Genomic DNA, 114262 nt, shown 5'->3' on the forward strand with positions numbered 1-114262 from the left:
CGGGCACGATCCTGCGCGAAGTCATGGCCGCGCAAGAACTGCTGGAAGCCGACTGGGGCGTGGCGTCGGACCTCTGGAGCGTCACCAGCTTCACGGAACTGCGCCGCAACGGCCTGGACGTCGACCGCCACAACATGCTGCACCCCGACGAAAAGAAGCCGCAAGTGGCTTACGTCACGGAACAGCTGGCCAAGACGGAAGGCCCGATCATCGCATCGACCGACTACATGAAGCTCTTTGCTGACCAGATCCGTCCGTTCGTGCCCAAGGGCCGCGAATACAAGGTGCTGGGCACCGACGGTTTCGGCCGCTCGGATTTCCGCGCCAAGCTGCGTGAGCACTTTGAAGTGGATCGCCACTTTGTCGTCGTCGCCGCGCTGCGCGCATTGGCCGACGAAGGCAAGGTGCCGGTTGCCAAGGTGGCGGAAGCCATCAAGAAGTACGGCATCAATCCGAACAAAGCCAACCCGCAATACGCCTGAGGGTAAAGAGACATGAGCAACATCGTGCAAATCAAGGTTCCCGACATCGGCGACTTCAAGGAAGTGGAAGTCATTGAAGTGCTGGTCGCCGTGGGCGACACGATCAAGGCCGAACAGAGCCTGATCACGGTTGAGTCCGACAAAGCCTCGATGGAAATCCCCGCGTCGCAAGGCGGCGTGGTGAAGTCCATCACCGTGAAGGTGGGCGACAAGGTTGCGGAAGGCGCGGTCGTGCTGGAAGTGGAAGCCGAAGCCTCGGACGCCGCACCGGCCGCCAAGGAAGAAGCCCCCAAGGCCGCCGCCAAGGAAGCGCCCAAGCAAGCGGCTGCGGCGGCTCCGGCCGCCAAGGCTGAAGCGGCTGCACCTGCCGCAGCTGCAAGCGGCCCGGTCGAAATCGAAGTGCCGGACATCGGTGACTTCAAGGAAGTGGAAGTCATCGAAGTGATGGTCGCCGTGGGCGACACCATCAAGGCCGAGCAAAGCCTGATCACCGTGGAGTCCGACAAGGCCTCGATGGAGATCCCGGCCTCGCAAGGCGGTGTGGTCAAGGAAGTGAAGGTCAAGGTTGGCGACAAGGTCGCCAAGGGCTCGGTCGTCGTGGTGGTGGAGGGGGGCGCTGCCTCGGCTCCGGCTGCGAAGACGGAAGCCGCCGCCGCTCCTGCTGCGAAGGCTGAAGCCAAGACCGAAGCCAAGGCTGAAGCGCCCGCCGCTGCGCCGGCTTCGCGTCCGGCGCCGGCCGCCGCGCTGGAAGACGCCAACCTGAAGCCCGGCCAACTGCCGCACGCGTCGCCTTCGGTGCGCAAGTTCGCCCGCGAACTGGGCGTGAACCTGAGCAAGGTCAAGGGTTCGGGTCCCAAGGAACGCATCACCGCCGAGGACGTGCGCGGCTTCGTCAAGCAAGCGCTGGCCGCCGGCCCCGCAACCGCCGCTGCCGGTGGTTCGGCCGATGGCGCCGCGCTGGGCCTGCTGCCGTGGCCGAAGGTCGACTTCACCAAGTTCGGCCCGATCGAAGCCAAGCCGCTGTCGCGCATCAAGAAGATTTCCGGCGCGAACCTGCACCGCAACTGGGTCATGATCCCGCACGTCACCAACAACGACGAAGCGGACATCACCGACCTGGAAGCGCTGCGCGTCACGCTGAACAAGGAAAACGAGAAGTCGGGCGTCAAGGTCACGATGCTGGCCTTCCTGATCAAGGCCGTGGTTGCGGCCCTGAAGAAGTTCCCCGAGTTCAACGCCTCGCTGGACGGCGACAACCTGGTGCTCAAGCAGTACTACCACATCGGTTTCGCCGCCGACACGCCCAACGGGCTGGTGGTGCCGGTGATTCGCGACGCCGACAAGAAGGGCATCCTGCAAATCGCGCAGGAAATGACCGACCTGTCCAAGAAGGCGCGCGACGGCAAGATCTCGCCCGCAGACATGCAGGGCGGCTGCTTCTCGATCTCGTCCTTGGGCGGCATCGGCGGCACTTCGTTCACGCCGATCATCAACGCGCCCGAAGTGGCCATCCTGGGTGTGTCGCGCTCTGCGCACAAACCCGTCTGGGACGGCAAGCAATTCGTGCCGCGCCTGATCGTGCCGCTGTCGCTGTCGTACGACCACCGCGTCATCGACGGCGCGTCCGCTGCCCGCTTCAACGCCTATCTGGGCGCGCTGCTGGCCGACTTCCGCCGCATCGCGCTGTAAACGGGGAGCCCTATGAGCAATACCGTTCAAATCAAAGTGCCGGACATCGGTGACTTCAAGGAAGTGGAAGTCATTGAAGTGCTGGTCGCCGTGGGCGACACGATCAAGGCCGAACAAAGCCTGATCACCGTTGAATCCGACAAGGCGTCGATGGAAATCCCCGCGTCGCAAGGCGGCGTGGTGAAGTCGATTGCCGTGAAGGTCGGCGACAAGGTCGCCGAAGGCGCGGTTGTGCTGGAAGTGGAAGCGGCTGGCAGCGATGCCGCCGCTGCACCGGCCGCCAAGGACGCCCCCAAGGCTGCCGAGGCTGCGAAGCCGGCCGCTGCCGCTGCACCCGCCGCCAAGGCTGCCACGGCGGCCCCCGCCGCCTCCAGCTTCAAGGGTTCGGCCGACGGTGAATACGACATGCTGGTGCTGGGCGCGGGCCCGGGCGGCTACTCCGCCGCCTTCCGCGCCGCCGACCTCGGCCTGTCCGTGGTGCTGGTCGAACGCTACGAAACGCTGGGCGGCGTCTGCCTGAACGTGGGCTGCATTCCGTCCAAGGCGCTACTGCACAACGCCGCCGTCATCGACGAGGCGCGCGAGCTGGCTGCCCACGGCATCAGCTTCGGCGAACCGAAGATCGACCTGGACAAGCTGCGCGGCTACAAGGACAGCGTGGTCGCCAAGCTGACCGGCGGCCTGGCTGGCATGGCAAAGGCACGCAAGGTCACCGTGGTAACGGGCGTGGGCGAATTTGCCGACGCCAACCACCTGACCGTGACGTCCGCCGACGGCAAGAGCCAGACGCTGCGCTTCAAGCAAGCCATCATCGCCGCCGGCAGCCAGTCGGTGAAGCTGCCGTTCATGCCTAAGGACGACCGCGTCGTCGACTCCACCGGCGCCTTGCTGCTGCGTGAAGTGCCGAAGAAGATGCTGATCGTGGGCGGCGGCATCATCGGCCTGGAAATGGGCACGGTGTACTCGACGCTGGGCGCACGCCTGGACGTCGTGGAAATGCTCGACGGCCTGATGCAAGGCGCTGACCGCGATCTGGTCAAGGTCTGGCAGAAGAAGAACGCCTACCGCTTCGACAACATCATGTTGAAGACCAAGACCGTGGGCGCCGAAGCCAAGAAAGACGGCATCTACGTCACGTTCGAAGGCGAGGGCGCCCCCAAGGAACCGCAACGCTACGACCTCGTTCTGCAAGCCGTGGGCCGCAGCCCCAATGGCAAGAAGATCGGCGCCGACCGTGCTGGCATCGCCGTGACCGACCGCGGTTTCATCGAGGTCGATCGCCAAATGCGCACCAACGTGCCGCACATCTACGCCATTGGCGACATCGTCGGCCAGCCGATGCTGGCGCACAAGGCCGTGCATGAAGGCCACGTTGCAGCGGAAGCTGCCGCCGGCCAGAAGTCGTTCTTTGACGCACGCGTCATTCCGTCGGTGGCTTACACCGATCCGGAAGTGGCATGGGTGGGCCTGACCGAAGACGAAGCCAAGAAGCAAGGCATCAAGATCGAGAAGGGCGTGTTCCCGTGGGCGGCTTCCGGCCGCGCCATCGCCAACGGCCGCGACGAAGGCTTCACCAAGCTGATTTTCGACGCGGAAACGCATCGCATCCTGGGCGGCAGCATCGTGGGCACCCACGCTGGCGACCTGATCAGCGAACTGGCCCTGGCCGTGGAAATGGGCGCGGATGTCGTCGACATCGCCAAGACCATCCACCCGCACCCGACGCTGGGTGAATCGGTGGGCATGGCGGCCGAAGTGGCCGAAGGCGTCTGCACCGACTTGCCGCCGATGAAGAAGAAGTAATGGCCAATGGCCAATGACCGGTGAGGCGGTTTTCCGCCTCACCTGAGTCATGCAACGGCAAATAAAAAGCGCCGGCCCTGTCAGGGTCTGGCGCTTTTTTTATCGCTTGGCCGCACGTGAAGGCGGCCCCGCGGGACGTAATGCGTGCGCGTCAGGCCTGGGTATTGATGCGCGAACCCAGTTGGCTGTCGATCGCCATCGGGGCTACGGACTGCATCAGTGTGGCAACCGTATCGGCTTGCGCGTTCAGCGCCTTCTTCAACACGGTGGCCTGCACTTCCTGAACCACATTCGCGTCCTTCAAAGCCAGCGCGGTGTTGACGGTGTTGTTGATCGAATCCATGGTCACAGGGTCCTTAAAAGGAAGGCAGGGCGTGAGCCCGAAGTGTTCGCATTATTGCGTACATTTTCAGTTTGATGCAAAGGATTGTCGTACCGGGACATGGCGGATGTGTGACATTGCGAGCATCTATCCCAAGCACCAACCTATGGCCGCTTCGGGCATTCCTTCACAACACCCCAGCCACGGTTCGCCTCGCAATACTTATCGCGGGCCGCCCAGGCGCAATCAGGCCGGTCAAAGAATCCCAACGTGGCGCATTGCGCTAATTCGGTTTGCAGCGCCTTGAGCCACGCCATCGGGTCTTGCACCGGAATTTCGGTAATGCGCAATGTCGATTGCGGGCCGCTTGAGGCGGGCGTCGTCGTGGCGGCGGCGTTGGTGCGCGGCTGGGGGGTAGGGGCTTCCGGAGGCATCGCGCGAGGTTCAACAGCCGAAGCGGCCGATTCACCCGTGGCGGACGGTGCTGTCGCGGGCGCCGCTTCGGAGATTGCGGCGGGTGCTGTGCCGGGTGCAGTCCCGGGTGTGGCTTCGGTTGTTGAGCCGGGTGCTGCCTGGGATGTTGCCTCGGATGTTGTCCCGGATGTTGTCCCGGATGGGGTCCCGGATGTCGATTCCGGTTTCGCCGGCCCCGTCGGCGCAATCGGCGCCGGCGGCGCCAACGCATCCGCCTCCCAATCGCTCGGCGGCTCCTGGACCGGCACCGCGGTCGGAGGCATCAGAGGCACGCGGACCGGGCTGGCCGCGGTGGCGCCGGTAATCCCATTGTTCGGGGCATTCCACGACACCACCAGCAGCACCAGCGCGCCGTAAATGGCCAGGGTGTAGAGCACCGTCAACGTTGCCGACCCCACGCGCCGCCCCGTGATGGGGGGCGCGTCATCGCGGCCCAGCAAGCGGCGCCAGCCGACCAGGGCCGCACCCGGCGCTGAAATCAGCCACCAACAGACACGCCGCAACCCGCCGGGTTCAGGGGCCGGCGGCGGCAAGGCGGCGTGTACCTGGGCCGCCAACAATTCGCGCAATGCGCGGTTCTCTTCGCGCAGACGCAAGGTCTGCGCATCGACCGGCGCCTGATCATCGAGATCCGTATTGCTGTCGTGCTGCGTAGCGAGTGGATCTGGGGGCGTGGCGGTCATAGTGCTGAAAGAAAATGATACAAAATCTGCGCCGTCATTATGACGTGAGTCGAGCGGGTCAAAAAAAGGAATAAGCGTGCAAAAAGCCGCCACTCCCTTTGCGGCGGAGTTTGCGCACTTTCGCCATCACGCAAGAACCGGCAAAAAAGCCCGTCATTTCGCCCATTTCCCCCTTGAAAGCCGCTGCTATGCTGCTGCGCAATTACCCTGCCCGTGGAGTACGGATTGAACGCGCCTGATCGAGTCCCCGATGACTCATTTGCCATTGACTTGGCCCCCCCGGTGTCTGATCCGGCTATCAGCTACCTGTGTTCGCCGGGCCAGATGCGCGCGGCGGCATTCCTCTATGGCGTTGAAACGGTCCCGCTGGAGCGCGCGCGCGTGCTCGAGCTCGGGTGCGGCGCGGGCAGCAATCTATTGCCCTTCGCGGTGGCTTATCCGCAAGCGCAAGTGGTCGGGGTCGATACCGACCCCCGCCGCATTGAAGCGGGCCGCCGGGCCGCCGACGCCATCGGGCTGGGCAACCTGACCTTGCATACTTTGTCGTTTGCTGACATTGGCCAGGACTTCGGCGAATTTGACTACATCATCGCGCACGACCTTTACAGCACCGTCCCGCGCGAAAGCACCGGTGATCTGCTGCGCATCTGCCGCCTGAACCTGGCATTTGAAGGCGTTGCCTACCTCAGTTTCGATGCCTATCCGGGTGCAAAGGCGGCCGAAATCGTCCGCGAAGCCGTGCTGATGCACGCGCACGCCGCGTCCAGCCCTGACGAGCAAGTTGCCGCCGCGCGCGCTGCCCTGGGGCTGTTCACCGATGGCGTGTCGAACGCCAATCCGCTGGCGGCTTCGCTGCACGAGGCGGCAACGCGCTTCGCCCAGGCGTTAGATGAGCAGGGGGCGGCGGGTTTGAGCCTGCTGGCTCGCCAGCCTTATTACTACGCTGAATTCGCCGACATGGCCGCGCAGTTTGGCATGACGTGCGTGGGCGACGCCGAGCCCCGCCACGAGCTTGCGCCGAACTATGGCGCGAACGTGTCGCTGACCCAAAGCCTGCTGGGTTTCGGCAAGCCGCGCGCGCTCAGGCAGCAATACCTGGACTTTTCCATTGGCCGCGCCTATCGCCGCACATTGCTGACTCACCATGAACGCGAGCAGGAAGTGCTGCCGCGTCCCGACCTGTCGCGGCTGCCCAAGCTGCGCTGGGCCGGCAGCTTCCGCCGTTTGGCGGCAGGGCTGCGCAGCATCAGTCAAACCCATTTCGTCACGCATGCCGGCCACATTCTGAGCACCGACAACCCGGTGCTGGAAGCCATTGCGGACGTGCTGGGCCACGCCTGGCCGGCGTCCGTGCCAGGAGCGGCGCTGGTCCAGTACGTGGCTGAGAAGAAGCTTGCGGCGGGTAGTACGGCGGAGGAGGCGGTGGGCAAGGCGCTGCAAGCCTTGTTCGACGCCGCTATCGGACGCTACAGCGTCGACAAGACGCCGTACGATCTGGCCGGTGGGGTAAGCCTTGTTCCCGGCGTGGTGGCGGCGATAGACGGCAGGGCGCCGCTGTTCAACCTGTGGCACGAGGCGGTCAGGACATCGTTTTCCGACCACGACGTGCTGCCCTTGCGGCAATTGGAGGCCGGCGCGGCGCTGAATCGGCTGCGCGATAGCGTTCAGATCGCGGCGCCGGTATTGCAGTTCACGTCGGCGGGGGACTTTGTTGCTCCCGCGCCCGAGGCGCCAGCCGTATCAGCGTCCCAGCCCGTGGACGGGTTGCTCGACCATCTCAGGCATTACGGCCTGACGGTCGCGGGGGCTCGTGACTGGTGCGATTACATTGAGGCGGGCCTGAGCGCCAGCGATGCGCGCGGACCCTATTGGGCGTTGTACATCGACGCCATGGCGCGTTGTGGTTTCGAGCAACGCTATGGTGGCAGTATCTCGGCCCCGGCGCGCGCGCAGGGCATCACCAAGGCGGTGCTCAAAGAAGCGCAAGAACTGGCGGCCCTGGTCAACGCCAAGAGTGATGGTGACCTTGAGGGGCGTGCGCGGGCACTGACCAAGCGCGCACCGGAATACAGCACGTCCTGGGAAGTGCTGGGCACGGTGCTGCGCGACACGGGCAAGTCTGGCGAATCGCTGGCCGCCTTCCTGCGAGCCTTTCAGGTCGGTGGCGAGGATGTTGATTGCTATGTGGGTGTGGCGATGTCGCTGCGCGCCTTGCGCCGCCCCGTGGAATTGGACGCGGCTTGCCGCCGGGCGCTGGAATTGTCGCCTGGCCATCCCCAGGCGCTGAACGTGCTGGCAAATTGCTATCGCAGCGCTGCCCGGTTCCATGAAGCGGTGGCGACCTTCCGCCACATGCTCGAACTGAATCCGGCCAACGTGGAAGCGCGTGGCAACCTGGGCGTGGCCCTGGCCGACATGGGTGACTTCGCAGGCTCGGAAGCCGAGTATCTGCGCGTGCTGGAAGTCCAGCCCGATAACCCCACGGTGCAGCATTCCCGCTTCTTTGGCATGAACTACTTCCCCGACCGTACGGCGGAAGAGGTGTTCGAGGTCTATCGCGCGTTTGACGAGCGTCTGGGCGCGCCGCATCGGGCGTCTTGGAAACCGCATTCCAATACACGCGATCCGGGCCGCAAGCTGCGGATCGGGTACGTGTCTCCGGACTTCCGCACCCACCCGGTGCGTCTGTTTCTTGAGCCGTTGATGGCCCGGCACGACAAGTCGGCCTTCGAGATCTACGCCTACGCGCAGCTGGACCAGGAAGACGAAGGCACCGCCGCCTTCAAGACCTATGCGGATCACTGGGTGCGCACCAACGGCCTGTCGCACGACGCGCTGGCGCAACGCATTCGCGATGACAAGATCGATGTGCTGGTGGATCTGGCCGGCCATACCGCCCAGAACCGCCTGGCGACGTTCGTGCGCAAGCCCGCGCCGGTGCAGGTGACGTGGCTGGGATTCGGCTGCACCACCGGCTTGTCGGCCATCGATTACATCCTGATCGATGACGAGATGGCGCCGCCCGGAACCGAATCGCTGTTCGCTGAAAAGCCCTGGCGCCTGGACACGACGAACTTTGCCTACCGCCCCAAGCTGGGCATGGGCGAAGTCTCTGAATTGCCGGCGCTGCAGAACGGCCACATTCGGTTCATCACGCTCTCACGCGCTATCCGTTTCAATTACCGGGTCGTGCGCACCTGGGCCGAAATCTTGCACCGCGTGCCGGGTTCGCGCCTGGTCGTCGACAGCAACAGCTATTTCTCCGAGCGCATGCAGAAGGATCTGCATGACCTGTTTGCGCAGCATGGCATCGATGCGGGCCGGATCGAGATCGGCTTTCACAGCCCGCCCTGGGACGTCCTGCGCAGTGCCGACATCACGTTGGATTGCTTCCCGCACAACTCGGGCACGACCCTGTTCGAAAGCTTGTACATGGGCCTGCCATACGTGACCTTGGCGGGGCGAATGGGCGTGGGCCGAATCGGTGCATCCACTTTGGCTGGCCTGGGCCGCAAGGAATGGATTGCGCAGACTGAAGCCGAATACATCGACAAGGTGGTGGCCCTGGCAAGCGACATCCCCGCACTGGCGCGCACCCGCGCCGGCCTGCGCCAGGAAATGCAGGCCAGCGCCCTGATGGACGAGCCCGCCTTTGCGCGCAAAGTCGAAGCCGCCTATCGCGGCATGTTCAAAAAGTGGTGTGAAGGATCCGTATGAAAGCCGTCATTCTCGCGGGCGGGCTCGGTACCCGCATCTCTGAAGAAACCCACGTCAAGCCCAAGCCCATGGTGGAAATCGGCGGGCGCCCGATCCTGTGGCACATCATGAAGATGTATTCGGCCCACGGCGTGAATGACTTTGTCATTTGCTGCGGCTACAAGGGCTACGTCATCAAGGAGTACTTCGCCAACTACTTCCTCCACATGTCGGACGTGACATTCGACATGGCGAACAACCAGATGGAAGTGCATCAACGCCATGCCGAACCCTGGCGCGTGACCTTGGTGGATACGGGCGACGACACCATGACCGGCGGCCGTCTCAAGCGCGTGGCCAGTTACGTGAAGGACGAAGAGGCATTCTGCTTCACCTATGGCGACGGCGTGGCGGACGTGGATATTTCGGCGCTGATCGCGTTCCACCGGCAGCACGGCAAGCTGGCGACGGTGACGGCGGTGCAGCCGCCCGGGCGCTACGGTGCGCTGAAGATGGAAGACGATATGGTCGCCGGCTTCACGGAAAAGCCGCGCGGCGACGGCGGCTTGATCAATGGCGGCTTCTTCGTGCTGTCGCCCAAGGTGCTGCCGCTGATCGAAGCGGATCACATCTCTTGGGAGATGGAACCGTTGGAATCGCTGGCGCGCGGCGGCGACCTGATGGCGTTCAAGCACATGGGTTTCTGGCAGCCCATGGACACGCTGCGCGAAAAACGCATGCTGGAAGCGCTTTGGGACGCGAACAAGGCGCCCTGGAGAGTGTGGTGAACGAGGTGCCCGGCGCCTTCTGGCGCGGCAAGCGCGTGCTGCTGACGGGCCATACGGGCTTCAAGGGCGGCTGGCTGGCACTGTGGCTGCATCGCCTGGGCGCACAGGTGTGCGGGGTGGCGCTGCCGCCCGCCACGGACCGCCCCAGCCTGTTTGACGCGGCCGCTATCGCCAGCGTGACGGACAGCCATTTTTGCGACATCCGCGACGCCGGCGCGTTGGCCGCTATCGTGCGCCAGGCGCGGCCCGAGGTGGTGCTGCATCTGGCGGCGCAACCCTTGGTGCGTCTGAGCTACCGCGAGCCGTTGCAGACGTTTGACACGAATGTGATGGGCACGGCGAACCTTCTGGACGCTTTGCGGGGCTTGCCGGACGTGCGCGTGGCGCTCTGCATCACCACCGACAAGGTCTACCGCAATGAGGAATGGCCGCATCCGTATCGCGAGAGCGACGCGCTGGGCGGCCATGACCCCTACAGCGCCAGCAAGGCTGCGGCCGAACTGGTGGCGGCCTGCTATCGCGATGCCTTCCTGGCGGCGCAGGGGGTAGCGCTGGCCACGGCGCGTGCAGGCAATGTCATTGGCGGGGGCGACTGGTCGGAAGACCGGCTGCTGCCAGACGCTGTGCGCGCGTGGCAAGGCCAGATTGCATTGGATATTCGCAGTCCGAATGCGGTGCGGCCCTGGCAGCATGTGCTGGAGCCGCTTGCGGGCTATCTGCGCCTGGCCGAGATGCTGTGGACGCGTCCAGAGCTGGCTGGCCCCTACAACTTCGGGCCGCCATCGCAAGATACCGCGACGGTGCGCGACGTGGTCGAACTCGCGCGCGCGGCGTACGGCTCGGGCGAGGTGGTGTACGGGCAGTCGGCCCAGGGTCCGCACGAAGCGGGCTTGCTGGCATTGGATACGTCGCGCGCCCGGTCGGTGCTGGGTGTGGCGTCGCGCTGGAGCCTGGCGCAAGGGGTGGCCAACACCATGCAGTGGTATCGCGCTTTGCATGAAGGCGCTGACGCGCGCGCCTTGTGCGACGCGCAAATCGCGGCCTATGGTGCGGTCTGAGCCGCCTGCGGCGCCAAGAACATAACGGTTTTAGAGAACAAGCAATGAATCCTAACGAAATCCGGGCGCAGATCGCCCAGTTGGTCGATCAGTACCACGAGGCCCAGGAGCGCGAGCGTGCAGCGTTTGCGCCCGGCAAGACGGCGGTGCCGCCATCGGGCAAGCTGATCGGCGCGGCGGAACTCAAAGCCATGGTCGAGGCGTCGCTGGACGGCTGGCTCACGACGGGCCGCTTCAACGACGCCTTCGAACAACGGCTGGCGCAGTATCTGGGCGTCAAGCACCTGATCACCGTCAACTCGGGATCGTCGGCCAACCTTGTGGCGTTTTCGACGCTGACCTCGCCCAAACTGGGGGATCGCGCCATCCGCCGTGGTGACGAAGTCATTGGCGTGGCGGCGGGCTTTCCCACCACGGTGAATCCCATCCTGCAATTCGGCGCGGTGCCGGTGTTCGTGGATGTGGAACTGGGCACGTACAACGTGGACGCAAGCCGCCTGGAAGCCGCGATTACGCCGCGCACCAAGGCCATCATGCTGGCCCACACGTTGGGTAACCCCTACAACCTGGACGTGGTCACGGCGCTGTGCAAGAAATACGGCCTTTGGCTGATTGAAGACTGCTGCGACGCGCTGGGCTCGACCTACAACGGCCGCATGGTCGGCACCTTCGGCGACATCGGCACGCTCAGCTTCTACCCCGCGCATCACATCACGATGGGCGAGGGCGGGGCGGTCTTCACCAACGATCCCCACCTGAAGCTTATCGCTGAATCGTTCCGCGACTGGGGCCGCGATTGCTATTGCGCGCCGGGCAAGGACAACACCTGCGGCCGCCGCTTTTGTCAGAAGCTGGGCAGCCTGCCCGAAGGCTATGACCACAAGTACACGTACTCGCATATTGGCTACAACCTGAAGATCACCGACATGCAGGCGGCTTGTGGCCTGGCGCAGATGGATCGTGTGGAAGAATTCGTGGCGCAGCGCAAGGCAAACTTCCGCTTCTTGAAAGAACGCCTGGCGTCCTGCGAAGAGTTTTTGATCCTGCCCGAGGCCACCCCGGGTTCGGACCCTTCGTGGTTTGGCTTCCCCATCACGTTGCGTCCCGAAGCCAACGTGCGCCGGGTCGACCTGCTGACGTACCTGGACCAGGACAAGGTGGGCACGCGGCTGCTGTTTGCCGGCAACCTGACGCGCCAGCCGTCCATGGTGGGCCAGAATTATCGCGTGTCGGGCGACTTGGCCAATACCGAGATCATCATGCAGAACACGTTCTGGATCGGTGTACAGCCCGCATTGACCCCCGACATGCTGGACTACGCCGCCAGCCGCATCGAGCTGTTCTTCGGCGCGGGCTTCTGACATGCGCGCCCAGGCGTTGGCGATTCCGGGCTGCTATGTGCTGACGCTGCCGAGCTTTCCGGACGCGCGTGGCGAGTTCCGCAAACTGCTGCACGCGCCGACGCTAGCGGCACTGGGGCTTGAGACCGGCTTCACGGAGTCCTACGTGTCGGTATCGCATCGCGGGGTATTGCGCGGCATGCATTTTCAGTTGCCGCCGTCCGATCACGCCAAGCTCGTCACCTGCCTGGTGGGACGCGCGCGCGACGGTTTGCTGGACTTGCGCCGGGGCTCGCCCACCTATGGGCAATCGGTTTCCCTGATGCTGGATGGCGCCGAGCCCCAGGCGGTGTACGTGCCGCGAGGCGTGGCGCATGGCTTTGCCTCACATCGCGACGGCACGGCGTTGCTGTACTACACCACGTCCGTACACGACCCCGAGCGCGATGCGGGAGTGCATGCGCAGAGCACGGATATTGATTGGTGGGCAGGAGAGGCGGACATCGGCGCGCCCGTGATGTCGCCACGCGACGCCGCGCTGCCACAAGCCGCCGCCTTTGATTCGCCCTTCATTTACGCCGCGCAGCCATGATCCGACGGGTATTGGTGACCGGCGCGAACGGCTATGCGGGCGGCGCGGTCGCTGCGCGCTTGCGTGCGCAGGGTGTGCAGGTCGTGACAGCGGGCCGAGCGCCCGCCAATGATCTGCAACTGGATCTGGCCGACCCGCGCAGCGTGGYCGAACGGGTGCTGCCCGCGGGCATCGACGCCTGTGTTCATGCCGCGGCAATGCACGAGGTGGGTTGCCGCGCGGACCCGCAAGCGGCTTATGTGGTGAACGTGGCGGGTACCCGGGCGTTGCTGCAAGCCTGCGAGCGCGCCGGCATCCGGCGTCTGATGTATGTCTCTACGTTTCACGTATACGGGCGCCCCGAGGGCGTACTGGACGAGGCCGCGCCCGCCGTGCCAGGCAATGATTACGGGCTGACGCATTGGCAAGCCGAACAGTTGTTCGACTGGTCCGCCCGCGCGCTGGGCATGTCGGTCGATATCCTTCGGCCGTCGAACCTTTACGGCGTGCCGGCGTCCTGGAGCGGATTTGATCGCTGGACGCTGGCGCCGTTTGATTTCTGCCGCCAGGCGGTGAATGCGGGCAAGATCGTCTTGCATGGGCAGGGCTTGGCCATGCGCAATTATCTGGACGTGGCGTACTTTGCCGACGTAGCGGCCCTGCGCCTGGTGTCCGCCGGACAGGGCTTGCTGCACGTGGCGGGCGGCGACTGGCGGATTCGCGATCTGGCCACCTTGGCGGCGCGCCAGGCCAGCGAGCTCCTTGGGCGAGAGATCCCGGTGCAGACAGGCGATGCGCAGGAAGCGGCCGCGCCGATCTACCAATTCCAGTCGCGGCAATTGCCAACGCGTGATGGCTGCGAGCACGCCGCGATGGCTGCCTTTCTTCGTGCAACCTTGACGTACCTGATGGAGCACAAGGCATGAACCAGATTTCCACGTTGGCCAAGATTTCCCCGCTGGCCGACATCGAGCGCTCCGTGCGAGGCAACGCCGTTGTCATCGGTGACCACGTGACCATCGACAGTTTCGTGAAGATCAAGTTCGCAGGCGGCGATGGCGACGTACATATTGGCGACCAGGTCTATTTGAATTCCGGTGTTGTGATCTATTCCGGCAACGGCATTTCGATTGGCCGTGGCACCCTGATCGCCGCCAACACAACGCTTGCGCCGACCAACCACGAATACCGCAGCCGCGACAAAACGATCATCGAGCAACGCTTCATGCCCAGCAAGGGCGGCATCGTCATCGAAGACGATTGCTGGATCGGCGCGAACTGCGTGCTGCTTGACGGCTGTGTGTTACGGCGCGGCTGCGTCGTCGCGGCCGGCACGGTCTTGCGCGGCGAGTGGCCTGAATACGCAGTCATCGGCGGCAGCCCGGCGGCCGTCATGCGGTATCGCGAGAGCGCACGCAGCAACTAATTTTGGAGTGTTTGTAATGACATCGTCGACGAAGGGCGGCCAGGGGGCCGCGGGCGGACAAACGATGGGTCTGAATGAGGCCTTTGGCTTGGCGGTGCGTCACTGGCGGGAAGGCAAGCGTGCCGAAGCCGAGCACATCAGCCGGCAGATCCACGCCGCACGGCCGGCGCATCAGGGGGCGCGTCATCTGACGATGGCCCTTGAGCACGGCGTGCGCGGGCTGGTGTTCACGGCCTTGGGCTTGTCGGACCCCGAGCTCTACAGCATTGGCGACTATTCCTATGGCGTGCCGTCGGTATTCCCGCATAACCAGCCGCACGAACCCGCGCGGCTGACGATCGGCAACTTCTGCACGATCGGGCACGACGTCGAGATCATTCTGGGCGCTTACCATCGCCAGGACACCTACACGATCTACCCCTTCTCGGCGCCGCATTTCGGCACCTTGTTTTCGTCTACGCAATCCATCACGGATTACTCCAGCACAAAGGGCGGCGTCACCATTGGCCACGACGTTTGGATCGGCGCCGGCAGCAAGATCATGTCGGGCGTGACGATCGGCACCGGCGCCGTGATCGGCGCAGGATCGGTGGTGTCGCGCGATGTTGGCCCCTACGAAATCTGGGCTGGCAACCCCGCGCAGTTCCGCCGCCGCCGCTTTGACGATGCCGTGTCGGAACGCTTGCTGGCGCTGCGCTGGTGGGACTGGCCCAAAGACATCATCGAGCGCCATGCGCGCGACATCATGCGCGGCACGCCCGAGGCGTTGGCGGCGCTGGAACAAGGGCGCGAGGCCTGGCATGCGCGGCTGCGCAAAGATGTTGCCGCCCCGTTCGAGATGCTGTCAGGCCGCTCCGGGCAGCTGCGCGCACGCCGTTCGGCGAACTGGCGGGAAGGGCGTCCGACCTGGGTGGTGCTGCACGGCTCGCTGGGCAATATCGCCACCGTGCAAGGCATTGAAAAACATCTGCCAGATGCCAACTTGCTGTTCGTCGATTTGCCGGGTTGCGGCAACAGCACAGCGCCCGCGGACATGTCGGTAGCGGGTTTTGCTGACGAGCTGTTGCCTGCGCTGCTGACCGCGCTGCCGGCAGGCTTTGGCGTCATCGGCGCGTCGTTCGGCGGCAGCGTGGGGTTGGCCATTGCACGGCGCACGGCGCAATGCCAGGCGCTGGTGTTGCTGGATACGCCTTTCAGTGCGGCGAAGCTTTGGCATAACCACGCGTTCCTGCGCGGCGCCATTGCCGGCCGGCCGGACGACCGCTACTTGCGCAGCTTCGCCTTGGACATCTATGGCGTGACGCCAACGGCCGCGGTGGAGCGCGAATACTGGCATCTGCTGGAGGGCGTCACGCAGCCTGTGCTGGTCGTGACCGGCGATGTGCCGATGCAGCCGCCGCGCAAGATGCCTCCCGTGCCGTGCTGCCTGGACGAAGCCGATCTGGCGCGTCTGCGCGGTCTGGGCTGCCGGGTTGAACGCGTGAAGGGGGGGCATGACCTCATCAATGACAACCCCGTAGCGGTGGCCGCGTTGGTGCAGGCTATGGGGGCGGTGACGGCGTAAGCACCGATACTGCCGATGGCCGAAGCGGTTGCAACGAACGCGAAGTGGTCAGTCGGAAGGAAACAAAAAGGGGCGGAATTTTCCGCCCCTTTTTTTGCGCCTTGATGCCGATGCACGTGAACGGGATCGTGAATGTGAATGTGAACGTGCGAATGCGGCAGCCCCGCATCCGTCAGGCATAAAAAAACCAGCCCGAAGGCTGGTTTTTGATACTGCTTCGGCAGCGGCGGAGAAGAAACTTCCTTCTCTGCCGGAGCCGAGGAACCGTCCGCTGGAATTAACGCAGCAGCGACAGAACCGTTTGCGGCACTTGGTTGGCTTGAGCCAGAACCGAGGTACCAGCCTGTTGCAGGATCTGAGCCTTGGTCATGTTCGACACTTCCGTAGCGTAGTCGGCATCTTCGATGCGCGAACGAGCGGCGGACAGGTTGTTGATCGTGTTGTTCAGGTTGGCAACGGTCGATTCGAAGCGGTTCTGAATCGCACCCAGCGAGCTGCGCTGCGAGTCGATGTTTTGCAGAGCGGCGTCGAGCTTGGCCAGCGGGTTGGAGGTCGAACCCTTGGTCAGGCTGGTCAGGGGCAGCGAGTCGGTCTTCAGCGTGAAGGCGGCGGTGCCAGTGGTCGTCGTGGTGTCGGCGTCCTTCGGGTTCACGGCGATGTAGTAGGAGCCCGATGCGCCCGAAGCGACGTCGAAGCCCTTGGCCTTCAGGTTGCTGGACTCGGTAGCGTCAGCAGCCGACACGTCGACCTTGACGAACCAGTTGCCGTTTTCGTCAGCTTCAGCAGCCGAACCGACGGTGACGTTGCCGGAAGCAACACCCAGACGGCCAGCCAGATCGCCAGCGGTGCCTTCGGCAACGGTGTTGGCGGTCATGGAGGTGGTCGAGCCGTAGGCGGCTTGGTATTGAGCGGTGCTAACAGCAGCCTGCGTGCCCTTCGGGCCCGACACGTTGAAGCCATCCAGACCCAGGGTCTTGGCGGTGACTTCCTTCAGGTCGATCGTGATGGTTTCGCCGTCGTTGGCGCCAACTTGGATCGTCAGCTTGTTGTCCTTAGCCAGGACGTTCACGCCGTTGAACTGGGTTTGAGCCGACACGCGGTCGATTTCGTCCAGACGCTGCTTGATTTCCGATTGGATCGAGTCCAGGTCGGTCGGCGAGTTCGTGCCGCTGGCGGCTTGAACCGACAGTTGGCGAACGCGTTGCAGGTTGTTGTTGATTTCGTTCAGCGCGCCTTCGGTCGTTTGAGCGATCGAGATGCCGTCGTTGGCGTTACGGGCGGCTTGGGTCAGGCCCTTGACGTTGGCGGTGAAGCGGTTGGCGATGGCTTGACCAGCGGCGTCGTCCTTGGCGCTGTTGATGCGCAGGCCCGACGACAGACGCTCAATGGCGCTGCCCAGCGTCGATTGCGACTTGTTCAGGTTGTTTTGAGCAACCATCGAGAGGTAGTTGGTATTGATAACGGCAGCCATGTTGGTGCTCCCAAGAGAGAAAGGCTTCTTCAAACCGGGCAGCAACGCCGCCCACTGGTGTTAACGGGAAAGTTCGTCGACTTTTTGTCTAAGAATCTCTCCGTTGCAAGGATTACGGCAGTCCCAAATCATTCTTTAGCCCTATTTCGCGAAAGTCTTATTTATTGTTGTATCCGCCGCGAGCGCCTGCTGGCGTGGGCCAGGGCCCGAAATGCGAAACGGGCGCCTGGGGCGCCCGTTGGTTTTTGCACTGTCTGCGTAACCCTATATAGAAGGGTCTATATACATGGGTAAGTGAGAGCGCTAGATGATCTGCGCGATCTGCCCCTCCAAGGGCAGCTCTTGCCAAGCCTGTTCCTTCAGCTTGGCGCGAATGCGCGCCGTTGCCTGCGACCGCAGCTGGCAAACCCGCGCCTCGGTCACATTCATGATCGCGCCAATCTCTTTCAGATTCAGGCCTTGCTCGTAACACAGCGACAGCAACAATTTTTCCCGATCGGGCAGGGAGTCGATGGCGTGCACAAGCGCCTGGCGGAAATCGCCAGCCAATAAAGAATCCAGCGGATTGCCGCCTGCCGAACCATGGTTCAGTGTTGCGGCCCAATCCGACTGTCCTGATGCGGAATCGGTTTCGGTCGTGAAATCTTCGTAGTGAACGATCTGCACGCCTTGCGCGTCGTGCAGCAATGATTGGTATTCGTCGATCGGAATTTCAAGCTGCTGGGCGATTTCGGCTTCAGAGGGCGAGCGCATCAAGCGCTGCTCCAGCTGGGAAATGGCCTGCTCGATTTTGCGCGCCTTGGCGCGGACGCTGCGCGGCAGCCAGTCCTGGCTACGAAGCTCGTCCAGCATCGCGCCACGAATACGGGTCGTGGCGTAGGTCTCGAATTGGGCGTCTGCGGTTTCCTGATAGCGCCTTACGGCGTCAAGCAGGCCGATCATGCCGGCCTGTATCAGGTCGTCAAGCTCAACGCTGGCGGGTAGCCGGGCGAGCAATTGCAGGGCCAGCTTCCGCACGAGCGGGGCATATTCGACCAAGCTGTCTTCTGCGTGGGGCATTGCGGGAATGTCAGGCGGTGTCCATCGTGACGCATTGTCGGTCGTTGTCAATTTGCGACATTGTCGACAAACGCGCGGCTGCACTAAAGCTAGCAATCAGGTGATCGTCAAGGTGCCATTGTCGGCACTGCACAACATTTCATTCCCCGAAGTACGCAATGTTTTGAATGCTTATTTGCCAAATTGACGTAAATTCGTCACCGATTTCTATGTCAAGGTGTGTCTAATCTAACAAGTTGCGCAATATCAACAAAGATTTGTCATATAAGTCATAGAAAATGACATCACCTGTGGTAAATTTTACTTAAATTGCGAACAAATGATACATTTCGCATTAAAACAGGATGTAGCAGCGTCAGGTAACCGCAGGTTGCCGATGCTTTTGGATATCAAGCCCCGTGGGTGGGATAGGGATAGGGAGTAGGGCGTGCAACAAGTCGAAAATTCTTTGCTGGCAGACATTCGTGAAGTGAATCTGTCATATCTGTTACTTGCGCAACGTATGTTGCGTGATGACTATGCTGCGTCGATGTTCCGTCTGGGGTTCAGCAATGAAGTTGCTGACATCCTGATGCGTCTGTCGCCGGCACAACTGGTGAAACTGGCCAGCTCCAGTTCGCTGCTGTGCCGGTTCCGTTTTGATGATTACAGCCTGCTGTCGGCGCTGACCCATGACGTACTGGGTGGTGCACTGCAACAAGCCCACGCAACGATCCTGTTGGCCAAGCAACCTGTAGAAGAACTGGCTTAACCGCCACTCGAATCCTCAAACGGAACGTGTAATGGCCTCCAAAAGCGTATCTCAGGAAGCGGACGATATCCTGCTTGCTAGCTCCATGATTACCCTAGGAGCCCGACTGCAGGTGCTCGAGGCGGAAACCGCCCTGAGCCATGACCGCCTTGCACGCTTGTACCGGGAAATTCGCGGTTGCTCGCCACCCAAGGGGATGCTGCCTTTCTCGGTTGACTGGTTCATGACCTGGTTGCCGAACATCCATTCTTCGCTGTTCTATAACGTGTATTCGTTTTTGAATGCACGCACAAGCAGCAAGGGCATCCGCGCCACCATCGACGCGTATCGCCTGTATCTGGAGAACGCCGGCCTGGACACGGCGGAAAACGCCGAACCCGTCCTGAGCTTCACCCGCGCCTGGATGCTGGTGCGCTTCTTTGACAGCGGCATGCTCCAGCTGTCCGCCTGCCGCCAATGCGGCGGTCATTTCATCGCCCACGCTCACGATCCGCAATCGGATTTTGTGTGCGCCATTTGCCGCCCGCCACCTCGCGCCGGCAAGACGCGCGCCGCAGCAAAAGCACGTGCGGGCAGCCGTCCGGCGCCTGCCGTCGACGCCGCGCGTCCTTGACCTCCCGCGTCCAAATACATCAAAAGCCCTGGAAAACTCCCCGTAACCCGCCTTTTTGGGTCGGGGGGAACAGGGGATCATTGACGCCAGTTTTAGACTTCGTTGGCAGGGGCCTGATGTGTTGATTGTTATCGGTTTTCTCGTGGTGATCGTGTCGGTCGTCGGCAGCTTCATAGCGCTGGGCGGCCACTTGGGCGCGCTTTACCAGCCCTTTGAGCTAACGCTGATCTTCGGGGCGGCTTTCGGCGCGTTCCTGGCCGGCAACAGCAAGAAGTCGCTGATGCTGGTGAAGAAGGCGTTGCCCGACGCGCTAAAGAGCTCGCGCTACAGCAAAGACGTGTACATGGAGCTGATGGCTCTGTTGTATGTGTTGCTGAACAAAGCGCGCCGTGAAGGCCTGATGGCCATCGAATCGCATATTGAAGACCCGGCCTCCAGCCCGATCTTCAGCGAATATCCCCGCATCGCCAAAGACGCGAAGCTCATGGAGTTCATTACGGACTACCTGCGCATCATGATCAGCGGCAACATGAGCTCGTTTGAAATCGAAACGCTCATGGACGAGGAAATCGAAACCTACCGCCACGAGCGCGAAGTGCCTGCGCACGCGTTGCAGCAGATGGCTGACGGCCTGCCGGCATTCGGCATCGTGGCCGCAGTGCTGGGCGTGATCAAGGCGCTGGCCGCCGTGGACCAGCCGCCCGCCATTCTGGGCGACCTGATCTCCAAGGCCATGGTCGGTACCTTCCTGGGTATTTTGCTGGCCTACGGTTTTGTGGGGCCGCTGGCCTCGCGCGTTGAGCGCCGCAACGACGAAGCCATGAAAGTGCTGGAATGCATCAAGACCACGCTCTTGGCCAGCATGAACGGCTACCCGCCGCAACTGGCGGTGGAATTTGGCCGCAAGGTGCTGTTCTCGTCTGTGCGTCCGACGTTTGGTGAGCTGGAAGAGCACGTCCGGCAAACCAAGTCGACCGGCAAGGCCTGACGGAGCGGGCCATGAGCACGGTAAACAACCACCGTGTGGTGATCCGCCGCAAGAAGGTCAAGGGCGGCGGGCACCACGGGGGCAGCTGGAAGATCGCTTACGCCGACTTCATCACGGCGATGATGGCGTTCTTTCTGGTGATGTGGCTGATCAGCATCGTGCCGCGCGAAGAACTCAAGGGCATCGCGGAATACTTCCGCATGCCGTTGCGCGTGGCCATTACGGGCGGACCCAGCAGCTCCGCCGAAACCAGCGCGGTGCCAGGCGGCGGCCGCGACCCCTTGCGCAGCGAGGGCGATGTGCGCCGTGGCCAGGGCAACCGGGTCGAGTCGCAGCCAATGGGCGACGCCGAGCGCCGCGAACAGCATCGCCTGGAAAACCTGAAAAAGCGCCTTGAAAACGTCATTGAGACCAGCCCTGTCCTGAAGAGCTTCAGGCCGCAGATGCTGATTGACCTGACGACCGAAGGCCTGCGCATTCAGATCATCGACAACCAGAACCGCCCGATGTTCGCCACCGGCCGTGCGGAAGTGCAGCCGTACATGCGCGACATCCTGCGTGAGCTGGGGCCGGTGTTGAACGAGCTGCCCAACAAGGTCAGTATCTCGGGCCACACCGACGCGTCGCAGTACGCACGCGGCGAACGCGCCTACAGCAATTGGGAGCTTTCCGCCGACCGCGCAAACGCGTCGCGCCAGGAATTAGTGGCCGGCGGCATGAGCGAAAGCAAGGTCATGCGTATCCAGGGTCTGTCTTCCAGCATGAGTCTGGTTAAAGATGATCCGTACGCAGCCGTTAATAGACGTATCAGCCTCGTGGTGCTCAATATGAACACCCAGAAGCGCATCGAAAACGAGAACGCCGCGGCAGCGGACGTCAGCGCGAAAGATGCCCGCGAGGTGGGGACGGCCGTGGAGGCGGTGCAAGCCGCCGCCCAGGCCGCGACGGCAACCAAACCAGGCGACGCGGCGACTACGCCGCAAGCTGAAGGGGTTCGATAGCAATGGCGGCAACGATTCTGGTGGCGGACGATTCGGCGACGATGCGCATGATCGTGCAGGCGACGCTGACGGGCGCGGGATGGAAAGTACTGACGGCCGGCAACGGCCAGGAAGCGCTGGATGTGGCCAAGAGCCACCCGGTAGACCTGGTTGTCAGTGACTGGAACATGCCGGTCAAGGGCGGGCTGGAGCTGATTCAGGGCTTGCGGGAAATGGACCAGTACCTGGACGTGCCGGTGCTGGTGCTGACCACCGAAGACGACGTGGACAGCAAGATGGCCGCTCGGGATCTGGGCGTTTGTGGCTGGCTGTCCAAGCCGGTCGACCCTGATGTGCTGGTGGAATTAGCGACCGAGCTGCTCGATGAGCAGGCCGGCGCGTAAAGCAGGTTCATTTATGAAGGCGTACGGGTCATGAGTTCTGGTTTGGACCTCAGTCAGTTTTACGAGACCTTTTTCGACGAGGCGGATGAGCTGCTCGCGCAGATGGAGCAGTTGCTGCTTGAACTCGATGTGGGCGCGCCCGACATCGAACAGCTCAACGCCATCTTCCGCGCGGCCCACTCGATCAAGGGTGGGGCGGCGACATTCGGCTGTTTCACGCAGTTGGCGGGTACTACCCACCTGCTTGAAAACCTTCTGGACGCAATCCGTCGCGGCGAAATGGCGCTGCGCACGGACATGATTGATATTTTCTTGGAAACGAAAGACGTGCTCAAAAGCCAACTGGATGCCTACCGGGCCTCCGAAGAGCCCGATGAAGCCGTGTTTGAGCGTATCTGCGCCGTGTTGAGGCAGTTGGCGCTAGAGCATAAGGACCCCGCCGCGGCGCCTGCGGCAGCGCCCGCACCCGTGGCAGCGGCTCCGGCTCCCGCACCGGCTCCCATCGCTGCGCCCGAACCCGTGCAGCAGGCTGCGCCCGTGGCCGATGCCGCGGCCGGCAACCTGCCGCTCAAGGTCAAGATCACCAAGGTGTCGGACAAGGACGCCGCGTCCCTGCTCGAAGAAATGGGCAACCTGGGCAACGTCCGCGCCAGCGAACGCGCCGATGGCGTGCTGACCGTGTGGGTGGACAGCACCTGCACGCCGGACGACATTGAAGCGGTTTGCTGCTTCATCGTTGACGGCGACCAACTGAGCATCACGCGTGAAGCCGCGCCGGCCAGCTCGGCCGCACCGGCCGCCGCCGAAGCCGCGCCCGCCGCGGTTGCTGCTGCTGCCCCCGTTGCCGAACCTGTCGCTGCCGCCGCCGCGCCTGCGCCGGTAGTGGCCGAGTCCGCCGCCGCCGCCGCCGAGGCCATCACCCAGGCCGCGGCCCGCGCCCGTCCCGCTGCACCCGCCCATGCCGACAAGGAATCCACGTCGATTCGTGTGGGCGTGGAAAAGGTTGACCAGGTGATCAACCTGGTGGGCGAACTGGTCATCACGCAAGCCATGCTGGCGCAAACCGCGTCCACGCTGGACCCGGTGCTGCACGACCGCCTGTTGAATGGCATGGAACAGCTGGAACGCAACGCCCGCGATCTGCAGGAAGCGGTGATGTCGATCCGCATGATGCCGATGGACTACGTGTTCAGCCGCTTCCCCCGCCTGGTGCGCGACATCGCCGGCAAGATGGGCAAGCAGATCGAACTGCAAACCTATGGCCGCGCGACCGAGCTGGACAAGAGCCTGATCGAACGCATCATCGACCCGCTGACGCACTTGGTCCGCAACAGCCTGGACCACGGCATCGAAACGCCTGAAAAGCGGATCGCGGCAGGCAAGGACCCGGTCGGCCAGCTGGTGCTGTCCGCGCAACACAATGGCGGCAACATCGTCATTGAAGTCAGCGACGACGGCGGTGGCTTGAGCCGCGAGAAGATCTTGAAGAAGGCGATGGCGCAAGGCCTGGCCGTCAACGAGAATTCGCCTGATGACGAAATCTGGCAGCTGATTTTTGCGCCGGGTTTCTCAACCGCAGAAAAGGTCACGGACATTTCCGGCCGTGGCGTCGGCATGGACGTAGTGCGCCGGAACATTCAAGACATGGGCGGCCACGTGCAGCTGTCGTGCGAGCCGGGCAATGGCACCACGACGCGTATCGTGCTGCCGCTGACGCTGGCCATTCTGGATGGCATGTCGGTGCGCGTGGGTGAAGAAACCTTCATCCTGCCGCTGAACCATGTGACGGAATCGCTCCAGCCCACCAACGATCAGATCTACTCGGTGGCCGGCAACGAACGCGTGATGCATGTGCGCGGCGAATACCTGCCGCTGGTCGAGATGCACCGCGTGTTCTCAGTGCACGAAGCACAGACGGACCCGACGCAGGCCATCGCGGTCATCATGCAGGCCGAAGACCGCCGCTTTGCGCTATTGGTGGATCACCTGATTGGGCAGCACCAGGTGGTCGTGAAGAATCTCGAGTCGAATTACCGCAAGGTTCCCGGCATCTCGGCCGCCACCATCCTTGGCGATGGCAGCGTGGCGCTGATTGTCGACGTATTTGCGCTTGCGCGCGCCAACCGTGAACGTTGGTCGCAGCCCGAAGCCATTTTGAATTGATGGAGCATTAAAAAATCATGGCAGCCAAACCGCAAGCGCAATCCGCGCGCAACGAAGATGTCGGCAGCGAATTCCTGGTCTTCACGCTGGGCGATGAAGAGTACGGCATCGACATCCTGAAAGTGCAGGAAATCCGCGGCTACGACGCCGACACGGTGACCCGCATCGCCAACGTTCCGCCCTTTATCAAGGGCGTGACGAACCTGCGCGGCATCATCGTTCCGATCGTGGACCTGCGCATCAAGTTCAACCTGGGCCGCGTTGACTACAACGAGCAGACCGTCGTCATCATCCTCAACCTGGATCGCCGCGTCGTCGGCATCGTGGTTGACGGTGTGTCGGACGTGCTGATGTTGAACGCCGGCCAGATTCGTCCGGCGCCGGAATTCGGCGCCACCCTGTCCACCGAGTACCTGACGGGCTTGGGCACGGTGGATGAGCGCATGCTGATCCTGGTGGACATTGAAAAGATGATGACCAGCGATGAAATGGCGCTGGTGGAGAAGGTCGCTTCCTGATCGGAATCCGGCCGGATAGCGGGGTAGAGGCGCCATATTGAATCCGATGTGGCGCTTTCCTTTAACGATTGCAGTCAAGGGATGGTTCTTGTGATGCGCAAGTTTTTCGCGAACATGACGATACGCAGCAGCCTGTTGTGGGTGCTGGCGTTTTTCTCATTCATGTTGGTGATTGGGGCGGCGCTTGGCGTGTTGTCTTTGCGCATCAGCAACGGGACCCTCGCCGAAATCAAGCAATCGCAGGAACTCGACGACGCCGTCGGCCGGGTCGTGTCCAGCTACAAGGACACCATGAATGGTCTGGGCCGCGCGGCCACCGCCAACTATGCCGACATCGTCGGCAGCGTGGGCCAGGCCACCTTGCTGACCACGGGCCTGTCGGCGGAAGCCACCGGCCTGCTCGAACGCGCCAAGGCCTCGATGAACAAGGGCCAGGCGGAATACGAGTACTACAAGACGCTGCCGCAACCGGCAGAAGCCGCGGAAGCCTTGAAGGAAATTGAAGCGTCGTACGCGGCGCTGCAACAGCAAGGGCTGACGCCGTTGATCGCCGCGCTGGAAAAGGCCGACATGCCGGCCTACCAGAAGCAGGTGCAAACGGTACAGGATGCGCTGGAAGGCCGCTTTGCCCGCGCCGTTGAAGGCTTTGACTTCTGGCGCGCCAGCAAGATGCTGGATGCGCACGAAGTGGCGCAGGTGCGTTACCAGTTTGTGTTGATCGCCGTTAGCGCGGGTGGTGTGATTGCCGCGCTGCTGGTGTTCGCGACCTATGTCTTCCTGCGCCGCCGTGTGTTGCAGCCGCTGAAGGAAGCGGGCCATCATTTTGACCGCATCGCTGGCGGCGACCTGACGGCGCGTGTTGACGTGCGCAACACAAACGAGATCGGCCAGCTGTTCGCCGCGCTCAAGCGCATGCAGGAAAGCCTGACGCGCACCGTGGCAACCGTGCGCCGTGGTGTGGACGAGATCAACGTCGGTTCGCATGAAATCGCGGCTGGCAACACGGACTTGTCCAGCCGTACCGAACAGCAGGCGGCGTCGCTCGAAGAAACTGCGGCGTCGATGGAAGAACTGGCGTCCACCGTGAAGCAGAACGCCGACAACGCGCGCCAGGCCAACCAGCTGGCGGCAAGCGCGTCGGACGTGGCCGAGCGGGGCGGTTCCGCGGTGTCGGAAGTGGTCAACACCATGCACGACATTTCGGCCAGCTCGCGCAAGATTTCGGAAATCGTTTCTGTTATTGACGGTATCGCGTTCCAGACCAACATCCTGGCGCTGAACGCGGCTGTGGAAGCCGCGCGTGCCGGCGAACAGGGCAAGGGCTTTGCGGTGGTGGCGGGCGAAGTGCGCTCGCTGGCGCAGCGCAGCGCGCAAGCCGCCAAGGAAATCAAGGGCTTGATCGAAGACTCGGTGACCAAGGTGGGCGCGGGTTCGCAACAGGTGGAGCGCGCGGGCGCAACGATGCAAGAGATCGTGGCCTCGGTGAAACGTGTGACGGACATCATGGGCGAAATTTCGGCGGCGTCCGAAGAGCAGTCCAGCGGGATCGATCAAGTGAACCGCGCCGTATCGCAGATGGATGAAGTGACGCAGCAGAACGCGGCGCTGGTGGAAGAAGCGGCGGCCGCAGCGGGCTCGCTGCAAGAACAAGCCCAACGCCTGGCGGAAGCCGTGGCGGTGTTCAAGATCAATGCGGGCGAAGTCATCGAAGTGCCGGCGCATCGCCTGTCTTCGGTGCGTTCGTCTGATGAAGACTCACGTTTGCAAGCGCCTGACGCGTTTGCGCTTGGGCACTGAGGAACCGAGTGGCCACTGCAGCAACTTCGGCGCCGTCCATTTCGGTGGACCGCCAATTCGATTTTCGCGACGCGGATTTTTCCCGCGTCCGCAAGATGATTCACGTGCGCGCCGGCATTTCGCTGGGCACGCACAAGCGCGAAATGGTCTACAGCCGTCTCGCGCGGCGTCTGCGCGCACTTGGCCGGCAGGACTTCGGCAGCTATCTGGATCAGCTGGAAAACGAGCCTGATGCGCCCGAGTGGGAAGAGTTCGTCAACGCGCTCACGACCAACCTGACGGCGTTTTTCCGTGAGTCGCACCACTTCCCGATCTTGGCGGACTTTGCGAAAAAGCGCGGCGGCCCGGTGTCGGTGTGGTGCTGCGCTGCATCCACGGGTGAAGAGCCGTATTCGATTGCGATGACGCTCGTTGAAGCGCTGGGGCCGCGCGGAGCGTCGTCCACGGTGCTGGCAACCGACATCGACACCAATGTGCTGAACCGCGCGCGCGCCGCTGTGTATCCGGCCGAACGCGTGGCGAAGATGGAAGACGAGCGCCTGCGCCGCTTCTTCCTGAAAGGCCGCGGCGCGAACGCGGGGCAGGTGCGGGTGCGCCCCGAGATCGCCGACATGGTGCGGTATGAAACCTTGAACCTGTTGGCGCCTTCCTGGGCGATCAACGAAAAGTTCGACGTGATTTTCTGCCGCAACGTCATGATCTATTTCGACAAGCCGACGCAGGCGAAAATTCTTGAACGCTTCGCGCCGCTGCTCAAACCGGGCGGCCTGTTGTTTGCGGGGCACTCCGAGAACTTCACCTACATCAGCCGGGATTTTCGTCTGCGCGGGCAGACGGTCTACGAATGTGCGAGTAAGGCCTGACGGCCCAAGGCATCACCATGAAAAAAATAAGCGTTCTGTGTGTAGACGACTCCGCGCTGGTGCGCGGACTGATGACCGAAATCATCAACAGCCAGCCAGACATGGAAGTGGTGGCGACCGCGCCCGATCCCCTGGTTGCGCGCGAACTCATCAAGCGCCATAACCCCGACGTGCTGACGCTGGACGTGGAAATGCCCCGCATGGACGGGCTGGATTTCCTGGAAAAGCTGATGCGCCTGCGGCCGATGCCGGTGGTGATGGTGTCGTCGTTGACCGAACGCGGCGGTGAAATCACGCTGCGCGCGCTGGAACTGGGCGCGATCGACTTCGTGACCAAGCCCAAGCTGGGCATCCGCGACGGCTTGCTGGAATACACCGAACTCATCGCCGACAAGATTCGCGCTGCCTCACGCGCCAAGCTGCGCGCGCCCACGCCGCACGCGGCGCAGGCCGCGCCCGCGCCGATGCTGCGCCGGCCGCTGGCCAGCTCGGAAAAGCTGGTGATCGTGGGCGCCTCCACGGGCGGCACCGAAGCCATCCGCGAAGTGTTGCAGCCGTTGCCGCCGGATAGCCCGGCCATTCTGATTACGCAGCACATGCCTGCCGGCTTCACGCGTTCGTTCGCGCAGCGCCTGGATGCACTGTGCGCCGTGACGGTGCGCGAAGCCGTCCACGGCGACCGCGTGCTGCCGGGCCACGTGTATCTGGCGCCGGGCGGTGATACGCACATGCGCCTGGGCCGCAGCGGCGCCAACTACGTGATCGAGCTTGAAGCCAGCGAACCCGTCAACCGCCACCGCCCGTCGGTGGACGTGTTGTTCAATTCCGCCGCCGTGGCCGCGGGCAAGAACGCCATCGGCGTCATCTTGACCGGCATGGGCAAGGACGGCGCCGCCGGCATGCTGGCCATGCACCGCGCGGGCGCGCACACCATTGCGCAGGACGAAGCCAGCTGCGTGGTATTCGGCATGCCCCGGGAGGCCATCGCCATTGGCGCCGCGGATGAAGTGGTGACGCTGTCGGCAATTAGCGAACGCATTCTGACTCGCCTGGGCGACCGTGGACACCGCGTTTGACGCGGACGCTTCACGATCGTTCTCAAGCAAATTTTTTCTGGAGTGAAAGATGGTAGACAAGGGCATAAAGATTCTGGTGGTGGATGACTTCCCCACCATGCGACGAATCATCCGCAACCTGCTCAAAGAGCTGGGTTTCGAGAACGTGGATGAGGCCGAAGACGGCGCGATCGGGCTGGAGAAGCTGCGCAACGGCGGCTTCCAGTTCGTCGTGTCCGACTGGAACATGCCCAACCTGGATGGCCTGGAAATGCTCAAGCAGATCCGTGCCGACGCGGCGTTGGCATCCTTGCCCGTGCTGATGGTGACGGCCGAAGCCAAGAAAGAGAACATCGTTGCGGCGGCTCAGGCCGGCGCCAACGGTTATGTGGTCAAGCCTTTCACCGCGGCGACGCTGGAAGAAAAGCTCACCAAGATCTTCGAGAAAATTGCCGGCTGAGGTGTGCAATGAGCACAACGGAACACGTTGAACCCGCAGCGGAAAACCCTGACCTGATCCACCGCATTGCATCGCTGACGCGCATGTTGCGCGACAGCATGCGCGAGCTGGGTCTGGATCAGGCCATCAAGGATGCGGCGAACGCCATCCCGGATGCCCGCGACCGCCTGCGCTATGTCGCCCAGATGACCGAACAGGCCGCCAACCGCGTGCTGAACGCGACCGAGCAGGCTGGCCCGATCCAGGACGGCATGTCGCGCTCGGCGCAGGCGCTGGATACACGCTGGCAGCAATGGTATGACCAGCCGCTGGAATTGCCCGAAGCCCGCGAACTGGTCAAGGACACGCGCGCCTTCCTGGCGGATGTGCCCAAGCAGACGCAGCAGACGCAGTCCAAGCTGATGGAAATCATCATGGCGCAGGATTTCCAGGACCTGACGGGCCAGGTCATCATGCGCATGATGGATGTGGTGGGCGCGATTGAACGCGAACTGCTGCAAGTGCTGCTGGACAACGTGCCGCAAGAGCGCCGCGATGAAGCCAACAGCCTGCTCAACGGACCGCAGATCAGTCCGCAGGGCAAGACGGATGTGGTGACCAGCCAGGATCAGGTTGACGATTTGTTGGCCAGCCTGGGCTTCTAAGGCTGTGGTGGTACCCGTGTGATGCAAGACCGCGCCGCCAGGCATGTCCTCTGGCGGCGCGCTTATAAGAATAAAAAGGGGCAACGCAGGAGACACGGCGCGCGCAATGCGCGCCAGGCCACGGACGCCCAACGCAGGCGAACCGGGCCGCAAAAGGAGGTCTACCATGGCCAGATCCGTATTCCGCCTGGGCGGTATGTGGGGCTTGTTGCGCCGTTTGAACCGGGGCGACGCCATGCTCTCGGAACGCACGTTGTCCGTCAGCCCCGCGGTATTTCCATTGCATCGGTTTCTGGCGCAGATCCGCCGGCGCATCATGACCGTGCGCGGCTCCAGTATCGAAATCGCGCTGAATGCGGCGCGCACGCAGTTTCAGGCGGGGCGCTGTTCGCAGCTGGCGCAGGAGCAGGCGCGTGCGGCGGGCGCCTTGGCCGATAGCGGTGCGCAGATCGCCACCTTGTCCGCGTCCACCTCGACGCACGCGCGCGAGATCTCGGCCATGTCGGGCCAGAACCTGCAAGCCGCCGAGCAAGCGCTGGCCGAGCTGTCTGACGTGAAGATGCGCGTGGACCGCATGACGCGCGAGATGGCCGCGTTCACCGAAGTGGTGGGCAAGCTGACCATCGGCGCGCGTTCGGTGGCCGATATCAGCAAGCTGATCAAGGACATTGCGTTACAGACGCAGCTGCTGGCGCTGAACGCGGGCGTGGAAGCTGCCCGCGCCGGCGATGCAGGGCGGGGCTTTGCGGTGGTGGCCAGTGAAGTGGGCCGGCTGGCCGAACGCGTCAACGCCGCCACGACTGACATCGGCCGCCATACGTCCGACATGCTTGAACTCGTGGAAATCACGCAGCGCCAGACCGGCACGCTGCGCAGCGACGTGGATGCGTCGGGCGAAGTGCTGGACCGCACCTGCTCGGATTTCGAGCGGTTTGTGCGCGATTTCGACAGCATGAACCGGCAGGTGGGCGACGTGGTGCAGGCGATAGGCGAGGTCGACGCCACCAACCACGGCATGAGCCAGGAAGTCGGGCGCATCGCAGCGCTGAGCGCCGATGTGTTGGAGCGCGTGGGCCATATGTCGGGCGAGATCGACCGCATTCGCCGGCAGACGGAAAGCGTGCAAGAAGTGCTTGCCGACATGCGCACGGGCGACACGGCGTTTGATCAGCTGTCGGACTTGCTGGTCGACTTTCGCGACACTGCCGGCAGGTTGCTGCAAGATGCGCGCAAAAGAGGGGTGGATGTGTTTGACCGCCACTACCAGCGCATTCCGGGCAGCGAGCCGCCGCGCTTTCATACCTGCTATGACCGGGTCATCGATGGCGCGCTGACTCAGTTGCTGGACAGCGTGCTGGCCGCCGTGCCGGGCGGAAGTTACACCTTGCTGGTCGACAGCCGCGGCTACGCACCCGCGCACAATAGCCAGTATTCGCATCCGCCCACGGGCGACCCGAAGCAGGACATCGCCCGGTCGCGCCACAAGCGGATGTTCAATGACCCGGTGGGCGCGCGCTTGGCGGCCAACACGGGCGCGATGCTGTTCCAGACCTATTCGCGGGACACCGGCGAGATCATCAACGATATTTCCGTGCCTTTGTATGTGGGCGCGGAGCATTGGGGCGCGGTTCGTATCGGCCTGGATTACGTGCGGTTCCAGGCGGCGCTGGACGGCGCTGAACCCCATCGCCCGACCGCCGTCGCGGCAGGCTGAGCAGCCGGCGGCCCAGTCGCGGGCGGGCAGGGCGCCCGGAGCGCCGAACCGCCGGTCTGCCGGACGGCCCGGGTGCCGCCGCTGCGCATCCGGGAATAGCACCGCTTTCCCCCCTTTTCTTGGCTTATCGCCAAACGCCCAGGCCTCCTAGAATCTCGGCGGGTGGTTCGTGATCCCAAAATCCGCGAACCGCAATTACACCGCAGAGCATGGCCGAAGAAAGCGACCTCGAAAAATCCGAAGCCGCCTCTCCCAGGCGCCTGGAAAAGGCGCGCGAGGAGGGGCAGATTGCACGTTCCCGGGAATTGGGAACGTTCATGATGCTGGCCGCCGGTGTCGGCGTGATCTGGACGGGTGGCGGCTCGCTCTACCAGGGCTTGAGCGGCGTGTTGCGCAACGGCCTGGCGTTCGACCAGCGCATTGTGACGGACCCGGGCGTGATGGTGGAGCTGGCGGTTGATGGCTTCGGCCACGCCTTGCTGGCGACGATGCCCGTGTTCGGCGTGCTGGTCGTGATCGCCATTCTGTCCAGCGTGCTGCTGGGCGGCATCGTGATTTCGGGCAAGCCGCTACAGGCCAATTTTTCCAAGCTCAGCTTGTTCGCCGGCCTGAAGCGGATGTTCTCGTCGCAAACGGTGGTTGAGCTGATCAAGGCGCTGGCCAAGGCCTTGCTGGTGGGCGGCGTGGCCGTCTGGGTGATCTGGCGCTACCACGACGACATGCTGGGCCTGATGCACGTGGCCCCGTCGGCCGCGCTGATCAAGGCGCTGTCGCTGGTGGCGATGTGTTGCGCGTTCATCGTGGCGTCGCTGCTGGTCATTGTGATGCTGGATGTGCCATGGCAGATCTGGAGCCACCTGAAAAAGCTGCGCATGTCCAAAGAAGATGTGCGCCAGGAACACAAGGAAAGCGAAGGCGACCCGCACGTGAAGGCCCGCATCCGCCAGCAGCAGCGCCAGGCGGCGCGGCGCCGGATGATGTCCGAAGTGCCCAAGGCCGACGTGGTGGTGACCAACCCCACGCACTATGCCGTGGCGCTGAAGTATGACGAAGACAAGAACGGCGCCCCGCGCGTCATCGCCAAGGGCACCGGCCTGATCGCAGCGAAGATCCGCGAGCTGGCCGCTGAAAACCGTATTCCCACATTGGAAGCGCCGCCGTTGGCGCGCGCATTGCATCAACACGTCGAGCTGGGGCAAGAAATCCCGGCCGAGCTATATACCGCGGTGGCGGAAGTGCTGGCGTGGGTTTTCCAGCTGCGTTCGTGGCGCTCGGGATGGGGGGTTGAACCGACGGCCCCGACCAAACTGGCCGTGCCCGCCGCACTGGACCCGCAGGCAACAACCGCAGCACAAGGAGTCTAAGGAATGAGCGCTTTGCTCACCATGTTGAAGAGTAGCGGGGCCGGCCACGCGCGGCTCCTGGCGGGTCCGATCCTGATCGTGATGGTGCTGGGCATGATGGTGCTGCCCCTGCCCACGTTCCTGCTGGACTTGCTGTTCACCTTCAACATTGCGTTGTCTGTGATGATCCTGCTGGTGGCCATGTTCACGCGCAAGCCGCTGGACTTTGCCGCGTTCCCGGCCGTGCTGCTGTTTGCAACCTTGCTGCGCCTGTCGCTGAACGTGGCGTCTACCCGTGTCGTGCTGCTCAACGGCCACACGGGTCCGGATGCGGCCGGTAAGGTGATTGAGGCCTTCGGGCACTTCCTGGTGGGCGGCAACTTCGCCGTCGGGATCATCGTGTTCGTGATCCTGACCATCATCAACTTCATCGTCATCACCAAGGGTGCGGGCCGTATCGCCGAAGTGGGCGCGCGGTTCACGCTCGACGCCATGCCCGGCAAGCAGATGGCCATTGACGCTGACTTGAACGCCGGCCTGATCGGCGAAGACGAAGCACGCCGCCGCCGCGCGGAAGTCTCGCAGGAATCGGACTTCTTCGGCTCGATGGACGGCGCCAGCAAGTTCGTGCGCGGCGACGCCATCGCCGGCCTGTTGATCATGGCGATCAACATCATCGGCGGCCTGATCGTCGGCGTGGCGCAGCACGATATGTCGATGGGCGATTCTGCCCGCGTGTACACGCTGCTGACCATCGGTGACGGCCTGGTCGCCCAGATCCCGGCGCTGGTGATCTCCACCGCCGCGGGTGTGGTGGTGTCGCGCGTGTCGACCGACCAGGACATTGGCCAGCAGATCATCAGCCAGCTGTTCTCGAACCCGGCCGTGCTGTTCCTGACGGCTGGCATCATCGGCATCATGGGCCTGATTCCCAACATGCCGCACATTGCCTTCCTGACCTTGGCCGGTGCGCTGGGCTGGGGCGGATGGATGTTGACCAAGAAGCGCCAGAAGGCGGCGCAAGCGGCCGAAGAGGTGCCGCCGCAGGCGATCACCCAAGCGCAGGCCGCGGCGGCCGAAGCCAGCTGGGATGACGTGTCCATGGTGGATCAGCTGGGCCTGGAAGTGGGCTACCGGCTGATTCCGCTGGTAGACCACGCACAGAACGGCGAGCTGCTGCATCGCATTCGCAGCCTGCGCAAGAAGTTCGCGCAGGACGTCGGCTTTCTGCCGCCGGTGGTGCACATTCGTGACAACCTGGAGCTCAAGCCCAACGACTACCGCATCCTGCTGTCGGGCGTGGAAGTGGGCCATGGCGTGGCAATGCCGGGCCAGTGGCTGGCCATCGACCCGGGCGGCGTCACGATGCAGATCAAGGGTACGCCCACCACCGACCCGGCGTTCGGCCTGCCGGCGCTGTGGATCGACGGGGGCTTGCGCGATCAGGCGCAAGTGGCCGGTTACACCGTGGTGGATGCTGGCACCGTTGTCGCCACCCACCTGAACCATCTGATGCACCGCCACGGCTCGAACTTGTTGGGCCGCCAGGAAGTGCAGCAACTGCTGGACCGTATCGGCCGCGATGCGCCCAAGCTGGTCGAGGACCTGGTGCCCAAGACGCTGTCTCTGACCGCGCTGCAAAAGGTGCTGCAAGGCTTGCTGTCGGAAGAAGTGCCGATCCGCGACATGCGCACCATCATCGATACCCTGTCCGAACACGGTCCGCGCCTGGCGGCGCAGGCGGCCGGTTCTGGTGGCCAGCCCGATATCAACGAGCTGATCATGCTGGTCCGCCGTTCGCTGGGCCGCGCGATCACGCAGCAATGGTTCCCGGGCGAGGGCGAGCTGCGAGTCATTGGGCTGGATGTGAAGCTGGAGCGCGTGCTGTCGCAAGCCATGACGACCAGCGGCGGTTTGGAGCCGGGCCTGGCCGATACGCTGCTGCGCGAAACGCAAGCGGCGGTCGAGCGCCAGGAATCGCAGGGCAACGCGCCGGTGCTGCTGGTGTCGCCGGTCTTGCGCGCGCCGCTGTCGCGCTTCCTGCGCCACCACTTGCCGCAGTTGGGTGTGTTGTCGAATACAGAAATTCCCGATGAGCGCATGGTCCGCGTGACCGCGCTGATTGGCGGGAGCAATGGGCAATGAAGATAAGCCGCTTTTTTGGCGTCAACAGCCGTGAAGTGATGCGCCAGGTGCGCCAGGTGCTGGGGCCGGACGCGCTGATCGTGTCGAACCGCAGTGTGGATGGCGGCGTGGAAGTGCTGGCGACGGTTGAAGGTGCGTTCGACGACGCGGCTTCCGAAACACCGCAACGCGAGGCCGCGCCGGCTTCGGGTCATGCGATGACGCCCGCTGCGGCGCCGGCCGGGGTGCCGTTGACTGTGCCCTTGACTGTGCCCTTGTCTGTGCCAGTGACTGCGCCTGCGCCCGCAACGGCGGCGCCTTCTCCGTCTTATGCGGCCCCGGCCCCGGCCCCGGCCACAACGGAGCGCGCTTATGCGGCGCCCGCCGCGATGCCGCAGACCAGCTATTCGACGCCGTCCAGGTCGATCGCTGCCTACCAATCCGCCTACGCCTCGTCGGCGTTGCCGGAAGAGGAGGGGGCTGACGAGCAGGACATCGTGCCGCATGCCGCCCCGCCGTCCTCCCGATATCCCGCACCGCTCCAGCCCGCTACGCCGCCCGTGGCGTTGCAGCCCGCTGCCCCGTCGGCCGCTGCCGCGCAGCCCGCTGCCCCGTCGCCCRCTGCCTTCCAAACCGCTGCACCCGCCGCACTTTCCCCGCTTGCCGCTGCGGCAACCCGGGTTGAACTGCCGGCCTTGCCCCCCGCACGGCCATCCGTAAGCGCGCCGCCGCCCGCGGCCATGCCCGCGCCGGGCCGGATTGCGCCCGCCGCGCCTGCTGCCTATGCCGCTCCAGCTGCACCGGCACCGTCCGCTGCGTCGGCGACACCGGCAGCCCCTGCCGCCTATGCCGCGCCTGCGCCCACGCCCGCGCCTGCGCCTGCGCCTGCGCCTTCCATGGCCCGCACACCGGACGCGCCGTTGCGCCATGCGCCGCCTGCGCCGTCCGCTGCGCTGCCGACCGATACCGCCGCAGGCTTGCAAGACGCCATCAGCGCCTTGCGCGGCGCGCTGGAAACTCGTATGGACGGCCTGCTCTGGGGTGGCCGTCAAGGCACGGCCCGCGAACCTGCCGCCGCCGCGTTGTTCCGCAGCTTGTTGGACGCGGGCTTCAGCACGAAGCTCGTGCGCGCGCTGGTGGACCGATTGCCGCAGGGTATGTCGGCCGACGCCGCGCAAGCCTGGGCGCGCAACGAGCTCGTCACGCACTTGCCCGTCGTCGCCTCCGAAGACGAATTTCTGGCCGGCGGCGTGTATGCGCTGGTTGGCCCCACGGGCGTGGGCAAGACCACCACGCTGGCCAAGCTGGCCGCACGCTGCGTGGCCCGTGAAGGCCGTGATCAGGTTGCGATGCTGACGACCGACCTGTTCCGGATCGGTGCGTTGGAACAGTTGCAGATCTATGGCCGCTTGATGGGGGTGCCGGCGCATTCGGTGCGCGATGCCGGCGAGCTGCGCCGCATCCTGACCGAACTGGGCAACCGCAAGATTGTGCTGATCGACACCACCGGCATCAGCCAGCGCGACCGCCTGGTGGCCGAGCAAGCCGCGATGCTGTGTAACGCCGGCAAGCCCGTGCGCCGCCTGCTGGTGCTGAACGCCGCCAGTCAGGGCGACACGCTGGACGAAGTGGCGCACGCCTACCGCAACGGCGTGGGCGAGGACGTGGCCGGTTGCATCATCACCAAGCTGGACGAAGCGACCCGGCTGGGCGCGGCGCTGGACACGGCGATCCGCCACCGGCTGCCCATCCACTACATGTCGGTCGGGCAGAAGGTGCCTGAGCACATGGAGCTGGCGCGCGCGGACGTGCTGATCGACCGCGCTTTCAGCATGGTGGAACGCGCTCGCGCGCTGTACACGCCGAGCGAGGCCGATCTGGCGTCGCTGATGCCGTCGGCCCGTGATGCCGACGCCGTCGATCCGGCGCGCCGCCGCCAGCTGCTGGCCTCGGCGATTCTGCGTCCGCAAGGCGGCTCGGCCTCGATTACCGCCGCRCAGAATCTGGATCACACGATCGCCATGCTGGATAGCGACCCGGCTTGCGTGCAGGCCCGCGCGTCCTGGCGCGAGTATGTCGGCGACGGCGCGGGCGCAAGCCTGGCCTCGCTGGGCGATGAGCCGCTGGCGATGGTGCGCCGCGAATTTTCGGCCCAAAGCAACCGTCATCTGCTGGTGATGCACGGCAAGACCAGCATGAAGGGCGATGGCCTGCCGGGCGGTTCGCTGATGGGCTCGCTGCTGATGAGCGATCGCGGCGTGGCTCTCGCGGCGCCGGCGCAGCAGCTGGCGCTGGCCCACGGCATGTTGACGTCCTTCGCACCCGCCGCGCCCGGTTTGCCGGATGCCGGCCCGGCTTTGGAGGCGCGGGTGCGCTGGCTGGGCGAGCAGTTGCCGCGCCTGCCGCTGGTGCACATGCTGGAGGCGGGCACATCCGCTTTGTGGCAATCGCTAAGCGGGCAGGGCGTGTCATGGGTGGCGCGCAGCCCCGGCGGCATGCGCGTGATTCAAGATGAATGTCCGACGAATTTGAATGCGGTCGGCAAGAGCGTCGGCTATCTGCCGGTTGGCCAGCCGGGCGACATGCCTGGCCTGATCAGCGAGACGGCGGGCAAGCGCGTGGCGCTGGCGCTTTGGGCTTCAGGCACGGAAATTACGTTGCCGGGGCGCGGCGAGAGCGCAACGATGCGTCTGGTTTGCGCGCGCCTGATCGATACGGTCAGCGGCGAGATCGCCGGCCAATTGTTCGGCCTAACCAATCTGCCGGCCTCCCAGGCGGATGCCGCGACGGTGGCGCGCTGGCTCGTGCTGCAAGACGAGGCCAAGGCAAGCTTCCGGTATCTGGCCAGCGCCTGGCAGGCCTTGCCCGCGGTGGATGGCGCACACACCTTGGCGCGCCAGTCGCTGATGGCCGGCCAGTTGGCCGCGGCCTGCTGGCAGATGGCGCATTCGCCTGCTGCCGACGTAGTGCGCGGCCCCTTGTCGGGCATCATGGGTTCCGAGCGCAAGCTATCGGGCCGCCTGCTGCCCGTTGCCATTCTGAAAATGTTTGCGATGCTGGAAATGACGGGCAGCGTTTGATGGGCTGCGCATAACGAAAAGGCGACGCATGGCGTCGCCTTTTTTATGCCCGGGAAAGGGCAAATGCGCCCGCGGAATCAGCCCGCCACGATCGGCTTGCGTCCCGGTGCGCCGCGCGCGCCACGGCCACTGGCGTCATAGGTGGCGTTCACGCCCACGCCGCCGATGTTGCGCAGCGCGTCCAGCGATTGCTGGGTATAGCGCAGATGCACATCAATCAGCGCGCCGTTGCGCATATTGATTTCGTTTGCCGAGGCCGACTTGGTCAGCAGCGCATGCCAGGTGTCCGACAGCTGCGGGTGCAGCACAGCCGCTTGTTCCGTGCCGGCGTGCCCGATGGGCAGGCCGATTTCGGACAGCAGGCCGTCGCGCGTGTCGCTCAAGTCCACCAATTGCTGGGCGACACGGCCCTTGCGTTCGGTGATGGCCTGCAACGCGCCGACATTGCCCGGGCCGACCAAGACTTCGGTCTCTTCTTCCAAGATGGCCGAAAACTCGGTGATCAGGGCATCTTCCTGCCGCATGCAGGCCTGGAGGGAGTCGACGGGATTCATGGTCATGCTTCGAAGGCGGTAGGGCGGTGAACGGGATGGGCTGCGCGGGAATTACTTCAGCAGATCGCGCGCACTGGCGATCAGGCTGTCAGCAATTTTGCCGGTGTCGATCTTCAGCTGGCCGGAGGCGATCGCGGCACGAATGGCGGCCACGCGCTCGACGTTGATGTCGTTCGAACCGTCTTGCAGAGCCAGCATCTTGCGCGACGCCGAGCTCAGCGCGACTTGCGAGCTGCTGGAGCCCGTCCCGTTGCTGGCGCCATACGCCTGTGCAACGGCGGATTCCGGGCGTTGGCCAACGGCGTCGGCCGAGAGGGGCCGGTTGGAGGTCGAATTGATTTTCAAGGTTTTCTCCGCAGGGCGTCCTGGGTCGGTTTGCGACGGATACGCCTACTTATGTCTCTGTAACGTCAGGTCTGGCCGGAACTTTAGGGCAGTCCGTCCGTTGGTGCTGCGCGATTTGTAACACTACCTACAGTTGTATTTCAACCAGACCGGCGTTGCGGACCACCCCGCTGACGACCTGGCCGTTGGCCGTCCGCACCTGCACCATCGCGCCCGGCGCGCCATTGTCCATCGCCTGGCCTTCGCTGCTGACCACGAAACCGTTGCCGCGCGCATTGATCCGCACGTTCGACCCGCGCACCACCGATTGCGCGTTGCGCAACGACGAACCCCGCACCGGTTGCCCGGCGTTGATGCGGTAAGCGGCCGTCATGCCCACCACGGTTTGCGGGTCGGTGATGGCGCCGGGCGGCAGCGACACCAGATCGCCATCCCGGGGGGAGAGGTCATCCGGCGTCAGCGCCTGGCCCGCCGAAATCATCCGCGAGGCGACGTAATAGTAGCCGGGCACGCTGACGGTGGCCTGGACGTACGTGGTCCAGGGCTTGGGCGCGTTGCAGCGCACGCCGACCGTCATCCGCGACCGCAGTTTCATGCCCGACGGCATAAATGGGGACATCGCATCGCACGGCGCCAGCCGCTCGGTGCGCGGCGGGTCGATCGCCACCGATGGCTGGCCGGGCAGGCCGGACAGCTGATCCATCAGATAGCCCTGCGCCGCGATGACGATCGCTTCGGGCGGCTGGCTGGCGGCGTCCTGCGCCAGGGCGGCGCCGGAGAAGGCCAGCAGCGCCAGGGCAGTGAGGCTTGCGCGCGCGCGGAGGAGTCGTGCGGAGATTTTCATGATGACTGAATTGTAGAAGTCCGCCGCACTTGGCAATACGTGAATTGGATGAGAAATGGCGGGTTATTTGGCTGATTGTGTTTCACCGCCGGCCCCTATGATTCGGTCATCCAATGGGATAACGGTGTGTCCGGAATCCCTTGCTCGATCCGAATTGCAACGCAAGAAGGCGCCACGATGCTAGACAGGCTTAACGAAGATTTCCGGTTCTACCAGCAGGCGCTCGCGCTGCGCGCGCAGCGCCAGGAAGTGCTGTCGTCGAACATCGCGAACGCCGACACGCCGAACTACAAGGCCCGCGATTTTGATTTCAAGACCGCGATGGAAAACGCCATGGAAGGCTCAAAGCGCCTGTCCGACACCTCGCTCACCTTGACTTCCGCGCGCCATATTCCCGCCAAGGCCGTGTCGCAAGGCCCGACCGACCTGCTGTACCGCCTGCCGTACCAGCCCAGCATGGACGGCAACACGGTGGACATGGATATCGAGCGCGTGCAGTTCGCCGACAACACGCTGCATTACCAAAGCACCATGCAGCTCGTCTCCGGGCGCATCCGGACGATGATGTCCGCCATTCAAGAATGATCCATAACGGGAGCGACAGGCAATGTCCTTGTTGAGCATTTTCGATATCGCCGGCTCGGCGCTCAGCGCGCAGTCGCAACGCATGAACGTGTCGGCCAGCAATATGGCCAACGCCGACAGTGTCATCGGCCCGGACGGCCAGCCCTATCGCGCCCGTCAGGTCGTGTTCCAGGTCAACCCGGCCCCCGGCCAGGCAATGGGCCAGGAAATCGGCGGCGTGCGCGTGGCTGGCGTCATTCAGGACCCGTCGCCGCTCAAGCAGGTCTACGACCCTAAGAATCCCCTGGCCGATGCCCAGGGCTATATCAGTATGCCCAACGTCGATCCGGTGGCCGAGACGGTCAACATGATTGCGGCGTCGCGCTCCTATCAGGCCAACGTCGAGGTGTTGAACACCGCGAAGTCCCTGATGCAGAAAACGCTGACCATTGGTCAATCCTAATTTCTTGACTGAGTGAATTCATGACCACCGTCGATCAAAACACCAGCACGACCGGCCTGGGCCTGGCGCAAGCGGGCTCTGGCAGCTCCATCACGGCGCAGGGCTTGCAAGACCAATTCTTGAAGCTGCTCGTGACGCAGTTGCAGAATCAGGACCCGCTTAACCCGATGCAGAACGCCGAGCTCACCTCGCAGATGGCGCAGATCGCGACGGTGGAAGGCGTGAACAACCTGAAGAACACGATGCTGGCCATCAGCGGCCAGATCGACGTGTCGCAGTCGATGAACGCCGTGTCGATGATCGGCAAGGGCGTGCTGATTCCGGGCACCAAGATCAAGGTTGGCGTCGACGGCGACAACGCCGCCGAACGTGTGGTCACGCCGTACGGCCTGGATCTGCAAGCCGATGCGCAGAAGGTGCAGGTTCGTATTTCGGATGCGAACGGCGCGGTGGTGCGCACGATCGAAATGGGTGAACAGAAAGCCGGCGTGTACACGCTGGATTGGGATGGCAAGAACGACAACGGCGTGGCGATGGAGCCGGGCGCGTACACCGTGTCCGTGTTGGCGACGGATGGCGACAGCAAGAAGGTCAATGCCGAAGTGCTGAGCTACGGCATGGTCAAGAGCGTGGCGTATTCCACCAACGGCCTGCGTCTGGATCTTGGCCTGGACGGCCAGACCAGCATGCTGGACGTGCGCAAGGTGATCGGCGCCTGATCGGGGCGCACATGAATCGGTGCCGGCGCATGGGCGGCGGCTTCACTACCTAAAGAAATTAGCGAGAGAAAACATGGGCTTCGGACAAGGATTGAGCGGCTTGAACGCCGCTGCGCAGAACCTGGACGTCATCGGCAACAACATCGCCAACTCCGGCACGGTCGGCTTCAAGTCGGCGACGGCGTCGTTCGCCGACGTGTACGCCAGCTCCCGCGTGGGCCTGGGCGTCAAAGTGGCTGCCATCAACCAGCGCTTCACGGTCGGTACCGTGCAAGGCGGCGGCGGTGAATACGACATCGCGATTGACGGCGCCAAGGGCATGTTCCGCGTGACCGATCAAAGCGGCGCGGTGATGTATTCGCGTAACGGCGAATTCCTGGTCGACAAGAACAACTTCATCGTCAACGCCCAAGGCTACCGCCTGACGGGTTACCCCCCCGGCGCCATTGGCGCGAACCCGGTGGAACTGCAATTGCCGACCGCCAACGTGGCGCCGCTGGCAACCAGCACCGGCACGACGGTGGCCAACCTGGACGCCAACGCCAAGGTGGTGTACCTGACGGACACGGTCACGTCGCCGGCCGTCAACGGTTCGGTCTCGCTGGGCGGCACGCCCTATGAATTCACGCGCGACGCCACGGGCAACCTGGTGTGGGCGGCGGGCGCACCCCCGGCCGGCACGTACGGCACTGCCCCGAACACCGTCGTTATCGACGGCGCGGGCGCCATCACGGGCGACATCACCCAGATCCCGGGCTACGTCAACTACACCGCCGCCGTCACCGAAATCGGCCGTCCGTTTGACCCGACCGTCTCCAACAGCTACACGAACGCGTCGCCCATGACCGTGTTCGACTCCCTGGGCAACTCGCACCAGGTGATGCAGTACTTCGTCAAGCGTCCGGCGGACGCCGCCGGCAACAGCGTCTATGACGTGTACTACACGATGGACGGCCAGGCCATGGCGCCCACGACGCAGGCCGCTGGCGTTTGGGGCACCCCCCAGCAGTTCACGTTCAACAAGGCCGGCGCCATGACCAGCGCCCCGGTTGTGACGCTGAGCTTTGCAGCGCCGGGCGGCACCACGACGCCCGCCGACCCGATCAGCATCGCCATGAACTACACGGGCACCACGCAGTACGGCAGCGACTACAAACTGGTCGCCAAGCCCAACGGCTACACGTCCGGCGAATTCAGCGGCATCAACATCGGCGGCGACGGCAGCCTGGTGGCCAGCTACACCAACGGCCAGACGCAAGTGGTCGGCAACATCGTGCTGGCTGACTTCTCGAACCTGCAAGGCCTGCAGCCGGTGGGCAACAACGCCTGGACCGAAACGGCCGCTTCCGGCCAGCCGATCCTGGGCCAGCCCGGCACCAACGGCATGTCCAAGGTGGTGGGTCAGGCGACGGAAGCGTCCAACGTGGACATGAGCAAGGAGCTGGTCAACATGATCATCGCCCAGCGCACCTACCAGGCCAACTCGCAAACCATCAAGACCCAGGACGAAATCATGCAAGTCCTGATGAACCTGAAGTAAAGCCTGACAGGCCAGCGACGACACCGACGGAATAGGCAATGGACAGAATCATCTACACCGCCATGAATGGCGCAGCGCGTATCACTGAGCATCAGGCCGCGCTCTCCAACAACATGGCCAACGTGAACACGACGGGCTTTCGCGAGCAGATCGCGCTGTACCGCTCGGTTCCGGTGACGGACGGGGTGAGTCTGCCGACGCGTGTTTCGACGGTGGCGTCGACGCCTGGCAACAGCTTTGAAATGGGCAATATGCAAACGACGGGCCGCGACCTGGACGTGGCGTTGTCCAGCGAAAACGGCTGGATCGCCGTGCAGACCCCGCAAGGCGAGGCCTACACGCGCGGCGGCAGCCTGCAAGTGGGCATCAACGGCCTGCTGCAAACGTCGCTGGGCCAGCCCGTGCTGTCAGACCAGGGCGGCCCGATCGACGTACCTGACCAGGCCGCGCTGACGATTACGTCGGACGGCACGATCACCGCCATCGGCGCCGGCGACGGCCCGAACAATATTCTGAACCTGGGCCGCATCAAGCTGGCCAACCCGAACAACGCGCAGCTGGTGCATGGCGACGACGGCGTGTTCCGCCTGGCGCCCGTGAACGGCCAGCCCGCGCCGCCCGCGCCTGCTGACCCGAGCCTGCGCGTCTTGTCCGGCGTGCTGGAAGGCAGCAACACCAACCCGATGAAGGCGATGGTGGGCATGATCGAAAACGCTCGCCGTTTCGAGCAGCAGATGCAGGTGATCCAGCAGTCGGACCGCAACGCCGAACGTGCCAACGGGCTGTTGTCCGTTAGCTGATTCAGCCGCTGATTCAAACATTTTTCGCGCGCGGCCCAGCCGCGGCACCAGGAGTTTTTCATCATGATGCGTTCGTTGTGGATTGCCAAAACCGGCCTGGAAGGTCAACAGACCTCCATGGACGTGATCTCCAATAACTTGGCCAACGTCTCCACCAACGGGTTCAAGCGCGGCCGCGCCGTGTTTCAGGACCTGATGTACCAGACGCTGCGCCAGCCCGGCGCCCAAGTCGGCGATGCGACGCAACTGCCGTCCGGCCTGCAATTGGGTACGGGCGCGCGCGTGGCCGCCACCGAGCGCATCCACACCGAAGGCAACCTGAACAACACCGGTGGCGAAATGGATATCGCCATCAACGGCCGCGGCTTCCTGCAGGTCGAGCTGCCCGATGGCACCCAGGGCTACACCCGTGACGGCGCGCTGCAACGCGACCAAAACGGCCAGCTGACCACCGTCAGCGGCTACGTGATCCAGCCGCCGATGAACGTGCCGGACAACGCCTTGTCGATCTCCATCGGCAAGGACGGCATCGTGTCGGTGACGCAACCTGGCGCCGCAGGCGTGAACGTGCAGATCGGCCAATTGCAGATCGCCACCTTCATCAACCCGACCGGCCTGCAAAGCATCGGCGAAAACCTGTATCTGGAAACCGACGCGTCGGGTCCGGCCAACCTGCTGCAACCGGGCGTGGACGGTGCGGGTTCGATCATGCAGAACTACGTAGAAACCTCGAACGTGAACGTCGCTGAAGAACTGGTCAACATGATCACGACCCAGCGCGCTTATGAAATGAACAGCAAGGCCGTCAAGACGTCCGACGAGATGCTGGCCCGCCTGTCCCAACTGTGATGCCCATGTCTGTCCTGCGTCTGGTTTTGTCTGCGGCGCTGGCTTTGCTGGCGGCCGGTTGCGCCATGATCCCGCCCGAGCCCATCGTGACCGGGCCGACGACGGCCGCACCGCCGCCGCCGCCGATGCCCATGGCGCAGCCCACGGGTTCGATCTATCAGCCCACGACTTACGGCAACTATCCGTTGTTCGAAGACCGCCGGCCGCGCAATGTGGGCGACATCGTCACCATCGTGCTGAACGAGCGCACCAACGCGTCCAAGAACGTCGCCACGAATACGAATCGCACCGGTTCGACCAACCTGGGCATTGCTGCCGCGCCGTCGTTCATGAACAGCTGGGCGAACGCGAATCTGAATACCGAGGCAACGGGCGGCAACGTCTCGCAGGGCAAGGGCGACAGCACCGCCAACAACGCCTTCACCGGCACCATCACCACCACGGTGGTCGGCGTAATGTCCAACGGCAACCTGCAAGTGGCCGGCGAAAAGCAGATCGCCATCAACCGCGGCAGTGAGTACGTTCGCTTTGCCGGGGTGGTTGATCCGCGCTCCATTACTGGCACGAATACCGTGTCGTCCACGCAAGTGGCCGACGCCCGCATCGAATACCGCAGCAAGGGCGTCATGGACGAAGTCCAGACCATGGGCTGGCTGCAACGCTTCTTCCTGATCGCATCGCCGTTCTGACCATGACACAACCGACTCCGATATCCGCCTTGCTGTCCTTGTTCGCCCGTGTCTGCGTGGCGGTCGGGCTGGTGGCCGGCGCCGGCGCTGCACAGGCCGAGCGGCTCAAGGACCTGGCCACGATCCAGGGCGTGCGGGGCAACCAGCTGATCGGCTACGGTCTGGTCGTGGGGCTGGATGGCAGCGGCGACCAGGTTCGCCAGACGCCGTTCACGCAGCAAAGCCTGACCAACATGCTGTCGCAGTTGGGCATTACGGTGCCTGCCGGCAGCAACATGCAGTTGAAGAACGTGGCGGCCGTGATGGTCACCACCACCTTGCCGGCGTTTGCCCGGCCCGGCCAGACGCTGGACGTGGTGGTGTCGTCGATGGGTAACGCCAAAAGCCTGCGCGGCGGCACCTTGCTGATGACGCCGCTCAAGGGCGCCGACAGCCAGGTCTACGCCATCGCCCAGGGCAACATCCTGGTGGGCGGCGCAGGCGCATCCGCCGGCGGCTCCAGCGTGCAGATCAACCAATTGAACGGCGGCCGCATCAGCGCGGGCGCCATCGTCGAGCGCGGCGTGCCCACCACGTTCTCGCGCGACGGCTACATTCATGTCGAGCTGAACAACACCGACTTTGGCACGGCGCAGAACGTGGCGTCGGCGCTGAACAAGAAGTTCGGCCAAGGCACGGCCACGGCGCTGGACGGCCGCGTCGTGCAAGTGCGCACGCCGATGGAACAGGCGTCGCAGGCGCGCTTTTTGTCGCAGGTGGAAGACATGCAGGTGGCGCGCGCGCCCACGGTCGCGAAGGTCATCATCAATGCGCGTACCGGCTCGGTCGTCATGAACCGCAACGTCATGATCGAAGAAGCGGCCGTGGCGCACGGCAACCTGTCGGTCATCATCAACCGCCAGAACCAGGTGTCGCAACCGGACACGCCGTTCACGGAAGGCCAGACGGTGGTGGTGCCCAATACCCAGATCGAAGTGCGCCAGGACAACGGATCGCTGCAACGCGTGAGCACCAGCGCCAACCTGGCTGACGTGGTCAAGGGCCTGAACGCCTTGGGCGCTACGCCGCAAGACCTGCTGGCTATCTTGCAGGCCATGAAAACCGCCGGCGCCTTGCGCGCCGAACTGGAAATCATCTGACGGCCATGGCAATTACTCAAGATGCGGCCCGGGGCGCAGCCCGCCAGGATTCGGTGTTTGACATGGGCCGCTTGTCGGACCTGAAGCGCGACGTCAAGAAAGACCCGGAAGGCACCGACCAGCAAAAGCAGGTGGCCAAGCAGTTCGAAGCCCTGTTCCTGCAAATGATGGTCAAGCGCATGCGCGAGGCGACGCCCAAGGAAGGGTTGTTCGACTCGCAGCAGACGCAGATGCTGCAATCCATGGCGGATGAGCAATTGGCGCTGCACCTGGCCACGCCGGGGATCGGGCTGTCGCAGTCCATCCTGGCGCAGATGCAGCAAGGCAAGCCCGCCGACGTGTCGGACGATGCGGTGAAGGCCATCGGGCAGGGCGCCGATCTGGATTTCCGCACCGGCGGCTCCCGCGAAGTGTCGGCGCTGCTGAACGTGATGCGCAACAACCGCGCCAGCGACCGCGCCTTGGCTGCGGCCGAAGGCGCGCCTGAACACGTGGTGGATTTCGTGTCGAAGATGTCGCGCGCGGCCAATCTGGCGTCGCAGCAAAGCGGCGTGCCGGCGCGTCTGATCATGGGTCAGGCGGCGCTCGAATCCGGCTGGGGCCAGCGCGAAATCAAGCATTCCGACGGCAGCACCAGCTACAACCTGTTCGGTATCAAGGCGGGCGGCAGCTGGAAGGGCAAGGTCGTCAACGTGATGACCACCGAATACGAAGACGGTGTGGCGAAAAAGGTGACGCAACCTTTCCGCGCTTACGCCTCTTATGAGGAATCGTTTGCGGACTACGCCCGTTTGATCGGCAACAGCCCGCGCTACGAAGCTGTGACGCAGGCCCGCAACGAAATCGACGCGGCACGAAAGATCCAGGACGCGGGCTACGCGACCGACCCCCGCTATGCGCAAAAACTGATCGGCATCATGGGCCAGTTGCGCGGGGCGGCGACCAGCGTAGAAAAATCTCGCCAGATCTTGGAAGGACTCTAAATTTCGAGGATCTCCTGCCGTAAACGGAGTATCCAGGAATAACAGCTGTGGCTACATACAGGGCAATGTCAGCATGAATTTGTATAAAACGGCGCTAGGTGGGTTGAATGCTGCCCAGGCAGGCTTGGCAACGACCAGCCACAACATCAACAATGCCACCACGGTCGGCTATAACCGCCAACGCGTGATGACGTCCACCGCGGGCGCCCAGGCAACCAGCAACGGCTACATCGGCCGCGGTGTTCAGGTTGACACGGTCACGCGCAGCTACGACAGCTTCTTGTACAAGCAGCTGGTCGGCGCGCAAGGCAGCGGTGCTCAGCTTCAAGCCCAGTTTGACCAGGTCTCGCAGGTGAATAACCTGTTTGCAGACCGCACAGTTGGCATTGCCCCGGGGCTGACGAATTTCTTCTCGAGCATGAACGCGGTGGCAAGCGCACCGGCGGACCCGGCCGCTCGCCAGGATTTGCTGGGCAAAGCGAACAGCCTGGCAACCCAGATCCGTTCGACCTATGCCGAAATGCAAAAGCAGCGTGAAGGGCTGAACACCCAGATCACGACGACGGTGGAGCAGGTCAACAGCTACCTGACCCGCATCGACGATCTGAACACGCAGATCTCGCTCGCCTCCGGCAAGGCCGGCGGCAGCCCCCCGAACGACTTGCTCGACCAGCGCGATCAAGCCGTCATGGAACTGAACCAGCTCGTGGGCATCACGACCTACGAGCAAGGTGACAAGATCAATATTTCGCTGGCCAAGGGCGGCCAGTCGCTGTTGTCGGGCAACACGATCTATCCGCTGCAAGCCGTGCCGTCGTCCTCGGACGCGAGCCGTACCGTGCTGGCCTACACCTTGCCTGCCGGTTCGGGCAAGACCGTCGCCGTGGAGCTGAACGACACGGAAGTCACTGGCGGCAAGCTGGGCGGCCTGCTGCAATTCCGCGCGGAATCGCTGGACGTCATGCAGAGCCAGCTGGGCCAGATGGCCGTTGGCTTGGCGATGTCTTTCAACGAGCAGCACAAGCAGGGTCTGGACCAGAACGGCAATCCGGGCACCGATTTCTTCGGTATTTCTTCTCCCGAAGCCGTGCCGAACACGCAGAACAAGAGCAACGCGCAGATTACTGGCGAATTCACGAACCTGGCCAACATCAACGCCAAGGAATACGAGATTTCGTTCGACGGCACGAATTATCAGGTCGTGCGCATGCCGGGCGGTACGCAGGTCTACAACGGCCCCGCCACGGGCACGCCGCCGAACGCCACCCTGAACATGGAAAGCGAGATGGGCGTGACGTTGACGATCAACGCCCCGCCCCAGGCAGGCGACAAGTGGGCGCTGGCACCCACGCGCAACGCGGCACGTGACATTGAAGTGCTGATCACCGATCCCGAAAAGATCGCCGCAGCCGACGCTGCGGGGGGTGACGCCAACGGCAAGAACGCCCTGAAGCTCGCGCAACTGCAAACTGCCAAGGTCCTGGGCCACGGCACGATGAGCACCACCGACATGTTCGCGCAGGTCGTGAACACGGTAGGCGTTCAGACGGCGCAGGCCAAATCGGCGGCTACCGCACAGGCCAACCTGATCAAGCAGACCACGTCCGCGCAACAGTCCGTGTCGGGCGTCAACCTGAACGAAGAGTACGTGAGCCTGTCGCTGTACCAAGAACAGTATCAGGCCAGCGCCCGCATTATCGATGTGGCCAGCACCATTTTCGACACGCTGTTGGGTCTGCGTAGCTGATTTGAGCGTTGAACTGTGATTACTAAAAAGAATTTCGGAGTTGCACCATGCGCCTGAGCACCACGATGATGTACACGAACGGCCTGAGCGGCGTTCTCGCTCAGGAATCCGACATGAACCGCCTGGTAGAACAGATCGGCAGCGGCCGTAAGTTCTTGACGCCGGCGGATGATCCCTTGTCGGCGGCCTTATCCATTGGCGTGGCCCAGACGCAAAGCATCAATTCGACGTACGCCTCGAACCGTGCGACCGCCAATACGAATCTTGGCCAGGAAAGCAATACGCTGGACGCGGTCAAGAATGTGCTGCAGGACGCGCGCACCCGGGTGGTGCAGGCGGGCGGCGTGCTCTCCGATAGCGATCGCCAAAGCTTGTCCACCGCGCTGAAAAGCACGCGTGAAGCGTTGCTGGGTTTGGCCAATACGACTGATGGCAGCGGTCAGTACCTGTTTTCGGGTAACGACGGCAGCGTGGCGCCTTACTCCAAGGACGCCAGCGGCAATATTCAATACAGCGGTTCGGTCGGCGAGCGCACCATTCAAGTAGATCAGAGCCGTCAATTGTCCACCAGCGATCTGGGTGTCGACGTCTTCGGCCGCGCCAATCCGGGCTCGCAAGCCTATGTGGCATCCACGCCCGCCACCAACACCGGCACCGCGCAGTTCGGCTCCGTGTCTGTGACGCCGGGCGCTGCCAATCAGGGCAAGAATTTCAGCGTGACGTTCGAGGCCGACGCCTCCGGCGCCATGGGTTTTCGCGTGACCACGACTGACGCCAATGGCGGCAACCCCGTGACCGTGCCGGACCCGTCCCAGCCCGCGACGCCTTACGCCGATGGCACCGCCATCGACTTTGGCGGCGTTTCGGTGGTGATCACCGGTGCGCCCAAAGCCAATGACACGATCAACGTCGAGAGCGTGCAGTCCGCAGATATGGACGTGTTCTCCACGCTGGACGACCTCATCTCTGCCTTGGACGCTCCCAGCAATGGGGACCCTGTCGCAACGGCCCGCGTGACCAACGCCCTGGCGACCGCGAACAAGAAGTTGTCGAACAGCTATGACAACGTCCTGACCGTGAACGCATCGGTTGGCGCCCGGATGAATGAGCTGGAAGCGCTGGACGCGACCGGCACGAAAAAGGGCCTGACGTACGCCAAGTCGCTGTCCGATCTGGAAGACCTGGATTACTACTCGGGCGCCAGCCAGCTCGCCTTGCGCCAAGTGGCGCTGGCTGCGGCATCGGCGGCTTTCATGACCATTCAGGGATCAAGTTTGTTCAGCCGCAAGTAATGCGGCAGTAGCCCTGTAGGCGCCCTTGGGGCGTAGCGATTTGCGGACGCTGCTGGCCTTGGGCCGGGGCGTCCGTGGTTGCGTGCAGGGTAGGAAATAGTCGTTTCTCGTGGCCTAACGCTCGGATATTTCATGCTTGTCAATTTGAAAGTTCGCACTTGTATCGTTCTGGTGCTGTTGCTCTTCACGAGCGCCATGTTCATTTCGAACGGGGTGGCGTGGATGGGGTTGAATTCCAGCAATGAAAAGCTGGAACGGGTCAACGACGCCTACTCGAACCAAGGCACCCAGCTGAACCGCGCGTATGCCGCGTTTCTGCGCGGCCGGCTGTTGCTGGCGACGTCGTTGATGGATATGCAGCAGGGCAAGACCGAGCAAGCAAACGCCCAGGCCAAGCGCGCTGAGACGCTGATGCAAGAAGGCAGGCAGTCGCTGGACGCCTTCCGCAAAGCGCCACGCATGGCGGGTTCCGAAGCCGCCGTGGCCAAGCTGGAAGCGGGCTACAAAGAGTTCGACGACGTGTACAAGCGCCAGGCCGCCGCGTTGTCCAGCATGGCGATCCAGGAATACCTGGATCTGAACGATTCCGGCAGCAAGGCCAATACCGAGTTCCGCGAAGGCGTCAACGGCGTACTGCAATTCCTGGACACGCGCACGGACGAACTGGTCGTGCAAGCCGAAACGGATCACCGGATCTCGCGCACCGTCACTCTTGCCATGCTGGCGATTGCGCTGGTGCTGGCGCTGGGTTGCTGGTTGTTCATCAACCGCACCGTACTGCGTCCGCTGCATCAAGCGGGCGATCACTTCGACAAGATTTCGGGCGGTGACTTTACCGGCCGCATCGAGGTGCGCAGCACCAACGAAATCGGTCAGCTGTTTGGCGCGATCAAGCGCATGCAGGAAAGCCTGACGCGTACCGTGGCAACGGTGCGCCGTGGTGTGGACGAAATTAATGTAGGCGCGCGCGAAATCTCCGCGGGCAACACCGACCTGTCCAGCCGTACCGAACAGCAAGCGGCCTCCCTTGAGGAAACCGCAGCGTCGATGGAACAACTGGCGTCCACCGTGAAGCAGAACGCCGACAACGCGCGCCAGGCCAATCAGTTGGCAGCGAGTGCGTCGGACGTAGCCGAGCGCGGCGGTTCGGCGGTGTCGGAAGTGGTCAGCACGATGCAAGGCATTTCGGCCAGCTCGCGCAAGATCTCGGAAATCGTTTCCGTCATCGACGGTATCGCTTTCCAGACCAACATCCTGGCGCTGAATGCTGCTGTGGAAGCGGCGCGTGCCGGTGAGCAGGGCAAGGGCTTTGCGGTGGTGGCGGGCGAAGTGCGTTCGCTGGCGCAACGCAGCGCGCAAGCCGCCAAGGAAATCAAGGGTTTGATCGAAGACTCGGTGACCAAGGTCGGTGCCGGTTCGCAGCAAGTGGAACGCGCGGGCGCGACGATGCAAGAGATCGTGGCGTCGGTCAAGCGCGTCACCGACATCATGGGCGAAATCTCGGCCGCGTCCGAAGAGCAGTCCAGCGGTATCGATCAAGTGAACCGTGCCGTGTCGCAGATGGACGAAGTGACGCAGCAGAACGCGGCGCTGGTGGAAGAAGCGGCCGCCGCCGCCGGCTCGTTGCAAGAGCAGGCGCAACGTCTGGCCGAAGCCGTGTCCGTGTTCAAGATCAACGCCGGCGAAGTGATTGAAGTGCCCGCCCACCAGTTGGCGCAGCAACGCAGTGCACCGCGCGTGCCGGCAGCGCAGGCCGCCGCCCCGAGAGCGCCCGTGGCGCAGCTGAGCAAGCCTGGCCACCGATCGGCGAATGCCGCCTCGCATGCCCCCGTGAACAAACCCGAGGCGCCCGCACAAGAATCGCAGCTGGAGCAGGAATCGCAGTCGGCGCCTGATGCGGGCGACGCGCCTGCGGCGCCGAAGCCGGCGCCCGCCGCCGCGCCGCGCAAGACGCAGGTGGCGCGTCCCAAACCCGCAGCAACGGCGGCTACCGTGGTGCGACCGTTGCGCCGTCCCGCGACCCGGGCGGATGCCGCGGGTGCGCCGCCGGCACCTTCCGCCTCCAGCCGCCGTGCGCCGCCAGCGGACGACGATTGGGAGTCTTTCTGACGCGATTCCCCCGTCAGTGCATTGAATAGGCAGTAGCTCACAGATAGACCCCCTTTTACGGACCAGCGGCGATAGCGCCGCCGGGACGACTACCGGAACAATCGGAACATGTTCAGCAATCTGAAGGTGCGCACGGGCTTGATGCTCGCTCAGTTGGCCGTTGCCCTTGCCGCACTGGTTGCCATTGGTTTGGGCTGGAACAGCATGCGTTCCAGCGCCGACACCATCAACGCTCTGGATTCCCTGAGCGTCCAACAGAGCAATCTGATCAAGGACGCTTATACGCAGATGCTGCGCGCGACGATCCGCGCCGACATCGCGGCCGCGCAGCGCGCGGCCGGTGATACGAACGGCGCGGCCGACAACTCGCGCACCGTCCAGCAGCTGATCGCGGATGCGAACAAGAAGATGGAAGCCTTCAAGGCCGTGCCGAAAGTGACGGCGCTGGGCAAGACGGCCGAGGGCGAGCTGCTGTCCTCGTTCAACGGCTTCTCGGGTGCGTTGCAGGCCATGATGGCCGCGCTCGACAAGGGCGACGCCGCCACCTACCTGACCTTGAAAAACACCCAGGCTGGCGCCGCCAGCGCCGCGTTCTTCAAGCAATTGAGTGCATTCGCCAGCAACATCAACACGTTTAGCGAAGAGCAGGTGCAGGCGTCCCGTACGCAGGCGTCCACGATGACGTTTGTGTACCTGGCGCTGGCCGCGCTGATTCTGGCTGTGTCGCTGGGCGCGTTCCTGTTCATGAACCGCGTCATTCTTCGCCCCTTGCGCTCGGTGAGCGACAGTTTCGACAAGATTGCAGGCGGCGACCTGACGGTGCGTGTGGAGGCAACGTCCTCCAACGAAATCGGCCAACTGATGGCAGCCGTGAAGCGCATGCAGGAAAGCCTGACGCGCACCGTGGCCGCCGTGCGCCGTGGTGTGGACGAAATCAATGTGGGCGCGCGCGAAATCTCCGCGGGCAACACCGACCTGTCCAGCCGTACCGAACAGCAAGCGGCGTCCCTTGAGGAAACCGCGGCGTCGATGGAGCAACTGGCGTCCACCGTGAAGCAGAACGCCGACAACGCACGCCAGGCCAATCAGTTGGCAGCGAGTGCGTCGGACGTAGCCGAGCGCGGCGGTTCGGCGGTGTCGGAAGTGGTCAGCACGATGCAGGGCATTTCGGCCAGCTCGCGCAAGATTTCCGAAATCGTTTCCGTCATCGACGGTATCGCTTTCCAGACCAACATCCTGGCGCTGAACGCCGCCGTGGAAGCGGCGCGTGCCGGCGAGCAAGGCAAGGGCTTTGCGGTGGTGGCGGGCGAAGTGCGTTCGCTGGCGCAACGCAGCGCGCAAGCCGCCAAGGAAATCAAGGGTTTGATCGAAGACTCGGTGACCAAGGTGGGCGCCGGTTCGCAGCAAGTGGAACGTGCGGGCGCAACGATGCAAGAGATCGTGGCCTCGGTGAAACGTGTGACGGACATCATGGGCGAAATTTCGGCGGCGTCCGAAGAGCAGTCCGGCGGTATCGATCAAGTGAACCGCGCCGTGTCGCAGATGGACGAAGTGACGCAGCAGAACGCGGCGCTGGTGGAAGAAGCGGCTGCTGCTGCGGGCTCCTTGCAGGAACAGGCAGAGCGCCTGGTCCAGGCCGTAGCCGTGTTCAAGATCAATGCAGGTGAAGTGATTGAAGTGCCGGCTCGCCAGTTGGCGCAGCAGCCGCAACGCCGCGCGCCGCGCGTGGCTGCCCCGGCCGCTGAAGCCCCCGCCGCGCCAGCAGCGCAAGCCGCGCCGTCCAAGCCGGCAGTGCGTCTGACGCATACGGCGCGCGCCAAGCCGGCCGCTGCTGCAGAAGGCGCCACGGCGGCGCGTCCGCTGCGCCGCCCCGCGCCGCGCGCGGCAGCCGCTGCGGCTGACACCAAGCCAGCAGCTCCGGCCGCAAGCCGTCGTCAGGCGCCGTCGGACGACGATTGGGAATCTTTTTGATGCCGGCCATGCCGGCGAATAGGTAGGGTATGCGAGGCTATATACATCTTCTGGCGGCTGCCGTCATCGCGTTGTTGCTTGGCGGCTGCGCGGCAACGGGTCACAACTTCGACCCGGGCAAGTTGTCGACCTTGACGCCGGGGCAGACGACGCTGGAAGAGGCCTCGCGCGCGCTGACCGCGCCGCCCACCAAGCTTTACAGACAGACCGACGGGACGCTCCTCGCCCTGTGGGACTTCAAGATCACGTTTGTCGCCGACGGCCTGTACAGCCGTAAGGAAGCGCTGCTGCAATTCGGCCCGGATGGCCGTCTGATGCGGCTCGTCGACAGCACCAATATTCTGCTGGAACCTTGGGAACGCCAAAAACTGCTGGGGCCTTCGCCCGCGCCTGATTTGAATCAGGCCTGGACGCCGATGCCGTCGGCGGAACCCGAGGTGCAAACGATCTACATTCCTGGCCCGGGTGAACCGGCCGGGTTGGCGCCTGTGGGCAAATAGTCGTGTAAGTCCGGCAGAGCATTGCGGCGCAAGTCGCAATGAACGTCGCCCTGAATGTACACCCCATGTAACAGGGCGTGTCCAGAGGGTGGTTTTTCATTTGGTCAGAGCTGTTCCTGAGGGATGGGGAAAAATATGGAAGCAAGTCTCGAATCCGGCGCAAAGGCCGGCAAAGGCGGGAAGAAGAAGGCCGCGCGAGCGCCCAAGGTGAAACGCAAACTGCGCTTGCGCGACGCCCGCGTCGGCACGATGCTGCTGTGGGTTATGGCGTTCTTCGCGATCTTGATCGCGGCCGTCGGTGGCCTGGCGTCATTTTTCTTGCAACACAATTATGAGTCCATCCGCGAAGTCAACGCGCTGACCGAGCGCGCCAAGCAAGTCGAGATGATCAACAGCGACATGCTGCGCGCCCGCGTGAGCCTGATGGTGGCCGCACGCCACCTGCAGGAATCCGGCTGGGGCAGCGGCGAGAATTCGGCTCGCGACGCGGCCGCCGCGTTGAAGGGCGCGACGGATCTGCTGACCGGCGTGCGCAGCCGTTTTGCTGACTTCCAAAAGAACATGCTGCAAGACGACACCGGCCGTCAGCTGTCCATGAACCTGGTGCGCCGCTATCGTTCGTATATCGACGATGGCGTGGACACCATGGTGGAAGCCCTGCGCAGCGAAGACTATTCGACGTTCTACATGGTGAACAACGAATACGGCACCCCGCGTAGCGCCGCCTTCATCGAGGCGATCAGCGATTTCAGCAAGTACATCGGTGACCAGCAGCAAGCGACGATCGATCAGGCCGAAGCCAACTTCAACCGCGCCATGGTGGCGGTGGGCGTGGCCGTGGGCCTGGCGCTGTTGCTGATGGTGTTCTGCCGCATCCTGTTCGGCCGCCTGGTGGTGCGTCCGTTGGTGGAAGCGGGCCAGCACTTCGACAAGATTGCCGCAGGCGACCTGACGAGCCGCGTGGAAGTGAAGTCGCACAACGAAGTCGGCCAATTGATGGCGGCCGTGAAGCGCATGCAGGAAAGCCTGACGCGTACCGTCGCAACGGTGCGCCGTGGCGTGGACGAGATCACCGTGGGTTCGCGTGAAATTGCGGCCGGCAACACGGACCTGTCCAGCCGCACGGAAGAGCAAGCCGCTTCCTTGGAAGAAACCGCGGCGTCGATGGAAGAGCTGGCGTCCACCGTAAAGCAAAACGCCGACAACGCACGCCAGGCCAATCAGTTGGCGGCCAGCGCGTCGGACGTGGCCGAGCGCGGCGGTTCGGCCGTGTCGGAAGTGGTCAGCACGATGCAGGGCATTTCGGCCAGCTCGCGCAAGATCTCGGAAATCGTTTCCGTCATTGACGGTATCGCTTTCCAGACCAACATCCTGGCGTTGAACGCCGCCGTGGAAGCGGCGCGTGCCGGTGAGCAGGGCAAGGGCTTTGCGGTGGTGGCGGGCGAAGTGCGCTCGCTGGCGCAACGCAGCGCGCAAGCTGCCAAGGAAATCAAGGGTTTGATCGAAGACTCGGTGACCAAGGTGGGCGCAGGTTCGCAGCAGGTGGAACGCGCGGGCGCAACGATGCAAGAGATCGTGGCCTCGGTGAAGCGTGTGACGGACATCATGGGCGAAATCTCGGCGGCGTCCGAAGAGCAGTCCAGCGGTATTGATCAAGTGAACCGTGCCGTGTCGCAGATGGACGAAGTGACGCAGCAGAACGCGGCGCTGGTGGAAGAAGCGGCGGCTGCCGCCGGTTCCTTGCAGGATCAGGCGCACCGCCTGGCCGAAGCCGTGGCGGTGTTCAAGATCAATGCTGGCGAAGTGATCGAAGTGCCGGCGCATCAATTGAGCGGCTACGCCGCGCCGACGTTGACGCAGGGCTAAGTCGCCTTCGCGCGGTTTGGCAGGACGATCGCGGCCGCGCTGATAGCGCGGCCGTGTTCCTTATATCTGACGGTCATAAGAACGCTTGCGTTTTTACTACGCACGTTAAGTTCTTACGAATAAGACCGTTAATAACAATAACGCCTGTAAAGGGTGGTGAACAGTGTTTGAAATTCGGCGCAGCCGCGTCGACATGACAAACCAGGCGGGAACAGGTCGATGCGGGGCGTCTAGTCCGGTTTGCTCGCTGCTATTCATTCGCTGCTCTATTGATGTCACTGGAGACTAGCTGTGCGCGTGAACCTACCCGTCAATGACGTGGAAACCAAGCTGCGTGAAGATCAATACCTGATCTCGCGTACCGATACCAAGGGCCGCATCGTCTACGCGAACCCGGCGTTCGTCGAAGTCAGCGGATTCACCCGCGAAGAACTGATCGGCAAGCCGCACAACATCGTGCGCCACCCCGACATGCCGCCCGAAGCCTACGAAGATCTGTGGGAAACGCTGCAAGCCGGAGAGTCGTGGCTGGGGCTGGTCAAGAACCGCCGCAAGGACGGCGGCTACTACTGGGTGCTGGCCAACGCCACGCCTATCGTCGAGAACGGCGAAGTGGTGGCTTATTCGTCTGTGCGCGTGCGTCCGTCGGATGAGCAGGTCGAAATGGCCGAGGAGCTCTACGCGCGCATTCGCGAGGGCTCGGCGCGCGGCGTGCGTATCTTGCGCGGGCGGCCGGTGCGCGCCGGCTGGCGTCGCAGCCTGGATGTGCTGGCGTTTCCCTTCAGGAACAGCGTGCGCAGCCGCATGTTCCGCCATTCGTTTTTGTCCTCCGCCATCATGGCGGCCGCGGGCGCCTATGGGCTGCACGCCAATTGGGACAGCTTGAGCACGATGACGGCAAGCCTGGGCTGCGGCGCGATTGCGCTGGCCGCCCTCGCCATTTTTGGCATGGGCTGGAGCCTGTCGCGCTCGTTGCTGGACCCGATGGTGGACGCGGCCAACATGGCGCGCCAAGTCGCCGCCGGTAACCTCACCACGCAGATCATCGCGGATTCCGATGACGAGATCGGCAGCCTGAAGTTTTCGCTGGAAGTGATGCGCAAAAGCCTGATCGGCATTGCGCAGGACGTCTATCGCGGCATCGAAGGCACGACGCACGCCGCCGTGCACATTGCGCGCGGCAACCAGGAACTGGCCGGCCGTACCGAAGGCCAGGCGGCATCGCTGCAACAGACGGCCGCCAGCATGGAGCAACTGACGTCCACGGTGCGCCAGAACGCCGACAATGCGCGGCAGGCCAACCAACTGGCCGCCAGCAGCATGGACGTGGCACGCCGCGGCGGCGTGGCGGTGGGGCAGGTGGTGAACACCATGCACGGCATCTCCAGCAGCTCGCGCAAGATCGCCGACATCGTCAGCATCATTGAAGGCATTGCGTTCCAGACCAACATCCTGGCCTTGAACGCGGCGGTGGAAGCGGCGCGCGCCGGCGAATCCGGCAAGGGCTTCGCCGTGGTGGCGGGCGAAGTGCGCAGCCTTGCGCAGAAGAGCGCGCAAGCTGCCAAGGAGATCAAGGGGCTGATCGAGGATTCCGTCGACCGCGTGACGGAAGGCTCGGCGCAGGCCGAACAGGCCGGCGCCACAATGGAAGAAATCGTGGCCGCCGTGCATCGCGTCACCGACATCATCGGCGAGATCTCACAGGCGTCGCAGGAACAGTCCAGCGGTATCGAGCAAGTGGATACGGCCGTGTCGCAAATGGATGTAATGACGGTGCAGAACACGGCGCTGGTGCAGGAACTGGGTGGCGCAGTGATGCAGCTGGGCACCCAATCTGGCGCGCTGCGCGAGACGATCCGCGTGTTCCGCTTGACGGGTCAGCCGTAACGTCCCGGGTGTGATAGGCAAAACAAAACGGCCGCTGAAAAGCGGCCGTTTTTTTATGAGCGGGATACGGCGCTATCGCCCCGCCAGCGCATCCACTACGCGGCTCATCGCGCCCAGGCCGGACTCAAACAGCGTCTCCAGAAACGGCCCCGCGTGTGGCAACACAACGGTAAGTACCGTCACGCCAACAATGAGGGTGACCGGAAAACCTACCGAGAACACGGACAGCTGCTGCGCCGCGCGGTTCAGGATGCCCATGGCCAGGTTGATGGTGAGCAGCGCGCAGATCAGCGGCAGGGCAAGCAGCAGGCCCGATACGAACACCGTCTTGCCCCATTCCACCACCACGCCCCAGCCGTTCTGATGCAGCTGGATCATGGCGACGGGCAAGGTGTCGAACGAGCGCACCAGCGCGGCCAGCACCAGCAAGTGGCCGTCCAGCGCCAGGAAGGTCAGCATCGCGATCATGTTGAACAAGCGCGATAGCACGGCGGTGTTGGCGCCGGAGCTGGGGTCGAAGAATGACGCGAACGACAAGCCCATTTGCAGGCCGACGAATTCGCCCGCGGTCTGCACTGCGGCGAACACGATGCGCATCGTGAAACCCATGGCGATACCGATCAGCACCTGCTGCATCACCATCCACAAGCCCGCGAACGAGCCCGGAGAGATGGGTGGCATGGGGTCCAGTGCGGGGCTGACGGCCACCGCCAGCACGAAGGACAGGCCCACTTTGACCTTGATCGGAATGATGGATTCAGAGAACAGCGGGGCAGTGCCGACCAACGCAAGAATACGCACGAACGGCCAGAGAAACTGGCCGATCCAGCCGTTGAGCTGTTCGAGCGTGAAGGCGATCATGGCGGCGGGGACCGGGCGGCGGGCAGGCGGAAAACCCGGCCGCTCAGGACACCAGCATCGGGATCTGGCCGATCAGTAGCCGGATGTAGTCGACCATGACGCCGATCAGCCACGGGCCCAGCAGCACCAGCACGCCGCACATGGCCAGCAGCTTCGGAATGAACGACAGCGTCATTTCGTTGATCTGCGTGGCGGCCTGGAAGATGCTGATGATCAAGCCCACCACCAGCACCACCAGCAGCAGCGGACCCGCCATCGCCAGGACGATCTTCATCGCCTGGTAGGCCATGGTCATGACGGTTTCGGCGGTCATGGCGTGTCTCCGGGCGTTATTGGTAGAAGCTCTGGGCAAGCGAGCCCATCAGCAGGTTCCAGCCGTCGGCCAGCACGAACAGCATCAGCTTGAACGGCAGCGCCACGGTCACGGGCGGCACCATCATCATGCCCAGCGCCATCAGCACGCTGGCCACAACCAGGTCGATGATCAGGAAGGGGATGAAGATGGTGAAGCCGATCTGGAACGCCGTCTTCAGTTCGCTGGTGATGAATGCCGGCACCAGGATGCGCATCGGCACTTGCGACGGATCTTCCAGCGCGGGCAGCTTGGCCAGGTTGGCGAACAACGACAGATCGTTCTCGCGCGTCTGGTGCAGCATGAAGGTGCGCAAGGGGCCGGCGGCCCGTTCAACGGCCGTCTCGAATTGGATGGACCCTTCGGACAGCGGCTTGTAGGCGTCGGCGTAGATCTTGTCGAACACCGGCGACATCGTATAGAAGGTCAGGAACAGCGCCAGCCCGATCAGCACGTGGTTGGGCGGCGACATCGCCGTGCCCATCGCGCTGCGCAGCAGACCCAGCACGATGATGATGCGCGTGAAGCCCGTCATCATCAGCAGGGCGGCGGGCAGAAACGACAGCGACGTCATCAGCAGCAGCGTCTGCATGCTGAGCGAGTACGTTTCGGAGCCGTTTGCGCCCGGCGTGGTGGTCAGCGCGGGCAGGGTGGCCTGGGCGACGACACCGGCCGGAAAGAAGGCCAGGCCCAGCACGGCGGCGGCGGCCAGCATGGGCAGCGCGCGCGAGCGGAGAGAGGGGGATGTCGTGCTGTTGAGCAAACTCATGGGTATCGCTTGGATCGCGCGGATGGCGCTAGCGGCGCTTGAGCGCCTGGCCCAGCTTGGCCGCGAACGCTGCGGCGGGCAAGGGCGAACCCTCCGGCAATTGACCGGCGGGCAGGGTATGCAGGGTGTTGAGCTGGTTCGGGCCAACGCCCACCACCAGCCAGGTGTTTTCAATTTCGACGACAACGATGCTCTGACGCGGGCCGACCGGCATGCTGGCGACCTGCTTCAACACATTGCCGCCGCCACGCTGAGTCAGGCCGGCGCGCCGCGCCAGCCAGGCCGAAACCAGGATGGCGGCCACCACCAGCACCAGGCCGATGATGACGCGCAGCAGGGCGGACTCAGTCATGGCGCCAGACGTCAACGACGGTTGTTCAAGCGGTTGATCCGCTCGGACGGGGTGATGATGTCGGTCAGGCGGATGCCGTACTTGTCTTCAACGACGACGACTTCGCCTTGGGCGATCAGGTAGCCGTTGACGAAGATGTCCATCGGCTCGCCGGCCAGGCCGTCCAGTTCCACCACCGAGCCCTGGCCCAGCTGGAGCAGGTTCTTGATGGTGAGGCGGGTGCGGCCCAATTCAACCGTCAGCTGGACGGGCACGTCCATGATCAGGTCGATGTCGGTACCGGCGCCTGCGGTGGTGCCAGCCAGCGGCTTGAACACCGATTGCGACGCCGATTGCGCGGCGGGCTTGGCGGGTGCGGGCGCAGCCGGAGCGGCCGGCGCGGCGGCTGCCGGGGCGGGCGTTTCAGCGGGCGGCGTGGAGGCGGTCTGTTCAGCCATCGCGGCTGCCCAGTCGTCCTGCGGCTTCAGGCCATCGGCCTGGGTGGGCGGATTGGCGCGGGATTGTTCGGCGAGCGCGTCGGCCCAGTCGTCGGCCGGGGACGAGCCGGTGCCAGGCTCGTTCTTGTCAGTCATGGTCGGGGGCCTCGTGTGAATCGGTATCGTAGGTAAACATGTTCTGCACGCGCAGGGCGTACTGGCCGTTGAAGACGCCGTAACCGCATTCCATCAGCGGTACGCCATCCACGTTGGCAATGATTGTGTCGGGGACGTCCACGGGAAGGACGTCGCCCACCTTCAGGCTCATGAGCTCGCGGATCGACGACGGGATGCGCGCAAATTCCGCGACCACGTCGATATCGGCGCTGCGCACCTGGCGCGACAGCTGCTGCGACCAGCGCTGGTCCACTTCTTCCATCGTGGTTTCTTGCAACGGCCGCGTCAGCAGATCGCGCACCGGCTCGATCATGGAGTAGGGCAGGCAGATGTTCAGGTCGCCGCCGGTCGCGCCGAATTCGATGTGGAACGAGGTGACGACCACCACTTCATTGTTGCCGGTGATGCTGGCGAACTTGGTGTGCATCTCCGAGCGCACATACTCGAATTCGATCGGATAGACGGGGTCCCAGGACTTGCCGTAGCTTTCCAGGGTCAGGTTGAGCAGGCGCCGGATGATGCGCTGTTCGGTCGTGGTGAAGTCCCGGCCTTCGACGCGCGTGTGGTAGCGGCCATCGCCGCCGAACAGGCTGTCGATGACCAGGAACACCAGGTTCGGGTCATACGTGAAGAGCGCCGTGCCGCGCAGGGGCTTCATCTGAATCATGTTCAGATTGCTCGGCACCGGCAGGTTGCGTTCGAAGTCCGCGTATTTCTGGATCTTGATCGAGCCGACCGTGATGTCTGCGCTGCGGCGCATGAAGTTCAACAGCACGTTGCGCATGTGGCGCGCAAAACGCTCGTTGATCAGCTCCAGCGTCTGCATGCGGCGGCGCACGACGCGCTCGGGCGAGCTCAGGTCATAGGCGCGCGCGCCATCCGTGGAGCTTGCCGCTTCTGACTTGCTATCGCTCTCGCCGGTGACGCCAGCCAGCAGCGCATCGACTTCGTCCTGCGAAAGAAATGCCTCGTAGGCCATCTTTATTGCACCACGAACGCCGTGAACAGTACGTCGGTGACATACTGGCCGTCCGGCAGGGGCGAGAACGGGCGGTTGACTGCCTGCTTGATCGCGTTGGCCATGTCGGTCTTGCCTTGCTGGGTCTGCACGCCGGTGGGCGATTGCGACGACAGCACCATCAGGATGCGGCTACGCACTTCAGGCATGTACTTTTCCAGACGCGTGCGCGTTTGCTCATCGCTGACGCGCAGCGTCAGGCCGACGTGCATGATGCGTTCGGTGTCAGCGTTTTGCAGCGTGACGGTGAAGGCTTCGATCGGCACGAAAATCGGTGCGGGCACGGCGATAGGGCCGGCAGGCGGGGCGACGAAGGTCGTCGGCGTGGCTTGCGGACCTGCGCCGGCCTGGCCGGCTTGACCTGCTTGGCCGGGCTGGCCAGGCTGGCCGCCAGGAACCTGGCCCACGCCCAATTGCACTGCGGCGCCGGCGGGCGGCTGCTGCATGCGCTGGGTGATGAACCACGTGCCGCCCGCGCTAGCGGCGGCGACGATGAGCAGGACCAGAAGGGCCAGCAGCATGCGAACAATGCCGATGCCACCGGATTTCTTAGCGCCTGTCGGCGCGGTTATGGTTTTGGAAGTCGCCATCTCGGTTTCGATGCGTATTGGGCCGCTGGTGAAAACGGATTCTTAGTGGATGAAAGCATTCTGCCCGAAAAGACGCCTCGGCTTGGAGGCGAAAAACAGGGCGAAAGCCGCGTATCTCAAGCTATTGCTGCACCGCCCGCGTCCATTGCTGGGCGCGGGCCGCTCGTTTATTACGCGAAGGTGTCTACCAGGGCGTTGGCATTGCGCGACGCGGTCACGACAGGCGCTGCGTTGTCGGCTGCGCCATCGGCAACCACCGATGCGCCGCCGGACTGGCGCTGCGAGCCGCCGTTGCCGTTCTGTTGTGCAAATTCCTGCTGCGCGGTTTGTTCGCCGACGCTGGTCTGACCCAACGAGATGCCGGCTTGCGCCAACGCCTGTTGCAGCTGCGGAATTGCGGTTTCGATAGCCTGACGCACCGACGCGTGCGCCGACACGAACGAGGCGCTGGCCACGCCGTCGGCCAGGTTCAGGCTGACGCGCAGCGGACCCAGATCCGGCGGGTCAAGGCGCAGCTCGGCGGTCTGCATGCCTTGGCGTGCGTTGGTGCTCATCATCACCACTTGCTGGCCAAGTTCCGTGCCCCAATGCGTACCGCCAACCGGGGTGGCGATCTGCATCACGACGGGCACCGCAGGCGCGGCGATGGCGGCCTGGTTCGCAACCGGGGCGGCCTGACGCTGGGTGGCGGCGGCAAGCGCTTGCGCCAATTGGTCTTGCGCGGACGCGCCATGTTGCGGGGCCTGGAATTGCTGGGCCGTGCTGTTCAGTGCGGCGGTCAGTTCTTCTTCGGTATGCGCGGGCAACGTGGTGGTGTGCTTGGCGTCAGCATCGGCCGTGGTTGCGCGCGGGACTCGCGGCAGTGCGATCTCGGGCGCGAGGCGCGGCGTGTCGGCCTTGGCGGCCGGCTTGGCGGCGGCAGGCGCGACCTCGGCGACGGCAGTAGCGGCCACGGCGGCCACGGCGCTGCCCGGCTTGACGGCTTCGGTCAGCACGGGCTGAGCGGCTTGCGCGTTACGCGCGGCAATCGCGGCGGCGGCTTCGGCCTGCAAGGCCGTCGCGGCGACCGGGGTCTGTGCGGTGGCGGGGCTATCGGCGGCCGTGAGCGCTGCGGTCAGCACGGCGGCGCCGCTGCTCATGGCGGTGGCGGCAGCCTGCGCGTTGCCACGGGCAAGCTGCACCTGTTCGGCGGCTTGCGCGGCGATGTCCAGCGCTTGTTGCGGCAGCACGGGCGCAGCCGGTTGTTGCGCGGCAACGGCCAGCGCGCCGGCTTCGGCAGCGGTCGCCGTCGTGACAGCCTCGTTGATTGCACCGGCGGCAGCGCCTTCAGCCTTGCTGGCGGCGTCGCTGGCGGTGTTCGTGTTTTTGCCGGGCGTCTTGGCGCCATTGTTCGCCGGGCGCGAATCGGCCGACGGCTTCGGACGCTGCTGAGCCAGCACGTCGGAGAAGCTGGGGCCTTTCTTGTTCGCGGGCGTCTTGTTGGCGCCCAACGCATCAGCGATGGACGTCGGCGCGACCGGAGCGATCGTCGGCAAGGGCAGGGGAGCGGTCATCTTGGGCTTCCTGTTAGGTATTGCTTAATGCATGCCGGCTTGGCGCTGGACCAGGCGGGCGGAGTATTCGTCGTTGGCGCGTTGTTCGCGGCGGGATTCCACCACGGCCTGGGCGCGCATTTCGCGCTGCGCCAAGGCGTCGTAGGAACTGAGCTTGCGCTTTTCCTGCTGCCAGTATTGGCGGCCCTTGGCCAGGTTTTCATCCGCCTGGCGCAGCACGCCTTGCTGTTGGCCGATGGCGTCGTCCAGGGTGCCAATGAAGCGCTGATAGTTATGGCAGTCGCTGGCCGACATTCCCGTCGTCATCGCCTGCTGCAAGCGCTCCAGATAGTCCTGGCGGTAATCGTTCAGCATGCCGAGCTGACGTTCGGCATTGGTGCGTTCGGCGCTGAGCCGGCCCAAGAGACGCGCGGCTTCATCCGTGCTCTCTTTAGCCAGGTTGATCAACATGTCCAAGGGCAATTGGCTAGGCATAGGTGTCCCTTAACTCAAAACTGGCGCGCAACTGGTTGACGGCGTCTTCATAGCCGATGTTCTCGCCAACGTCTTGCTGCAAGAAGGCTTCAAGACGGGGATAACGGGCAATGGCTTCGTCCAGCTGTGGATCGTTGCCGGCGGCGTAGGCGCCCACGGCGATCAAGTCGCGGTTGCGCTGGTAGCGCGACAGGTTTTGTTTGAAGCGGCGCACGATGGCGAATTGCTGCGTCGTGATCAGCGAGGTCATGGCGCGTGAGATCGACGCTTCGATGTCGATGGCGGGGTAGTGACCGGCTTCGGCCAGATGGCGCGACAGCACCACGTGGCCGTCCAGAATCGCGCGCGCCGAATCGGCGATCGGATCTTGCTGGTCATCGCCTTCGGCCAGCACGGTATAGAACGCGGTAATGGAACCGGCCTTGCCCGAGGGGCCAGGCGCGCCCATCCCGGCGCGTTCAACCAGCATCGGCAGCTTGGCGAACACCGACGGCGGATAGCCTTTGGTGGCCGGCGGCTCGCCGATTGCCAGCGCGATTTCCCGTTGCGCCATGGCGTAGCGGGTCAGCGAATCCATGATCAGCAACACGTCCAGACCCTGGTCGCGGAAATGTTCGGCCAGGCGTGTGGCGTAGGCCGCGCCTTGCAGGCGCAACAGCGCCGAGACGTCGGCAGGTGCGGCCACCACAACCGAGCGCGCCAGGCCTTCGGGGCCCAGGTTGTGCTCGATGAATTCTTTCACTTCGCGGCCGCGTTCACCGATCAGGCCCACGACGATGACGTCGGCCTTGGTGTAGCGGGCCATCATGCCCAGCAGCACGGATTTACCCACGCCGGAGCCGGCAAACAGACCCATACGCTGGCCGCGGCCAACGGTCAGCAAGCCGTTGATGGCGCGCACGCCCGTGTCCAGCACGGTGTCAATCGGGGCGCGCGACAGTGGGTTGATCGGCTGGGCGGACAGCGGCGCCAGTTCGGCGCCGGTCAGTGGGCCCAAGCCGTCCAGCGGGCGGCCAGCGCCATCCAGCACGCGGCCCAACAGCGCATTGCCCACGGGCAAGTGGCGGCCCAGCTGCGGTTTGGCGTTGCCGTTCAATTCGGCCTTGCGCGGCAGCGGAATCGCGCGTTGCACGGGCGGTTCGCCAGGCACGACGCGCGCGCCGGGCGGCAGGCCGGAAATATCGGCCTGCGGCATCAAATACAGGGTGTGACCGTCAAAGCCCACGACTTCTGCGTCGGCCCAGTGGTCATGGCCGCGCGCGATTTCGATGCGGGCGGCGGCGCCCACCGGCAGGCGCAGGCCGGTGGCGTGCAGCACCAGGCCGGTGGCGCGCGTGATCTTGCCGCTGACGAGCCACGGGTCGGTGGAGGCGGCGCGGATCGAGCCGATCTCCAGCTGGGTTTTCCAGCGATCCAGCACGGGCACGGTGGTGGCGGCCAGTGCGAGCGCGGCGGCCGCCGGCGCGGATGCCGGTGCGGACGCCGCGGGCACAGCCGTCTGGCCGGGCTGAGCCGGAGCCGGATTGCCGTTCACGCCGGGTCCTCCCACGACACGTTGCGGCCCAAGGACGCCGCGACGCGGCGCCACCGGGTTTGCAGCGTGGCGTCGATATCGCCGAACGGCGTCTCGGCGCGGCAACCGCCGCGTGCAATGGACTCATCGGCCAGCACGCGCCAATGGCCTTCTTTCAATTCGTCGGCCAGGTGCAGGCGGATCAGCTCGATGTCTTCGGGGTTGGCCCACAAGCGCATCTGGCCGCCCGCGGACGGGTTGATGTGCAGCACGTCGCGCACGGCGGCGGCCACCGTCTCGGGTTGTTCCGACAGGGTGGTGCGCACGACCTGCTGCGCAATGTCCAGCGCCAGCGTCAGCAGGCTTTGGCCCATCTTTTCTTCCAGCGAGCCCAGCGATGTGGCGCAGGCTTGAACCAGCGCATGCAACCGCTGCGCTTCTGCCGCGCCTTGTTCGCGCGCCTGGGCCAGGCCCTCGGCGTAACCGGCTTCGCGGCCCGCGGCAAAACCCGCTTCGTGGCCGGTCTGCTGCCCGGCTTCGGCGCCGGCCGCATGGCCTTGCGCGTAGCCTTCCTCGCGCCCTTCGGCCATGGCCTGGGCGCGCAGTTGCGCCATCACCACCGCGGGGTCCGGGCCCGGATCGGGTTCCGGTTCGGGCTCGACTTCGACGGTCGCCGGCTCGTCGAACGACAGCATCTGCCAGCGCCGCCAGGCGGCGCTGCGCGAGATGAGCGTCGTCGCGCCGTTGTCCGCTTCAGACATACGCGTCGTCTCCGGAGTTGCCCAGCACGATCTGGCCGCTTTCGGCCAGGCGGCGGGCGATCTGCAGAATCTTCTTCTGTTCGGCTTCGACCTTCGACATGCGGATCGGGCCTTGCGCCTCCAGGTCCTCGCGCAGCATTTCGGCGGCGCGGCTGGACATGTTGCGCAGGAACTTCGCACGCAGCTCTTCCTGGGCGCCCTTGAGCGCAACCATGAGCGTGTCGTTGTCGATTTCCTTGAGGATGAGCTGGATGGCGCGGTCTTCGACGTCGAGCAGGTTGTCGAACACGAACATCTCGTCGATGATCTTCTGCGCCAGGTCGTTGTCGCGTTCGCGCAGGCTGGCCACAACGGTTTCCTCGTCCGAGGAATTCATCATGTTCAGGATCTCGGCCGCGGTACGCACGCCGCCCATCTTGCTGCGCTTGGCGCCCTGGCCAGCCAGCACGGAATTCAACACTTCGGTCAGTTCGGACAAGGCTGCCGGCTGCACGCCGCCGAAGGTGGCGATACGCAGCATGACGTCGTTGCGCAGGCGGTCGGTCAGCAGCGCCAGCACGCCGGCCGCGCGGTCGCGCTCCAGGTGCACCAGGATCGTTGCGATGATCTGCGGGTGTTCGTCGCCGATGAGCTCGGCCACGGTGTTGGGGTCCAGCCAGTTCAGCGCATCGATGCCGCTGCCGCTGTCGCCGGCTTCCAGAATGTCTTCGATCAGGCCGGCCGCGCGGTCGCTGCCCAGCGCCTTGGTCAGCACGCTGCGGATGTAGTCGTCCGAACCCAGCGTGACGGCCATGAACTGGTCGGCTTCCTGGCGGAACTCTTCCAGCACCACGGCCACGTCGTTGCGGGTGACCTGCTTCAAGCTGGCCATGGCCCCGCCGACCTGCTGCACTTCACGGGCGCTGAGGTATTTGAAGACCTCGGCCGCGGCGTCTTCGCCCAGCGACATCATCAGGACGGCGCTGCGCGTCATGCCGTCCATCGGAGTGGAATCATTTGTCATCTTTGCTCATCCAGGTGCGCAGAACCATCGCGACGGCGCGCGGATCTTTATTAGCCATCGTGCGGGCACGTTCCAGGTTGTCTTCGTAGCGGTTCGTTTCCTTGGCGCGGGCGGCGTCTTGTGCTTCACGGGCAGCTTCAACGCGCTCGGCTTCAGCCACTTCCGGATCAACCACCGGGTACAGGTACTCGGTGACCGAACGGCGGACCTTGCGGTACAGCCACAGCGCAATCACCAGACCCACCAGCCAAGCCAGAATCGTCTTGAACAGGGCGATCATTTCCGGATCACGCCACATCGGCACCGGCGGCGGGCCATCGTTGAACTGGCTGTTGACCAGGTTCAGCGAGTCGCCACGCGTTTCCGAATAGCCCATGGCTTCGCGCACCAGATTGGTCAGCTTGCTCAGTTCTTCGGGCGGCAGGGCTTGCGGCTCGCCGTCCTTGTCGCGGATGTAATTCACCACCACGGCCACCGACAGGCGCTTCAGGTTGCCCACCGGCTGCTTGATGTGGCTGATCGTGCGGTCCACTTCGTAGTTCGTCGTGGCGTCGCGGCGTTCGTTCAGGCTGCCACCGGCGTTTTGGGTGCCGGTCTGCTGCTGTTGTTGCTGTTGCTGCTGGGCATTGGCCGGCTGCTGCGGCTGGCCCGGACGGGGCGGCTGCTGCGCGGGCGGGTTGGCCAGCGGCGCTTGCGCATTCGGAGGCGCCTGGTTCGACAGCGCGCCCGGCACGCCTTGAGCGGGGTTGATGCCGCGCTGAGTGGAGTCGCTGGTTTGCTGGCTGCGCACCGCGGACTGGCCAGGTTCCTGGTTCGGACGATAGACCTCGGACGTTTCTTCGCGGCGGGCGAAGTCCATGTCGGCGCTGGCTTGGGCGTGGACGTTGCCCGGGCCAACCAGCGGATTCAAGATCGTCAGGATGCGTTCAACGGTGCGCTGTTCCATCTCGCGCACGTAGCGCATCTGGTCAGCATCCATGCCGCGGCCTTCGCCAGCCGGCGCCGACAGCAGGCGGCCGTTCTGGTCAACGATCGACACGCTTTCGGCGGTCAGTTCGGGCACGCTGGAGGCCACCAGCCAGGAAATCGCAGACACCTGGGAGTCGCTCAGGCTGCGGCCGGGGTACACGTTCAGCAGCACCGACGCGGTGGGCGCCTGGCGTTCACGCACGAACAGCGACTGGCGCGGCATGGCCAAGTGGACGCGGGCGTGTTGCACCGTGTGCATGGCTTCGATCGAACGCGCCAGCTCGCCTTCCAGGCCGCGCTGATAGTTGATCTGTTCCGCGAACTGGCTGGCGCCGAAGCGGGCGTTGTCCATCAGCTCGAAGCCGACCGAACCGCCGCGCGGCAACCCTTGCGAAGCCAGTTGCAGCCGGGCGTCATAGACGCGGTCGGCCGGAACGAGCAGCGCGGTGCCGGTTTCGTTGTAGCGGTAGGGGACGTTCATTGTGCCCAGGGCCGTCACGATGGCGCCGCCATCGCGGTCGTCCAGGTTCGAGAACAGCACCTTGTACTTGGGTTCGCTGCTCCACATTACCGCCGCGGCGATCAGCGCAACGATGGCAGCGGCCGCGCCCAGCAAAATGGGCTTGGGCAGTGCGCGAACCTTTTCCAGCACGGGGAACTTCGCGAGCAGCGACGAGCTCAGAGTGGCTTGCTGATTCATCGACGGCTCCCGCTGGCTACGCGGAGCAGGGAAAATGACTTCATGTCTTGGTGGGGCAGATTACACATGCAACGTGCTTCTGGTCTGGGGAGAGCCTGGATTATTGCCGTTGGTACGACAATCCCAATCGATGAAAACAGCGGGTTTTTGGCGTTACTTATCTTCTATGTCGACACCAAAGCGGGCTTGGCCGCCATGCTGTTCTGCAGGGGCGGCGGCATTCGTGGAAATGTCGGGGTTTTTGGCGGTTTTTATCGGCTATGGACTTGCGCGAACGGCGTTACGCTTTGCGCAACATTGGCGTCATGCCCCACCAGCAAGGAATCAGTAATGGCTGTATCAGGCTTGTCCGGCATCGAAAGCATGCTCCAGCAGATGCGCACCGTCGTGAGCAAGGCGGAAACCGGCAATCTCGCCGCAGGAGAAATGGTCGGCCAGCCCGACGGTTTCGCCGCCGAGTTGCAGCGCTCGATCCGCCGCGTGACGTCGGCACAGAACGCGTCGTCGGCGCAGGCTCGCGCCTTTGAAATGGGCGCTCCCGACATTTCGTTGAACGATGTCATCATCGACATGCAGAAAGCCAGCCTTGGCTTTCAGACGGCGGTGCAGGTGCGCAACAAGCTGGTTGCGGCCTACAAGGAAATCTCGTCGATGGCCGTTTAAGGCATCGATCCTGGTCCGCTACGCGGGCCATTGAAAAAGGGCCTTTCCAGTGGAAAGGCCCTTTGCACATCAATCGCGCTGCGCGCCTTTTTCCAGGCGCCACACCACTTTCTGCAGCCAGTTTTCCTGGCGCGCATCCAGATTCAGAAACACGGCGCCCATGTGGCTCATCGGCGGTTCGCCGGTCAGCGATACGTGCTTGGGCGCCGGTTCGTCCGGGCTGTCAGGCTGGATCATCGGCTGGCCTGAAATCGGATAGACATTGCGCACTTCAAGGTTGGCGTTGAATTTGCCCAGGTCGCCGAAATCCAGCTGCACGTCTTCCATCACCGTGCCGCGTTCCGGCAGGGTGGGCACCGCAAGCTCCACGCGCAGGCCCACACCGTCGACAGAGATGTCGCGCACGGTGAAGCGGTAGGGTTTTTGCTTGGGGTCCGGTTGCCAGGATGCCTGGCACAGGCCGCCGCCGGTCGCCAGCGAGGCGCGGAACATCTTGCGGCGCTGGATGCGGGCCAGGCGGTCGGGGAAGGGCGACATGAGCGCCGCGCTGCCGTCATCGAAATGAATGACTTCCGGGCGCTGCACGCGAAAGCGGATCTGCACGCCGCCGTAGGCGGTGGCATGGAAGTGGAACGTGGTGCCGCTTAGCAACCCCATGTTGTCCGACTGTTCGAAGTCGGCGCCGGCATAGTCGCGCGGGCGCCAGAAGAATTGGCGGGTCTGCTTGTCCGCACCCAGCACCAGCACGGCCATTTCGCGGTCGGCGGCGTCGCGTACGAGGATGTGACTGTCGGGGTGCGTCAGTTCAAACAGGGCTGAGCGCATGTCTTCCGGCCGGGTCAGCAGGAATTCCGGGTCGCTGGCATCCAACACGATGGTGGTCCTTAGAGAGTGAGATCAGGCAGGTGGCGGCGCGTCGGGAAGCTCGCGCGATTCCAGGCGATACAGCCAGGCCAGCAATTCTGCCACTGCTACGTACAGTTGGGGGGGAATATGTGCATCCAGGTCGACTTGCATGAGCAAGCCCACCAATTCGCGGGATTCGTGCACATAAAGGCCATTTTCTTCGGCGGCGCGGACGATGGTGTCCGCCAGCTGGCCGTAACCCTTGGCGACCACGCGCGGCGCGCCGTCCTTGTCGTCATAGGAAATGGCGACCGCGGCGTTGCGGTTGGCGTTGGGATTCGCGTTGGGGTTCACGTCCAGGCCGTCGTCCGGGGAGGGGCTGCGGGTGCTCATCAGAAATCGGCCGGGATGACGGGGCGCGGGTCGGTCACGCTGACCGCCAGATTGCTCAAGGTCAGGCCGGCCGCCAAGAGGCGCGAGCGCAACTGATCTGACGCATCATTGATTTCACCGGCGGCAAGCGGCGCAACCAATTGCAGCACGATCTGATCGCCCGCCAGGTTCAGCCGGGCGTCGACCAGACCCAGGCGGGGCAGGTCCAGCTTCAGGCGCGTGGCCCAGGTGGGCGTGGCGGAATCGGGGTCGCCGCCATAAGGGTCGCGTTCCACTTCCCATTCCATCGGCGTGCCGGGCCAGGCTTCGCCTTGCCAGGTCAGGGACTGGTTGGCCAGGACATCGAGTTGCTGGCGCACCAGAACGGTCAAGTCCTGGTGAATGCCGGAAACCGGGCCGCCTGGAGCCGACGTGGCAGAGGAACCCGTGCCGGACGGCGCATCGGCGCCGCCACCCGCGCGCCCGGCGGTAGCGGAATCCGCCCGGCCACGCGGCGCTGCCGTATTTTGGGCTGCGGCATCCTTGGTCAGCTTGGCTTGCGGCTCGTTCTGCAGCGACGACGGGTTGGTTCGGCCAAACACCATGTCTGTCAGATGCGATTCATAAAACAGGCCGCTCGTTTGCAGGGCTTGGCGTAGCGCCTGGCCCAGCAGCCGGGCGGACGGTCCGCTGGCTGCCAGCGAGGCATGCGTCGTGGCATCGGCGCCGCGCGCAGCGTCGGTGGGAGCGCCGGGTTGGCCAGCCTTGGCCGTCGCCGCTGCAGTCGTGGTTGCGGCAGCCGTCGCTGCGGCAGCCGTCGCTGCGGCAGCCGTCGCTGCGGCAGCAGCAGCTGTGGTGGCCGCGCCCGTCATCGGCGCGGCGGCCTGCGCTGCCGTCGTGTTCGCGGGCGGCTGGCCGGCGGTAGTGGCCTGGCCAGGCTGGCCTGGCTGTTCCGCCGTCTGGCCCGGCGCGCCATTGGCGTTCCAAAGCGGTGCGCGCCCCTGGACTGCAGGCGCAGCTTCCGGGTACTGGGCTAGCAGCGCGAGAATCGTGCGGGCGGTTGTGCCGAGCGTTGTCGGGGCAGAGGCCGTAGTGTCGCTGCTGGTGACGAGGCCACGCGCCGCGAGCGCCAGCGCGGCAGCGGTCTTCGCGTCGACAACAGTATTCTGGCGGTCGCCTCGGGCGCCGCCAGTTTGAATGCCTTGCCTAGGGTCGCGGGCGGAGCCGTCCGCGGAACCCGGCTTTTCAAGGTTGCCGGGCTGGCTGACGGCGTCTGGCCGTGCCCCTGAGACCTGGTTGGCGTTGGCGGCGGACATCGTCGTGCCAAGCACGGCGTCCAACCGCTGCACCAGGACGTTACCGAGTGCGGCGGGACCTACGCTCATTCTTCAGGCGCTCGGTTGCCGTAGGCGGACAGCAGGGTCTGCTGGCGCTTCATGCGGCCCAGCAGTTCGCCAAGCCGAGCCAATTGGGGCAGAGCCAGGTCCCGTGTCAACGCATCGTTTTCGAGAATGCGGACGAGCAGGTCGTACTTCATGGCGCGCGCGGCGTCATCCAGGGGATGGGTGCGTTCGGTGACGCGAAGGCGCTCGACCTGTTCGCAGTATTGTTGCCCGTGGACCATCGCGGCATCCCAGTCGCCCGCCTGGGCGGCCGCGAGCATGTCGCTCGTGATGAGAGCAATCTCCTGATAGCGTTCCAGGATGGGGGTGGTGGGCTGGGTAAGGGACGTCATGGAAATCTCGGGCGTTTGCTGGCGGGCTGGGATGGTTTGCGCCGTGCCATCAAGGCTGCATACCGCCGGCAGGGCGGTCAATGGATGTCTGCCAAGCGTCGGCCAAGTCCGCCAACAGGCGATCGGCAATTTCAAGCTGCTCGGCGTCCGCCTTAAGATTTGCCATCAAAAGCGTACGGACAATGTAGTCGTAGAGGCGAGCAAGGTTTGCGGCAATTTCCCCGCCCGCCTCCATGTTCAGTCCGGTCTTCAGGCCTTCGTCGACGATCTTGATCGCCTTCGAGATGGCCGCGCCGCGCTCTGTGATCCGCTCTTCCTGCAAATGGATACGTGCCTGTCCGATGGCCGCGCGGGCACCGAGATACAACAGAGAGATCAGCCGTTCCGGGCTGGCGCCCAGGATCTGCGTTTCCAGGCCGATATCGGCGTAGGACCGGACAGAATGCGAGCCAGTGGGGCGGCGGGCGGCGTAAGTCATTAATGCATCTTCTAAAAATTACGTTGATTTGGCCAGGGCCGCGAATTGCTGGGTGAGGTAGTTGGCCGTCACCGTTTGTTGTGCCACGAACTTGTCCAGCGCAACAAACTGCGCGCGCATGATGTCCATTTGGGCGGTGCTGGAGCTGGTCGCGCGGGCCAGCTGTTCCTTCACATCTTCGATCGACTTGGCCAGGCCGTCTTTGCTGGCCTTGATTGAGCCGTTGTCGCCCAGCACGTTGCCGGTGGCGACGGCGAACTTCGAGGCCAGACCATCCGTCGAGGTCAGCAGACGCTTGACGTCGGCGGGGTTGCCGGTCAGCGCCTTGTCCAGCTTGGTTTGGTCCAGCTTCAGCAGGCCCGTCTTAGGGTCCGTCGAAATGCCCAGGTCGGCGATGGAGCGCACGGTATCGCCGCCCGTGAACACCTGCAATGCATTCGACATCGACGACTGGATGCCGCGCGTGGTGTTGTCGCCGGTCAAGGCCTGGTTGGTCTCGGCGGTGATGTCGAAAGCGGTCAGCTTCGTGATCGTGCTTTGCAGCGCGTTGTAGGCCGTGACGAAGYCCTGCACGGCCTTGCTGGCCACCGCGGTATCGCTGGTCAGCTTCAACGTCACGGATTTGCCAATTTCAGTCTTGGCCGTGAGGTTCAGGGTGATGCCGTCAATTGCGGTCGAAATGTTGTTGCTGCCGCTCTTGACCGTGATGCCGTTGATCTCGATTTCGGCATCGGCCGCCGCCGTTTGCTGCGTGAGCTTGGCGCTGGTGTCGGCTGGATCGGTGTTGTAGTTCAGGATGTCCTTGAGCTCGGGCGTACCCGTCACCGTGATGGACTTCACCGCGGCTTGTTCGCCCGTGTTTCTGGCGCTCAGCATCAGGTAGCTTGCACCGTTACCGTCGGTGATGATGGTGGCGCGCACGCCAGCTTCGTCATCCGCGTTGATGGCTTTTGCAATGCCATTGAGCGACGTGTCATCCAGCGTGATCGTGCGCTTGTCGCCGTTGGCCAGCTCGATTTCAAACGAGCCGGAGGCGCCGTGGGAGGTCTTGCGGTCGGCGACCACACCCGATTGCAGCGTCTGGGCGGCAGCCAGGTTTTTCACATTGATGCTGTACTCGCCCACGGTCGCACCATCGGTACCCACGGTGGCGCTCAGGCCGTCGCCCACTACGCTCGCCTTCACGGCATCAAGCGTGGTCGTCTTGCCCAGCGTCTCGGCAGCCTTTTGCAGCGCTTCGACGGCGCTTTGCACTTGGCCGAATGCGCTGACGCGGGCCTCGTAGCTGGCCTGGCGGGTGGAGTAAATGCTCAGCCGTTTATCCTCAGCCGCTTGCAGCTTCGTGAGGATCTCTTCCAGGGGCAAACCGGAGGTCGAACCGAGGTTAGTGATGGTGGCCATGTGAAATTCCTTCCTAGCGATGCGATTCTGTCAAAAATACGGTGCCGGCGATTGGCCGGGTAAGGGCATAAGGCGGGCCTAATTCGGCGCTTCCCTCACGGATTGGCGCCAAAACAGGCGATAAACGCCGTTTTAAGGGTCGTATCAGGCTGTTGTTTTGATGCCGTTGCCTTGCATGTTTACGATCATTTTGGCGATTTTCAGCACCGTTTCGCTGGGGATGGTGCGAATAACGTCACCTGATTCAGCGTCCACGACCGAAACCACGACTTGGTGCACGTTGGGGTCAATCTCGAACTGAAGTTGCGTGGACCAGGCTTTCATCTGGTCGTTGATTTCATCCAGCGCCTTGTCCAAAGGCAGCTTCTGCGAGTCTGATTGTTCCGACGTGGCGCTGTCGGAGGCGCCGCTATTGGTCGCAGCGACGGTCGGCGTCACGCTCACGGCCGGATCGGCCACGACGGGTGCCGGCGTGATCGCGGGGGGTGCGAACGTAGCGGGGGCTAAGGGGGTTACGGCCATGATCACTCCAGCGGCGATGTGGGCGTCTCGGAGGAACGCGCTGTTTTCAGGGAATTCTCAGCTACCATAACGGCATATCCGCAGGGAACTTTAGCCCCCGGCGAGCCAGATGTTTCACGTGCTAAATAGTTCGGATCGGGCAATGAGTGTCAAGACGGCGCTGCGAGTCATCGAAATCATCGAAACCTTTGCCCGCGAAAAACGCGCGCTGCCCTTGTCGGAATTGGCCCGTCTTCTGGATGTCCCCGTCTCCAGCTGCCTGGCCCTGATCCGCACCCTGACCAGCCTGGGCTATCTGTATGAAACCGGCCGGCGCCAGGGCTACTACCCCACGGGCCGCCTCTTGGCCATGGCCCAGCGCATTGCTCGCTCAGATCCCGTTCTGGATCGCGTTTATCCCAGCCTGCTTGAATTAAGGGACGCTACCCGCGAAACGATTGTTTTCGCCAAGCTGACCCAGGACGGCCGCGTGGTCTATCTGGATGTGCTGGATTCACCTCATACCATCCGATACGCGCCCGTTGCCGGCGAGTTCAAAGACGTACACGCCAATTCGCTGGGCAAGGCGCTGATGTCGCTGATGGATGACGCCGCCCGCGGCGCGATGATGGCTGGTATGACGATGACCCGCTACAACGAGCGCACGCTTGTCACGCCGCAGGCGTTGCAGGACGATCTTCTGCGGTCACGCCAACGGGGCTGGTTCATGAATAGCGGGGAATCCATCGCCGATGTGGGCGCCATCGCCTGGCCCGTCACCTTGTCGGGCGAACACTATGCGATTTCCGTGGGCGGCCCGATCTACCGGATCGAGCCGCAGCAGGAAGCCTATGCGCGCATCCTGCGGGCGGCGTGTACCGCCCTGGAACAGCAGGCCTGAACGGCTGCCGGTCTTTCGGGCGGTTGGGCGCGAGCCTGGTCCGCGACCTGCGCCTTAGTACGACTTCGGCAGCCCCAGCACTTTTTCCGCGATGAAGCACATGATCAGCTGCGGGCTGACCGGGGCGATGCGGGGGATGAAGCTCTCGCGCAGCAGCCGTTCCACGTGGTATTCCTTGGCGTAGCCCATGCCGCCCAGCGTCATCACCGCCGTCTGGCAGGCGTTGTAGCCGGCTTCGGCCGCCAGGTACTTGGCCGTGTTGGCGTAGGGGCCGCAGGGCTGGCCGGCGTCATACATGCTGGCCGCCTTGAACACCATCAGATCCGCCGCTTCCAACTGCATCCAGGCCTGCGCCAGCGGGTGCTGGATGCCCTGGTTCTGGCCGATGGGGCGGCCGAACACGGTGCGTTCGCCGGCATACTTCACCGCCCGGTCCAGCGCGGCGCGGCCGATGCCCACGGCTTCCGCCGCGATCAGGATGCGTTCGGGGTTCAGGCCATGCAGGATGTATTCAAAACCGCGGCCTTCTTCGCCGATGCGATCGGCCACCGGAATGCGTAGCCCATCGATGAACAGCATGTTCGAGTCCACGGCTTTGCGGCCCATTTTCTCGATTTCCCGCACTTCGATCTTTTCGCGGTCCAGGTCTGTGTAGAACAGCGACAGGCCTTGCGTGGGTTTATCCACCTCGGACAGCGGGGTGGTGCGCGCCAGCAGCAGCATCTTGTTGGCGACTTGCGCCGTCGAGATCCAGATTTTGCGGCCATGCACCACGTACTCATCGCCCTGGCGCACCGCGCGCGTTGACAGCTTGGTGGTGTCCAGGCCGGCATCGGGTTCGGTGACGGCGAAGCAGGCCTTTTCGCGGCCGGCGATCAGCGGTTCGAGCCAGCGCGCGCGCTGCTCATCGCTGCCGAACACCACGACGGGGTTCAGCCCGAAGATGTTCATGTGTACGGCGGATGCGCCGGTAAAGCCCGCGCCGGACGCCGCGATGGTCTGCATCATCAGCGCCGCCTCGGTCATGCCCAGCCCGGCGCCGCCGTATTCCTGCGGCATGGCGATGCCCAGCCAGCCGTCGCGCGCCAGATCAGCGTGCAGCGGTTCGGGGAAGCCGCCTTCGCGGTCGCGTTCCAGCCAGTATTCGTCGGGATAACGGTCACAGATGCGCGAAACGGCGTCGCGCAGCGCCAATTGGTCAGGGGTAAAGGCGAAGTCCATCAGTCGTTTCCATCTTGGGTAATGCCACGGGCGAACAGGGTGTCGATCCGGGCGTCGTCGTAACCGGCTTGGGCCAATATTTCGCGGCTGTGCTGGCCCAGCGTCGGGGCGGGCCGGCGTATCGATGTCGGCGTGCCTTGGAACTGGCCCAGCGGCGCGGTCGTGCGTATCCGGCCTTCGGTGGGGTGATCCATTTCTCGGATGAAGCCGGTGGCGGTCAGGTGCTCGTCTTCCAGCAGGTCGTCCACCGTGTAGAGCTGCGAGGCGGGGATGTCGGCTTGCGTCAGCGCGTCCAGCCATTCCTGGCTGGGGCGCGTGCGGATCACGTCCGCCACAAACGCATAGACCTCGCTGATATGCACCGCGCGGGCGCCATGCGTGCAAAAGCGCGGGTCCTGCGCCAGTTCGGGCTGGCCGATCAGGTTGAAGAAGTTTCGCCAGTGCTTGTCGTTGTAGATCAGCAGGCAGATATAGCCGTCTGCGGTGGCATACGGGCGGCGGTGCGGGGCCAGCAGCCGCGCGTAACCCGTCGGCCCCATCGGCGGGTCGAACGTGGCCCCGCCCAGGTGGTCGCCCAGCACCAGATGGGCCATGCCTTCGAACATGGGAATTTCCACCTGCTGGCCGTGGCCCGTGGTCTTGGCGTGCAGCACCGCCGACACCAGCGCGATGCCCACGTGCAGGCCCACGGCGCGGTCCGCCAACGTCAGGGGCGCGTAGCGCGGCACATCGCCGCTTTGCTGGGCAGACAGCGCGGCGATGCCGGTCTGGCCCTGGATCAGGTCATCGTAGGCAGGCCGCCCGGCGTAGGGGCCGGCCTCGCCAAAGCCATAGGCGCCTAGATAGACGATGCGCGGATTGCGCGCGGCCACTGCTTCGTACGACAGCCCCAGCCGGGCCATCGCTTGCGGCCGGATGTTGTAGAGCAGGGCGTCGCAGCTTTCGGCCAGTTGCAGGCAGGCTTCGCGGCCTTCAGGCGTTTTCAGGTCCAGCACAATCGACCGCTTGTTGCGGTTCAAGTGCAGATACAAGTGGCCCATGCCCGGATTGCGCATGGGGCCCACGGCCCGCATGTTGTCGCCCGCGGGCGACTCGACCTTGATCACGTCGGCCCCCAGGTCCGCCAGGATCTGCGTGGCGTACGGCCCCATCACCACCGAACTCAGGTCCAGGATGCGCACGCCCGACAGCGGGCCGGCGGCAGGGGGCGTGTTGTGGCGGGCCTGGTCAGGCGTGGCTGCTGTCATTGCTGTTCGATTCCTGCATCTTTGATCAGCTTGCCCCACAGGTCGCGCTGTTCGCTGACGAACTGCGCAAAGGCCTCGGGCGTGCTGGAAAAGGCGTCGAAGCCCAGGCCGGCCAGGCGCTTCTTCACCTCGGGTTTGGCCACCACCTGATTGATGGCGGCATTCAATTTGGCCACCACTTCCGGCGGCAGCCCGGCCGGGCCGAAGTAGCCGTTCCAGGAGTTCAGGTCAAAGTCCTTCACGCCCGCTTCGGCCATGGAGGGCAGGTCGGGCACGATGGCGCTGCGTTCGGCGGTGGATACGGCCAGGGCGCGCAACTGGCCCGATTGCACGAAGGGCAGCCCCGAGGCCAGGTCCGTGAACATGAAGTCGACTTGTCCGCCGACCACATCGGTCAGCCCCTGCGGGGTGCCCTTGTAAGGCACGTGCAGGATGTCGATCTTGGCGCGGTCGGCCAGCGTGGCGCCCGCAACGATGCCGGTGCTGTTGCCGCTGGCGTAGGTGATGCGGCCGGGGTTCTTCTTCGCGTCGGCCACCAGCTCGCCCACGTTCTTCCATGGGCGCTTCGGATTCACAACCAGGATGAAGGGCAGGTTGCCGCCCCGGGCGATCGGGGTGAAGTCCTTGACCGGGTCATAAGGCACGTTCTTCATCAGCCAGGGCGCGGCCGAGTGCGAGGTGTTGGTGGTGACGAACAAGGTGTAGCCGTCGGGCTTGGCGCGGGCGACGTAGGCGGCGGCGATGGTGGCGTTGGCGCCGGGCTTGTTCTCGACGACGATCGTTTGGCCCAGGATGGCCGACAGTTCCTGTCCAAAGATTCGGCCAACGGCATCGGTGCCGGAGCCGGCCGGGAAGGGCACGACCAGCGTGATCGGTTTGTTGGGATAGTCGGCGGCGTGGGCGGCGGGGGCGGCCATCAAGGCCGCGCCGCTGACGAGCGCGGCGGCGAGCAGGCGATACGTGTGCATGGGGTTGTCTCCAGTTTTTTATAAGGGGTCAGGCGCGGCTCTGCGGCCGCTGCCTATTGCTGCGCCGAGTCAGGCGGCAGCGGGTGGCGCCGGAAAGTCCCGGATCACGCGGTCGGGGGATTCTTCATACGGGGGGGTATAGATCACCAGCAGGCGGGCGGGCTCGTCGCTGGTCACGGTGAACACGTGGGGGATGTCGGGCGGGAAGTAGCAGCAATCGCCGGGGCCCATGTCGGCCCATTCGTCCTGCACTTGCGCGCGGGCGGTGCCCGACAACAGATAACAGACCTGTTCGATGCCGGGGTGAGCATGGGGCAGCGCGCCTTTGCCCTTGTCGATCACGCCCAGCAGCACTTCCACGCCGCGCGAGCCGACGGTGTCGGGGCCGATCAGCCGGCGGTTCAACGTGCCGGTGTGGTTGGCGGGGTGGTAGCCCGGAACGTCGGCCTCGCGGACCAGCCAGCTGGGGGTTTTTTGCTGCGTCATGTTCATCCGTTTAAATTTTCATACGTAAATTTATTTTCACGTATGAGAAAAACATCGGCAAGCGCTTTTTCGGTGCAGATACTGTGTCGCGCCCTAGGGGATTAGGGAAAACACCGGGCGCAGACTGCTAAAATCCGGGGCTGATTCAACACGACCCCCGTCTCCACCCCCGCCATGTCCCCTGTTTCCCAGCCTGACGCATCCGCCACCCTGTCTGATTGGCTCCAGTATCTGGAATCCATCCACGCCACCGCGATCGACATGGGCCTGGATCGCGTGCGCGAGGTTGCCACGCGCATGGGGCTTGAGCTGTCCGGCGTGAAGTTCGTTGTCGGCGGCACCAACGGCAAAGGGTCCACCTGTGCCATGCTGGAAGCCATTCTGCTGGCGGCAGGCTACAAAGTGGGGCTGTACACCTCCCCGCACCTGATCGATTTCAACGAACGCGCCCGCGTCAACGGGCAGATCGCCTCCGATGATGCGCTGATCGCCCAGTTCCAGGCGGTGGAAGCGGCGCGCGGCGAGGTCTCGCTGACGTACTTCGAATTCACCACGCTGGCCATCCTGCGCCTGTTCTCGCAATCGCGCCTGGACGCGGTGGTGCTGGAAGTGGGTCTGGGCGGCCGGCTGGACGCCGTCAACATCGTTGACGCCGACTGCTCAATCGTCACCAGCGTCGACCTTGACCACACCGACTGGCTGGGCGACACCCGCGAAAAAATCGGTTTCGAAAAAGCGCACATCTACCGCGCCGGCCGTCCCGCTATTTGCAGCGACCCGGTGCCGCCGCAATCGCTGCTGGATTACGTCGAAAAGATCGGCGCCGACCTCTGGTTGTTTGGGCGCGACTTCAACTATTCCGGCGACCGCCAGCAATGGGCGTTCGGAGGCCGCGAACAACGCCGCAGCGCGCTGGCCTATCCGGCCCTGCGCGGCGCCAATCAATTGCTGAACGCATCGGCCGCGCTGGCCGCGCTGGAGTCCGTGCGCGATCGCCTGCCGGTGCCGGCGCAGGCCGTGCGCCTGGGGCTGCTGCAGGCATCGCTGCCGGGCCGCTTCCAGATCCTGCCGGGCCAGCCGTCCGTGATTCTGGACGTGGCGCACAACCCGCACGCCGCCGCCGTGCTGGCGCAGAATCTGGACAACATGGGCTTTCATCCCTATACCCACGCGGTATTCGGCATGTTGAACGACAAGGACCTGGCTGGCGTCGTCGCCAAAATGGGCACGCGCATTGATCACTGGTACTGCGCAGGCCTGCCGGGCCCGCGCGGAACGTCCGGGCAGGCGCTGGCGGATCAGGTTGCCGCCGCCTTGCCGCCGTCGCCCGCGGGGGCGGAAAGCCCCAGCATCGCCGCCTTCGAAGATCCCGCCGAGGCCTACGCCGCAGCGCGCGAACGGGCGGTCGAGAATGATAGAATCGTCGTGTTTGGGTCGTTTCTCACCGTGGCCTCGGTTTTGCAGGCTCTGGGTCGCAAGGCATAGGCAAATCGGCTCGTGGCGGCCCACCGCCATATTGCCGAAAGGCGCCGCAAGGAATTCTCTTCCATGGGTTTTTTCAAACGCAAAGATCCTGCCGACCAGGCGCAGTCCTCTAAACGGGCGGCAGTGCCTAGCGAGGTTCAGGCTGCGGAGCTGCGCGGGCGCGCGCGGCGCAGGTTGGCAGGCGCCGTCGCGCTGGTGCTGGCGGCTGTCATCATTCTTCCCATGGTGCTTGATTCGCAGCCCGTACCGGTTGCCGACAACATTCCCATCCGGGTGCCGGATCGCAACACGCCGTTCCAGCCGCAGGTAGGCGAGCCGCAAGCGGCTGCCCCCACCACGCCGGATGCCGCGCCCACGGAAGGTTCCGGCGTTCCCACGCCGCCGCCGGTCACGTCGGTGCCGCCCGTGGCAACGGCCCCGACGCCGCAGACGACCGTGCAAGTCACGCCGCCGCTTGTGCCGCCCAAGCCGGAAACCAAGCCCAAGCCCGAACCCAAGCCGGAATCCAAGCCCGAGCCCAAACCGACGCCCAAGCCCGAGACGCGTTCCGACGACGGCGCCCGCGCGCTGGCCTTGCTGGAAGGGCGTTCGGCGCCGGCCGCCACCGCGCCGGCCCCCAAGCCCGCCGCCGCCAAGGGTAATTTCGTGCTGCAGATTGCGGCTTACACGACGTCGGAAGACGCCCAATCGCGCCGCGCCAAACTGCATCAGGCCGGCGTCACCAATGCATTTGTGGAACAAGCCTCCATTGGAGGCAAACAGCAGTACCGTCTGCGCGTGGGGCCGTTCCCTTCGCGTGAGGCGGCACAGGCGGCCCAGGCGCGTTTGCGCACCTTGGGCTATGACAATGGTTTCATTGCTGCCCAATAGTGACCGGTTTCGACTTCGTCGTACTGGCCATCCTGGTGGTCTCGGGTGTGCTGGGCCTGGTGCGCGGCCTGCTCAAAGAGGTGCTGTCGCTGGTCGCCTATCTGCTGGCCTTTGTGGCCGCGATATGGTGGGGCCCCACGGTGTATACGTGGCTGGAGCCCTATATTGAAACGACGCTGCTGCGCATGGGAGTCTCATACGCCGTGGTGTTCATCCTAGTGCTGCTCGGTGTGGGTTTGGTCAACATGACGCTAGCCGCCTTGATCCGCAGTACCGGACTCAGCCCCGCCGATCACGGCCTGGGCGGAATGTTCGGGCTGGCCCGTGGTCTGGTGATCGTGCTGGCGTTGGTGGCCGCTGCGGGCTACACGCCGCTACCCCAAGAGCCGTGGTGGAAGGACGCCATGTTTTCGCATTCGGCCATCGAGGCCATCAAACATATCAAAACGTGGCTGCCGCCGTCTTTGGCGACTTGGCTGCCGTATTGATTAGCTTCAAATCAACCAGGAAATCTCACCATGTGTGGAATCGTAGGGGTCATCGGGCGCGGGCCGGTCAACCAGCTGCTCTATGACAGCTTGCTGCTGTTGCAGCATCGCGGGCAGGACGCCGCGGGCATCGCGACGTCGCAAGGCAACCAATTCAATATGTACAAGGCCCACGGCCTGGTGCGCGACGTTTTCCGTACGCGCAACATGCGTTCGTTGCCGGGTACGTCTGGCGTCGGCCAGGTCCGCTATCCCACCGCGGGCTCCAGCGCCAGCGAGGAAGAGGCCCAGCCGTTCTACGTCAACGCCCCGTTCGGCATCATGTTCGCCCACAACGGCAACCTGACGAACTGGCGTGAACTGCGCGAATCGCTCTACCGGGTCGATCGCCGCCACATCAACACGAACTCTGATTCCGAAGTGCTGCTGAACGTGCTTGCGCACGAACTGCAATCGTCGGCGAACGGCGTGTCGCTGGATGATGACGCGATCTTCCGCGCGGTGTCCGCCGTGCACAAGCGCGTGCGCGGCGCCTACGCCGTCGTGGCGCAGATTTCCGGCTACGGCCTGCTCGCTTTCCGCGACCCCAACGGCATCCGCCCGTTGTGTATCGGCCGCATGGAAACCGATGAAGGCGTGGAATGGATGGTGGCCTCGGAATCGGTGGCGCTGGAAGGCAGCGGTTTTGTCTTCGTGCGAGACGTCGAGCCGGGCGAAGCCGTGTTTGTCGACCTGGACGGCCGCTTCGTCAGCCGCCAGTGCGCCGACAATCCGCAGCTGGTGCCGTGCATTTTCGAATACGTGTACTTCGCGCGTCCGGACTCGCTGATCGACGGCGTGTCGGTCTACGACGCCCGTCTGCGCATGGGTGAATACCTGGCCGACAAGGTGGCGCGCAACATGCGTCTGGGCGACATCGACGTCGTCATGCCGATTCCGGATTCCTCGCGTCCGGCCGCCATGCAGCTGGCCGCCCGCCTGAACCTGGACTACCGCGAAGGGCTGATCAAGAACCGTTACGTCGGCCGCACCTTCATCATGCCGGGTCAGGCGGTGCGCCGTAAGTCCGTGCGCCAGAAGCTCAATGCCATCGGCATGGAGTTCAAGGGCAAGAACGTGCTGCTGGTTGATGACTCCATCGTGCGTGGCACCACCAGCCGTGAAATCGTCGACATGGCGCGCGCTGCTGGCGCCAACAAGGTGTACTTCGCGTCCGCCGCGCCTCCGGTCCGCTTCCCGAACGTGTACGGCATCGACATGCCCACGCAATCGGAACTGATCGCCACCGGCCGCAGCGACGAAGAAATCGCCCGCGCCATCGGCGCCGACTCGCTGATTTACCAGGATCTGGCCGACATGCAGCAATCGGTGCGTGACCTGAACCCCAAGATGTCGCGCTTCGAGGCTTCGTGCTTCGACGGCGAGTATGTCACGGGCGACATCACCGCCGAATACCTGGCCCGCCTGGGTCAGTCTCGCGCGGAGCCGGGGCAGGACGAGGGCGCAAGCGGCCTGCAATTCAACATGGGCTACGCCGCCAACGACGCCTGATCCGTCGCGCGAATAAGCTCAATAAAAATGCCGTCCCTTGGGACGGCATTTTTTTCGTCGCGCCTTTTCTGCACGCATTTTCGTGGCGCTTTCTATGTAGCGCTTTTTTTGGCGGCGCCAGCCAATGCGGCGCCCGTCAGCCCTTGGTATCCCACAGCGTTTCGCGCGTCGCTTCCAAATGCGTCAGGTACAGCCGCAGGTCGAACTCGTACTGGTGATAGTGCGGCTCCATGCGCAGGCACAGGTTGTAGAAGGCCTTGTTGTGATCCTTCTCTTTCAGGTGCGCCAGCTCATGCACGGTGATCATTTTCAAAAACTCGGCCGGCACCGTCTTGAACAGCGTCGCCACGCGGATCTCGTGCTTGGCGCGCAGCTTGCCGCCTTGCACGCGCGAGATGTAGGTGTGCTGCCCCAGCGCATGCTGAATGACATGGATCTTGCTGTCATAGGCCACCTTGTTGATCAGGTCGCCATTGCGCATATAGGTGTTCTTCAAGTCCGTCACGTACTCGTACAGCGCACGGTCGGTGCGCACATCGTGCGGGCCGTCGGGGTAGCGGGACTTGAGCGCCGGGCCCAGCTTGCCTTGGTCAAGCAGCGTCTGGGCATGGAGCAGCAGATTTTCGGGATAGCCGGTCAGGTACTTCAAAGCGGTCGCAGCGGGTGAGTCACAGCAAGAGACAAAAGCTCGGTATTACTGGGGGCGGCCGCGGCCGAACACCACCGGCAGCGCCATGAAGAACAGGACCACAAACAGCGCCAGGCTCCACAACGCATACTCGATGCCCAGCAGCGGCACCTTGGCGTCCATGCAGGTGGCGAAGATGCCGAACACCCAGGGCACGTTGCCTTCCAGGCCGATGCCGGTCATGAAGCGGTCGGCGAAGGTCTGGTCGCAAGACAGCATGTTGGCGGCAACCGTGTACTGATACCAGGCGGCGACCACGCCAGACAGCGACAGCAGGGCGGCTAAGGCACCCGCGATACGGGTCAGCGCGCGTCCGCCGCCAAAGCCGCCGATCAGGGCCACCACGCCAATCACCAGATAAATCAGGCGTTGCAGCACGCACCAGGCGCAGGGCGGCATATCGAAAACGTGTTGGGAAATCAGGGCCACACCCACAGCGCCAAAACAGAATAGGGCGATCAGGCGAAGCAGGCGTTCAGAGCGGGTAGTCATTGTTGTTCTACGTCAGGGATGAGTCGGAGCGGGCAGGGCGCCCGGCTAGGCTTAGGCCTTGGGAATTGGAATTGGTTGCATCACTTGCGTCAGCAGGCCCAACATCAGGTCGCGCGCGCCTTCCCAGAAGATCTGCACCCCCAGGCACAGCATGATGAACGCCGACAGCCGCATGAATACCGCGGTGCCGTTGTCACCCAGCCGGTGCAGCATTTGGGCGGCGAAGCGCAGGCAGATATACAGCGTCAACGACACAACGATGATGCCGGGGATGGAGCCGCCCAGCCGCACCAGGCTCAGCACGTGGTTCTGGTCCCGCAGTGACACGCCCACGGTGATGGCGGCGGCGATGGAGCCCGGGCCGCAGCTGATCGGGAACGTCAGCGGGTAGAACGCGCGGGCTTTCGCCATTTCGGGGGTGAAGGATTCCGCCATGCGCGCCACGCGTTCCGTGTCGGCATCCGGCGAATTCACCAGCCGCCATGCGCTGGCAATCACCAGCATGCCGCCGCCCACTCGCACGATCGACAGCGAAATGCCGAAGAAGCTGAGCAGCACGTTGCCGGCGACCATGGCCACGATCAGCATCAGGCAGACGTTGATGGCGACGCGCTTGGCCAGCACCATCCGGGTGGAAGACGATGCGCCTTCGGTCAGCGACAGGAAAATCGGCGCGATGGCGGGCGGGTTAAGGAAGGGCAGGAGCGTGGCCAGCGCGAAGAAAAAGCTGCCACCAAAAAAGCGCAAATAGTCGTTGAGCTGCATGGAGCGGACATCGCCTAGCCGAAAACCCGGATTGTATGCGTTCCGGGCGCTGTCTGGCGATGTCCGTCTCGGGGGCGGATCAAGCCACCCGCTGTTGCGCCTCTTCGCCCGCCAGGGCGTCCAGCACGTCGCGTTCGAACTGCATCTGGCTGCGCGGGCGGGCCAGGGCCGAACCGTCAACGATGAACACGTCTTCCACGCGGTCGCCCAGCGTCATGATCTTGGCCATCAGCAGGTTGACTTCATGTTGCGCGAACACGCGGGCCAGCGCGTGCAGCAGGCCGGGGCGGTCGGTAGCGGTCACCGACAGGCGCCACGACGTGCTGCGCTCATCCGGCTGCAATTCGGCTTGCGGCATCACCGGGAACACGCGCGACACCCGTGATTGCCGTCCGCGGCCGTAGTAGCCGCCGCGGCTGGGCTGCGCTTGCGCTGCGGCGTGCGGGTCTTTCAGGCGTTCGGCAAGTTCGTGTTCGACAAGCGTGGCCTGCGCGCGCAGGTCGCTGGTGCCTTCGGGCAGCAGCACGATGAAGCTGTCCAGCGCCCAGCCGTGGCGCGTTGTGTGGATGCGGGCGTCTTGAATCGACAGGCACTTGGCGTCGAAGTAGCCGCAGATCGCCACGAACAGGTCCGGCGCGTCACGCGTGTAGACCATGATTTGCAGGCCTTCGCCCTGCTCGGTGGGCCGCGCCCTGACGACAGCCTGAGCGGGCGCCACCTGGTGATACAGATGGCGCGTGTGCCAGGCGATGTCGGACGCGTCGTGGCGCAGGAAGTAGGCCACGTCGAGCTGGTTCCAGAAGGCTTCGCGAGCGTCGTCGCGCAGGCCGGCCAGCCTCGTCAGGCGGGCGGCTTCTTCCTTGCGTTCGGTCAGCACGGTGTGCGCGTCGGCGTGCGCGCCGCCCAATGCCGCCAGCGTCAGCTTGTACAAGTCTTCCAGCAGCTTGCCCTTCCAGGCGTTCCAGACCTTGGGGCTGGTGCCGCGGATATCGGCCACGGTCAGCAGGTAGAGCGCGGTCAGATGGCGCTCGTCCTTCACGGTGGCGGCGAATTCCTGCACGACGGCCGGGTCGGAGAGATCGCGTTTTTGCGCCACGGCCGACATCAGCAAGTGCTGGCGCACCAGGAACTCGACGAGTTTCGTGTCCTCGGGCTCCATGCCGTGGTCTTGCGCGAACTTGCGCACTTCGCGCGCGCCCAGTTCGGAGTGGTCGCCGCCACGTCCCTTGGCGATGTCATGGAACAGCGCGGCCACATACAGCAGCCAGTGCCGGTCCAGCCCGGCGATCAGCTGGCTGGCCAGCGGATATTCTTGCGCGTGTTCAGGCATGGTGAAGCGGCGCAGGTTGCGCACCACGGCCAGCGTGTGCTGGTCCACCGTGTAGGCATGGAAAAGGTCGTGCTGCATCTGGCCCACGATGCGGCGGAACACCGGCAGGTAGCGCGGCAGAATGTTCAGCATCGTCATGCGGCGCAATTCATGCACGATGCCGCGCGGCTGTTGCAGGATCTGCAGGAACAGCTTGCGGTTGACCGGGTTGCGGCGGAACTGCGCGTCGATGCGGTGGCGGGAATGCCAGATGGCGCGCAGCGTGCGGGCCGACATGCCGGTGAGTTCGGGGTGTTGCTGCATCACCAGGAAGGCGCGCAGCAGCAGGGTGGGGTTGCGTTCGAAGCCGTCGTCGCGAATGATGTCGAGACGGTCTCGCAGGTTGCGGAAATCGTCGTCGATGTCGCGCGCATCGCTGTCAGGGCGCGGAAACAGGCGCTCTTCGATGTTCTGCACCAAGATGCCATTCAACTGCGTGACCAGCCGCGCCGCCCAGTAGTAGCGTTGCATCAGCAGTTCGCTGCTGCGCCGCGTGGCGGTCGCGTGAATGCGATAGACCTCGGCCAACGCCGGTTGCAGGTCAAACAGCACGCGGTCTTCGCGGCGGTTCGACAGCAGGTGCAGTTCGATGCGCAGGCGCTTGAAGGCTTGTTCCGCCTTGCGCAGGTCGCGCGCTTCCGATGACGTCAACAGGCCCGCTTGCGCGACCGAACGCCAGCTATTGCCAAAGCCCGCGGCGCGCGCCATCCACAAGATGACTTGCAGATCGCGCAAACCGCCGGGCGACTCTTTGCAGTTCGGCTCCAGCGCGTAGGGCGTGTCGTGATAGCGCGCGTGGCGCTGCTGCATTTCAACGCGCTTGGCGCGGAAAAAGGCGCGCGGGTCCAGGCGCGACTTGGTCGCCGCGTCGAACTTTCTCATCAGTACGCGGCTGCCCGCCAGCCAGCGCGATTCCAGCAGCGCGGTTTCGACGGTGATGTCCGCGTCGGCCTCGCGTTCGCAGTCTTCTATGGTGCGCACGCTGTGGCCGGGCTCAAGCCCCAGGTCCCACAGTGCCGCCACCAATTGTTCAATGGCCGATTCGTCTTCGCGCGTGGGCACATGCGGCAACAGAATCAGCAGGTCGACGTCGGAATGCGGATAGAGTTCGCCGCGGCCATAGCCGCCCACGGCCGCCAGCGTGGCGCCGATCGGCAGCGGGTAGTGCTTGACCAGGTCGCGCAGGGCGGCGTCAACGATGCGGCGCAGCTCGGACAGCAACGTGTCCGGGCGTTCGTGCTCGCGGAACTGGGCCACCGCGGCCCGCCGGGATTGCTGGATGCGTTCACGCAGGGAGCTAAGAAATTCGGCGGTCATGGTGGCGGACGGCTAGGCCTCAGACGGCGGGGATGACGATGGGCTCGGTGATGAAGGCGGGCGGCTGCGGCATGCCGGGGGACAAGGTCAGCACTTCATAGCCCGTATCCGTAACACATACAGCATGCTCCCACTGGGCGGACAGGCTGTGATCGCGGGTAACAACCGTCCAACCATCGGACAATTGGCGGATCTCGCGGCGGCCGGCGTTGATCATGGGCTCGATCGTGAAGAGCATACCCGTCACCAATTTCACGCCCGAGCCAGGCTTGCCGTAGTGCAACACTTGCGGGTCTTCGTGAAAGCGCTGGCCGATGCCATGGCCGCAGAATTCGCGCACGACGGAAAAGCCGTTGGATTCCGCGTGCTTCTGGATGGCGTTGCCGATGTCGCCCAGGGTGGCGCCGTTCTTGACCTGCTGGATGCCCTTCCACATGCACTCGAAGGTGATCTCGGTCAGGCGGCGCGACAGAATGGATTGCTCGCCCACGGCGTACATGCGGCTGGTGTCGCCAAACCAGCCGTCTTTGATGATGGTGACGTCAATGTTCAGCGAATCGCCGTTTTTCAGCACCTTGTCGCCCGGAATGCCGTGGCAGACCTGGTGATTCACCGACGTACAGATGGCGCCAGGGAAGGGCGGGTAGCCAGGCGGGGCGTAGCCCACGGTGGCGGACTTCACCTTGAGTTCGTCAGTCAGGTATTCCAGGCAGAGGCGGTCCAGCTCTCCGGTTGTTACACCCGGCTTCACATAGGGGGTGATGAAATCGAGGACTTTGGCGGCGTCCTGGCAGGCGGCGCGCATCTTGGCCAGGTCGGCCGGATTGGTAATTGTGCCCATGGAGTAACTTGACGATCTCTCGCTTGAATGTCTGCTTGAAAGAATAGTAGAATTATAGGCTTCCCTAAAATTTTGGGGAGCAATCGGGTTACGGCAAGAGCCGATCCTGGCGAAGGTGGGCGTCTAAAACGCCTGCACTTGAGGCTAAAAGCTATTTCAACCGATCCGCTTCATGAGATCGGCAGCAAGCCCTGAAGTTTCACCGCAAGCGAAGGTTGTGGAGCGAAATCGGGCAGGTTGTCAGGTTCTGAAGCGGGCCGCGCGGGGTAGCCCCAGTCAAGAGTCGCAGGCGTTTTTGAGTCTGGCGGAGCCGGGGCGCGGCGTGCTTGTAAGCCCGGTCATGTTTTTGAGCGGCGATGCAGGTTCGGTATGGGCGCCAGATTAAGTTCTTGAAAACCTTCGGGTTTTTTGAAGAAATGCCCTGGTGGCCTGATGCGCGGGATGGCGTCAAGCCTGAGCGCGAAGAGCTGGATTTCGCTGCCAACAAAACAAGTCCGGGTGCGCTGAATCCCCGGAAACTTCCAGGAATCTCCTGGAGTGTCTGGCTCAGCGCCATATCTGTCCAGTACAGGCATGTTCAAGTGTGCAGTGCAAGGCTCTCGTCGTGGCGGCCGTCTGGGTTTATCGCGGAAGCAGTATTTTTATTGCGACAGTGATCGGTCGGCCCGGTTAAAATTTTGTCCATCCCGCATGTTGCGGGAAATCGCGCGCAACACCACCCAGGGTGTCAGCAGAAGCTGATGCAGGTGCGGCGCAAGAAATCAACCCTTGGAGAATTACATGTCTTTGATGCGCGAAATGCTGGAAGCGGGTGTCCACTTCGGTCACCAAACCCGTTACTGGAACCCCAAGATGGCTCCGTACATCTTCGGTCACCGCAACAAGATTCACATCATCAACCTGGAAAAGACGGTTGATAAGTACCAGGAAGCCACCAAGTTCGTGAAGCAGATCGCTGCTCGCGGCGGCAACATCCTGTTCGTTGGCACCAAGCGCGCTGCGCGTGAACTGGTCGCCTCCGAAGCCGCTCGTTGCGGCATGCCCTTCGTCGACGCCCGCTGGCTCGGCGGCATGCTGACCAACTTCAAGACGGTCAAGACCTCGGTCAAGCGCCTGAAGGACATGGAAGTCGTCGTCGCCGAAGGCGGCGCCGAGCGCATGATCAAGAAGGAAGGCCTGCTGTTCCAACGCGAACTGGACAAGCTGAACAAGTCGATCGGCGGCATCAAGGACATGAACGGTCTGCCTGACGCCATGTTCGTCATCGACGTCGGCTACCACAAGATCGCCATCGCCGAAGCCAAGACGCTGGGTATCCCGGTCGTCGCCGTGGTTGATACCAACCACTCGCCCGACGGTATCGACTACGTCATCCCGGGTAACGATGACTCGGCCAAGGCCATCGCGCTGTACGCCAAGGGCATCGCCGACGCCGTGCTGGAAGGCCGCGAACAGAACATGAACGGTCTGGTCGAAGAGCTGGGTGAAGGTCAGGAAGAGTTCGTCGAAGTGCAGGACAACCAGGCCTAAGCCTATTGTCATGTCCGGCGGTTAGCGTTCGGGAGCGGTTTTTGCAAAAGATCCGCTCCCGCCTCGCCGGCACTGCGAAGGTGGGCTCCCATCTTCCGAACCCGCGACTTGCGGGCGTCCCATCGAATCAAATCACTGCCCCGGCGAGCCGGGGCGTGTCTTAGCAAAATTGGAGCAAACATGGCTGAAATTACCGCTGCCCTGGTCAAGGAACTGCGCGAGAAGACCGACGCGCCCATGATGGAGTGCAAGAAGGCCCTGACGGAAGCCGAAGGCGACCTGGTTCGCGCCGAGGAAATCCTGCGCGTCAAGCTGGGCAACAAGGCCAGCAAGGCTGCTGCCCGCGTCACCGCCGAAGGCCTGATCGGTCTGTTCATCTCCGCCGACGCCAAGCAAGGCGCCGTGATCGAAATCAACTGCGAAACCGACTTCGTCGCCAAGAACGACGACTTCGTGGGCTTCGTGAACAAGCTGGCCGAACTGGTCGCCACGCAGAACCCGGCCGACGTGGCCGCTCTGTCGGCGCTGTCGTTCGGTGAAGGCACCGTTGAAACGACCCGCACCACCCTGATCGGCAAGATCGGCGAAAACATCTCGATCCGCCGCTTCGAGCGCATCGAGACCCCGAACGCGCTGGCCAGCTACGTGCACGGCGGCAAGATCGGCGTGCTGGTGGAATACTCGGGCGCCGAGGAAGTGGGCAAGGACCTGGCGATGCACATCGCCGCCACCAAGCCCAAGGCCCTGAACGCCGACGGCGTGAACCCGGCTGACATCGCCGCCGAGCGCTCGGTTGCCGAGCAGAAGGCTGCTGAATCGGGCAAGCCGGCTGACATCGTCGCCAAGATGGTTGAAGGTTCGGTCGCCAAGTACCTGAAGGAAGTGACCCTGTTGTCGCAGCCGTTCGTCAAGAACGACAAGCACACGGTGGAACAACACCTGAAGGCAAACGGCGCTTCGATCAGCAAGTTCGTGCTGTTCGTTGTCGGCGAAGGTATCGAGAAGAAGACCAGCGACTTCGCCGCTGAGGTTGCAGCCGCCGCCGCCGGCGCCGCCTGACCTCACGGTAGTGCTTAAAGGCCGGCGCTAGATTAAATTCTAGTCCGGCCTTTTTCGCCGCAGGGCGCTGCAAGTTGAAATGCTTGGGAAGCCTGTGTACCCGCGTGGCGGGTGCGGCGTTGGGGGCTTACCCCATTCTTGTCTTACACTTTCGTCGGATTGTTCTTCGGGATATCACCTATGAGCAGCAGAGCATACAAACGGGTTCTTCTCAAACTTTCCGGCGAGGCGCTGATGGGCGACGATGCATTTGGCATCAATCGTTCCACCATCGTCCGCATGACCGATGAGATCGCTGAAGTCGCCGCCACCGGCGTCGAACTGGCCATCGTCATCGGCGGAGGTAATATTTTCCGTGGCGTCGCCCCGGGTGCGCAGGGCATGGACCGCGCCACCGCCGACTACATGGGCATGATGGCCACCATCATGAACGCGCTTGCCCTGCAAGACGCGCTCAAACACAAGGGCATCGACACCCGCGTACAATCCGCCCTGAACATCGATCAGGTCGTCGAACCCTACATCCGCCCGAAAGCCTTGCGTTACCTCGAAGAGGGCAAGGTCGTTATTTTCGCCGCGGGCACCGGCAACCCCTTCTTCACCACCGACACCGCCGCTGCCTTGCGTGGCGCCGAAATCGGAGCGGAGATTGTGTTGAAGGCCACCAAAGTGGACGGCATCTACAGTGCGGACCCCAACAAGGACCCCACTGCGACGCGTTATGCGCGCATCAGCTTCGATGAAGCGATTGTCCGCCGTCTGGAAGTCATGGACGCCACCGCGTTCGCGCTGTGCCGTGACCAGAAACTGCCGATCAAAGTGTTTTCGATCAATAAGTCCGGCGCGCTCAAGCGAGTCGTCAGCGGCGAAGACGAAGGCACCTTGGTACACGTTTAAAAAAAAGGAAATTCCATGAGCGCAGCAGAAATCCGCAAATCCGCCGAAGCCAGGATGGCCAAGTCGCTTGATACGCTCAAGATCAACCTGGGCAAGATCCGCACGGGCCGTGCCCACACCGGCATCCTGGACCACGTGCAGGTCGATTACTACGGCTCGCCCGTTCCGGTCGGCCAGGTCGCCAACGTGAACCTCGTGGACGCTCGCACCATCAGCGTGCAGCCCTACGAAAAGCACATGGCCGGCCCGATCGAAAAGGCCATCCGTGAATCGGACCTGGGTCTGAACCCCATCTCGATGGGCGACACCATCCGCGTGCCGATGCCCGCCCTGACCGAAGAGCGCCGCCGCGATCTGACCAAGGTCGTGCGCAGCGAAGGTGAAGACGCCAAGATCGCCGTGCGCAACCTGCGCCGTGAAGCGAACGAAGCGCTGAAGAAGCTGGTCAAGGACAAGGAAATCTCCGAAGACGACGAGCGTCGTTCGCAGGATGACGTCCAAAAGCTGACCGATCGCGCCGTGACCGACATCGACAAGATGGTCGTCCAGAAAGAAGCGGAAATCATGACCGTATAATCCTTGATTGCTTCGGGGCGGGGCGGCGTTGCCGTTTCGCTCCGGCGTCAGGATTTTCTTGCCTATGCGCCGTCCTTACCATTGCCTTGCAAGTCCCTGTTGCAGCGATGGAATGACGGCGCAGGTTTTTCTCCCGTACTACTGATTTTCGCCGGCCCTCCGCGCGCAGCCCCAGACCCATGGCAACCAGTTCGACCCAGGCGGTTCCCGACACTCGCGACATCCCCGAGCACGTCGCCATCATCATGGATGGCAATGGCCGGTGGGCGACGCGACGGCTGCTGCCTCGCACGGCCGGACACGCCAAGGGCGTGCAAGCGGTGCGCCGTGTGGTGGAAGCCTGCGGCCGCGCAGGCGTGCGCTATCTGACCCTGTTCGCGTTCAGTTCCGAGAACTGGCGCCGGCCCGCCGAAGAAGTGTCGTTGCTGATGCGCCTGTTTGTGCAGGCGCTGGAACGCGAAATCGGCAAGCTGGACGAGCAGGGCGTGCGCTTGCACGTCATCGGCGACTTGAGCGCGTTTGAACCCCGTCTGCAAGAGCTGATCTTCGCCGCCCAAGAGCGCACCGCCCACAACGACCGTCTGCACCTGACAGTCGCCGCCAACTACGGCGGACGCTGGGACATTCTTCAAGCTACCCGCGCCATGCTGGCCGCCGAGCCCGCACTTGCCGCCAAGCCCGAGCTGGTGGACGAAGCGCGCCTGGCTCGTCATCTCTCGATGTCGTGGGCGCCCGAGCCCGACCTGTTCATCCGCACCGGCGGCGAGCAGCGCATTTCCAATTTCCTGATCTGGCAGATGGCCTACGCGGAGTTCTACTTCACGGATCGCTTCTGGCCGGATTTCGGCGCCGCCGAGCTGCAAGCGGCTTTTGACTGGTACCGCACCCGCGAGCGACGCTTCGGCCGCACCAGCGCGCAAGTCAGCGAAAGCGGCGCGCAGTAAACAGACGGCGACAAGCGCGTCTTTCCAAAGCAGCACACGAGGAGACCGTCATATGTTGGGCCAGCGTATCGTTACCGCCGTCATTCTGTTGGCCATTCTGGCCGCCGCAATGATCAGCGCGAACCCCTGGTGGTTTGTTGCCTTGCTAGCCCTGGCCGCCGCGTGCGCCAACTGGGAATGGCTGCGCCTGACGCTGCCGCAACCTCCGTCCCCCCTGATTTCCATTGGTGTCGCCGTGCTGCTGTTTGCCGGCATGCTGGCGCTGGCGTCCGCCTGGCTGGCTGGCGACCGCACGGGCTGGAGCGATCCCGCCTGGGTGGTGCGTTACGTGGTGCCGGCGGTGTCGGCCGTGTGGTTGTTTGGCGGTCTGACGGCGGTGGTGCGTGGCCGCTCCGACGCGCCGCCCGCCAGCCTGGGCTGGTCTGTGTTTTCCGTGCCCGCTGCGTTTGCCGCCTGGGCCGTGCTGGCGCAGATGTTCGTCGCGCGCGGGGCAGGGTTCGTCGTGTCGTTGCTGGCGCTGGTCTGGGTGGCCGACATTGCGGCGTATTTTGCCGGCCGCGCGTTCGGCAAGCGTAAACTTGCCCCGCGGGTCAGCCCGGGCAAGACCATCGAAGGCGCCATTGCCGGTGTGCTGGGCGCAGTGGTCTGGATCGGCCTGTCGAGCTTGTGGGCGGGATCTTTCGGCCACGCTTTGGTCGAACGCTGGAGCTTCTGGTTGGCGCTGCCGATCGCCGCGTTGCTGGGTGTTGTGTCCATTGTGGGTGACCTGTTCGAATCGCTGCTCAAGCGACGCGCGGGCCGCAAAGACTCCAGCACGCTGCTGCCGGGCCATGGCGGGGTCTATGACCGCATCGACGCGATTCTTCCGGTTGCGCCGTTCGCGCTACYTTTGTCTGGAGTGTTGTTTTGAGGGCTTTTCAACGCGTCGTCGTGCTGGGATCGACGGGGTCGATCGGTGAAAGCACGCTGGATGTGATTGCCCGCCACCCTGATCGGCTGGCGGTTTATGCGCTGTCCGCTTACAGCCGGATGGAGCGTTTGGCCGAGCAGGCGCAGGCCTGCCGAGCTGCTGTGGTGGTGGTCCCCGATGAGGCCGCCCGCAAAAAATTTTCCGCCGCGTGGGCAGGCGGGCAGCCCATGCCCGAAATCCGCGTGGGCGCGCAGGCCTTGGCCGACACGGCCGCCGATCCGCACTGTGATTCCGTGATGGCGGCGATTGTTGGCGCAGCCGGGCTGCCCGCCGCGCTGGCGGCCGCACGCAGCGGCAAGCGCGTGCTGCTGGCCAAYAARGAAGCGCTGGTCGCGGCGGGCTCGCTGTTCATGCAGGCCATCCGCGATAACGGCGCCGAACTATTGCCGATCGACAGCGAGCACAACGCCATTTTTCAGTGCCTGCCCCATGGCGGGCGGGCGCAGGCGCCCGACGCGCCCGCGCCAGGTGTGCGCCGGCTGTTGCTGACGGCCTCTGGCGGCCCGTTCCGCGGACGCGACCTGGAAGACCTGCACGACGTAACGCCAGCCCAAGCTTGCGCCCATCCCAACTGGAGCATGGGCCGCAAGATYTCGGTGGACTCSGCSACCATGMTKAACAAGGGSCTGGARGTGATCGAGGCGCACTGGCTGTTCGCCATGCCTGCCGACCGCATCGAGGTCGTGGTGCACCCGCAAAGCGTGGTGCATTCCATGGTCGAATACGACGACGGCTCGGTCCTGGCGCAGCTGGGCCAGCCGGATATGCGGACCCCCATTGCTTACGGGCTGGGGTTCCCTGAGCGGCTGGAAAGCGGGGTCGGACCGCTGGATCTGACGCGCCTGGGCCGCCTGGACTTCGAAAAGCCGGATCTCGCCCGGTTTCCCTGCCTGGCGCTGTCGTTCGCGGCCTTGCGGGCGGGGCAGAGCGCTTGCGTGGCGCTCAACGCCGCCAACGAGATCGCCGTCGACGCGTTTTTGGGCGGCCGGCTGGCCTATACCTGGATTCCGCGCGTGATCGAGGCCTCTCTTGAGTGGCAGGCGCGGCAAGCATCTGTTACGCTCAGCAGTCTTGACGATGTGCTCGCGCTGGATGCAGAGGCGCGCAACTTCGCAGGTAACCTGGGGCTGGCCTGATGGCTGGCCGCGCTTGCTTCTGATTCCCTAGATTCCGATCCCGATGCTTTTCACCCTGTTGGCCTTTGCCGTTGCGCTTGGCTCCCTGATCATTTTTCATGAGCTCGGACATTACTGGGTGGCGCGCCTGTGCGGCGTGAAGGTGCTGCGGTTCTCTGTGGGCTTTGGCAAGGTCATCCTGCGCCGCACCGACCGCCACGGCACGGAATGGGCCGTGTCCGCGTTGCCGCTGGGCGGCTACGTCAAGATGCAGGACGAAGCGCCAGCGGGCGCCAGCCCGTCCGAGGCGGCCGGCGCCTTCAACAACAAATCCGTCGGCAAGCGCATCGCGATCGTCGCTGCCGGCCCCATCTTCAATCTGATCCTTGCCGTCTTTCTGTATGCGGGCCTGAACATGGCCGGCACCGAAGAGCCGCAAGCGATCGTCGCGCAGCCCGCGGCCGAAACCCCGGCGGCGCACGCCGGTCTGCTGCTGGGTGATCGCATCCTGGCCATCGACGGCCAGGAAGTCGGGTCGTGGTCCGACGCACGCTGGCGCCTGATGGACGTCATGGCCACCGGTGGCCGCGCGCTGATTGAAGTCAGCACGCCTTCCGGCGCTGTCCAGCAGCGTGAACTGAACTTGCCCGCGAACGCCATGGACCCGTCCACGGGCGACCCGCTTGCTGCAGCCGGCATCCGCCTGGCCCAACCCAAGCCTGCCGTGCGCGCCGTCATTGATGGCGGGGAAGGGCAGGCCGCCGGGTTGCGCACGGGCGACCTGATCGTCTCGGTGGATGGCAAGCCCACGCCGGACACGGGCGGTCTCGTCAAACAAATTCAGGAAAGCGCAGGCAAGACGCTGGCGCTGACCCTGGTGCGCGACGGCGCCCAAATTTCGCTGAATGTCACGCCCCGCGCAGAGACGGTCAACGGCCAGGAAGTGGGCCGGCTTGGCGTCCAGCTGGGTGGCGACATCCCCATGGTCACCGTGCGCTACGGCTTGTTCGAAAGCGTCTGGCGCGGCGCAGTCCGCACCTGGGACACGGCCTGGTTCTCGCTGCGCATGATGGGCCGCATGGTCACGGGCGATGTTTCCTGGCGCAACGTCAGTGGGCCCGTCACCATCGCCGACTACGCCGGACAGACCGCCCGAATCGGGATTGTTGCGTACATCGCCTATATTGCGTTGATCAGTATCAGCCTGGGCGTACTAAATTTGCTTCCCATACCTATGCTGGATGGCGGCCATCTGCTGTACTATCTCGTCGAAATTGTGCGGGGCAGCCCGCCGCCAGCCAAGTGGATCGACATCGGACAGCGCGCTGGCATTGGTTTATTAGCCGGCCTGATGGGCCTTGCGCTGTTTAACGATTTCACGCGCTTATTCACTTAAGCGCGATTTAGCATAAAATCCCCCGCCATTTGCACGACCGAGGATACTCAAGGATGTCTTTTCGCCGGATGTTTCATCACAAAAAGGGTGTACTGCCGGGTCTCATCGCCGCCTTATTGCTGCCGGCCATGGCCCAAGCCTTCGACCCTTTTGTCGTGCGGGATATCCGCGTAGAGGGTATTCAACGGACTGACGCCGGCACGGTGTTTGGTTATCTCCCCGTCAAGGTGGGCGAGAAATTCACCGAAGAAGAAGCCACCGAAGCAATTCGCCGCCTGTACGGCACGGGCTTTTTCACCGACGTGCAGATCCAGACGGACAACAACGTCGTGGTCGTCGTGGTGCAAGAACGCCCGACGATCGCCTCCGTCAACTTCAACGGCATGCGCGAGTTCGACTCCAAGGCCATCACCACCTCGCTGGGCCAGGTGGGGTTTGCCGAGGGCCGCATCTTCGACCGTTCCATGCTTGAACGCGCGGAATACGAACTGAAGCAGCAGTACCTGTCCAAGGGCAAGTACGGCGTTGAAGTGACCTCCACCGTGACCCCGCTGCCGCGTAACCGCGTGGGCGTGAGCTTCGACGTGTTCGAAGGCTCGGTGGCGCGCATTCAGCAAATTCGCTTCGTGGGCAACAAGGCCTTCTCGGAAAGCGATCTGCTGGACGAGTTCAAGCTGACCACGCCGGGCTGGCTGACCTGGTACACCGATACCGACAAGTACTCGCGCGAAAAGCTCGAGGGCGATCTGGAACGCCTGCGCTCGTTCTATCTGGACAAGGGCTACCTGGAATTCACGGTTGAGCCGCCGCAAGTCACGATCTCGCCTGACCGCAAAGACATCAACATCACGATCACCGTTCACGAAGGCGAACCGTACAAGGTCCGCAGCGTGAAGCTGGCCGGCAATCTGCTGGGTCTGGACAAGGAGATCAACGCGCTGGTGCAGGTCAAGCCGGACGAAACGTTCTCGGCCGCCAAGGCGAACGATTCTGCCAAGGCCATCACCGACTACCTGGGTGAACTGGGCTACGCGTTTGCCAACGTGAACCCGAACCCGCAGCTGGACCGCGCCAAGCACGAAGCCGACCTGACGTTCTACGTCGACCCGAGCCGCCGTGTGTACGTGCGCCGCATTCAGATTGGCGGCAACACCCGCACGCGCGACGAAGTCGTGCGCCGCGAAATGCGCCAGCAGGAAGCCGCCTGGTACGACGCCAAAGACATCAAGACCTCGCGCGACCGCGTGGATCGCCTGGGCTACTTCAGCGACGTCAATGTCAAGACCGATCCGGTTCCGGGCTCGCCCGACCAGGTCGACGTGAACGTCGACGTGAAAGAAAAGCCCACCGGCATGATCAACCTGGGTGTGGGTTACGGCTCGTCTGAAAAGGCGATTCTGTCGGCCGGTATCAGCGAAGACAACGTCTTCGGCAGCGGCACGAACCTGACGCTGCAATTGAACACCAGCAAGACGAACCGCGCGGTTGTGCTGTCGCACACCGATCCGTACTGGACCAAGGACGGCATCAGCCGCACGACGTCTGCGTACTACCGCGTGACCGAACCCTGGAACAACAACGACGGTGATTACCGCGTCAAGGCAATCGGCCTGGGCATGAACTTCGGCATTCCGATTTCGGAATACGACCGGATTTTCATGGGCGCGAACCTCGAGCACAACCAGATCGATCTGTTCGACAACTCGCCCGCCGCCTACGACAAGTTCGTGAAGGACTACGGCGATTCGACGAATTCGCTGATCTTCAACACCGGCTGGTCCAACGACACCCGTGACAGCGCACTGGCGCCGACGAAGGGTTCGTACACCCGCCTGAAGGCCGACGTGTCTACGGTCGACCTGAAGTACACGCTGCTCACCGCGCAGCAACAGTATTTTGTGCCGCTCGGCGGCTCCTACACGCTGGCCCTGAACGGCATGGCGGATTGGGGCAAGAGCTACGGTGGCAAGGACTACCCGGTCATCAAGAACGTGTATGCCGGCGGTATCGGCACCGTCCGCGGTTACGAAGGTTCGTCGCTGGGTCCGCGTGATACCAAGACGGGCGACTACCTGGGCGGCACGCGCCGTATCATCGCCAACGCGCAGTTGTATCTGCCGTTCCCGGGCGCGTCGAAAGACCGCACGCTGCGCTGGTTCATCTTCAGCGACGCGGGCCAGGTTTCGTCGGATCTGGGTTGCTCGGCCGGCAAGGCGGGCAGCGAAGTGGAAGATCCTTGCGGCTGGCGTTTCTCTGCCGGTATCGGCCTGTCGTGGCAGTCGCCGATGGGTCCGTTGCAGTTGTCGTATGCTCGTCCGCTTAATTCCAAGGCTGGCGACGACAAGCAAAGCTTCCAGTTCCAGATCGGGACCGGTTTCTAAGCACCGTTACGCTTGAAAACAAGGGAGGGGCCCCCTGGCCCGGCTCCCTTGCTATTTAGTGGCACAATACACACTTTGGCTTTGCCTTACTGGAAGGTGAGATTTTCATGATGTCTGATTTCGCACTTAAATCATCGAATACGCCGCGCGCCAAGCGCCGTGGCAAGCTGGGCGGCTCCATTGCCCTGGTGGGTGCGCTCATTCTCGGTTCGGCTGCTGCGATTCCCGCGCAGGCTCAAAACACCAAGATCGGCTTCGTCAATACCGAGCGGATTCTGCGTGAATCCGGTCCGGCGAAGACGGCGCAAAGCAAGATCGAAGCCGAATTCAAGAAGCGCGACGATGAACTTCAACGCCTGAATAACAGCCTGCGTTCGCAAGCCGAAAAATTCGACAAGGACGCACCCGTTCTGTCGGAATCGGATCGCGTGAAGCGCCAGCGCGAGTTGTCCAATCTGGATACCGACCTGCAACGCAAGCGTCGTGAATTCCAGGAAGACTTCAACCGCCGCCGCAACGAAGAGTTCTCGGGCATCGTCACGAAGGCTAACGAAGCCATCAAGCGCATCGCCGAGCAAGAAAGCTACGACCTGATCATTCAGGACGCCGTGACGGTCAATCCGCGCATCGACATCACCGACAAGGTGATTCAGAGCCTGGGCAAGTAAGCAGTACCCGCGACGTTATGCCGGTTTTACTGGATCTTGCCCGCGCGCCCACACTCGAAGCACTGTTGAGCGCCGCCAACACCCAGGGTATGGACTGGCGTATCAGCGCGGCGCCCGCGTCGGAGCCCTTCAAGGTCTGCGGCGTCGGGACGCTGTCTTCGGCGGGGCCTCAGGAAATCACTTTCCTGGCCAACCCCCGCTACCAGAGCCAACTCGGCGCGACGCAGGCAGGGGCGGTCATCGTCTCGGCCGACGTGGCCGAGGCCCTGGAAGCGCCCGGGGCCACCCGGCCGCCGTTCGCGCTGGTCGTCTGCAAACATCCCTATCTGCTTTACGCCCGTGTGGCGCAATGGTTCGACGCTGCGCGCCGGCCCGTGCTGCCTGGGTCCACGCATCCTTCCGCCGTGATTGCGCCGGACGCCACCCTCGAAGAGGGCGTACGTATTGGCCCCAATTGCGTGGTGGAAGCGGGTGCGCGCATCGGCCGGGATACCGTCCTGGGGCCGGGTTGCGTCGTTGGCGTGGGCTCGTCCATCGGGCCGGGCAGCCGTTTGCACGCACACGTCACGCTTTATGAAGGCGTGAAAGTGGGCGCGCGAGCCATCATCCACAGTGGCGCCGTGCTGGGTGCTGACGGTTTTGGCTTTGCGCCGGACCCGACGCTGGGCAAGGGCGCCTGGGGCAAGATTCCCCAGCTGGGCGGTGTGACGGTGGGCGATGACGTCGAAATCGGCGCCAACACAACCATCGACCGAGGCGCGCTGGATGACACCGTAGTGTCTGACGGCGTGAAGCTCGACAACCAGATCATGGTGGCGCACAACGTGCGCATCGGCGCGCATACCGCGGTAGCGGCATGTGTCGGCATCGCGGGTTCGACGACCATCGGCGAACGCTGCACCATTGGTGGCGCCGCGATGCTGTCAGGCCATTTGACCCTGGGCGACGACGTGCATATTTCGGGCGGCACTGCGGTGACGTCCAGCATTTCGAAACCTGGCCGCTATACCGGGGTGTTCCCGTATGCGGAGCATGGCGAATGGCAGCGCAACGCCGCCGTGATACAACAGTTGGCGCAACTGCGCCGCCGCGTGCGCACGCTGGAAAAAGACTAAGGCGCGTTTGCCGCCGTGGCGTGCACGCGCCAAAATTATTTCATTTCGCAGGAAAGCATAGAAAAATGGAACTCGACATCAAGGGGATCATGGAGAGGCTGCCGCATCGTTACCCGATGCTGCTGATTGATCGCGTCGTTGAAATGGTGCCCGGTAAATCCATCGTGGCCATCAAGAACGTCTCGATCAACGAACCGTTTTTCAACGGTCACTTTCCTCACCATCCGGTGATGCCGGGCGTGCTCATCGTGGAAGCCATGGCCCAGGCCTCGGCGCTGTTCTCGTTCACGGACGAAAACGGCGGCCTGAAGTGCGATAGCTCCAAGACCGCGTACTACCTGGTCGGTGTCGATGGCGCGCGTTTCCGCCGCCCCGTCGTGCCGGGTGACCAGTTGCGCATTGAAGTTGAAGCCGAACGCTTGAGCCGCAGCATCTGTAAATACGCCGCGCGCGCAACCGTCGACGGACAAGAAGTGGCGTCCGCCAAACTGATGTGCGCGATTCGCAGCCTGGAAGAGTAAATGGCAGGAAACATCCATCCCACCGCTGTCGTTGATCCGGCGGCAAATATTGACCCGAGTGCCGTGATCGGACCCTTCGCGGTGGTTGGGCCGGACGTGACCATCGGCGCGGGCACCGAAATCGGCCCGTACTGCATGGTGGACGGCGTCACGACCATCGGTCGCAATAACCGCTTCTACCGCTATTGCTCGATCGGCGGCATGCCGCAAGACAAGAAGTACGCGGGCGAGAAGACGCGTCTGACGATCGGCGACGGCAACACGGTGCGTGAGTTTGTCACGCTGAATACCGGCACGGTGCAGGATGGTGGCGAGACGACGATAGGCAATGACAACTGGATCATGGCCTATGTACACGTCGCGCATGACTGCCACATCGGCAGCCACACGATCCTGGCCAATTCGGTGCAACTGGGCGGCCACGTTCACGTGGGCGACTGGGCCATCATCGGTGGCCTGACCGGCGTGCATCAGTTTTCGCGCGTGGGCGCGCACTCCATGACGGGCGGCAACAGCTCGCTCATGCAAGATTCGCCGCCGTTCGTGCTGGCGGCCGGCAACCCGTGCCGCCCGGTAGGCGTCAACGTCGAAGGCCTGAAGCGCCGTGGCTTTACCCCGGTGATGATCTCGGCGCTGCGTGAAGCCTACAAGATCATCTTCCGTCGTGGCTTGCCGCTGGATGCGGCGCGCGCTGAATTGCGCAAGCGCCAGCAAGAAATCCCCGAGGCCGCCGAGCATCTGCAAACGCTGCTCGATTTCCTCGACGTCGCGTCGCGCGGCATCATTCGTCCATGAACACGCGGATCGGCATGGTGGCCGGCGAGCCTTCGGGCGACTTGCTGGCCGGTCGCATCATTGCCGGTTTGCAAGCGCGCGACGCCGGTGTGCGCTGTGAAGGTATCGGCGGCCCCCAGATGCAGGCACGCGAGTTCGACACCTGGCATCCCATGCATGCGCTGACGGTGTTCGGCTATGTCGATGCCTTGAAGCGCCTGCCCAGCCTGCTGAGCACATATCGCGACGTCAAGCGCCGCTGGCTGGCCGAGCCGCCAGCGGTCTTCGTTGGCATCGACGCGCCCGACTTCAATCTGCGCTTGGAACATCAACTGCGCTTGGCGGGTACGCCGACGGTGCATTTCGTCGGCCCCTCCATCTGGGCCTGGCGTTACGAACGCATTCATAAGATCCGCGAATCGGTGTCGCACATGCTTGTGCTGTTTCCGTTCGAGGAAGAGATCTACCGCAAGGAAGGCATCCCGGTCACGTATGTGGGTCATCCGCTGGCGGGCGCCATTCCCATGGAGCCCGATCGCGCGGCGGCGCGCGAGCGGCTGGGCATCGACCAGAATGCGCGCGTGCTGGCGATTCTGCCGGGCAGCCGTTCGTCCGAGATCCGGCTGTTGGCGCCGCGCTTCCTGCAAGCGGCGCAATTGCTGCTGAAGAAAGATCCGGCGCTGCAATGCGTGGTGCCGATGGTCAATGACCAGCGGCGTGCGGAATTCCAGGCCCTGCTGGCGCAGTATCCCGTGCCGGGTTTGCGCTGCATCACCGCAGAAGATCTGCATGGTGCGGGCGGTGACCGCAAGGCGCCCGTCGCCTGGTCCGTCATGGAAGCGGCCAACGCGGTACTGGTGGCCAGCGGCACGGCCACGCTCGAGACCGCGCTGTACAAGCGCCCCATGGTGATCTCGTACGTGTTGTCGCCGTGGATGCGCCGCATCATGACCTGGAAGTCCGGACAGCAGCGGCCGTATCTGCCTTGGGTGGGTCTGCCCAACGTGCTGTTGCGCGATTTCGCGGTGCCTGAATTGCTGCAAGACGACGCCACCCCCGAAAAGCTTGCCGAAGCCACGTGGGCGTCGTTGACCGATGATGCGCTGATCGCGTGCGTCGAGGCGCGCTTTACCGCCATGCACCAGGAGCTGTTGCGCGATACGCCGGCGCTGGCTGCCCAGGCGATTCTGGAGGTGGCAGGTGGAGCAGCCTGATCTGTTCGCGGCCCCGATTCAGCCCGCCTTGATCACGGCGGGTGTCGACGAGGCGGGCAGGGGGCCGTTGGCGGGCGCGGTTTATGCGGCGGCCGTCATCCTGCACCCTGATCGCCCCATCGACGGCCTGGCCGATTCGAAAGTGCTGAAGGCCGCCACGCGTGAAGCGTTGGCGGTACAAATCAAGGAACACGCGTTGGCCTGGTGTATTGCCAGCGCCAGCGTGGATGAAATCGACACGCTGAACATCCTGCGCGCCACCATGCTGGCGATGCAGCGGGCCGTGCAAGGCCTGTCCACCCCCGCGCAGTTGGCGCTGGTGGACGGCAATCAGGCGCCCAAACTCACATGCACCGTGCAGACGGTCATCAAGGGCGACGCGCTCGTGCCGGCGATTTCCGCCGCTTCAATTCTGGCCAAGACGGCGCGCGACGCCGATCTGGTGCGCCTGCACGCCCTGTATCCTCAGTACGCGTTCGATCAGCACAAGGGCTACGGCACGGCGCTGCATCTGCAACTGCTGCGCGAACACGGCCCCTGCGCGGAACATCGGCGCAGTTTTGCGCCCATCAAGGCGTTCGGCCTGACCCCATGAAGCACATCAGTTCCCGCGACAATCCCGCAGTCAAGGCGCTGGCCAAGCTGGCCGGCACGGCGGGCAAGCGCGGTGCGCCCGTGCTGCTGGACGGGGTGCACCTGTGCCAGGCCTGGTTGCAACACCATGGCGCGCCGGATCAGGCCGTCTTTGATATTGATCGCTTGTCTCAGCCTGATATCGCAGCGCTTGCTGCCGCAGTGCCGGACGCGCGCTGCCTGGCACTGGACGCGCGGCTGATGCAATCACTGGCCAGCGTGGAAAGCGGGCAGGGCGTGGCGTTTTTGGTCACGCCTCCTGCGATGGAATTGCCCGCAGAGGTCGACGAGAATTGCGTGTTGTTCGACCGCATTCAAGACCCGGGCAACGTCGGCACCTTGCTGCGCACCTGCGCGGCGGCTGGCGTTAAACGCGTGTTCCTGGCTACCGGCACCGCCGCCGCCTGGTCTCCCAAAGTGTTGCGCAGCGGGCAGGGCGCGCACTTTGCGCTGGCCATCCACGAGCACGTCGACCTTCAAGCGCTGTTGCCGAACCTGCGCGTGCCGCTGGTCGCCACCGCGCTGGAGGGCGCGCAAGACTTGTACCAAGGCCGCTTGCCGCCGAGTTGCGCCTGGGTCTTCGGGCACGAAGGTCAGGGCGTGGACCCGGCCTTGCTGGCCGCCGCGCGTCTGAAGGTGTGCATCCCGCACGACATGGCTGCCGTCGAATCGCTGAACGTGGGCGCGGCCGCCGCGATCTGCCTGTTCGAGCAGCGCCGCCAGGCCCTGTCTGGCGCGGCGCGCTGATCTGTTCATTTCCTTACATTCCCCGCTTTCGTGACTGACCCCGTTTATACTCGCGCGTTGCGCGGGCATGACATCGGTTCACCCATGCCGCGAATCCCAGGGGAGATCAATGAAAACAATGTTCAGGTTGGCGCTTGCCATGGCAGGTGCGGTGTTGCTGTTGGCCGGATGCGCGGGGCCGCGTTATGCGGACGTGTCATCGCAGATTCCCGACATTGAGCCGGGGTTGGGCCGCATCTATGTCTATCAGCTCGCCAACGCCAAGGATGTCGCGCAGCCAGCCATTATGGTCAATGGCCGCAAAGTCGGTCGCTCCAAGGCCGGCCGGTTTTTCTTCGTGGACCGGCCAGCCGGCATGACCACCCTGACCTTGGCGCCGGATCGCAAGGACCCAGATGCCGGGATTAAATTGGATCTGCCTGCTGGCCAGACGAGGTATGTGCGCGTCGACATCGAGGGCGGCAAGCAGGTGTTGCGCCCGGAAGCGTCGGCCGAGGCGGCTACGCAATCATTGGCGGATTTGAAGTACTGGGGTGCGGGGCATCGCGACCGGGAAAAGCTGCGCTATTGATGTTGCACGTTTTGTAAAATTCGGTCGCACTCATATACTTCACGCTTTGAAATTCCCGAGGTGGCTATGGCGTCATCGCCGTTTCACAAATTCCAGGGTTGGACGCGTGCGGGCCGGGCGCTGCTGTTGACGTCGAGCATGCTGGCGTTGAGCGCATGCATGTCGGTCAGCACGCAAAAAGTCGGCATGGTTCCCGTGGCCGCCGCAGACCCGGTCTACAGCATTCAATTGTCGCGAGTCGTCATCGCGGCATTGCCGAATGACAGCAGCGTGACGCTGCCGTCGGGGTCGCAATGGCGCCGTGTCGGCGCGTTGCCGCAAGGCGATGTCTACCGCTCGATGAATGGCTTGTTCACCATTCAAACCCGCCGCCAGGGCGAAGCGTATCTGGTCGCGTCGTCCGGCAAGCTGCTGGGCTTTTATCTGCCAGGCGAAAGCGCATTCATGCCGCTTTCCCGCCCCGTTACGCTGCCCGTGGAGATGCGTCAATGAAATCGTGGTTGAAAGGGGTGGCAGCGGCCGCCATTGCAGTGGTATTGGCAGGGTGCGCTGGTCCGAAGTACGACGCGCTGCATGGCCAGCTTCCCCCGATTGCCGAGGGCAAGGGCCGGATCTATTTCTATCAGCCCCAGCCGACCAATCTGGCGGCCGCACAGCAAAAGCTGCGCGTCAACAATGTTGTCGTTGGCCGCAATAAGCCGGGCAGCTTTTTCTTTGTGGATCGGCCTGCAGGCAGCTACGTGGTCACCAACCTGTACTGGACGGGCGACGGCGTGAGCTTCATGCTCGACCCCGGCCAAACGCGTTACGTGCGGGTGATGGCCGAAGTGTATGGCGCCACGGGCGCAGTCGGAAAATTGTCGATGCAACTGGTCGACCCGCCGGAAGTGGCCGAAAACGAAATGCGCGGGCTGCGCTATTGGGGCGCAGCAAGCCCCGAGCGCGCGCCGGGCCTGTAATTCGGCCGCGTTTCCTTCACCCGAAAAAACCAGGGCGCATCCATGATGCGCCCTGGTTTTTTTTAGCCCCGATCCAGGCCCACTTCCTGCAGCACCGTCGTCGCGATTTCTTCGATGGACTTCGTGGTGCTGGACAGCCAGGAAATGCCTTCGCGGCGCATCATGCGTTCGGCTTCGGCCACTTCATAGCGGCACTGTTCCAGTTGCGAGTAGCGGCTGTTGGGGCGGCGTTCGTTGCGCACTTCAGCCAGGCGCTCGGGTTGGATGGACAGGCCAAACAGCTTGGCCCGATGCGGGGCGATGGTCGAGGGCAGGGTGCCGCGCTCGAAATCGTCAGGCGTCAGCGGGAAGTTGGCCGCCTTGATGGCGTACTGCATGGCCAGGTACAGGCTGGTTGGCGTCTTGCCGCAGCGGGACACGCCCACCAGGATGACGTCGGCCTGGTCCAGCTGGTTCACGAACTGCCCGTCATCGTGCGCCAGGCTGAAGTTGATGGCGTCGATACGATTGCGGTACTTTTCTGAATTGGCCTGCATGTGCGAGCGGCCAATGGAGTGGCTGGACTTCAAGCCCAGCGCCTGTTCGATATGGCTGACGAAGGTGCCAAACAGGTCCATGAAAATGCCGTTCGCCTGGCGAACGCGGGCCAGGATTTCGGGGTTGACCAGGGTGCTGAACACAATGGGCGGCACGCCGGCTTCCAGGGCGCTGCGGTCAATGCGCATGGCGACTTCAGCGGCTTTTTCGAGCGTGTCGACAAAAGGCAGGCGGATCGGCTTGAAATCGACCTCTTCGAACTGGGAAAGCACCGACTGGCTGAACGTTTCAGCGGTGATGCCGGTACTGTCGGAAACGATGTATACCGTGCGTACGATCGGGGTAGATGTCATGTGTAAAAAATTCCAACCAGTCAGATAGCCGAGGGTACTCCACCGAGTACAATCAGGCCCCTATAAGTCACCCCAAGGGCGGTCCAAGGCCAGTTTGGTCAGCGTCTGAAAAAGCAGTGTTTTGTGCTTGATTCATGCTTTGACCTAACTCGCTTTCATTCCATTGTAAAAGGTGACTTCAATGTCGTATGTTGTTTTGTTCGAGCAGCTCCGCATGACGGACGTGGACTCGGTAGGAGGCAAGAACGCATCACTAGGCGAAATGATCAGCCAGCTGTCTGGCGCGGGTGTCCGCGTTCCGGGCGGCTTTGCCACGACCGCCGACGCTTTCCGTGATTTCCTGAAAGCCTCGGGCCTGGACCAGCGCATTGCTGAACGCCTGACCACGTTGAACCCCGAAGACGTGCGCGAGCTGGCCAACGCCGGCGCGCAGATCCGCCAATGGATCGTCGAAGCGCCGTTCTCGGCTGAATTCGAAGCACAAATCCGCGAAGCCTTTGCCAAGCTCGACGCTGACGGCAAGGGCTCGTTTGCCGTGCGCTCCTCCGCCACCGCAGAAGACTTGCCCGACGCCTCGTTCGCCGGCCAGCAGGAAACCTTCCTGAACGTCGTTGGCATTGATGACGTGCTGGACAAGATCCGCCACGTGTTCGCGTCGCTGTACAACGACCGCGCCATTTCCTATCGCGTGCACAAGGGCTACGCCCACGCCGATGTCGCCCTGTCGGCCGGCATTCAGCGCATGGTGCGTTCCGACAAGGGCAGCGCCGGCGTCATGTTCACCATCGACACCGAATCGGGTTTTGAAGACGTCGTGTTCATCACGTCGTCCTACGGCCTGGGCGAAACCGTTGTGCAAGGCGCCGTCAACCCCGACGAGTTCTACGTCTTCAAGCCCACGCTGGCTCAAGGCAAGTTCCCGATCGTTGGCCGCCGCATTGGCTCCAAGCTGATCAAGATGGAATTCGACCCGGAACGTCCGGAAGGCCGCGCCGTGCGTACCGTTGACGTGCCCGTGTCCGAGCGCAACCGCTACTCGCTGACCGACGACGAGGTCAATGAACTGGCCCGCTACGCCGTCATCATCGAAAAGCACTACAAGCGCCCGATGGATATCGAGTGGGGCCGCGACGGCGTCGACGGCAAGATCTACATCCTGCAAGCGCGTCCGGAAACGGTGAAGTCGCAGCAGGGCGTGAACGACGTGCAGCAGCGCTACCGCCTGAAGGCCACCGGCCAGGTCCTGATCACGGGCCGCGCAATCGGCCAGAAGATTGGCGCCGGCCCCGTCCGCGTCGTGGGCGACATCTCCGACATGGACAAGGTCCAGCCGGGCGACGTGCTGGTCACCGACATGACGGACCCCAACTGGGAACCCGTGATGAAGCGTGCCGCGGCCATCGTGACGAACCGTGGCGGCCGTACGTGCCACGCCGCGATCATCGCGCGCGAACTGGGCATTCCGGCTGTGGTGGGTTGCGGTAACGCGACGGACCTGCTGAAGGAAGGCCAGGCCGTGACCGTGTCTTGCGCGGAAGGCGACGAAGGCCGCATCTATGACGGCCTGATCGAAACCGAAGTGGAAGAAGTGCGCCGCGGCGAAATGCCCGCCATCGATCTGAAGATCATGATGAACGTGGGCAACCCCCAGCTGGCGTTCGACTTCGCGCAGATCCCCAACAGCGGCGTGGGCCTGGCGCGTCTGGAATTCATCATCAACAACAACATCGGCATCCACCCGAAGGCAGTCCTGGACTACCCGAACGTGGACGGCGAGCTGAAGAAGGCCGTGGAATCGGCCGCTCGCGGGCACGCCAGCCCGCGCGCATTCTTCGTCGAGAAGATGGCGGAAGGCGTGGCGACCATTGCTGCCGCGTTCTACCCGAAGCCGGTCATCGTGCGCATGTCGGACTTCAAGTCCAACGAGTACCGCAAGCTGGTGGGCGGTTCGCGCTACGAGCCCGAGGAAGAGAACCCCATGCTGGGCTTCCGCGGCGCGTCGCGCTACATCGCTGAAGACTTCGCCGAGTGCTTCCGCATGGAATGCGAAGCGCTGAAGAAGGTCCGCGACGACATGGGCCTGACCAACGTTGAAATCATGGTGCCGTTCGTGCGTACGGTGGGTCAGGCCGAAAAGGTTGTGAACCTGCTGGCCAAGCACGGTCTGGCGCGTGGCGAAAACGGCCTGAAGCTGATCATGATGTGCGAAGTGCCGTCCAACGCCATCCTGGCCGACGAATTCCTGCAATTCTTCGACGGCTTCTCGATCGGTTCGAACGACATGACCCAGCTCACGCTGGGCCTGGACCGCGACTCGGGTATGGAGCTCTTGGCTGCCGACTTCGACGAACGCGACGAAGCCGTGAAGTTCATGCTGCGCCGCGCGATCAAGGCTTGCCTGGCCGCCAACAAGTACGTGGGTATCTGCGGCCAAGGCCCCAGCGATCACCCGGACTTCGCGCAATGGCTGAAGGATGAGGGCATCCTGTCGATGTCGCTCAACCCGGATACCGTTGTCGAAACGTGGCAGCGTCTGGCCAAGTAAGCGGCTGACTCGCTAGTAAAAAGCCCCGCATCTGAAAGGATGCGGGGCTTTTTTTCTATGCGGATGCGAGGGTGTGAGGGCAAGGGGATGAGTGCACAAGGGCACAAGAGTGCAAGGGTGCAAGGGCGCGGCGGCAGGGGCGATGTCACTCCGCCCGGCGCGCTTCCAGGTAACGGGTTGGCGTTTGCCCAAGCGCCCGGCGGAACGCAGACGCGAACGCACTCGGGCTGGCGTAACCCAGATCCAGTGCGACGCGTGTGACGGGCTGCCCTTGGCTTAAACGTTCGATGGCGGCAAGCAGGCAGACTTGCTGGCGCCAATCGGCAAAACTCGCGCCGGTTTGTGCGCGGAACAAGCGGGTAAAGGTGCGACGGCTCATGCCCGCCTGGCTGGCCATGACGTCGAGTCCGACCGAAATCGAGGGCGTATCGAACACTTGCTGGCATGCGCGCACCAGCCGCGGGTCTTGCGGCAGAGGGGCATGCAGCGACAGGCGGGGCATGAACGCGATTTCCGCCACCAGCATCGCCATCAGCTTGCCCGCGCGGCCTTGGGTGTCGTACAGCGCAGGCAGGTCGACTGCGTCCTGCAATAGCTGCTTGAGCAAGGCGGACACGCCGTAGACGCAGCAATGGTCCGGCATCCGGGTGGCATTGGCTTCGCGTTGCGATACGAAGGCGTTAAGCATGGTGACCTGGCCCGACATGGTCATTTCGTGCGTGACGCCGGCAGGCACCCAGCACGCCCGCTGCGGGGGCACGAGCCACCGGCCCGCTGGCGTGGCGACGCTGATGGTGCCGCGCGAGGCAAACGCGAACTGGCCCCGCCGGTGCGCGTGTACGGGAAACGTCGACCCGGCCGCATAGTCGTTCGCGGTTACGACCACCGCGCGCGGAATGTCTTCAAACGGATCGACCAGGGTATTTCGCATGGCCCGAATTCTACAGAGAATGACCCGATAACGAAGGCGGGCCATGAGTGTCCGGCATACGATTCCTGCCACGTGTCGCCGGATGCCGGCGACGTTTCATCCGCATCGGAGGCAGGATGCCCGGCACTTTTCATTCCGTGGGTAATGGCCCCCACGCTGTTCTTGTTTTGCATGGCTGGTTTGGCGACGCGCATGCGTTCGAGCTGATCGAACCGTGGCTGTCCCGCGACGCCTATCGCTACGTGTTCATGAACTACCGCGGTTACGGCGGCAGGCGCGACGAATCGGGGGCGTACACCATCGACGAAATCGCTGCCGATGCGCTGGCGCTTGCAGACAAACTCGGATTCGAGACCTTCAGCCTGATCGGGCATTCCATGGGCGGCATGGCAATCGAGCGTATCGCCACCTTTGCGCCCGAGCGGGTACGCGCACTGGTGGCGATTGCGCCCGTGCCTTGCGGGGGTATCCGGTACGACCCGGCGACGCGCCAGATGCTGGAGGCGGCCGCAACGCGCGCCGAGCTTCGCCAGACCATCATTGACCGCAGCACCGGTGGCCGTTTGCCCGCGCAGTGGGTCGAATGGAAGGCGGCGTATTCAGTGGCGTGCTCAATCCCCGACGCCTTCGCTGCTTACCTGCATGCGTGGGCCGATACGGATTTCACTGAGGCTATCGACGGACGCCATCCCGTGAAAGTCCTGGTGGGCAAGCACGACCCGACCTTCAATGCGGCGTTGATGGCGCAAACCTATCTGCGCCGCTATCGCCGGGCCAGTGTTGAGGTGCTGGATAACGCCGGCCACTATCCCATGAACGAAACGCCGCTCGCGCTTGCGGCCGCGATCG

109 protein-coding genes (2 of these 109 only partly in view) are annotated in these 114262 nt (G+C 63.7%); 70 read left to right on the forward strand and 39 right to left on the reverse strand.

Features of this window, described 5'->3' with window-relative positions; all coding sequences use genetic code 11:
- The 3 genes in view from aceE to lpdA are tightly spaced (at most 12 nt apart) and all read left to right on the forward strand, a layout consistent with a single transcriptional unit that may run on beyond the window.
- Positions 1-482, forward strand: partial view of a pyruvate dehydrogenase (acetyl-transferring), homodimeric type gene (gene aceE / locus AC1DSJ_RS07905; RefSeq protein ID WP_175168406.1) — the end only. 2227 nt of this gene lie to the left of the window's left edge; the window shows 482 of its 2709 coding nt (coding positions 2228-2709); its start codon lies beyond the left edge, outside the window; it ends in the stop codon at positions 480-482.
- A 12-nt stretch (positions 483-494) separates the two neighbouring features.
- On the forward strand, positions 495-2171 hold the full coding sequence (gene aceF / locus AC1DSJ_RS07910) for a dihydrolipoyllysine-residue acetyltransferase (protein WP_054426007.1): 1677 nt from the start codon (positions 495-497) through the stop codon (positions 2169-2171).
- Between the two features lie 12 nt (positions 2172-2183).
- Positions 2184-3974, forward strand: a complete 1791-nt coding sequence (gene lpdA / locus AC1DSJ_RS07915; protein WP_441371246.1) for a dihydrolipoyl dehydrogenase — start codon at positions 2184-2186, stop codon at positions 3972-3974.
- Between the two features lie 151 nt (positions 3975-4125).
- Here the strand turns inward: lpdA and AC1DSJ_RS07920 are convergent, their stop codons facing one another.
- Both AC1DSJ_RS07920 and AC1DSJ_RS07925 read right to left on the reverse strand, forming a co-directional pair.
- Positions 4126-4317 (reverse strand): putative motility protein, encoded by a 192-nt coding sequence (locus AC1DSJ_RS07920; RefSeq protein WP_054426004.1) that lies wholly within the window; start codon positions 4315-4317, stop codon positions 4126-4128.
- 143 nt (positions 4318-4460) lie between these two features.
- A complete protein-coding gene (locus tag AC1DSJ_RS07925) occupies positions 4461-5453 on the reverse strand; it encodes a hypothetical protein (protein WP_441371247.1) in 993 nt (330 codons plus the stop codon).
- A 282-nt stretch (positions 5454-5735) separates the two neighbouring features.
- Here AC1DSJ_RS07925 and AC1DSJ_RS07930 point away from each other — a divergent pair, with 282 nt between their 5' ends.
- From AC1DSJ_RS07930 to AC1DSJ_RS07965, 8 genes are read left to right on the forward strand one after another with little or no spacing between them, the layout of a single operon-like run.
- Positions 5736-9170, forward strand: a complete 3435-nt coding sequence (locus AC1DSJ_RS07930; RefSeq protein ID WP_156336821.1) for a bifunctional class I SAM-dependent methyltransferase/glycosyltransferase — start codon at positions 5736-5738, stop codon at positions 9168-9170.
- Entirely contained in the window at positions 9167-9937 is a 771-nt protein-coding gene (rfbF, locus tag AC1DSJ_RS07935) for a glucose-1-phosphate cytidylyltransferase (RefSeq protein ID WP_054425997.1), read from the forward strand. Before AC1DSJ_RS07930 ends, rfbF begins: the two co-directional genes overlap by 4 nt.
- Positions 9934-10995 (forward strand): CDP-glucose 4,6-dehydratase, encoded by a 1062-nt coding sequence (gene rfbG / locus AC1DSJ_RS07940; RefSeq protein WP_441371248.1) that lies wholly within the window; start codon positions 9934-9936, stop codon positions 10993-10995. The genes rfbF and rfbG overlap by 4 nt, the downstream gene beginning before the upstream one ends.
- A gap of 44 nt (positions 10996-11039) precedes the next feature.
- Positions 11040-12356, forward strand: a complete 1317-nt coding sequence (gene rfbH / locus AC1DSJ_RS07945; RefSeq protein ID WP_054425995.1) for a lipopolysaccharide biosynthesis protein RfbH — start codon at positions 11040-11042, stop codon at positions 12354-12356.
- A 1-nt stretch (position 12357) separates the two neighbouring features.
- The gene (locus AC1DSJ_RS07950; RefSeq protein WP_441371249.1) at positions 12358-12927 is read left to right on the forward strand and encodes a dTDP-4-dehydrorhamnose 3,5-epimerase family protein; all 570 of its coding nucleotides are present in this window, start codon (positions 12358-12360) and stop codon (positions 12925-12927) included.
- Positions 12924-13832: an NAD-dependent epimerase/dehydratase family protein gene (locus tag AC1DSJ_RS07955; RefSeq protein WP_476760293.1), complete on the forward strand. Its 909-nt coding sequence runs from the start codon at positions 12924-12926 to the stop codon at positions 13830-13832. The genes AC1DSJ_RS07950 and AC1DSJ_RS07955 overlap by 4 nt, the downstream gene beginning before the upstream one ends.
- Positions 13829-14332, forward strand: coding sequence for an acyltransferase (locus AC1DSJ_RS07960; protein ID WP_054425989.1), 504 nt, complete (start codon positions 13829-13831; stop codon positions 14330-14332). Before AC1DSJ_RS07955 ends, AC1DSJ_RS07960 begins: the two co-directional genes overlap by 4 nt.
- Before the next feature lie 16 nt (positions 14333-14348).
- Positions 14349-15896 carry an alpha/beta fold hydrolase gene (locus AC1DSJ_RS07965; protein WP_441371251.1) on the forward strand — a complete coding sequence of 516 codons (1548 nt, stop codon included), beginning with the start codon at positions 14349-14351 and terminating at the stop codon, positions 15894-15896.
- A 277-nt stretch (positions 15897-16173) separates the two neighbouring features.
- Here AC1DSJ_RS07965 and AC1DSJ_RS07970 read toward each other — a convergent pair whose 3' ends face one another.
- Both AC1DSJ_RS07970 and AC1DSJ_RS07975 read right to left on the reverse strand, forming a co-directional pair.
- Positions 16174-17367 carry a FliC/FljB family flagellin gene (locus tag AC1DSJ_RS07970; protein WP_441371252.1) on the reverse strand — a complete coding sequence of 398 codons (1194 nt, stop codon included), beginning with the start codon at positions 17365-17367 and terminating at the stop codon, positions 16174-16176.
- Positions 17368-17670: 303 nt separating this feature from the next.
- Entirely contained in the window at positions 17671-18426 is a 756-nt protein-coding gene (locus tag AC1DSJ_RS07975; RefSeq protein ID WP_175169441.1) for an RNA polymerase sigma factor FliA, read from the reverse strand.
- Positions 18427-18853: 427 nt separating this feature from the next.
- Here AC1DSJ_RS07975 and flhD point away from each other — a divergent pair, with 427 nt between their 5' ends.
- From flhD to flhF, 16 genes are all read left to right on the forward strand, one after another.
- The gene (gene flhD / locus AC1DSJ_RS07980) at positions 18854-19177 is read left to right on the forward strand and encodes a flagellar transcriptional regulator FlhD (protein ID WP_006219025.1); all 324 of its coding nucleotides are present in this window, start codon (positions 18854-18856) and stop codon (positions 19175-19177) included.
- Positions 19178-19208: 31 nt separating this feature from the next.
- The gene (gene flhC / locus AC1DSJ_RS07985) at positions 19209-19790 is read left to right on the forward strand and encodes a flagellar transcriptional regulator FlhC (RefSeq protein ID WP_054425982.1); all 582 of its coding nucleotides are present in this window, start codon (positions 19209-19211) and stop codon (positions 19788-19790) included.
- A 118-nt stretch (positions 19791-19908) separates the two neighbouring features.
- Positions 19909-20778, forward strand: a complete 870-nt coding sequence (motA, locus tag AC1DSJ_RS07990; protein ID WP_046806435.1) for a flagellar motor stator protein MotA — start codon at positions 19909-19911, stop codon at positions 20776-20778.
- 11 nt (positions 20779-20789) lie between these two features.
- Positions 20790-21779, forward strand: a complete 990-nt coding sequence (gene motB / locus AC1DSJ_RS07995; protein WP_054425980.1) for a flagellar motor protein MotB — start codon at positions 20790-20792, stop codon at positions 21777-21779.
- A gap of 2 nt (positions 21780-21781) precedes the next feature.
- Complete coding sequence (locus AC1DSJ_RS08000; protein ID WP_054425979.1) at positions 21782-22162, forward strand: response regulator; 381 nt, start codon at positions 21782-21784, stop codon at positions 22160-22162.
- 30 nt (positions 22163-22192) lie between these two features.
- Positions 22193-24325: a chemotaxis protein CheA gene (gene cheA / locus AC1DSJ_RS08005; RefSeq protein ID WP_441371253.1), complete on the forward strand. Its 2133-nt coding sequence runs from the start codon at positions 22193-22195 to the stop codon at positions 24323-24325.
- A gap of 17 nt (positions 24326-24342) precedes the next feature.
- Complete coding sequence (gene cheW / locus AC1DSJ_RS08010) at positions 24343-24843, forward strand: chemotaxis protein CheW (protein ID WP_054425975.1); 501 nt, start codon at positions 24343-24345, stop codon at positions 24841-24843.
- Positions 24844-24936: 93 nt separating this feature from the next.
- Positions 24937-26640, forward strand: coding sequence for a methyl-accepting chemotaxis protein (locus AC1DSJ_RS08015; RefSeq protein WP_054426353.1), 1704 nt, complete (start codon positions 24937-24939; stop codon positions 26638-26640).
- Between the two features lie 8 nt (positions 26641-26648).
- Complete coding sequence (locus tag AC1DSJ_RS08020) at positions 26649-27503, forward strand: CheR family methyltransferase (protein ID WP_054425973.1); 855 nt, start codon at positions 26649-26651, stop codon at positions 27501-27503.
- Positions 27504-27520: 17 nt separating this feature from the next.
- Positions 27521-28579 carry a protein-glutamate methylesterase/protein-glutamine glutaminase gene (locus tag AC1DSJ_RS08025; protein ID WP_054425972.1) on the forward strand — a complete coding sequence of 353 codons (1059 nt, stop codon included), beginning with the start codon at positions 27521-27523 and terminating at the stop codon, positions 28577-28579.
- Positions 28580-28628: 49 nt separating this feature from the next.
- Positions 28629-29018, forward strand: coding sequence for a chemotaxis response regulator CheY (cheY, locus tag AC1DSJ_RS08030; RefSeq protein WP_054425971.1), 390 nt, complete (start codon positions 28629-28631; stop codon positions 29016-29018).
- Between the two features lie 8 nt (positions 29019-29026).
- On the forward strand, positions 29027-29662 hold the full coding sequence (gene cheZ, locus AC1DSJ_RS08035) for a protein phosphatase CheZ (RefSeq protein ID WP_054425969.1): 636 nt from the start codon (positions 29027-29029) through the stop codon (positions 29660-29662).
- Between the two features lie 166 nt (positions 29663-29828).
- A complete protein-coding gene (locus AC1DSJ_RS08040) occupies positions 29829-31376 on the forward strand; it encodes a methyl-accepting chemotaxis protein (RefSeq protein ID WP_427947806.1) in 1548 nt (515 codons plus the stop codon).
- A gap of 209 nt (positions 31377-31585) precedes the next feature.
- Positions 31586-32740, forward strand: coding sequence for a flagellar biosynthesis protein FlhB (gene flhB, locus AC1DSJ_RS08045; RefSeq protein ID WP_441371254.1), 1155 nt, complete (start codon positions 31586-31588; stop codon positions 32738-32740).
- A gap of 3 nt (positions 32741-32743) precedes the next feature.
- Entirely contained in the window at positions 32744-34864 is a 2121-nt protein-coding gene (gene flhA / locus AC1DSJ_RS08050; RefSeq protein ID WP_054425965.1) for a flagellar biosynthesis protein FlhA, read from the forward strand.
- Positions 34861-37923 (forward strand): flagellar biosynthesis protein FlhF, encoded by a 3063-nt coding sequence (gene flhF, locus AC1DSJ_RS08055; protein ID WP_476760294.1) that lies wholly within the window; start codon positions 34861-34863, stop codon positions 37921-37923. The genes flhA and flhF overlap by 4 nt, the downstream gene beginning before the upstream one ends.
- 77 nt (positions 37924-38000) lie before the next feature.
- On the opposite strand, the gene AC1DSJ_RS08060 is transcribed toward flhF, so the two are convergent.
- The 3 genes from AC1DSJ_RS08060 to flgA all read right to left on the reverse strand — a co-directional run bounded on the left by AC1DSJ_RS08060 (position 38001) and on the right by flgA (position 39666).
- Entirely contained in the window at positions 38001-38477 is a 477-nt protein-coding gene (locus tag AC1DSJ_RS08060) for a flagella synthesis protein FlgN (protein WP_054426349.1), read from the reverse strand.
- Positions 38478-38528: 51 nt separating this feature from the next.
- Positions 38529-38822: a flagellar biosynthesis anti-sigma factor FlgM gene (flgM, locus tag AC1DSJ_RS08065; protein ID WP_054425961.1), complete on the reverse strand. Its 294-nt coding sequence runs from the start codon at positions 38820-38822 to the stop codon at positions 38529-38531.
- Positions 38823-38949: 127 nt separating this feature from the next.
- Positions 38950-39666 (reverse strand): flagellar basal body P-ring formation chaperone FlgA, encoded by a 717-nt coding sequence (gene flgA, locus AC1DSJ_RS08070; protein ID WP_054425959.1) that lies wholly within the window; start codon positions 39664-39666, stop codon positions 38950-38952.
- A gap of 177 nt (positions 39667-39843) precedes the next feature.
- Between flgA and flgB the strand changes: the two genes are divergently transcribed.
- From flgB to AC1DSJ_RS08150, 16 genes are all read left to right on the forward strand, one after another.
- Complete coding sequence (gene flgB / locus AC1DSJ_RS08075; protein WP_054426348.1) at positions 39844-40251, forward strand: flagellar basal body rod protein FlgB; 408 nt, start codon at positions 39844-39846, stop codon at positions 40249-40251.
- Between the two features lie 22 nt (positions 40252-40273).
- The gene (gene flgC / locus AC1DSJ_RS08080; protein ID WP_054425957.1) at positions 40274-40693 is read left to right on the forward strand and encodes a flagellar basal body rod protein FlgC; all 420 of its coding nucleotides are present in this window, start codon (positions 40274-40276) and stop codon (positions 40691-40693) included.
- A 20-nt stretch (positions 40694-40713) separates the two neighbouring features.
- Positions 40714-41412: a FlgD immunoglobulin-like domain containing protein gene (locus AC1DSJ_RS08085; RefSeq protein ID WP_175168426.1), complete on the forward strand. Its 699-nt coding sequence runs from the start codon at positions 40714-40716 to the stop codon at positions 41410-41412.
- Positions 41413-41485: 73 nt separating this feature from the next.
- Positions 41486-42952, forward strand: a complete 1467-nt coding sequence (locus AC1DSJ_RS08090) for a flagellar hook-basal body complex protein (protein WP_054425953.1) — start codon at positions 41486-41488, stop codon at positions 42950-42952.
- Positions 42953-42990: 38 nt separating this feature from the next.
- Positions 42991-43752, forward strand: coding sequence for a flagellar basal body rod protein FlgF (locus AC1DSJ_RS08095; RefSeq protein ID WP_054425951.1), 762 nt, complete (start codon positions 42991-42993; stop codon positions 43750-43752).
- Between the two features lie 63 nt (positions 43753-43815).
- Entirely contained in the window at positions 43816-44601 is a 786-nt protein-coding gene (gene flgG, locus AC1DSJ_RS08100; RefSeq protein WP_006224597.1) for a flagellar basal-body rod protein FlgG, read from the forward strand.
- Positions 44601-45290: a flagellar basal body L-ring protein FlgH gene (locus AC1DSJ_RS08105; protein WP_054425947.1), complete on the forward strand. Its 690-nt coding sequence runs from the start codon at positions 44601-44603 to the stop codon at positions 45288-45290. The genes flgG and AC1DSJ_RS08105 overlap by 1 nt, the downstream gene beginning before the upstream one ends.
- Positions 45291-45292: 2 nt before the next feature.
- Positions 45293-46429, forward strand: coding sequence for a flagellar basal body P-ring protein FlgI (locus tag AC1DSJ_RS08110; protein ID WP_054425945.1), 1137 nt, complete (start codon positions 45293-45295; stop codon positions 46427-46429).
- A gap of 5 nt (positions 46430-46434) precedes the next feature.
- A complete protein-coding gene (gene flgJ, locus AC1DSJ_RS08115; RefSeq protein WP_054425943.1) occupies positions 46435-47412 on the forward strand; it encodes a flagellar assembly peptidoglycan hydrolase FlgJ in 978 nt (325 codons plus the stop codon).
- Positions 47413-47485: 73 nt separating this feature from the next.
- Positions 47486-49159: a flagellar hook-associated protein FlgK gene (flgK, locus tag AC1DSJ_RS08120; RefSeq protein ID WP_175168427.1), complete on the forward strand. Its 1674-nt coding sequence runs from the start codon at positions 47486-47488 to the stop codon at positions 49157-49159.
- Positions 49160-49206: 47 nt separating this feature from the next.
- Positions 49207-50451: a flagellar hook-associated protein FlgL gene (gene flgL, locus AC1DSJ_RS08125; protein ID WP_441371256.1), complete on the forward strand. Its 1245-nt coding sequence runs from the start codon at positions 49207-49209 to the stop codon at positions 50449-50451.
- A gap of 132 nt (positions 50452-50583) precedes the next feature.
- Positions 50584-52560, forward strand: coding sequence for a methyl-accepting chemotaxis protein (locus AC1DSJ_RS08130; protein ID WP_441371257.1), 1977 nt, complete (start codon positions 50584-50586; stop codon positions 52558-52560).
- A gap of 108 nt (positions 52561-52668) precedes the next feature.
- A complete protein-coding gene (locus AC1DSJ_RS08135) occupies positions 52669-54531 on the forward strand; it encodes a methyl-accepting chemotaxis protein (protein WP_441371258.1) in 1863 nt (620 codons plus the stop codon).
- Positions 54532-54560: 29 nt separating this feature from the next.
- Positions 54561-55031, forward strand: a complete 471-nt coding sequence (locus AC1DSJ_RS08140) for a hypothetical protein (protein ID WP_441371259.1) — start codon at positions 54561-54563, stop codon at positions 55029-55031.
- A gap of 135 nt (positions 55032-55166) precedes the next feature.
- Positions 55167-56897, forward strand: coding sequence for a methyl-accepting chemotaxis protein (locus AC1DSJ_RS08145; protein WP_054425930.1), 1731 nt, complete (start codon positions 55167-55169; stop codon positions 56895-56897).
- Positions 56898-57188: 291 nt separating this feature from the next.
- Positions 57189-58784, forward strand: a complete 1596-nt coding sequence (locus tag AC1DSJ_RS08150; RefSeq protein WP_054425928.1) for a methyl-accepting chemotaxis protein — start codon at positions 57189-57191, stop codon at positions 58782-58784.
- 72 nt (positions 58785-58856) lie between these two features.
- Here AC1DSJ_RS08150 and fliR read toward each other — a convergent pair whose 3' ends face one another.
- The 13 genes from fliR to fliF all read right to left on the reverse strand — a co-directional run bounded on the left by fliR (position 58857) and on the right by fliF (position 70292).
- Positions 58857-59645 carry a flagellar biosynthetic protein FliR gene (fliR, locus tag AC1DSJ_RS08155; protein ID WP_441371260.1) on the reverse strand — a complete coding sequence of 263 codons (789 nt, stop codon included), beginning with the start codon at positions 59643-59645 and terminating at the stop codon, positions 58857-58859.
- A 43-nt stretch (positions 59646-59688) separates the two neighbouring features.
- The gene (gene fliQ, locus AC1DSJ_RS08160) at positions 59689-59958 is read right to left on the reverse strand and encodes a flagellar biosynthesis protein FliQ (RefSeq protein ID WP_054425924.1); all 270 of its coding nucleotides are present in this window, start codon (positions 59956-59958) and stop codon (positions 59689-59691) included.
- Between the two features lie 16 nt (positions 59959-59974).
- Positions 59975-60766, reverse strand: coding sequence for a flagellar type III secretion system pore protein FliP (fliP, locus tag AC1DSJ_RS08165; RefSeq protein ID WP_054425921.1), 792 nt, complete (start codon positions 60764-60766; stop codon positions 59975-59977).
- Positions 60767-60794: 28 nt separating this feature from the next.
- Complete coding sequence (gene fliO / locus AC1DSJ_RS08170; RefSeq protein ID WP_054426346.1) at positions 60795-61118, reverse strand: flagellar biosynthetic protein FliO; 324 nt, start codon at positions 61116-61118, stop codon at positions 60795-60797.
- 11 nt (positions 61119-61129) lie between these two features.
- Positions 61130-61690, reverse strand: a complete 561-nt coding sequence (fliN, locus tag AC1DSJ_RS08175) for a flagellar motor switch protein FliN (protein ID WP_054425919.1) — start codon at positions 61688-61690, stop codon at positions 61130-61132.
- Positions 61683-62690: a flagellar motor switch protein FliM gene (fliM, locus tag AC1DSJ_RS08180; protein WP_054425918.1), complete on the reverse strand. Its 1008-nt coding sequence runs from the start codon at positions 62688-62690 to the stop codon at positions 61683-61685. The genes fliN and fliM overlap by 8 nt, the downstream gene beginning before the upstream one ends.
- 2 nt (positions 62691-62692) lie before the next feature.
- The gene (gene fliL, locus AC1DSJ_RS08185) at positions 62693-63319 is read right to left on the reverse strand and encodes a flagellar basal body-associated protein FliL (protein WP_054425915.1); all 627 of its coding nucleotides are present in this window, start codon (positions 63317-63319) and stop codon (positions 62693-62695) included.
- A gap of 170 nt (positions 63320-63489) precedes the next feature.
- The gene (locus AC1DSJ_RS08190; RefSeq protein WP_441371261.1) at positions 63490-64872 is read right to left on the reverse strand and encodes a flagellar hook-length control protein FliK; all 1383 of its coding nucleotides are present in this window, start codon (positions 64870-64872) and stop codon (positions 63490-63492) included.
- A 24-nt stretch (positions 64873-64896) separates the two neighbouring features.
- Positions 64897-65346: a flagellar export protein FliJ gene (gene fliJ / locus AC1DSJ_RS08195; RefSeq protein WP_054425911.1), complete on the reverse strand. Its 450-nt coding sequence runs from the start codon at positions 65344-65346 to the stop codon at positions 64897-64899.
- Positions 65339-66772: a flagellar protein export ATPase FliI gene (fliI, locus tag AC1DSJ_RS08200; RefSeq protein WP_054426344.1), complete on the reverse strand. Its 1434-nt coding sequence runs from the start codon at positions 66770-66772 to the stop codon at positions 65339-65341. The genes fliJ and fliI overlap by 8 nt, the downstream gene beginning before the upstream one ends.
- Before the next feature lie 104 nt (positions 66773-66876).
- Positions 66877-67620, reverse strand: a complete 744-nt coding sequence (gene fliH / locus AC1DSJ_RS08205; protein ID WP_054425909.1) for a flagellar assembly protein FliH — start codon at positions 67618-67620, stop codon at positions 66877-66879.
- A complete protein-coding gene (fliG, locus tag AC1DSJ_RS08210; RefSeq protein WP_054425907.1) occupies positions 67613-68623 on the reverse strand; it encodes a flagellar motor switch protein FliG in 1011 nt (336 codons plus the stop codon). Before fliG ends, fliH begins: the two co-directional genes overlap by 8 nt.
- Positions 68613-70292 carry a flagellar basal-body MS-ring/collar protein FliF gene (fliF, locus tag AC1DSJ_RS08215; protein ID WP_054425905.1) on the reverse strand — a complete coding sequence of 560 codons (1680 nt, stop codon included), beginning with the start codon at positions 70290-70292 and terminating at the stop codon, positions 68613-68615. Before fliF ends, fliG begins: the two co-directional genes overlap by 11 nt.
- Positions 70293-70622: 330 nt before the next feature.
- On the opposite strand from fliF, the gene fliE reads away from it, so the two are divergent.
- On the forward strand, positions 70623-70955 hold the full coding sequence (gene fliE, locus AC1DSJ_RS08220) for a flagellar hook-basal body complex protein FliE (RefSeq protein ID WP_054425903.1): 333 nt from the start codon (positions 70623-70625) through the stop codon (positions 70953-70955).
- A 69-nt stretch (positions 70956-71024) separates the two neighbouring features.
- Here fliE and AC1DSJ_RS08225 read toward each other — a convergent pair whose 3' ends face one another.
- The 7 genes from AC1DSJ_RS08225 to AC1DSJ_RS08255 all read right to left on the reverse strand — a co-directional run bounded on the left by AC1DSJ_RS08225 (position 71025) and on the right by AC1DSJ_RS08255 (position 76309).
- Entirely contained in the window at positions 71025-71828 is an 804-nt protein-coding gene (locus tag AC1DSJ_RS08225) for a flagellar brake protein (protein ID WP_054425901.1), read from the reverse strand.
- Between the two features lie 24 nt (positions 71829-71852).
- A complete protein-coding gene (locus AC1DSJ_RS08230) occupies positions 71853-72194 on the reverse strand; it encodes an EscU/YscU/HrcU family type III secretion system export apparatus switch protein (RefSeq protein WP_054425899.1) in 342 nt (113 codons plus the stop codon).
- A complete protein-coding gene (gene fliK, locus AC1DSJ_RS08235; protein ID WP_441371262.1) occupies positions 72194-73558 on the reverse strand; it encodes a flagellar hook-length control protein FliK in 1365 nt (454 codons plus the stop codon). Before fliK ends, AC1DSJ_RS08230 begins: the two co-directional genes overlap by 1 nt.
- Positions 73555-73908 carry a flagellar protein FliT gene (locus AC1DSJ_RS08240; protein WP_441371263.1) on the reverse strand — a complete coding sequence of 118 codons (354 nt, stop codon included), beginning with the start codon at positions 73906-73908 and terminating at the stop codon, positions 73555-73557. The genes fliK and AC1DSJ_RS08240 overlap by 4 nt, the downstream gene beginning before the upstream one ends.
- Positions 73909-73957: 49 nt before the next feature.
- Complete coding sequence (fliS, locus tag AC1DSJ_RS08245; protein ID WP_054425895.1) at positions 73958-74386, reverse strand: flagellar export chaperone FliS; 429 nt, start codon at positions 74384-74386, stop codon at positions 73958-73960.
- 18 nt (positions 74387-74404) lie between these two features.
- Positions 74405-75787: a flagellar filament capping protein FliD gene (gene fliD / locus AC1DSJ_RS08250; RefSeq protein WP_476760295.1), complete on the reverse strand. Its 1383-nt coding sequence runs from the start codon at positions 75785-75787 to the stop codon at positions 74405-74407.
- Between the two features lie 144 nt (positions 75788-75931).
- Positions 75932-76309, reverse strand: a complete 378-nt coding sequence (locus tag AC1DSJ_RS08255) for a flagellar protein FlaG (protein WP_441371264.1) — start codon at positions 76307-76309, stop codon at positions 75932-75934.
- Between the two features lie 142 nt (positions 76310-76451).
- Between AC1DSJ_RS08255 and AC1DSJ_RS08260 the strand changes: the two genes are divergently transcribed.
- Positions 76452-77189, forward strand: coding sequence for an IclR family transcriptional regulator (locus tag AC1DSJ_RS08260; RefSeq protein WP_054425889.1), 738 nt, complete (start codon positions 76452-76454; stop codon positions 77187-77189).
- Between the two features lie 54 nt (positions 77190-77243).
- Here AC1DSJ_RS08260 and AC1DSJ_RS08265 read toward each other — a convergent pair whose 3' ends face one another.
- The 4 genes from AC1DSJ_RS08265 to AC1DSJ_RS08280 all read right to left on the reverse strand — a co-directional run bounded on the left by AC1DSJ_RS08265 (position 77244) and on the right by AC1DSJ_RS08280 (position 81111).
- Positions 77244-78410 (reverse strand): acyl-CoA dehydrogenase family protein, encoded by a 1167-nt coding sequence (locus AC1DSJ_RS08265; protein ID WP_054425887.1) that lies wholly within the window; start codon positions 78408-78410, stop codon positions 77244-77246.
- On the reverse strand, positions 78410-79657 hold the full coding sequence (locus AC1DSJ_RS08270) for a CaiB/BaiF CoA transferase family protein (protein WP_054425885.1): 1248 nt from the start codon (positions 79655-79657) through the stop codon (positions 78410-78412). Before AC1DSJ_RS08270 ends, AC1DSJ_RS08265 begins: the two co-directional genes overlap by 1 nt.
- The gene (locus tag AC1DSJ_RS08275) at positions 79654-80625 is read right to left on the reverse strand and encodes a Bug family tripartite tricarboxylate transporter substrate binding protein (protein WP_054425884.1); all 972 of its coding nucleotides are present in this window, start codon (positions 80623-80625) and stop codon (positions 79654-79656) included. Before AC1DSJ_RS08275 ends, AC1DSJ_RS08270 begins: the two co-directional genes overlap by 4 nt.
- Before the next feature lie 69 nt (positions 80626-80694).
- Positions 80695-81111, reverse strand: coding sequence for a cupin domain-containing protein (locus AC1DSJ_RS08280; RefSeq protein ID WP_054426340.1), 417 nt, complete (start codon positions 81109-81111; stop codon positions 80695-80697).
- Between the two features lie 174 nt (positions 81112-81285).
- Between AC1DSJ_RS08280 and folC the strand changes: the two genes are divergently transcribed.
- The 4 genes from folC (at position 81286) to purF (ending at position 85505) form a co-directional block, all read left to right on the forward strand.
- On the forward strand, positions 81286-82596 hold the full coding sequence (gene folC, locus AC1DSJ_RS08285) for a bifunctional tetrahydrofolate synthase/dihydrofolate synthase (protein ID WP_054425882.1): 1311 nt from the start codon (positions 81286-81288) through the stop codon (positions 82594-82596).
- A gap of 63 nt (positions 82597-82659) precedes the next feature.
- The gene (locus tag AC1DSJ_RS08290) at positions 82660-83466 is read left to right on the forward strand and encodes an SPOR domain-containing protein (RefSeq protein ID WP_054425880.1); all 807 of its coding nucleotides are present in this window, start codon (positions 82660-82662) and stop codon (positions 83464-83466) included.
- Positions 83466-83954 (forward strand): CvpA family protein, encoded by a 489-nt coding sequence (locus tag AC1DSJ_RS08295; protein WP_050446568.1) that lies wholly within the window; start codon positions 83466-83468, stop codon positions 83952-83954. The genes AC1DSJ_RS08290 and AC1DSJ_RS08295 overlap by 1 nt, the downstream gene beginning before the upstream one ends.
- A gap of 30 nt (positions 83955-83984) precedes the next feature.
- Positions 83985-85505, forward strand: a complete 1521-nt coding sequence (purF, locus tag AC1DSJ_RS08300) for an amidophosphoribosyltransferase (protein ID WP_054425878.1) — start codon at positions 83985-83987, stop codon at positions 85503-85505.
- Positions 85506-85641: 136 nt separating this feature from the next.
- Here purF and AC1DSJ_RS08305 read toward each other — a convergent pair whose 3' ends face one another.
- From AC1DSJ_RS08305 to AC1DSJ_RS08330, 6 genes are all read right to left on the reverse strand, one after another.
- A complete protein-coding gene (locus AC1DSJ_RS08305) occupies positions 85642-86154 on the reverse strand; it encodes a M48 metallopeptidase family protein (RefSeq protein WP_441371265.1) in 513 nt (170 codons plus the stop codon).
- A gap of 45 nt (positions 86155-86199) precedes the next feature.
- Positions 86200-86685: a disulfide bond formation protein B gene (locus AC1DSJ_RS08310; RefSeq protein WP_054425874.1), complete on the reverse strand. Its 486-nt coding sequence runs from the start codon at positions 86683-86685 to the stop codon at positions 86200-86202.
- A gap of 51 nt (positions 86686-86736) precedes the next feature.
- Entirely contained in the window at positions 86737-87450 is a 714-nt protein-coding gene (locus AC1DSJ_RS08315; RefSeq protein ID WP_054425872.1) for a MarC family protein, read from the reverse strand.
- A gap of 79 nt (positions 87451-87529) precedes the next feature.
- Positions 87530-90136 carry a [protein-PII] uridylyltransferase gene (locus tag AC1DSJ_RS08320; protein WP_054425870.1) on the reverse strand — a complete coding sequence of 869 codons (2607 nt, stop codon included), beginning with the start codon at positions 90134-90136 and terminating at the stop codon, positions 87530-87532.
- Positions 90137-90155: 19 nt separating this feature from the next.
- Positions 90156-90977, reverse strand: coding sequence for a type I methionyl aminopeptidase (map, locus tag AC1DSJ_RS08325; RefSeq protein ID WP_175168438.1), 822 nt, complete (start codon positions 90975-90977; stop codon positions 90156-90158).
- A 338-nt stretch (positions 90978-91315) separates the two neighbouring features.
- Positions 91316-91552 (reverse strand): hypothetical protein, encoded by a 237-nt coding sequence (locus AC1DSJ_RS08330; RefSeq protein WP_156336818.1) that lies wholly within the window; start codon positions 91550-91552, stop codon positions 91316-91318.
- A gap of 205 nt (positions 91553-91757) precedes the next feature.
- On the opposite strand from AC1DSJ_RS08330, the gene rpsB reads away from it, so the two are divergent.
- From rpsB to AC1DSJ_RS08425, 19 genes are all read left to right on the forward strand, one after another.
- A complete protein-coding gene (gene rpsB / locus AC1DSJ_RS08335; protein ID WP_050446560.1) occupies positions 91758-92507 on the forward strand; it encodes a 30S ribosomal protein S2 in 750 nt (249 codons plus the stop codon).
- Between the two features lie 180 nt (positions 92508-92687).
- Positions 92688-93566: a translation elongation factor Ts gene (gene tsf / locus AC1DSJ_RS08340; RefSeq protein ID WP_054425866.1), complete on the forward strand. Its 879-nt coding sequence runs from the start codon at positions 92688-92690 to the stop codon at positions 93564-93566.
- 180 nt (positions 93567-93746) lie between these two features.
- A complete protein-coding gene (gene pyrH / locus AC1DSJ_RS08345) occupies positions 93747-94463 on the forward strand; it encodes a UMP kinase (RefSeq protein ID WP_054425864.1) in 717 nt (238 codons plus the stop codon).
- Positions 94464-94478: 15 nt separating this feature from the next.
- Positions 94479-95039, forward strand: a complete 561-nt coding sequence (gene frr, locus AC1DSJ_RS08350) for a ribosome recycling factor (RefSeq protein ID WP_054425862.1) — start codon at positions 94479-94481, stop codon at positions 95037-95039.
- A gap of 179 nt (positions 95040-95218) precedes the next feature.
- Positions 95219-95983 carry a polyprenyl diphosphate synthase gene (gene uppS, locus AC1DSJ_RS08355; protein WP_054425860.1) on the forward strand — a complete coding sequence of 255 codons (765 nt, stop codon included), beginning with the start codon at positions 95219-95221 and terminating at the stop codon, positions 95981-95983.
- A 52-nt stretch (positions 95984-96035) separates the two neighbouring features.
- Positions 96036-96893 carry a phosphatidate cytidylyltransferase gene (locus AC1DSJ_RS08360; RefSeq protein WP_476760296.1) on the forward strand — a complete coding sequence of 286 codons (858 nt, stop codon included), beginning with the start codon at positions 96036-96038 and terminating at the stop codon, positions 96891-96893.
- Positions 96890-98089 (forward strand): 1-deoxy-D-xylulose-5-phosphate reductoisomerase, encoded by a 1200-nt coding sequence (locus AC1DSJ_RS08365; protein ID WP_476760297.1) that lies wholly within the window; start codon positions 96890-96892, stop codon positions 98087-98089. The genes AC1DSJ_RS08360 and AC1DSJ_RS08365 overlap by 4 nt, the downstream gene beginning before the upstream one ends.
- 43 nt (positions 98090-98132) lie before the next feature.
- Entirely contained in the window at positions 98133-99464 is a 1332-nt protein-coding gene (gene rseP / locus AC1DSJ_RS08370) for an RIP metalloprotease RseP (protein ID WP_175168440.1), read from the forward strand.
- Positions 99465-99517: 53 nt separating this feature from the next.
- Entirely contained in the window at positions 99518-101845 is a 2328-nt protein-coding gene (gene bamA / locus AC1DSJ_RS08375; protein WP_054425852.1) for an outer membrane protein assembly factor BamA, read from the forward strand.
- Positions 101846-101952: 107 nt separating this feature from the next.
- The gene (locus AC1DSJ_RS08380) at positions 101953-102513 is read left to right on the forward strand and encodes an OmpH/Skp family outer membrane protein (protein WP_046807180.1); all 561 of its coding nucleotides are present in this window, start codon (positions 101953-101955) and stop codon (positions 102511-102513) included.
- A gap of 17 nt (positions 102514-102530) precedes the next feature.
- Positions 102531-103628: a UDP-3-O-(3-hydroxymyristoyl)glucosamine N-acyltransferase gene (gene lpxD / locus AC1DSJ_RS08385; protein WP_054425849.1), complete on the forward strand. Its 1098-nt coding sequence runs from the start codon at positions 102531-102533 to the stop codon at positions 103626-103628.
- 65 nt (positions 103629-103693) lie between these two features.
- Positions 103694-104149: a 3-hydroxyacyl-ACP dehydratase FabZ gene (fabZ, locus tag AC1DSJ_RS08390; RefSeq protein WP_006219108.1), complete on the forward strand. Its 456-nt coding sequence runs from the start codon at positions 103694-103696 to the stop codon at positions 104147-104149.
- Positions 104150-104944: an acyl-ACP--UDP-N-acetylglucosamine O-acyltransferase gene (gene lpxA, locus AC1DSJ_RS08395; RefSeq protein WP_175168441.1), complete on the forward strand. Its 795-nt coding sequence runs from the start codon at positions 104150-104152 to the stop codon at positions 104942-104944.
- Positions 104941-106137 (forward strand): lipid-A-disaccharide synthase, encoded by a 1197-nt coding sequence (lpxB, locus tag AC1DSJ_RS08400; protein WP_441371267.1) that lies wholly within the window; start codon positions 104941-104943, stop codon positions 106135-106137. The genes lpxA and lpxB overlap by 4 nt, the downstream gene beginning before the upstream one ends.
- The gene (rnhB, locus tag AC1DSJ_RS08405; protein WP_054425844.1) at positions 106124-106732 is read left to right on the forward strand and encodes a ribonuclease HII; all 609 of its coding nucleotides are present in this window, start codon (positions 106124-106126) and stop codon (positions 106730-106732) included. The genes lpxB and rnhB overlap by 14 nt, the downstream gene beginning before the upstream one ends.
- Positions 106729-107517 (forward strand): TrmH family RNA methyltransferase, encoded by a 789-nt coding sequence (locus tag AC1DSJ_RS08410; RefSeq protein WP_175168443.1) that lies wholly within the window; start codon positions 106729-106731, stop codon positions 107515-107517. The genes rnhB and AC1DSJ_RS08410 overlap by 4 nt, the downstream gene beginning before the upstream one ends.
- Before the next feature lie 109 nt (positions 107518-107626).
- Complete coding sequence (locus AC1DSJ_RS08415; RefSeq protein WP_175168444.1) at positions 107627-108088, forward strand: DUF2846 domain-containing protein; 462 nt, start codon at positions 107627-107629, stop codon at positions 108086-108088.
- 66 nt (positions 108089-108154) lie between these two features.
- Positions 108155-108580 (forward strand): hypothetical protein, encoded by a 426-nt coding sequence (locus AC1DSJ_RS08420; RefSeq protein WP_054425837.1) that lies wholly within the window; start codon positions 108155-108157, stop codon positions 108578-108580.
- Entirely contained in the window at positions 108577-109047 is a 471-nt protein-coding gene (locus tag AC1DSJ_RS08425) for a DUF2846 domain-containing protein (protein ID WP_441371268.1), read from the forward strand. The genes AC1DSJ_RS08420 and AC1DSJ_RS08425 overlap by 4 nt, the downstream gene beginning before the upstream one ends.
- Positions 109048-109109: 62 nt before the next feature.
- Here the strand turns inward: AC1DSJ_RS08425 and ppsR are convergent, their stop codons facing one another.
- Complete coding sequence (ppsR, locus tag AC1DSJ_RS08430) at positions 109110-109937, reverse strand: posphoenolpyruvate synthetase regulatory kinase/phosphorylase PpsR (protein WP_054425834.1); 828 nt, start codon at positions 109935-109937, stop codon at positions 109110-109112.
- A 181-nt stretch (positions 109938-110118) separates the two neighbouring features.
- Between ppsR and ppsA the strand changes: the two genes are divergently transcribed.
- Positions 110119-112482, forward strand: a complete 2364-nt coding sequence (gene ppsA, locus AC1DSJ_RS08435; protein WP_342066558.1) for a phosphoenolpyruvate synthase — start codon at positions 110119-110121, stop codon at positions 112480-112482.
- A gap of 145 nt (positions 112483-112627) precedes the next feature.
- Here ppsA and AC1DSJ_RS08440 read toward each other — a convergent pair whose 3' ends face one another.
- Complete coding sequence (locus AC1DSJ_RS08440; RefSeq protein WP_441371269.1) at positions 112628-113413, reverse strand: AraC family transcriptional regulator; 786 nt, start codon at positions 113411-113413, stop codon at positions 112628-112630.
- Positions 113414-113529: 116 nt separating this feature from the next.
- Between AC1DSJ_RS08440 and AC1DSJ_RS08445 the strand changes: the two genes are divergently transcribed.
- Positions 113530-114262 carry the 5' portion of an alpha/beta fold hydrolase gene (locus AC1DSJ_RS08445; RefSeq protein WP_441371270.1) on the forward strand. The gene runs 44 nt beyond the window's last position, so only the first 733 of its 777 coding nucleotides appear in the window; it begins with the start codon at positions 113530-113532; the stop codon falls past the right edge of the window.

This window comes from Achromobacter sp. 01N37 (genome assembly GCF_056399725.1).

Coding starts and splice junctions, on each gene's coding strand:
- aceF (WP_054426007.1), top strand. CDS start 495: ATGAGCAACATCGTGCAAATCAAGGTTCCCGACATCGGCGACTTCAAG.
- lpdA (WP_441371246.1), top strand. CDS start 2,184: ATGAGCAATACCGTTCAAATCAAAGTGCCGGACATCGGTGACTTCAAG.
- AC1DSJ_RS07920 (WP_054426004.1), bottom strand. CDS start 4,317: ATGGATTCGATCAACAACACCGTCAACACCGCGCTGGCTTTGAAGGAC.
- AC1DSJ_RS07925 (WP_441371247.1), bottom strand. CDS start 5,453: ATGACCGCCACGCCCCCAGATCCACTCGCTACGCAGCACGACAGCAAT.
- rfbF (WP_054425997.1), top strand. CDS start 9,167: ATGAAAGCCGTCATTCTCGCGGGCGGGCTCGGTACCCGCATCTCTGAA.
- rfbH (WP_054425995.1), top strand. CDS start 11,040: ATGAATCCTAACGAAATCCGGGCGCAGATCGCCCAGTTGGTCGATCAG.
- AC1DSJ_RS07950 (WP_441371249.1), top strand. CDS start 12,358: ATGCGCGCCCAGGCGTTGGCGATTCCGGGCTGCTATGTGCTGACGCTG.
- AC1DSJ_RS07960 (WP_054425989.1), top strand. CDS start 13,829: ATGAACCAGATTTCCACGTTGGCCAAGATTTCCCCGCTGGCCGACATC.
- AC1DSJ_RS07965 (WP_441371251.1), top strand. CDS start 14,349: ATGACATCGTCGACGAAGGGCGGCCAGGGGGCCGCGGGCGGACAAACG.
- AC1DSJ_RS07970 (WP_441371252.1), bottom strand. CDS start 17,367: ATGGCTGCCGTTATCAATACCAACTACCTCTCGATGGTTGCTCAAAAC.
- AC1DSJ_RS07975 (WP_175169441.1), bottom strand. CDS start 18,426: ATGCCCCACGCAGAAGACAGCTTGGTCGAATATGCCCCGCTCGTGCGG.
- flhC (WP_054425982.1), top strand. CDS start 19,209: ATGGCCTCCAAAAGCGTATCTCAGGAAGCGGACGATATCCTGCTTGCT.
- motB (WP_054425980.1), top strand. CDS start 20,790: ATGAGCACGGTAAACAACCACCGTGTGGTGATCCGCCGCAAGAAGGTC.
- AC1DSJ_RS08000 (WP_054425979.1), top strand. CDS start 21,782: ATGGCGGCAACGATTCTGGTGGCGGACGATTCGGCGACGATGCGCATG.
- cheA (WP_441371253.1), top strand. CDS start 22,193: ATGAGTTCTGGTTTGGACCTCAGTCAGTTTTACGAGACCTTTTTCGAC.
- cheW (WP_054425975.1), top strand. CDS start 24,343: ATGGCAGCCAAACCGCAAGCGCAATCCGCGCGCAACGAAGATGTCGGC.
- AC1DSJ_RS08015 (WP_054426353.1), top strand. CDS start 24,937: ATGCGCAAGTTTTTCGCGAACATGACGATACGCAGCAGCCTGTTGTGG.
- AC1DSJ_RS08025 (WP_054425972.1), top strand. CDS start 27,521: ATGAAAAAAATAAGCGTTCTGTGTGTAGACGACTCCGCGCTGGTGCGC.
- cheY (WP_054425971.1), top strand. CDS start 28,629: ATGGTAGACAAGGGCATAAAGATTCTGGTGGTGGATGACTTCCCCACC.
- cheZ (WP_054425969.1), top strand. CDS start 29,027: ATGAGCACAACGGAACACGTTGAACCCGCAGCGGAAAACCCTGACCTG.
- AC1DSJ_RS08040 (WP_427947806.1), top strand. CDS start 29,829: ATGGCCAGATCCGTATTCCGCCTGGGCGGTATGTGGGGCTTGTTGCGC.
- flhB (WP_441371254.1), top strand. CDS start 31,586: ATGGCCGAAGAAAGCGACCTCGAAAAATCCGAAGCCGCCTCTCCCAGG.
- flhA (WP_054425965.1), top strand. CDS start 32,744: ATGAGCGCTTTGCTCACCATGTTGAAGAGTAGCGGGGCCGGCCACGCG.
- AC1DSJ_RS08060 (WP_054426349.1), bottom strand. CDS start 38,477: ATGAATCCCGTCGACTCCCTCCAGGCCTGCATGCGGCAGGAAGATGCC.
- flgA (WP_054425959.1), bottom strand. CDS start 39,666: ATGAAAATCTCCGCACGACTCCTCCGCGCGCGCGCAAGCCTCACTGCC.
- flgB (WP_054426348.1), top strand. CDS start 39,844: ATGCTAGACAGGCTTAACGAAGATTTCCGGTTCTACCAGCAGGCGCTC.
- flgC (WP_054425957.1), top strand. CDS start 40,274: ATGTCCTTGTTGAGCATTTTCGATATCGCCGGCTCGGCGCTCAGCGCG.
- AC1DSJ_RS08085 (WP_175168426.1), top strand. CDS start 40,714: ATGACCACCGTCGATCAAAACACCAGCACGACCGGCCTGGGCCTGGCG.
- AC1DSJ_RS08090 (WP_054425953.1), top strand. CDS start 41,486: ATGGGCTTCGGACAAGGATTGAGCGGCTTGAACGCCGCTGCGCAGAAC.
- AC1DSJ_RS08095 (WP_054425951.1), top strand. CDS start 42,991: ATGGACAGAATCATCTACACCGCCATGAATGGCGCAGCGCGTATCACT.
- flgG (WP_006224597.1), top strand. CDS start 43,816: ATGATGCGTTCGTTGTGGATTGCCAAAACCGGCCTGGAAGGTCAACAG.
- AC1DSJ_RS08105 (WP_054425947.1), top strand. CDS start 44,601: ATGCCCATGTCTGTCCTGCGTCTGGTTTTGTCTGCGGCGCTGGCTTTG.
- AC1DSJ_RS08110 (WP_054425945.1), top strand. CDS start 45,293: ATGACACAACCGACTCCGATATCCGCCTTGCTGTCCTTGTTCGCCCGT.
- flgJ (WP_054425943.1), top strand. CDS start 46,435: ATGGCAATTACTCAAGATGCGGCCCGGGGCGCAGCCCGCCAGGATTCG.
- flgK (WP_175168427.1), top strand. CDS start 47,486: ATGAATTTGTATAAAACGGCGCTAGGTGGGTTGAATGCTGCCCAGGCA.
- flgL (WP_441371256.1), top strand. CDS start 49,207: ATGCGCCTGAGCACCACGATGATGTACACGAACGGCCTGAGCGGCGTT.
- AC1DSJ_RS08130 (WP_441371257.1), top strand. CDS start 50,584: ATGCTTGTCAATTTGAAAGTTCGCACTTGTATCGTTCTGGTGCTGTTG.
- AC1DSJ_RS08135 (WP_441371258.1), top strand. CDS start 52,669: ATGTTCAGCAATCTGAAGGTGCGCACGGGCTTGATGCTCGCTCAGTTG.
- AC1DSJ_RS08140 (WP_441371259.1), top strand. CDS start 54,561: ATGCGAGGCTATATACATCTTCTGGCGGCTGCCGTCATCGCGTTGTTG.
- AC1DSJ_RS08145 (WP_054425930.1), top strand. CDS start 55,167: ATGGAAGCAAGTCTCGAATCCGGCGCAAAGGCCGGCAAAGGCGGGAAG.
- fliR (WP_441371260.1), bottom strand. CDS start 59,645: ATGATCGCCTTCACGCTCGAACAGCTCAACGGCTGGATCGGCCAGTTT.
- fliQ (WP_054425924.1), bottom strand. CDS start 59,958: ATGACCGCCGAAACCGTCATGACCATGGCCTACCAGGCGATGAAGATC.
- fliP (WP_054425921.1), bottom strand. CDS start 60,766: ATGAGTTTGCTCAACAGCACGACATCCCCCTCTCTCCGCTCGCGCGCG.
- fliO (WP_054426346.1), bottom strand. CDS start 61,118: ATGACTGAGTCCGCCCTGCTGCGCGTCATCATCGGCCTGGTGCTGGTG.
- fliN (WP_054425919.1), bottom strand. CDS start 61,690: ATGACTGACAAGAACGAGCCTGGCACCGGCTCGTCCCCGGCCGACGAC.
- fliM (WP_054425918.1), bottom strand. CDS start 62,690: ATGGCCTACGAGGCATTTCTTTCGCAGGACGAAGTCGATGCGCTGCTG.
- fliL (WP_054425915.1), bottom strand. CDS start 63,319: ATGGCGACTTCCAAAACCATAACCGCGCCGACAGGCGCTAAGAAATCC.
- AC1DSJ_RS08190 (WP_441371261.1), bottom strand. CDS start 64,872: ATGACCGCTCCCCTGCCCTTGCCGACGATCGCTCCGGTCGCGCCGACG.
- fliJ (WP_054425911.1), bottom strand. CDS start 65,346: ATGCCTAGCCAATTGCCCTTGGACATGTTGATCAACCTGGCTAAAGAG.
- fliH (WP_054425909.1), bottom strand. CDS start 67,620: ATGTCTGAAGCGGACAACGGCGCGACGACGCTCATCTCGCGCAGCGCC.
- fliG (WP_054425907.1), bottom strand. CDS start 68,623: ATGACAAATGATTCCACTCCGATGGACGGCATGACGCGCAGCGCCGTC.
- fliF (WP_054425905.1), bottom strand. CDS start 70,292: ATGAATCAGCAAGCCACTCTGAGCTCGTCGCTGCTCGCGAAGTTCCCC.
- fliE (WP_054425903.1), top strand. CDS start 70,623: ATGGCTGTATCAGGCTTGTCCGGCATCGAAAGCATGCTCCAGCAGATG.
- AC1DSJ_RS08230 (WP_054425899.1), bottom strand. CDS start 72,194: ATGAGCACCCGCAGCCCCTCCCCGGACGACGGCCTGGACGTGAACCCC.
- fliK (WP_441371262.1), bottom strand. CDS start 73,558: ATGAGCGTAGGTCCCGCCGCACTCGGTAACGTCCTGGTGCAGCGGTTG.
- AC1DSJ_RS08240 (WP_441371263.1), bottom strand. CDS start 73,908: ATGACGTCCCTTACCCAGCCCACCACCCCCATCCTGGAACGCTATCAG.
- fliS (WP_054425895.1), bottom strand. CDS start 74,386: ATGACTTACGCCGCCCGCCGCCCCACTGGCTCGCATTCTGTCCGGTCC.
- AC1DSJ_RS08255 (WP_441371264.1), bottom strand. CDS start 76,309: ATGGCCGTAACCCCCTTAGCCCCCGCTACGTTCGCACCCCCCGCGATC.
- AC1DSJ_RS08260 (WP_054425889.1), top strand. CDS start 76,452: ATGAGTGTCAAGACGGCGCTGCGAGTCATCGAAATCATCGAAACCTTT.
- AC1DSJ_RS08265 (WP_054425887.1), bottom strand. CDS start 78,410: ATGGACTTCGCCTTTACCCCTGACCAATTGGCGCTGCGCGACGCCGTT.
- AC1DSJ_RS08270 (WP_054425885.1), bottom strand. CDS start 79,657: ATGACAGCAGCCACGCCTGACCAGGCCCGCCACAACACGCCCCCTGCC.
- AC1DSJ_RS08275 (WP_054425884.1), bottom strand. CDS start 80,625: ATGCACACGTATCGCCTGCTCGCCGCCGCGCTCGTCAGCGGCGCGGCC.
- AC1DSJ_RS08280 (WP_054426340.1), bottom strand. CDS start 81,111: ATGACGCAGCAAAAAACCCCCAGCTGGCTGGTCCGCGAGGCCGACGTT.
- folC (WP_054425882.1), top strand. CDS start 81,286: ATGTCCCCTGTTTCCCAGCCTGACGCATCCGCCACCCTGTCTGATTGG.
- AC1DSJ_RS08290 (WP_054425880.1), top strand. CDS start 82,660: ATGGGTTTTTTCAAACGCAAAGATCCTGCCGACCAGGCGCAGTCCTCT.
- purF (WP_054425878.1), top strand. CDS start 83,985: ATGTGTGGAATCGTAGGGGTCATCGGGCGCGGGCCGGTCAACCAGCTG.
- AC1DSJ_RS08310 (WP_054425874.1), bottom strand. CDS start 86,685: ATGACTACCCGCTCTGAACGCCTGCTTCGCCTGATCGCCCTATTCTGT.
- AC1DSJ_RS08315 (WP_054425872.1), bottom strand. CDS start 87,450: ATGCAGCTCAACGACTATTTGCGCTTTTTTGGTGGCAGCTTTTTCTTC.
- AC1DSJ_RS08320 (WP_054425870.1), bottom strand. CDS start 90,136: ATGACCGCCGAATTTCTTAGCTCCCTGCGTGAACGCATCCAGCAATCC.
- map (WP_175168438.1), bottom strand. CDS start 90,977: ATGGGCACAATTACCAATCCGGCCGACCTGGCCAAGATGCGCGCCGCC.
- AC1DSJ_RS08330 (WP_156336818.1), bottom strand. CDS start 91,552: ATGCCTGTACTGGACAGATATGGCGCTGAGCCAGACACTCCAGGAGAT.
- rpsB (WP_050446560.1), top strand. CDS start 91,758: ATGTCTTTGATGCGCGAAATGCTGGAAGCGGGTGTCCACTTCGGTCAC.
- tsf (WP_054425866.1), top strand. CDS start 92,688: ATGGCTGAAATTACCGCTGCCCTGGTCAAGGAACTGCGCGAGAAGACC.
- pyrH (WP_054425864.1), top strand. CDS start 93,747: ATGAGCAGCAGAGCATACAAACGGGTTCTTCTCAAACTTTCCGGCGAG.
- frr (WP_054425862.1), top strand. CDS start 94,479: ATGAGCGCAGCAGAAATCCGCAAATCCGCCGAAGCCAGGATGGCCAAG.
- uppS (WP_054425860.1), top strand. CDS start 95,219: ATGGCAACCAGTTCGACCCAGGCGGTTCCCGACACTCGCGACATCCCC.
- rseP (WP_175168440.1), top strand. CDS start 98,133: ATGCTTTTCACCCTGTTGGCCTTTGCCGTTGCGCTTGGCTCCCTGATC.
- bamA (WP_054425852.1), top strand. CDS start 99,518: ATGTCTTTTCGCCGGATGTTTCATCACAAAAAGGGTGTACTGCCGGGT.
- AC1DSJ_RS08380 (WP_046807180.1), top strand. CDS start 101,953: ATGATGTCTGATTTCGCACTTAAATCATCGAATACGCCGCGCGCCAAG.
- lpxD (WP_054425849.1), top strand. CDS start 102,531: ATGCCGGTTTTACTGGATCTTGCCCGCGCGCCCACACTCGAAGCACTG.
- fabZ (WP_006219108.1), top strand. CDS start 103,694: ATGGAACTCGACATCAAGGGGATCATGGAGAGGCTGCCGCATCGTTAC.
- lpxA (WP_175168441.1), top strand. CDS start 104,150: ATGGCAGGAAACATCCATCCCACCGCTGTCGTTGATCCGGCGGCAAAT.
- lpxB (WP_441371267.1), top strand. CDS start 104,941: ATGAACACGCGGATCGGCATGGTGGCCGGCGAGCCTTCGGGCGACTTG.
- AC1DSJ_RS08410 (WP_175168443.1), top strand. CDS start 106,729: ATGAAGCACATCAGTTCCCGCGACAATCCCGCAGTCAAGGCGCTGGCC.
- AC1DSJ_RS08415 (WP_175168444.1), top strand. CDS start 107,627: ATGAAAACAATGTTCAGGTTGGCGCTTGCCATGGCAGGTGCGGTGTTG.
- AC1DSJ_RS08420 (WP_054425837.1), top strand. CDS start 108,155: ATGGCGTCATCGCCGTTTCACAAATTCCAGGGTTGGACGCGTGCGGGC.
- AC1DSJ_RS08425 (WP_441371268.1), top strand. CDS start 108,577: ATGAAATCGTGGTTGAAAGGGGTGGCAGCGGCCGCCATTGCAGTGGTA.
- ppsR (WP_054425834.1), bottom strand. CDS start 109,937: ATGACATCTACCCCGATCGTACGCACGGTATACATCGTTTCCGACAGT.
- ppsA (WP_342066558.1), top strand. CDS start 110,119: ATGTCGTATGTTGTTTTGTTCGAGCAGCTCCGCATGACGGACGTGGAC.
- AC1DSJ_RS08440 (WP_441371269.1), bottom strand. CDS start 113,413: ATGCGAAATACCCTGGTCGATCCGTTTGAAGACATTCCGCGCGCGGTG.